46 protein-coding genes and 2 pseudogenes (1 of these 48 running past the window's edge) are annotated in these 115,343 nt (G+C 74.4%); 28 read left to right on the top strand and 20 right to left on the bottom strand.

Annotated elements, in window-relative coordinates; all coding sequences use genetic code 11:
- A protein-coding gene (locus IE271_RS22165; RefSeq protein ID WP_190192135.1) for a serine/threonine-protein kinase crosses the window boundary here: on the bottom strand, window positions 1–446 show its beginning. Its footprint begins 1,324 nt before the window's first position; 446 of the gene's 1,770 nt are visible here — the first part of the coding sequence; the start codon lies at window positions 444–446; its stop codon lies beyond the left edge, outside the window.
- A 154-nt stretch (window positions 447–600) separates the two neighbouring features.
- Here IE271_RS22165 and IE271_RS22160 point away from each other — a divergent pair, with 154 nt between their 5' ends.
- Entirely contained in the window at window positions 601–1,407 is an 807-nt protein-coding gene (locus IE271_RS22160; RefSeq protein WP_229919487.1) for an N-formylglutamate amidohydrolase, read from the top strand.
- 145 nt (window positions 1,408–1,552) lie between these two features.
- Here IE271_RS22160 and IE271_RS22155 read toward each other — a convergent pair whose 3' ends face one another.
- The 5 genes and pseudogenes from IE271_RS22155 to IE271_RS22135 form a co-directional block, all read right to left on the bottom strand.
- Window positions 1,553–2,830 (bottom strand): aminotransferase class V-fold PLP-dependent enzyme, encoded by a 1,278-nt coding sequence (locus IE271_RS22155; protein ID WP_190192134.1) that lies wholly within the window; start codon window positions 2,828–2,830, stop codon window positions 1,553–1,555.
- A 431-nt stretch (window positions 2,831–3,261) separates the two neighbouring features.
- On the bottom strand, window positions 3,262–3,447 hold the full coding sequence (locus tag IE271_RS22150) for a DUF397 domain-containing protein (RefSeq protein ID WP_190192133.1): 186 nt from the start codon (window positions 3,445–3,447) through the stop codon (window positions 3,262–3,264).
- Window positions 3,444–4,264, bottom strand: a pseudogene (locus tag IE271_RS22145) (helix-turn-helix domain-containing protein). Before IE271_RS22145 ends, IE271_RS22150 begins: the two are co-directional and overlap by 4 nt.
- Before the next feature lie 174 nt (window positions 4,265–4,438).
- Window positions 4,439–6,325, bottom strand: coding sequence for a DUF2075 domain-containing protein (locus IE271_RS22140; protein ID WP_190192132.1), 1,887 nt, complete (start codon window positions 6,323–6,325; stop codon window positions 4,439–4,441).
- Between the two features lie 289 nt (window positions 6,326–6,614).
- A complete protein-coding gene (locus IE271_RS22135; RefSeq protein WP_190192131.1) occupies window positions 6,615–7,019 on the bottom strand; it encodes a hypothetical protein in 405 nt (134 codons plus the stop codon).
- Window positions 7,020–7,362: 343 nt separating this feature from the next.
- Here IE271_RS22135 and IE271_RS22130 point away from each other — a divergent pair, with 343 nt between their 5' ends.
- Complete coding sequence (locus tag IE271_RS22130; RefSeq protein ID WP_190192130.1) at window positions 7,363–8,799, top strand: WGR domain-containing protein; 1,437 nt, start codon at window positions 7,363–7,365, stop codon at window positions 8,797–8,799.
- Between the two features lie 140 nt (window positions 8,800–8,939).
- Here IE271_RS22130 and IE271_RS22125 read toward each other — a convergent pair whose 3' ends face one another.
- Both IE271_RS22125 and IE271_RS22120 read right to left on the bottom strand, forming a co-directional pair.
- On the bottom strand, window positions 8,940–9,362 hold the full coding sequence (locus tag IE271_RS22125; RefSeq protein WP_190192129.1) for a DUF350 domain-containing protein: 423 nt from the start codon (window positions 9,360–9,362) through the stop codon (window positions 8,940–8,942).
- Between the two features lie 430 nt (window positions 9,363–9,792).
- The gene (locus IE271_RS22120) at window positions 9,793–9,951 is read right to left on the bottom strand and encodes a hypothetical protein (RefSeq protein ID WP_190192128.1); all 159 of its coding nucleotides are present in this window, start codon (window positions 9,949–9,951) and stop codon (window positions 9,793–9,795) included.
- Window positions 9,952–10,117: 166 nt separating this feature from the next.
- Here IE271_RS22120 and IE271_RS22115 point away from each other — a divergent pair, with 166 nt between their 5' ends.
- The 4 genes from IE271_RS22115 to IE271_RS22100 all read left to right on the top strand — a co-directional run bounded on the left by IE271_RS22115 (window position 10,118) and on the right by IE271_RS22100 (window position 13,604).
- Window positions 10,118–11,101, top strand: a complete 984-nt coding sequence (locus tag IE271_RS22115; RefSeq protein ID WP_190192154.1) for a Bug family tripartite tricarboxylate transporter substrate binding protein — start codon at window positions 10,118–10,120, stop codon at window positions 11,099–11,101.
- A gap of 98 nt (window positions 11,102–11,199) precedes the next feature.
- Window positions 11,200–11,682 carry a tripartite tricarboxylate transporter TctB family protein gene (locus IE271_RS22110; protein ID WP_190192155.1) on the top strand — a complete coding sequence of 161 codons (483 nt, stop codon included), beginning with the start codon at window positions 11,200–11,202 and terminating at the stop codon, window positions 11,680–11,682.
- 1 nt (window position 11,683) lies between these two features.
- Window positions 11,684–13,210 (top strand): tripartite tricarboxylate transporter permease, encoded by a 1,527-nt coding sequence (locus IE271_RS22105; protein WP_190192127.1) that lies wholly within the window; start codon window positions 11,684–11,686, stop codon window positions 13,208–13,210.
- Window positions 13,211–13,388: 178 nt separating this feature from the next.
- Window positions 13,389–13,604, top strand: coding sequence for a hypothetical protein (locus IE271_RS22100; RefSeq protein ID WP_190192126.1), 216 nt, complete (start codon window positions 13,389–13,391; stop codon window positions 13,602–13,604).
- Between the two features lie 68 nt (window positions 13,605–13,672).
- On the opposite strand, the gene IE271_RS22095 is transcribed toward IE271_RS22100, so the two are convergent.
- Window positions 13,673–14,875: a heme/hemin ABC transporter substrate-binding protein gene (locus tag IE271_RS22095; RefSeq protein ID WP_229919486.1), complete on the bottom strand. Its 1,203-nt coding sequence runs from the start codon at window positions 14,873–14,875 to the stop codon at window positions 13,673–13,675.
- 93 nt (window positions 14,876–14,968) lie between these two features.
- On the opposite strand from IE271_RS22095, the gene IE271_RS22090 reads away from it, so the two are divergent.
- The 4 genes from IE271_RS22090 to IE271_RS22075 all read left to right on the top strand — a co-directional run bounded on the left by IE271_RS22090 (window position 14,969) and on the right by IE271_RS22075 (window position 20,516).
- Entirely contained in the window at window positions 14,969–15,781 is an 813-nt protein-coding gene (locus tag IE271_RS22090) for a neocarzinostatin apoprotein domain-containing protein (protein ID WP_229919485.1), read from the top strand.
- 121 nt (window positions 15,782–15,902) lie between these two features.
- A complete protein-coding gene (locus IE271_RS22085) occupies window positions 15,903–16,907 on the top strand; it encodes an HtaA domain-containing protein (RefSeq protein ID WP_190192125.1) in 1,005 nt (334 codons plus the stop codon).
- A gap of 328 nt (window positions 16,908–17,235) precedes the next feature.
- Window positions 17,236–17,772 (top strand): hypothetical protein, encoded by a 537-nt coding sequence (locus IE271_RS22080; RefSeq protein WP_190192124.1) that lies wholly within the window; start codon window positions 17,236–17,238, stop codon window positions 17,770–17,772.
- 95 nt (window positions 17,773–17,867) lie between these two features.
- Window positions 17,868–20,516, top strand: coding sequence for an immunoglobulin domain-containing protein (locus IE271_RS22075; RefSeq protein WP_190192123.1), 2,649 nt, complete (start codon window positions 17,868–17,870; stop codon window positions 20,514–20,516).
- Window positions 20,517–20,756: 240 nt separating this feature from the next.
- On the opposite strand, the gene IE271_RS22070 is transcribed toward IE271_RS22075, so the two are convergent.
- Window positions 20,757–21,122, bottom strand: a complete 366-nt coding sequence (locus IE271_RS22070; RefSeq protein WP_229919484.1) for a hypothetical protein — start codon at window positions 21,120–21,122, stop codon at window positions 20,757–20,759.
- Window positions 21,123–21,203: 81 nt separating this feature from the next.
- Window positions 21,204–22,130 (bottom strand): CPBP family intramembrane glutamic endopeptidase, encoded by a 927-nt coding sequence (locus IE271_RS22065; protein ID WP_190192121.1) that lies wholly within the window; start codon window positions 22,128–22,130, stop codon window positions 21,204–21,206.
- Window positions 22,131–22,596: 466 nt separating this feature from the next.
- Between IE271_RS22065 and IE271_RS22060 the strand changes: the two genes are divergently transcribed.
- The 3 genes from IE271_RS22060 to IE271_RS22050 all read left to right on the top strand — a co-directional run bounded on the left by IE271_RS22060 (window position 22,597) and on the right by IE271_RS22050 (window position 28,424).
- Window positions 22,597–23,409, top strand: a complete 813-nt coding sequence (locus tag IE271_RS22060; protein WP_190192120.1) for a type VII secretion system-associated protein — start codon at window positions 22,597–22,599, stop codon at window positions 23,407–23,409.
- Window positions 23,410–23,880: 471 nt separating this feature from the next.
- Window positions 23,881–27,195 carry a right-handed parallel beta-helix repeat-containing protein gene (locus IE271_RS22055; protein WP_190192119.1) on the top strand — a complete coding sequence of 1,105 codons (3,315 nt, stop codon included), beginning with the start codon at window positions 23,881–23,883 and terminating at the stop codon, window positions 27,193–27,195.
- Window positions 27,192–28,424, top strand: coding sequence for a S8 family serine peptidase (locus IE271_RS22050; protein ID WP_190192118.1), 1,233 nt, complete (start codon window positions 27,192–27,194; stop codon window positions 28,422–28,424). Before IE271_RS22055 ends, IE271_RS22050 begins: the two co-directional genes overlap by 4 nt.
- A gap of 97 nt (window positions 28,425–28,521) precedes the next feature.
- On the opposite strand, the gene eccCa is transcribed toward IE271_RS22050, so the two are convergent.
- Window positions 28,522–32,523 (bottom strand): type VII secretion protein EccCa, encoded by a 4,002-nt coding sequence (gene eccCa, locus IE271_RS22045; RefSeq protein ID WP_190192117.1) that lies wholly within the window; start codon window positions 32,521–32,523, stop codon window positions 28,522–28,524.
- Between the two features lie 458 nt (window positions 32,524–32,981).
- Here eccCa and eccD point away from each other — a divergent pair, with 458 nt between their 5' ends.
- The 11 genes from eccD to IE271_RS21990 all read left to right on the top strand — a co-directional run bounded on the left by eccD (window position 32,982) and on the right by IE271_RS21990 (window position 91,882).
- On the top strand, window positions 32,982–34,388 hold the full coding sequence (gene eccD / locus IE271_RS22040; RefSeq protein WP_190192116.1) for a type VII secretion integral membrane protein EccD: 1,407 nt from the start codon (window positions 32,982–32,984) through the stop codon (window positions 34,386–34,388).
- A gap of 45 nt (window positions 34,389–34,433) precedes the next feature.
- Window positions 34,434–36,011 carry a type VII secretion protein EccB gene (gene eccB, locus IE271_RS22035; protein WP_190192115.1) on the top strand — a complete coding sequence of 526 codons (1,578 nt, stop codon included), beginning with the start codon at window positions 34,434–34,436 and terminating at the stop codon, window positions 36,009–36,011.
- A 485-nt stretch (window positions 36,012–36,496) separates the two neighbouring features.
- A complete protein-coding gene (locus IE271_RS22030; protein ID WP_190192114.1) occupies window positions 36,497–36,832 on the top strand; it encodes a hypothetical protein in 336 nt (111 codons plus the stop codon).
- Window positions 36,833–36,916: 84 nt separating this feature from the next.
- Window positions 36,917–37,225, top strand: a complete 309-nt coding sequence (locus IE271_RS22025; RefSeq protein ID WP_190192113.1) for a WXG100 family type VII secretion target — start codon at window positions 36,917–36,919, stop codon at window positions 37,223–37,225.
- Window positions 37,226–37,532: 307 nt separating this feature from the next.
- Window positions 37,533–38,000, top strand: a complete 468-nt coding sequence (locus IE271_RS22020; protein WP_190192112.1) for a type VII secretion system-associated protein — start codon at window positions 37,533–37,535, stop codon at window positions 37,998–38,000.
- 127 nt (window positions 38,001–38,127) lie between these two features.
- Window positions 38,128–42,255 carry an AAWKG family protein gene (locus IE271_RS22015; protein WP_190192111.1) on the top strand — a complete coding sequence of 1,376 codons (4,128 nt, stop codon included), beginning with the start codon at window positions 38,128–38,130 and terminating at the stop codon, window positions 42,253–42,255.
- A gap of 199 nt (window positions 42,256–42,454) precedes the next feature.
- Entirely contained in the window at window positions 42,455–42,910 is a 456-nt protein-coding gene (locus IE271_RS22010; protein WP_190192110.1) for a YbaB/EbfC family nucleoid-associated protein, read from the top strand.
- A gap of 2 nt (window positions 42,911–42,912) precedes the next feature.
- Window positions 42,913–43,293 (top strand): hypothetical protein, encoded by a 381-nt coding sequence (locus IE271_RS22005; protein ID WP_190192109.1) that lies wholly within the window; start codon window positions 42,913–42,915, stop codon window positions 43,291–43,293.
- Window positions 43,294–43,377: 84 nt separating this feature from the next.
- The gene (locus IE271_RS22000; protein WP_190192108.1) at window positions 43,378–90,291 is read left to right on the top strand and encodes a lonely Cys domain-containing protein; all 46,914 of its coding nucleotides are present in this window, start codon (window positions 43,378–43,380) and stop codon (window positions 90,289–90,291) included.
- Window positions 90,288–90,965, top strand: a complete 678-nt coding sequence (locus IE271_RS21995; protein ID WP_190192107.1) for a type VII secretion system-associated protein — start codon at window positions 90,288–90,290, stop codon at window positions 90,963–90,965. Before IE271_RS22000 ends, IE271_RS21995 begins: the two co-directional genes overlap by 4 nt.
- Window positions 90,962–91,882, top strand: coding sequence for a type VII secretion system-associated protein (locus IE271_RS21990; RefSeq protein WP_190192106.1), 921 nt, complete (start codon window positions 90,962–90,964; stop codon window positions 91,880–91,882). The genes IE271_RS21995 and IE271_RS21990 overlap by 4 nt, the downstream gene beginning before the upstream one ends.
- 300 nt (window positions 91,883–92,182) lie before the next feature.
- Here the strand turns inward: IE271_RS21990 and IE271_RS21985 are convergent, their stop codons facing one another.
- From IE271_RS21985 to IE271_RS21975, 3 genes are read right to left on the bottom strand one after another with little or no spacing between them, the layout of a single operon-like run.
- Window positions 92,183–92,578: an EVE domain-containing protein gene (locus IE271_RS21985; protein ID WP_190192105.1), complete on the bottom strand. Its 396-nt coding sequence runs from the start codon at window positions 92,576–92,578 to the stop codon at window positions 92,183–92,185.
- A gap of 55 nt (window positions 92,579–92,633) precedes the next feature.
- Window positions 92,634–93,659: a helix-turn-helix domain-containing protein gene (locus IE271_RS21980; protein WP_190192104.1), complete on the bottom strand. Its 1,026-nt coding sequence runs from the start codon at window positions 93,657–93,659 to the stop codon at window positions 92,634–92,636.
- Window positions 93,656–94,492: a peptidoglycan-binding protein gene (locus IE271_RS21975; protein ID WP_190192103.1), complete on the bottom strand. Its 837-nt coding sequence runs from the start codon at window positions 94,490–94,492 to the stop codon at window positions 93,656–93,658. The genes IE271_RS21980 and IE271_RS21975 overlap by 4 nt, the downstream gene beginning before the upstream one ends.
- A gap of 260 nt (window positions 94,493–94,752) precedes the next feature.
- On the opposite strand from IE271_RS21975, the gene IE271_RS21970 reads away from it, so the two are divergent.
- Window positions 94,753–95,214 carry a peptidoglycan-binding domain-containing protein gene (locus IE271_RS21970; protein WP_190192102.1) on the top strand — a complete coding sequence of 154 codons (462 nt, stop codon included), beginning with the start codon at window positions 94,753–94,755 and terminating at the stop codon, window positions 95,212–95,214.
- Between the two features lie 117 nt (window positions 95,215–95,331).
- On the opposite strand, the gene IE271_RS21965 is transcribed toward IE271_RS21970, so the two are convergent.
- A complete protein-coding gene (locus IE271_RS21965) occupies window positions 95,332–96,321 on the bottom strand; it encodes a helix-turn-helix domain-containing protein (protein WP_190192101.1) in 990 nt (329 codons plus the stop codon).
- A 401-nt stretch (window positions 96,322–96,722) separates the two neighbouring features.
- The gene (locus tag IE271_RS21960; protein WP_190192100.1) at window positions 96,723–97,412 is read right to left on the bottom strand and encodes a glycosyltransferase family protein; all 690 of its coding nucleotides are present in this window, start codon (window positions 97,410–97,412) and stop codon (window positions 96,723–96,725) included.
- Between the two features lie 375 nt (window positions 97,413–97,787).
- Between IE271_RS21960 and IE271_RS21955 the strand changes: the two genes are divergently transcribed.
- Together IE271_RS21955 and IE271_RS21950 are read left to right on the top strand one after the other, a co-directional pair.
- Window positions 97,788–98,993 (top strand): glycosyltransferase, encoded by a 1,206-nt coding sequence (locus tag IE271_RS21955; protein WP_190192099.1) that lies wholly within the window; start codon window positions 97,788–97,790, stop codon window positions 98,991–98,993.
- 108 nt (window positions 98,994–99,101) lie between these two features.
- Window positions 99,102–99,488 carry a cupin domain-containing protein gene (locus IE271_RS21950; protein WP_190192098.1) on the top strand — a complete coding sequence of 129 codons (387 nt, stop codon included), beginning with the start codon at window positions 99,102–99,104 and terminating at the stop codon, window positions 99,486–99,488.
- A gap of 52 nt (window positions 99,489–99,540) precedes the next feature.
- Here IE271_RS21950 and IE271_RS21945 read toward each other — a convergent pair whose 3' ends face one another.
- The 3 genes from IE271_RS21945 to IE271_RS21935 form a co-directional block, all read right to left on the bottom strand.
- Complete coding sequence (locus IE271_RS21945) at window positions 99,541–100,413, bottom strand: TauD/TfdA dioxygenase family protein (RefSeq protein WP_190192097.1); 873 nt, start codon at window positions 100,411–100,413, stop codon at window positions 99,541–99,543.
- A gap of 142 nt (window positions 100,414–100,555) precedes the next feature.
- Window positions 100,556–110,278 (bottom strand): non-ribosomal peptide synthetase, encoded by a 9,723-nt coding sequence (locus IE271_RS21940; protein ID WP_190192151.1) that lies wholly within the window; start codon window positions 110,276–110,278, stop codon window positions 100,556–100,558.
- Window positions 110,278–114,288, bottom strand: coding sequence for a non-ribosomal peptide synthetase (locus IE271_RS21935; RefSeq protein ID WP_229919483.1), 4,011 nt, complete (start codon window positions 114,286–114,288; stop codon window positions 110,278–110,280). The genes IE271_RS21940 and IE271_RS21935 overlap by 1 nt, the downstream gene beginning before the upstream one ends.
- Window positions 114,289–115,100: 812 nt before the next feature.
- Here IE271_RS21935 and IE271_RS21930 point away from each other — a divergent pair.
- Window positions 115,101–115,247, top strand: a pseudogene (locus tag IE271_RS21930) (IS5/IS1182 family transposase); the annotation flags it as partial.
- Window positions 115,248–115,343: the final 96 nt, after the last annotated feature.

Here is a 115,343-nt window from a genome sequence, read left to right as displayed (position 1 = left end):
AGCGCGCCGAGCAGCTGCACGCCGAGGGCGGCGACCCGCTCGGGCGCCAGCGGCCCTTCCCGGTCGACCAGTTGGCCCAGCGAGGGGCCGTCGACGAGTTCCATGACGATCCAGAGCCGGTCCTCGTACTCGACGAGGTCGTGCACGCCGACCACGTGCGGGTGCGGCACCCGGGCGACCACCCTCGCCTCGCGCAGGGCGCGGCGCAGCCACGTCTGGTGCTCCTCGTCGCCGTGCGTGTGGACGTGCAGCTCCTTGGCGGCGACGTCGCGCGCTAGCAGCCGGTCGTGGGCCCGCCAGACGGTGCCCATGCCGCCCTGCCCGAGCTGCTCGAACAGCTCGTAGCGGTTCGCGATCAGCCGTCCGTCGCCCCCTGCCGCGTGCCGGGCCCGCACCGTTCCCAACGGATCGCCCAGGTCGCTTCGATCGTCACTGCCGGCCACCACGCGCTGCCCAACCCCTTGCGACGACGCAGGGCCGCCGGTCATATGCCGCACACGAACAGGGCGAGCATAGCGGTGTGTCGGACACACCTTTCGACACCGTCCTGCACCATGCCACGCTGTTCCCCGGCCCACCACACCGACCAGGGACTTCCGCTTGAACGACGGCATCACACCCTCCTCATACGCCCTCCGTGCCGGAGCCGGCGACTCGCCCGTGATCCTCCACGTACCGCACTCCTCCCGCTCGATCCCCGGGGACGTACGGGCGGGGATCGAGCTCGACGACGACGAACTGGAGCGGGAGCTGGACCACATCACGGACGCGCACACCGAGGAGATCGCGGCCCGTGCGGGCGAGGCGGCCTCCCGCACCCCCTGGCGCTTCGTGAACCGGCTCTCGCGGCTGGTGGTCGACCCGGAGCGGTTCCCGGACGAGCGGGAGGAGATGCGCGCCGTCGGCATGGGCGCGGTCTACACCCGGACCACGCACGGCGGGGTGCTGCGCCGCGACGGCTTCGACGACCGCCCGCTCCTGGAGACCTGCTTCCACCCGTACGCGCGGGCCATGACGGACGCGGTGGCGGACCGGCTGGCGGCGACGGGACGCGTCGTGGTCATCGACGTGCACTCGTACCCGACCGCACGACTCCCCTACGAGCTGCACGGCGACGGCCCGCGCCCGCCGGTCTGCCTCGGCGCGGACCGCTTCCACACGCCCCCGGACCTCCTCGCCCGAGCGGAGGAGGCGTTCGCGGACTTCGGCGGCACGCAGGTCAACACACCGTTCGCCGGAACCTACGTCCCCTTGGAGTACTACGAGCAGGACCCCCGGGTCACCGCCCTGATGATCGAGATCCGCCGCGACCTCTACATGAGCGAGCCGGGCGGCCCCGCGGGCCCCGGCCTCGGCGGACTCGCGCGGGCACTGGCGACACTGGTGGACGCGGTGAGCGCGGCTTAGCGGACTCACGGGCCGCGGCGGGCACACGGGACGGAGCCACGGAGCACAGCCGCCTCGCTGCAGCGCGCAGCACGCCTCGCTACGACGCACCGCACGACTCACTGCAGCGCACCGCACGACTCACTGCAGCGCGCCACACGCCTCGCTACGCCGCGCCGTACCGGTCCCCGTCACGGGCCGCCCGAGCCCACTCGCACAGGACGGGGACGCAGGCTTCGGCGAAGTACTCGTAGTCGGCCGGGGTGTTGTAGACGTGGGCGGACAGCCGCAGGTAGCCGACGCCGCCGAAACTGGTGAAGGCCGCCTCGACGCCCAGCTCCCCGGGGGCCCGGTCGCGCAGCGCGTCGGCCTCGATCCGGGTGCGGCCCAGCCCGTCGGGCAGCCGCACCAGCCGCATCCCGGGGACGGGCATGCCGACGTCGACGGCACTGCCGACGCCTTCGGAGCCGTCGCCTTCGGAGCCGTCGCCGGTCCGCTCGGCGAACGCGGCGCGGACGACCCGCTCGCCGTACCCGGCCAGCTCGTCCATGTAGGCACGGGCGGTGTCCCAGCCCCACATGCGCTCGACGAGGTCGAGGGCGGCGGGCGCCGCGAGGTAGCCGGTCGAGTCCAGCGTCCCCTGCTGGTCGAAGCGGTCCGGGAAGGGCTCGGCGGCGGCCCAGGAGTCGATGAGCGGGTACAGCCGCTCGCGCAGCGGCCCCCGGGCGACCAGCGCCGCCGTGCCGCGCGGCGCGCATCCCCACTTGTGCAGGTTGCCGACCCAGAAGTCGCAGTCCACGCCGTCGAGTGGGGCGGCGATGAGACCGGGGGCATGGGCGCCGTCGACGAGCAGCGGTATCCCGCGCCGCCGCGCTTCGGCCCCGATCCGCCCGACCGGCATGCGGCGGGCGGTCGCGGAGGTGATGTGGTCGAGGACGACGAGCGCGGTGGCGTCGCCGAACTCGGCGACCACCGCCTCGTACGCCTGCTCCTCGTCCGCGTCGAGCGGCACGCGGGCGGTCCGCACCCGGCCGCCCCAGCGGCGCGCCAGCCGTTCGGCGCCCATGGTCACGGCCCCGTAGCCGTGGTCGGTGACGACGATCTCGCCGCCGGGCCGGTGGTCGAGGGAGGCGTACACGGTGCTGGCGCCGGCGCTCGCGTTCGGCACGAGGGCCAGGTCGCCGGAGTCGACCCGCAGGAAACCGGCTATGTCCGCCCGGGCGGCGGCGATCCGCCGCGGCAGCTCGGGGAACCACACCACCGGGGAGCGTTCCATCTCCGCCCGCAGCAGGCTCTGCCGCTCCTGCGCCACGACGGGGACCGCCCCGAACGAGCCGTGGTTGAGATGCCGCAGGGCGGGGTCCAGGGACCACGCCTCGACGGCGGGCCGGCCGTCGGCGAGCAGGAGGGGGCGCGGCGCGGTGGTGGTCTGGGTCTCGCTCACGGGGCTCCGTATCTGCGTCTGCCGGGGCGGGCGCAGGGAGAGCCGGGGCATCGGACAGCGCTGGATGCCCCGGATGCCCGCACCGAACACGTATGAAGAATCGGAATCCTGACAGCCGTTCTCCCCGTGATCAAGGGGCGACCGGACGGCTCGCAGGAGGCCGACGAGATCCCTCACGTCCTGGAGCCCCACGGCGCGGACCACGACCGGGACACGGCGGAAGCGCGCGTGGCACGGGCGGGGAGACGGGAAGGTGGTGCCGACGTCGGTATCAGGATCAGGGTGAAGGAGTGACGGCCTGAGCGGCAGGACACAGACGGGCAGGAGACGGACGGTAGGACGCAGACGGTAGGACGCACGGCCCGCGCGGAGAGGAGCAGGAATCATCTGCTTCCGTCGCGCGGGCCGTCAGGAGGGTACGTACGGACGGCTCAGCCGGCGACATGCCCGAGGAAGCGCCCCCAGGCCGGCCGGGAGACCGCGAACCGCGGCCCTCCCACGTCCTTGGAGTCCCGCACGTGGACGGCTCCGGGAGCGTGTGCGACCTCCACGCAGCTGTCACCCTGAGAACCGCTGTAGCTGCTCTTGAACCACTTCAGTCCGCCCGTGCTGCTCATAGCGCTCCTCGCGTCCGCGTCAACACCTCGGCCGAGTCCGCCGGGGACAGGGCCTGTGAGCGCATCCTGGCATAGCGCATCTGCATCAGACTGACGTCCGCCGCGCCGGAGACGAGCTGACCGGTCTGCTGCCCCTCCGAGTATCCCAGCCATTGGTGCTCCGGGGTCTCCAGCAGCTGCATGGCTCCGTCCGTCCCCGCGTGGTACGGCTGCCGCAGCGGCATGATCTGCAACTCCACGTTCCACAGCTCCGCACACGCGAGGAGGTGACCGAGCAGTTCCCGCGTGACCTCCTCGGTGCCCGTGTGCCGCAGCAGTACCGACTCCTCGACGATGAAGTTCAACGCGATCGCGGCTCGCGGCGCAGCAGCTCCTGCCGGGCCCGCCGCGCCGCGATGCGCTGTTCCAGCTGTTCCCCGGTCGGCGGAGGGGGCACGTTGAGCATCACCGCCCGCGTGTACGCCTCGGTCTGCAGCAGTCCGGGCACCACCCGGCACTCGTACGTGCACAGGCCGACCGCCGTCTCCTCCAGCTGGGCCCACTGCCGGAACCAGGCCGCCAGCCCGCGCTGCCGTCCGACGTGCCGGGCGACCGCCCGCAGCACCCCGAACGACTCCAGGGTCTCCTCCGCCCGCTCGACGAAGTGCGCGGAGGGCATCCGCCGCCCCTGTTCGACGGAGGCGACCGAGGCGTGCGAGTAGTCGAGCCGCTCGGCGAGCTGCTCCTGTGTGAGCAGGGCCCGCTCCCGGAACACCTTCAGTGCCGCTCCGAACGCCCTGAGGCCGCCGGCCGCATCGGGTTCTGTGCTGTTCACCATGGACCACGACCCCCTTGCCGTGCTTGTGGCACACCCTTGCGTGCGTACAACGGCACGGCGGCCGGGGCGGGTTACGCCCGGAACGCGGCCGGAGCCCGTACAGAGCGGTGTGTACGGGCTGCGGGTCGCCACCCGGCTCCCGGCCCGTCGCCCGAGTGGACGGGGGCCGGCCCGTCAGGCCGGTACGGCCTCCAGCGCCGCGTCGCCCACCAGCTCCCGCAGCTTCTCGCGCGTCTCCGGGTCCGTCGAGTACACGATCGTGCCGACCATGCCCCGGGTGAGGAGCACCTTGTAGGTGTTGCGGATCAGGCGGTCCACGTCCTCGTCCGGGGTGGACTTCCTGAACACCGGGTCCTTGGACGCCGTGCGGTCCGTGACCCAGCGGTCGCCGCGCCAGAGCAGGTCGGGGCCGATGACGACGCCGGACCAGTCGTACTCGAAGCCCTGGGCGGTGTAGACGCAGCCGACCTGGCCGAAGCCCGCCGGGTCGGTCGCCCACAGGGCGGCCGGGGGCGCGCCGGAGACGGAGCGGTCGCCGCGGAGGTTCCAGGGGCGGGCCCAGCCGCCGATGACGACGTCGGCCGGGAGCGGGTCACCGGGCTTGGGCTCAGGGGACCATGGCCAGCAGTAGCCGGCGGAGATGCGGGCGCTGTAGTGCTCGGCGCGGCGGGCGTCGAGGAATGCCTCCATCTCCTGCGGGCTGTCGGCGACCAGCAGGCGCATGCGGTCGTCGGGCTCCCAGACCACCGGGCCGCCGGGTTCCAGGCCGAGGAGCCGTACCACCCAGCGCAGGTAGGCGTCGCTGCCGCCGCAGCGGAACTGGCTCTCCAGCGGCACGACGCGGCAGTCGAGGCCCTTGGCCGCGGCGGCCGCCCTGATCTCCTCCACGGTGCCCATCTCGCCCGGGCGCACCACCTGGTGCTCGTCCAGGAGGAAGACGGGGACCCGGGCGACGTCGATGAGTTCGTCGATCTGCCGCTTCCCGGTGCGGTGGGCCGCCGGGGTGTAGCGGTTGGCGGAGGTCTCGCGGATGCGGTGGGCCTCGTCGCAGATCAGGACGTCGAGGCTGTTCCTCTCGGTCGTCATGAAGCTGTTGAAGTACTTGAAGAGGTCCTGCACCTCGCGCTTGCGGGTGCCCGCGACCTTCCGCATCGTCTTGGTGAACGACTGGGAGCCGGTGGCGTGCAGGGCCGGCACGCCCTGCCGGTACAGCTCGCCGAGCAGGGAGAGCGCGATGACGCTCTTGCCGGTGCCGGGGCCGCCGGTGACGACCACGACCTCCTTGTGGTCGGACCGCTTGGCCTTGCGCACGGCGTTGAGCACCGTGCGGTACGCGACCTGCTGCTCGTCCAGGAGCACGAACTGCTCGCGCTCGCGGACCTCCTGGGCCGCGACCGACATCAGCTGCTTCGACGGGACCGTCCTGCCCGACCGGAGTTCGTCGGCCGCGCGGACGCCCGGGTGCCTGTCACTGAGCCTGGCACGCAGGTGGTCGATGAACTCGCCGCGCCGGTCGCCCGTGAACAGCTGACCGCGGTCGTCGAGCTCGACCGCCCGCAGGCCGCTGACACCGAACTCGGTCGCGTTGTGCAGGAAGGCCACTCCGCTGACGCGTCCGGGGTGCTCGGCCACCGCACCGTTGAAGTTGACGAGGTACTCGCAGTAGCGGCGCACTTGCTCGATCGGGTTGAGGACCGGGTGCGCGTACGCGTCGACATGGCACAGGGCCGGGTCGTCGTCGTGCGGCTCGGCCTGGCTCCACTGCTTCAGTTCCACGACGACGTAGGAGGGCTCGCCCGTGACCGGGTGCACTCCGGCGAGGACGGCGTCGGCGCGCTTGCTGTTCAGCGGGAGCGCGTACTCCAGCATGACCTCCACGTCGCCGAGGCCCGCGTCGTTCAGCGCGGCGGCCAGGGCGGGGATGCTGCGCTCCCAGGAGCGGACTTCCGAGGCGCTGGGGCGGTGGCCGTGCATGTGGACGAACTGCTCGGTGAGGTGGAGGAAGAGCGAGGTGTCGAGTGCCCTCTCGGCGACGGTTTTCGCTGATGCGCGGAACAGCAAGGACTTCCCCCAGGCAGCACGAAGTGACTCGTGCGGGTGGGGGCGTGTCCTTCGAGACTCCACCGGGGTGGAGCGGAAGCCCGTCGGGCCGCGATGACGATGTGATCAAGGGTACCCGTGCGGCGGTTTCCGGTCCCTCTTCAATCGGCCTCCTCCAGCCGGTACTCCTCCAGCCGGGTCGGCCTGCGGAGGGGAGAAGGGGAGAACAGGCACTCGCTCCGGCGTCCGCCTTCGATCGACCGCGCTGCCGCGCCGCTCGGGCGGTGCGATCGTTGCGCCTGTCGCTCACTCAGTCGGTGCCGTCGTGTGTCCTCCGACGCGTGGTCCCGGCTCCGCCTGAGGCGGGACGACGCAGGGGCCTGACGGACAGGCAGGTCAGGCACCAGGCGACACCCAGCGCGACAGCCGACACCAGTGGGCGCAGGAACAGTGTCGTCTCGTCCGCGGGCGCCAAGGGGACGAGCAGTACGGTCGCGCCGACCGCGAGGAGCCAGGCGAACACCGTCAGCAGGGAGACGGCGACCGCCACCGGCACCCCGCCCATGCCCCATGCCTCGAGGTCGGCGTCCTCGTCGAAGCTGTCCGCGGCCGTGACACCGGCGGCGACCAGCAGCCAGAAGCACACGACCACGACCAGGGCGGCGGTGAACAGGATCACGGGAAAGGCGGTGGCGGTCTCCACGAACGTCTGCATGCTCCGGCCTCCCCCGTTCCGTGCCATGGTCCGCGCCATGCACGGACAACGCACTGCCTCCATGAGGTGCCCCGTGAGGCCCGGTGCCGGACGCTGCAGGAGCCCGGCACCGGATCAGCCCTCTGTGCTCCCCCTGACGGCAGGATGCCCTGCCGGCATCCGCCTTCGCACTGCCCGGATCCGGCAATGTTCACCTGGGTTCCCATGCCGGTGAGCCACCAAGGGGACGCGGCCGGGGAGTCGAAGACCTCGACCGGACCGACTGTCAGTGCCTCCCCCTACCGTTCGACCAGTGGAACCCGCGGAACACGCCGCAGGGTCCGGCCGTGGGGAGAGGTCTGCCATGTCGACGACGTATCTGGAGCTGTCGCAGGACGGTGGCGGTGCGCACAAGTTCTACGAGGTGACGGTCCAGGGACAGGTCGTGTCCATCCGCTACGGGCGGATCGGCGCCGCCGGGCAGACGACGACGTCGACGTTCCCCACCGCCGAGAAGGCGCAGGCGGCGGCCGCCAAGAAGATAGGCGAGAAGGTGCGCAAGGGGTACGCGCCCGCCGTGCAGGGTCAGCGGGCGCCCCGCGCGGTCAGCCGCCGGCAGGTGACCTCCGCGCCGTCCACGGCCCGCGCGGTCGCCCCGGTGCTGTGGCGGTTCCGCACGGGCTCCTCGGCGTTCGGCATCCACATCGACGACGAGCGCTGCTGGGTGGGCAACCAGTCGGGCGACGTCTACACCCTGGCGCACGGCGGCGACGTCCTCGCCCACTACCAGCTGCCGGACGGCGTCAAGTGCCTGGTCGCCGACGACTTCTGGATCTACGCCGGCTGCGACGACGGCCGGGTGTACGACCTGTCGTCCAAGCTGCCGTTCGCGGCCTACGACATCGCGGCCGACGTCGACATCTTCTGGCTCGACATCCACGAGGGCGTCCTGAACGTCGCGGACCGCGACGGGCGGCTCACCGTCATCGACCACGAGGACGAGCACCAGTGGGCGCGCGGCGGGCGCGGCCAGCACGCCTGGATGGTGCGCGCCGACGACCGGGCCGTGTACCACGGGCACTCGGGCGGCGTGACGGCCCACTCCCCCGACGGCCGTACGGAGTTGTGGCACACGCCCACCCGGGGCGGTGTGCTCTTCGGCTGGCAGGAGGACGACGCGGTGTACGCCGGCACCGTGCAGCGGGTGGTCCAGCGGCTGTCGAAGGCGACCGGCGCCGTCGAGACGACGTACCGCTGCGACAGCACGGTGTACTCGTGCGCCACCTCGCCCGGCGGGCGCTTCGTCTTCGCCGGGGACGCCTCCTCCTCGGTGTACTGCTTCGACCGGGACGGCACGCGGCTGTGGAAGCTCGGCACGGGCGGCGGTTCCGCGCTGTCGATGCAGTACCGCGACGAGCGGCTCTACCTGGTCACCACGGACGGCTCGCTGGTGTGCGTGGACGCGAGCGAGGCGGCGATCGCGGCGGCCCAGCAGGGCTCGGTGCCGGTGGCCCGCGACGTCAAGCTCGCCGCCGCCTCGGTGCCGACGTACGCGCCGGTCACCGCGGCCGCCTCCGTGGCGGCCGTCGACGCGGCGCCCGCGGGTTCGGTGGTCGTGGAGTGCGTGCAGGAGGGCGGCCGGACGCGGATCCACGTGGTCTCGGAGGGGTACGAGCCGTCGTGGAACGTCCAGTTCCCGCGCGCGATACGGGAGCCGGGAGCGCGGTACGTGGTCGACGCGCTGCACGCGGCGTCGGGCGGCTTCTACCGGGTGAGGGGCGACATCAGGCGGCTGCTGTGACCGGCACGGCGGTGTATCCGGCATGACCGGCGGCGGGCGGTCCGCCGCGGGTACGGCTCCCGTTCGTGAGGGGGGCCGTACCGCCGCGGAACGGCCGTCGGACGACGGTGCCGGACGGCGTCCGACGGCATCGGACGGTGTCAGGCGATCGACGCCGAGACGATGGCGGACACCGCGAGGTTGCAGGACGCCGTCACCCAGACCGCGGGGTGCGGCTCCGGCTCGACCAGCGTCGCGCCCAGGCGCCCGGGCGTGACCAGGTCCACCACCAGGAACGCCAGGGCCATCATCACCAGCCCCAGCAGACCGAAGCACGCGGTCGACACCAGGCCCTTGCCGAAGTCCTCGTACGTCGTCCAGATGGAGGTGAACACGATGCCGCCGATACCGAGCAGCGCGGAGCTGAGCAGGACGGCGGCGTTGCGGTTGCGCTCCTCCCATATCTGCCGGCCGAGCTTTCCGGGCGTCAGCAGGTCCACCAGGACGATGCCGAGGATCAGCAGGACCAGGCCCAGCGCGCCGTAGGCGGTGGCTCTGCCGAGTCCGTTGACGATGTCGCTCATGAGGTGCCGGCTCCATGGTGTGGGGTCGCGAGACCGACCGTGGTCAAGGGAATGCAAAATGTAGCGCACCCGTTCGGCCCTTTGGCCGGAACGGTGCGGCGACCCGGACGCTGCGGGGCAGCCCCGACGCCGCCCGCCGAGGCCGCTCGCGCGCGATCGAAAGCTCTGCGCCCGGCCGTCGCTCTGCCGCGTGCAATTTCCCCCACCGCGTACGGCTTCCCCGCTGCGTGCGGTTCCCCCATGGGATTCGTACCGGCACCGTCCGGCCCACCTCTGCGTACGACCCGACGGCGGAGTGCAGGACGTGCCCTCCGGGCGTACGGAGCCGGACCTGTCCGTCGGCACCCGCGTGGAGGCGTTCAACGCCTCGCCGACACGGCTGACCGCGTGGCACACCACCTGCCGTGCCGCCCTGCGGCTTTCCGCCGGGTCAGGACCACATGCCCGCGGCGATCTCCTCCATGGTGCCGGGCCACACGCTGTCACCGGTGAACGGCGTCTCGTCGTGCGCCTCCACCGTTGCCCTTCCGGACTCCCGCCCGATGCCGTGCGGCGGCCCGTGTCCGTGCGCCGATCCCCGTGACCACAAAGACCGCAACCTTTGTTTGTTGCGAAAGAGGGTCAGGCCGTCGACGCGTGGGCAGCATGTGGGGCGGCCTCATCGCGGTGCTCCCTGTGGTCCTGCTCCGCGTGCGCTGCGCATTCTCCGTACGAATCGGCACAACGACGTATCGACTCGACAGGTGGTGACTCACGTGCGCCTGCGCACCCCCCTGGCCCTGTTCGGGGCCGCCGTACTCGTGCTCGCGGGGCCACCGCTGCTCACCACGGGCAGCGGCTCCGAGACCGGCACCCAGATCCCCGGCCTGCGCCTCATGGTGCCCAACACCCCGGGCGGCGGCTACGACATCACGGCCCGCACGGCCGCCAAGAACGCCGAGGACGCCGGGCTCACCCACAACATCGAGGTGTTCAACCTGCCGGGCGCGGGCGGCACCGTCGGGCTCACCCGGCTGGTGAGCGAGCACGGCAACGGCAAGCTCGCGATGTCCATGGGCCTCGGCGTGGTGGGCGCGGCGCGCTCCAACCACTCGCCGAAGACACTGTCCGACACCACCCCGATCGCCCGGCTCACCGAGGAGCCGGACGTCGTCGTGGTCGCCAAGGACTCCCCGTACGAGACCATCGGCCAGCTCGTCGACGCCTGGAAGAGGACGCCGGGCAAACTGCCGGTCGGCGGCGGTTCGTCGCCCGGCGGTCCGGACCACCTCGCGCCCATGCTGATGGCGGAGGCCGCCGGTATCGCCCCGAAGCAGGTGAACTACGTTCCCTTCGACGGCGGCGGCGAGCTGCTCGCGTCGATCCTCGGCAACAAGGTCGCCTTCGGCGTCTCCGGAGTCGGCGAGTACCTCGACCAGATCAAGGCGGGCGAGCTGCGGCTGCTCGCCGTCACCGGGCCCGAGCGCGTCGACGGGCTCGACGCGCCCACCCTGCGCGAGGCCGGCTACGACGTCGACTTCACCAACTGGCGCGGCGTCGTCGCCCCGCCCGGCCTCTCCGACGCCGAGCGCTCCAAGCTGACCCGGCTCTTCGAGGAGCTGCACGACTCGGACGAGTGGCGCGAGTCCATGAAGCAGAACGGCTGGGACGACGCCTTCCTGACCGGTGACGAGTTCGGCGCGTTCCTGGAGGCCCAGGACGCGCGCGTGGTGAAGGTACTGAAGGAGCTGGGCCTGTGACGAACCGACCTGACGCCCCGTCGGCCGAAACCCTCGCCGCCTCCCCCGGCGGCGCCCCCGCCGGCACCCCGGACGGCGCGGCCGAGCGCCGCTCGTGGCTGCGCGACCACTCCGAACTCGGCGTCTGCGTCCTGCTGCTGGCCCTCGGCGTCCTCGTCCTCACCGACGTGCTGACCATGGACGTCGACATCGCCCAGCGCGGCCCGGTCGGACCGCGGACCGTGCCGCTCGTGGTCGGCGCCGGGCTGCTGGCCGTGGCCGTCCTGCTCGCCGTCGACGTGCTGCGCGGCGGCCGGGGCGAGGCCGAGTCCGGCGAGGACGTCGACCTGTCCGAACCGGCGGACTGGCGCACGGTGCTGCTGCTCGCCGGGGTCTTCCTCGCCACGGCGGTCCTCATCGAACCGCTCGGCTTCCCCGTGGCCGGCGCCCTCCTCTTCTGGGGGGCCGCCTTCGCCCTCGGCAGCCGCCACCACGATCGCGACCCGCTGATCGCCGCCGTGCTCTCGTTCCTCACCTACGCCGTCTTCGACAAGCTGCTCGGGGTGCCGCTGCCCGGCGGCCCGCTGATGGGAGTGCTGTGACATGGACGCCCTCTCCTCCCTCCTCGACGGCTTCGCCACCGCCCTCACCCCCGTCAACCTGCTGTGGGCCGTCCTCGGCGTGCTCCTGGGCACCGCGATCGGCGTCCTGCCGGGCATCGGCCCCGCCATGGCGGTCGCGCTGCTGCTGCCGGTGACGTACGGGCTCGAGCCCACCGGCGCGTTCATCATGTTCGCGGGCATCTACTACGGCGCGATGTTCGGCGGTTCGACGACGTCGATCCTGCTCAACACCCCGGGCGAGAGCGCCGCCGTGGTCGCCGCCATGGAGGGCAACCCCATGGCCAAGGCCGGGCGCGGCGCGCAGGCGCTGGCGGCGGCCGCCGTCGGCCACTTCGCGGGCGGCATGATCGGCACGATCCTGCTCGTGGCGCTCGCCCCGGCGGTGGCCGACCTCGCCGTGGACATCGGCGCGCCCGACTACTTCGCCATCATGGTGCTCGCGTTCATCGCGGTGACGTCGGTCCTCGGCGCGTCCCGGATCCGCGGTCTGGCCTCCCTCCTCATCGGGCTCACGCTCGGCCTGGTGGGCCTGGACCAGATGACCGGGCAGCAGCGGCTGACGTTCGGCTCGCTCCAGCTCGCCGACGGTGTCGACGTGGTGATCGTCGCGGTCGGCCTCTTCGCGATCGGCGAGGCCCTGTGGGTCGCCGCCCACCTGCGGCGCACCTCGGGCAGGCCCATCCCGGTGGGCCGCCCCTGGCTCGACCGGGGCGACGTGCGGCGGACCTGGAAGTCGTGGCTGCGCGGCCCGTTCATCGGCTTCCCGTTCGGCGCGATCCCCGCGGGCGGCGCCGAGATCCCCACCTTCCTGTCCTACGTCACCGAGAAGCGCCTCTCCAAGCACAAGGACGAGTGGGGCAAGGGGGCGATCGAGGGCGTCGCGGGCCCGGAGTCGGCCGCGTCGGCCTCCGCGGCGGGCACGCTGGTGTCCATGCTGACCCTCGGCCTGCCCACGACGGCGGTCGCGGCGGTCATGCTGGCCGCCTTCCAGCAGTACGGCATCCAGCCCGGCCCCCTCCTCTTCGAGCGCGAACCCGACCTGGTGTGGGGCCTGATCGCCTCCCTCTTCGTCGGCATGGTGCTGCTGCTCGCGCTCAACCTGCCGCTCGCGCCCCTGTGGGCGAAGCTGCTGCGCATCCCGCGCCCCTACCTGTACGCGGGCATCCTGTTCTTCGCGGCCGTCGGCGCCTACGCGGTCGGCGGCGAGGTCGTGGACCTGGTCATCCTGCTGTTCATCGGTCTGATCGGGTTCGGCATGCGGCGTTACGGGCTGCCGGTGCTGCCCGCCGTCATCGGCGTCATCCTCGGCCCCAACGCCGAGCAGCAGCTGCGGCGCGCCCTGCAGATCAGCGACGGCAGCGTCACCGGGCTGGTCGACACGCCCTTCTCGGTGACGGTGTACGTCGTGGTCCTGCTGATCCTGGCGTGGCCGCTGCTGAAGCGGTTCACCGGCCGCGGGCGCGCCGGACGCGCCGGGTCCGGCGGGGTGGGCGGTTCCGGCGAGTGACCTTCGTGGCTGCGGCTGCCGCAGCCACAGCCACGGACAGGCAGGGGCGCGGTGCGGTCGTCGCACCGGCCCTGGGCCGTAGCCGGGCCGATCACTACCCTGGGACAGGAGAGCCGAGTGGTGACGACGCGCACGGCGGAGGCGCGCATGACGGAGGCGCGTACGACGGGGAGGTCCGATGGTCGAGTTGGGTGTCCTGTTCGGAGGCATGGCCGTGGTCGTGGCCTTCCTCTCCGTCAGACTCGTACGGCGTAGGGGCACCGTCACCGAGAACGCCGACGGCCTCCTCGTCGAGCAGGCCAGGCGCCTGCAGGCGCAGAGCGACCGAGCCGCCTACAACGCCGCCACCGTGCACAGTTCCACGCCGACCCTCCGCGACAACCACCTCTCCTAGGCAGCGGGCCCCGCCGCCCCTTCCTGGAGGGGCGGCGGGGAGCCGTGGACCCACGGCCCCGGAAGGACCTACTCCCGGTGGATGCGGTCCACCAGGATGTCGATGACGAGCGGTGTGCGCGGGCCGAAGCCGAGCAGGACGCCGTCCTCCATGTCGACGACCCGGCGGTTCATGCCGGCCGGGGTCTGCGCGATACCCGGGATCTTCAGGAGTTCGTCGAGGCCGCCGACCGACTCCAGGCCCTTGGTCATCATCAGGATGACGTCCGGCTGCGCCGCGGCCAGCGCCTCGGTGGTGATCGGCGTGAACGGCTTGTCCAGGCCCGCCGCCGTGCCCGCGTCCACCGCGCCCGCCGCCTCCAGCAGCGAGTCGGCGCCGGAGCCCTCGCCGCCGATCAGGTAGACGGCCGCGCTGCCGCGCATGTAGAGGAAGGCCACCTTGGGCCTGCTGCCCTCGGGGACGCCCGCGCGGGCCGCCGCCAGTTCCTCGTCCATGCGCTTGTCGAGCGCCTCGCCGGCCTCCGGCACCCCGAGCGCCTCGGCGATGCGGGTGGTGCGGGTCGTGACGTCGGACAGCTTCGTCGCGGGGTCGAGGACGACGACGGGGATCCCGGCGTCGCGGATCTGCTCCACGGCCTCCTTGGGCCCGGTGTCGGTGTCGGCGAGCACCACGCTCGGCCGCAGCGACAGCACGCTCTCCGCACTCACGTCGTGCGCCTTGGTGACCTGGGGGAGCTTCTTCGCCTCCTCGAAGGTGGCCGTGACGTCCCGGCCCACGACCCGGTCGCCGAGGCCGAGCGTGAACACGATCTCCGCCACGCCCCCGTTGAGCGGCAGGATCCGCGAGGCGTCCCGCACCGTGACCCGGCGCCCGTCGGAGGAGTCCACGGTGACCGGCAGCTCAGGCGTGGGCGCCTTCCCCCCGAGCGGGACGACGGAGTTCTTCGCCAGCTGCTTCTCCGCCGCGGCGGCCCGTTCGCTCGCGGACGCCGGCGTGGCGTCCGCGGCTCCGCCCGCCCCCGTACCCGTACCGCCGCTTCCGCAGGCTCCCGTCAGCAGCGCGAGGGCCAGCCCGAGGGCGGCGAGGCGCCCTCCGGACGGACGCCCCCCGCGCAGACGGCCACCGAGCAGGCGGCCTCCGGGTGTCCGGTCCCCGGGCGGACGCCCCTGGGACGTACGCCCCCAGGACGTACGCCTCCGGGCCGAAGGCCCCTCGGACGAGCGCTCTGCGGGCCGGTCCCCTCCGGGCCGGCCCCTCCCCGATGCGCGCATGGCTCTTCCTTCCGCTCGTCCCGGTCGTCTGGCACACAGTTGACCAATAGTTTAGGTTAGGCTTTCCTTAGTTTCGCGTGGTGGGGGTGTTCCATGACCTCGGCAAGTGGCCTGCGTAGCCGCCGAGTTGGTTGTTTCCTCGCGGTCGCGGCGGCGTCCGCCCTGCTGCTCCCGGCCGCGTCACCGGCGGTGGCCGCGGGCGGCACGGCGACGGGCCCCGAGGGCCAGAAGCTCACCGTGTCCAAGTCCGCGGGCCTGGCCGCGGCGGGCGAGACGGTCACCGTGACCGGCTCCGGATACAACACCGAGAAGGGCATCTACGTCGCCTTCTGCGTCGACAACGGCGCCGGGAAGACGCCCACGCCCTGCGTCGGCGGCGTCGACATGTCCGGCGAGTCCGGCGCGTCCGCGTGGATCTCGTCCGACCCGCCCTCCTACGGCGAGGGACTGGCGAAGCCCTACGGCGGCAGCGGCCACGAGGGCACCTTCAGCGTCAAGATCAAGGTGCGCGCCAAGGACGCCACCACCGACTGCACCGCCTCCGGCGTGCGCTGCGCCGTCATCACGCGCAACGACCACACACGGGGCGGGGACCAGAGCCAGACGGTCCGCATCCCCGTGACGTTCGGCTCGGGTGCACAGAGCGGCGACTCCGACGCGTCGGCGACGCCCGGATCGAGCGCGACGGCCGGGGCGGGCCCGACGGGCTCCACCGGCGGAACGGGACCGACCGGCGGCAGCGGCTCCGCCACGCCCTCCGGCACCGCGGCGGACGGCTCCATGGCGAGCACCGGCTCCGACCTCGCGCTGCCCGTGGGGCTCACCGCCGCCGGACTGGTCGCGGCCGGGGCCGGCGCCTGGTTCTGGGCGCGCCGACGCCGCGCGGGCGCCCCGCCCGCGGACTGACACCAGGCGACACCACCCGGCACCCGCCGGCACCACCCGGCACCAGGCGATACCGGCCGACATACACCAGGTCGGCCGAGACGACCTCACGCCCCAGAGGGAAGACCGAGGAGAACCGAAGATGGCGAAGAGACCCGGCGCCGTCGTCCTGGCGGCCGGCGCCCTGTTCGCGCTGTGCTGTCCGGGCACGGCGACCGCGCAGGACCGGCCCGGCGGGGAGTCGCTTCCGCGCCAGGTGACCGGGGGGTACGTCGGCTGGTCGGCGGGCGACGGCGAGACGGCCGACCGGGGCCTGACGTTCGGCGTCACCGCCCCCGCCGTACGGCACTCCGGCGGCCCGGCCCGCTTCCCGGCCGTGCGGGGCGCCGCCGGCCCCGCGGACGGCGCGGCCGACGTGGAACTGGGCGGCACCGCGCGCTTCGGCGGTACGGCGGCGCAGCCCCTCGTCCTCGCCGGACTGCGGCTGCGGCTGACCGGCGACGAGGGCGTGCTGCACGCCCGTACGGTCGTCGACGGGAGGGCGCGCGAGCTGGCCCTGGCCGACGTGACCGTGTCCGGCGCCGACTCCGCCGTACGGGCGGACGGCTGGTCCTGGACCGGGCTGGCGGCCTCGCTCACCGAGGAGGGGGCGAAGCTGCTGTCCTCCTGGAGCGGCACCGGGTTCGCGGCCGGCGACGGGCTGGGCGAGCTCGGCCTGGCGGTGGAGACGGAGCCGGGCGGGGACGGGACGGAGGCGAAGGCCGGGGCCGAGGGCCCGGCGCACGCCGAGTCGCCGCAAGGCTCACCGGTCACCGGCTCCCCGCAGTCCCCCGCGGGTGCCGAGGAGGAGCCGACCGGCCGTCAGGACGTCCCGGAACCGGCCGCCGCGGTGGCCCTGGCCGCCCTCGCCGCGGGCGCCGAGCAGACGGTCACCGGCACCGGGTTCGCGCCGGACGCGGTCGTCCTGGTCGCGATCGACGGCGACACGCGGTACCAGGCGGTGGCCGGCGCCGACGGCCGGTTCACACGGAGCTTCCCGGTGTACGCCACCGCCTTCGCGGGCGAGCACACCGTGGAGCTGACCGCCGTGAGCGGTGGACAGCCGGCCGCCGTCAGGGCGTCGTTCGCGGTCACGGCCCCGGACTGACATCCGGAACCCCGGACCGGGGCCCGGAACCCCGGACCCGCACCCGGGCCCCGGTCCGGCGGGCGTGCATGTGGCACCCCATGCACGCCGTATACGCGTACACGGCGTGCGCGAACCGGTGGCACCACAAGCGCGCCGTACAGGACAAGGCGCAGACGAGCAGTACGCGACGAGAGGAGCGGGCCGCACGGTCCGCTCCTCGGCATGCCCCAACGGCCTCGCACAGCAAGCGAGTCGATGGCTTTGCCGTCCATTGACAAACAACTGAAGATCGTATTTAGGTATGCCTAACCTAAGTTCGGCTCGCCGAGATGAGAGGTCCTCCCCCATGAGAGTCCCCGTCGCCCGCACCGCCGCCCGTGCCGGCCTCGCCGTCACCGCCTCCGCCGCCCTGACCCTGGGCCTGGCCGGGTCCGCCTCCGCCGCCACCTCGACCCGTACGGTCACCGACGGCGGCACCACCTACGACCTGTCGGTGACCGCGCCGGACACGGCGTCCGCCGGCGGCCAGGTCGTCACCGTCTCCGGCTCCGGCTTCAACCCCTCCCAGGGCATCTACGTCGGCCTGTGCGTGGTCGACGGGGCCCAGGGCGCCGCCAAGCCCACCCCGTGCCTGGGCGGCCAGGACGAGTCCGGCTCGACCGGCGCCTCGCACTGGGTCAACAACACCTTCGGCGGACTGTTCGCCAACACCTCCAAGTTCGGCACCGGCGGCAGCTTCAGCGTGCAGGTCTTCGTCAAGGCCACCCTGGAGGACGGCAGCGTCTGCGGCGAGGACGTCGACTGCGCCGTGGTGACGCGCGCCGACCACCTCGACAGCGGGGACCGCAAGTACGACGTCCACGTCCCGATCGCCTTCCGGTAACCGTTCCGCCGGCCGGGCCCGTCACGGGGCCCGGCCGCTCCGGCGTCCCCCGGGTGCGGGGCGCACCCACGAGTGAGGAACCCTCCATGCCCTCCATGAACTCCGTGAGAGACGACGCGGCGGGCCGGCCCGCGCCGTCCGGCGCGGCGCGACCCCGGCACAGACGCCCCGCGGCGCTCCTCGGCGCCGCCGCCCTGGTGGCCGCCGCGGCGGCCGCCGTCACCACCGGCACGGCCGCGCAGGCCTCCGACACGCCGCGGACGGGGCTCGGCGCGAACGGCCAGCGGCTCACCGTCTCCGCCACCGCGAACCTCGACCCCGACGGCGAGACGCTCCGCGTCACCGGCAGCGGCTACGACGCGACCAAGTCCGTCTACGTCGCCCTGTGCAAGGACAACGGCGACGGCCGCATCCCCACCCCCTGCATCGGCGGCGCCGACCAGACGGGGACCGGCGGCTCCTCCCAGTGGATCGTCCCCGAGGGCGACGTCCACGAGGGCGACCTCGCCGTCACCTGGGGCGCCGGCGGCACCTTCGACGTCGGGATCGAGGCCAAGGCCGAGGACACCGGCCTGGACTGCACCCAGGTCGCCTGCGCGGTCGTCACCCGCGTCGACCACCGCAACGCCGGCGACCGCTCCCAGGACGTCCGCGTGCCCGTCGCCTTCGAGGGCCGCGAGCCCGGCGGGGGCGACGGCGGCGACGGCGTGGACGTGCCGCCCGGCACCGTGAGCTATGTGAAGTCGGCCGAGTTCACGACGGCGGGCAAGGTGCGCGACCTCCTGCTCCACCCGGAGTCCGGGAAGCTGTACGCGGGCTCCGAGAACGTCGTCGACACCGGCGACGTCGACGAGCGCGGCCTGTACGCCCTCGACCCCGCGGACGGCAGGGTCCTCAGCCACCTCACCCAGGCCCCCGGAAGCAACGGCGCCCCGGCCGCCCGGGCCGTCTCCCTGCTCGGCGGGCCGCTCGCCGGCGACGGCGTCGTCTTCCACTACCCGCTGCGCGGCATCGGCACCGCGAAGGACGGCGACCGGCAGGCGGCCGGCGTGTGGCTCACCGGCTCCACCGTCACCGGCGTCGGCCCGGGCACCGAGGCCGCCACCGCCCTGGTCGCACAGGGCGCCACGCTCTCCGAGGTGGAGACGGCCACCGGCACGGTCCGGCGCACGGTCACCCTCGACGGCGGCTCCGTGCTCGGCGTCGACGCGGCCCGCGACGCCGCCTGGTCCGCCGGAGGCTCCGGCGGGCTGCTGCGCCGCGTCGACACCTCCGGCACCGACTCCTTCACCGTCACCGCGACGGCCGACCTGCCCTCCGGGATCGTCGACTTCGCCGAGACCGACCCCGCCACCGGCAACGTCTGGGTGGGCAGCGGCGACTCGGTGCTGGTCTACGACCCGGCCGCCGAGCTCCTGAAGACCGTCTCCGGCCCCGACCGGGCCGCGGACGTCGCCTTCGACACCGCCACCGGGCGCGCCTTCGTCGTCTGGCAGGACAGCGGCGACACCGGCAGCGGCGCCGACAACGTCGGCCACCTCGGGGTGTACGACACCACCACCTTCGCCGAGGCCGCCCGGCAGGCCGACCTGCCGGGCAACCACGCCCAGCTGGGCAGGGCCACCGTGGCGGTGTCCAAGGGCGGTACCACGGTCTACGTCGCCGGCCCCGCCGAGGCCGTGATCACCAAGCTGGACCTGCGGATGTCCCCGAAGGTCACCCGGTCCCCCACGGACCGGACGGTCGCGCCCGGTGACGAGGTCACCCTCGTCGCCGCCGCCGAGGGCACCCCGGAGCCCACCGTCGGCTGGAGCGTCAGTCCCGACGGCGGCCAGACCTGGAAGGCGATCGAGGGCGCGACGGAGAACGCGTACGCCTTCACCGCACGGGCGGCCCAGGACGGCTACCGGTACCGCGCCGAGTTCGCCAACGAGGCCGGCAGGACCCGCACGGCGCCCGTCACGCTCACGGTGGAGGAGCCCGACGACGGTGGCACGGGCGGCGGCACCGGCGGGGACGGCGGCGGGAACCCGTCCGGCCCCTCCGGCACGAAGACCGTCACCGGCGCCGAGGGCCAGAAGCTCACCGTCACCCCGGTCAACGACCTGGCCACCGAGGACCAGACCCTGAAGGTCACCGGCTCCGGCTACGACGTGGAGAAGGGGATCTACGTCGCCCTCTGCGTCGACAACGGCGAGGGCGAACTGCCCTCCCCGTGCATCGGCGGCGTCGACATGACCGGCGGCTCGCACAGCTCGGCGTGGATCTCCTCGAACCCGCCGGACTACGGCGAGGACCTGGCGACCCCGTACGGCGACGGCGGCACCTTCTCGGTCGAGCTGACCGTCGACGCCCGGGACGAGTACACCGACTGCTTCGAGGCCAAGTGCGTCCTGGCCACCCGCGCCGACCACACCCTCTCCGGCGACCGCTCCCAGGACGTGAAGGTCCCGGTCGGCTTCGTCGGCCAGGACCCGGTGGACACGGACGACACGGACGGCGGTACGGGCGGCGCGGACGGCGGCACCGGAGGTACGGCCGGCACGGACGGCGGTTCGACCGGCGGCAGCGGCTCGGCCTCCGGCGCGAGCGGCGGCACGGCCGGTACGTCCGCCACGGGCACCACCGGCGGCAGCCTCGCCTCCACCGGCGCGGCCCTCGGCACGGTGGCGGGCGCGGCCGCCCTGCTCACGGCGGCGGGCTGGTACCTGCGCCGGCGCGCCCGGACGGCCCGGCGGAGCTAGCCGGAGCCGACGGCAGTCACGACATGTGCGCGTGAGGGGCCCTGGTGGGCGGTTACCGCCCACCAGGGCCCCTCACGCTCGTACACCTCTCAACGCCGCATCGCCGCGCCGCCGACCGGCTCGCCACCCGCCCTCGCTCACCCTCAGCCACCCCGCAGGAACCGCTTGGCGGTGTGCGCGAGGGCGGCCGCGATGCCGGACAGGGCGACGGCACCGCCGCCGGTCGAACGGGCCACGGCACTAGGCGGTGACGAGCTCCGCTTTCTTGTCCTCGGCCTCGGCGGCGCTGTCGGACTCGTCGGCGTCTGAGTCGGTCTCGTTGTCGGCGTCGGAGTCGGAGTCGTCACCGTCGTCGTCCGACTCGCCCCCCACCATGCCGAGGAAGCGCCGGATCTCCTCGACCGACATGTCGAGCCCTTCGGACGCGGCCTCCTCACCACCGAACACCTGCACCGCCTCGGCGACGGCCACGGCGAGTTCCGCCTCCGCCTTGCGGACCTTGCCCTCGGCCTTGTCCACGGTGTCGACCACCGAGAGCTGGCGGCGCTGCTTCTCCTGGAGTCTCTGCTTGCGGGAGGGCGGCTTCTCGGAGTTCTGCGCAGTCATGACCAAGATCATAAGCAGCCGCGTACCCATACCGAAATCACCAACTCGCGTGCCGCGCGGAGTCGTTCGCGGGCGGTGGGCTCAGTGGGACCGGGGCGTGGGGCTCGCGAGTCCGAGGCGGCCGCGCGTGGCGGCCAGGACGACGGCGGCGGCCACCACCGAGGCCAGCAGGAACGCGTGCCCGGAGTAGCCGGGGCCGGCGTCCGGGAACACGTCCGTCCAGGCCACGGACACGAAGTTGTTGACGCTGACGTGGGACAGCATGACCACCGGCATGCTCCCGCCGGTGCGGTTGAAGATCCAGGTCATCACGAAGCTGAAGGCGACGACGGTGACCAGGAACTCGAGCACGGTGAAGGCGTCGCGCCCGGGTCCTCCCCACTCGGTGAGGAACAGGGGGAGGTGCCAGGCGCCCCACAGCACGCCGACGAAGAGGGTCGCGGTCACCGGCCCGTACCGGTCCTGCATGCGCGGCATGGCGAACTCGCGCCAGCCGGGCTCCTCGGCGAGGCCCGTCGTGACCATCTGGAGCACCAGGCCGGGCAGGAAGGCGGCCAGGACGGCCACGGGCGGGACCGCGGGGGCCCGGCCGGTCAGGACCGAGGTGGCGGCGGTCAGCACGGCCGGCACCGAGACGAGGACCACGGCGTACCAGGTCCACTTGACGCGGAACTTGGTCATCCGCCGGCGCCAGGCCCGCAGCCCCTCACGGCCGTCGCAGGCCGCGGTGACCAGCAGGGCCGAGGCGATCGGGCCGAGGTAGGCGCCGGGGAGCACGCCCAGGAGCTGGCTGCCGAGCTGCCCGCCGGGGAAGGTGAGGTCCCATGCCGCCAGGCCGTTCCGGGACAGGACGTAGGGGGTCCAGGCGATCCAGCTCAGGGCGAACGCCAGCGTGAAGAAGGAGGTGAGGGGCCGGCGGCGGAGGAGGGCCCGCACGCCGGTCCCGGGGTGTTCCGCCGGCTGGTGCGGCGGCTGTCCGACGTCGACGCCGGGCGCCTGCAGGGTCATCGGAGGCTCCTTCGCTCAAGATTTTTCTCCGTGCCCCAAGAACAGCACCGCGGCACCGCCGGCCTCACTCCCGCGCGCACCCTGATCCGGGGTGCAGCAGGCTGTACCCGAGCAGCGCCGGACACACTGTCGGGATCGTCGTCATAGGCTCCGGCGAACGCCCTGCCGCCACCACCGGCGGCCCCGTCCGTCCCACATGACGAACCGCTCCCGGCGCCCCCGGCCGTTCCCGTGCCAAAGGTCGGCTGAATCGTTCCGTCACTTTGTCCGGGCGCGCCTCACTGCTCCCGGAACGTCCCCGGGCCGGACCGTGAAAGGGCACGCGGGCGCCCGATTTCGGGCCCTGCCCGGACGCCCACGGACGGGGCTCGTGTGGCATCCTGTTGGCTCCCGACTGATCAGTGTCGGCGTGTGAGCATGCCGTTCGGCACCGAGCATTCGTACGGACCCAAGAGTTCAGGTGGAAATGCGGCCCGGAGAACAGCAAGAGGCCAGACCTGGCGCCCCGGTCGCGTTGTCCGATGCGGAACAGGCCGCCGCGCCCGAGGCGCCCGCCTCCGGTGCCCACGAGGACGCCGACTCCCCCGAGATACCCGAGGCCGTGCGGGCCGCCGCCCGCCGGGCTCCGGGCCACTGGATCGGAGTGGTGGACCCGGAGTGGACCGAGGAGCGCACGCCGCCGGAGTGGGCGGTGCTGGGAGAGTGGCGGTCCGACGAGAGCGGGGGCGTCGGGACCTACCGCGCCAACCCGGAGTACCGGCCCTCGGCGCGGGTGCTCGGCTGGCCCGAGCCGACCGACCCGGTGGACGCGGCGGCGCAGCGGGCCGCCACCGGCTACGGCACGGTGGACGAGGCGCTCGCGGCGCTCGCGGAGGCGGAGGTCACCGTGGTGCGCGGACCGGCCGGAGGGCCCCTCACGGCCGCCGGGCGGGACGGGGCGCCGGTGGTGCCGGTGTTCACCTCGCCGGAACACGAGTTCATGTCCGCGGCACTTCACCATGACACCCTTCCCGCACGGGAGCTGGCCCGTTCCGTGAGCGGCACCGGCACCCTGCTGCTGGTCAACGCCGGGGCCGCGGCCCCCCTGCTCGTTCCCGCGGACAGCCTTCCCGGTCCCGTGGACGGGCCGGACGGCGCGGCGGAGGACGGTGCGGCGGCGGAGGACACCGCCTCCTCGGGCGCGGAGGACCGTACCGGCCCTCAGGGCGGGGCCACCGCCGCGGACCGGACCGGCGGCCCCACCGGACCCCGGCCCCGCACCTCAGGGAGGACTCCGTGACGCGTTCGGCACAGCAGTTCCCCGTCCCGCGGGCCGCGCGTGCGGAGTCCGGCGCCGGGGACGGCCGGTGCGCCGGTTCGGCTCCGGGCCCGTCCCCCGTTCCCCCCGTGTCCCCGCGCAGTCGTCTCCCGGACCGCCGCCCCGGCGTACCGGGCGGCTTCGGCGACGGCAAGGGGGCGGGAGCACAGGACCGCGACGGCGCCGGCGGGCGGAGGCGGTGGTCCGCCTCCGGCGGTGCGGTCCGCGTCGTGGACGCCGGTCACGGCCGCGGGGCCCGGCCACGGCCGGGGAACCGCCCGGGCACCGGCACCCTGCGGAGGAGCGTCTGACCGGGCGCCCCCGCACCATCGCTCCCCCTTCCCGCCCCGCGCCGCGGGCGCGGCATGATGACACCGTCGGCTCGCCGACACACGGCCCCCGGCGAGAGCGGGGGCCATGCCCAAGACGCCGACGAAGCAAGGAGGTCCGCGCGTGTCGCGCCAGGTACTGACGGTCGGTCCCGGGGACCGGGACCGCTACCGGACGATCGGTGAGGCACTCGCTGCGGCCCGGACCGGTGCGCTCATCAGCATCCGGTCGGGGACGTACGCGGAGAACCTGGTGATCCACACCCGGGTCACCCTCACCGCCGCCGAAGGGCGGGGCACCGTGGAGATCCGGCCGCGCACGGGCAGTGTGCTCGCGCTGCGCGCCGACGCCGTCATGCTCTCCGAGCTGACCCTGCGCGGCGGCGACCCCGAGCTGCCGGCCGTGGACGTGCGGCGCGGGCAGGCCGCGCTGGACGGCTGCGAGGTCATCGGCTCCGCCTGGACCGCGATGCTGGCGGGGGGCACCGGTTCCCTCGCGCTGCGCGACTGCCGGGTGAGCAACCCGCAGGGCGCGGGCATCGTGGTCACCTCGACCACGCCCACCACCGTGGAGTCCTGCACCCTGGAGCACCTGGGCACCAGCGGTCTGGTCATCGCGGAGCAGGGCGACGCGCGGGTCCGCGGCTGCACCGTGCGCGACGCCCGCGGCAACGGCCTGCTGGCCAACGGCGAGGCCCGCGGCACCGTCGAGGACTGCGACATCTCCTCCACCGACAAGCCCTCCCTCGCCCTGGAGCAGAACTCCTCCCTGTCGGTGGTGCGCACCGTCGTGCACGACACCAGCACCGGCGTGCACCTGAGCAGCGCGGGCCGTACGACGCTGGAGGACGTCCGGGTCACCGGCGCCTCCGGCAACGGCATCGCCCTGGCCGCGGGCACCGACCCGGTGCTGCGCCGCTGCCGCGTCTCGCGCACCCGCGGCCACGGCGTGGTGGTCACCGACCGGGCGCGCGGCACCTTCGAGGACTGCTGGGTGGACAGCGCGCAGGGCGTGGCCCTGCGGGTGGCCGGGGCCGCCTCCCCGGCGCTGACCGGCCTGACGGTGCGCGACTGCACCGAGACCGGACTGCTCCTGGAGGAGGACTCGGCGCCCGAGCTGGACCGCCTGGAGGTGATCGGCAGCTCGCCCGCGGTCGCGGTGCGCGGCGGCGCCAACCCGCTGCTGCGCCGGGCCCGCCTGATAGAGCCCTCCGGCGACGGCATCGCGGCCACCAGGGACGCCCGCGGCCGTGTCGAGGACTGCGAGGTCGTCCGGCCGAACGGCGCGGGTGTGCGGGTGGCCTCCGGCAGCACCCTGTACCTGGCCGGCGGCGGGGTCTCCGACACCGCCACGCACGGCCTGGTCGTGGAGAACGGCGGCAACGTCACCGTCCGCGACTTCCGCGTGGAGAGATCCGGCGAGGAGGGCGTGGTGGTCGACGGGGGCGGCGAGCTGACCGCCAGCCGCACGACGGTGCTCACCCCCCAGAGCCACGGCGTCCTGCTCCGCGAGGGCGCGCTCGCCTCGCTCAACGGCTGCGAGGTCGCCGGCGGCACCGCGGACGGCTTCCGCGTGGAGTCCACCTCGCCGGTGTCCCTGGTGAACTGCACCGCCCGGGAGAACGAGGGCGGCGGCCTGGTGCAGACGGCGCCCGGCGAGCGGCTCGCCGTGGAGGGCCTGAGCAGCACCGGCAACGGCAAGCGGGACGCCTGGGGCACCGGCAGCGCCGAGAACACCGACCCGGCCGGCTCCGGGGCCGCGGACGCGCCGCCGCCGGACCGGGAGGACGGCCCGCTCGGCGCCCTCAACGCGCTCATCGGTCTGGAGAACGTCAAGGAGCAGGTGCGCACGCTGGTCAACCTGACGCAGCTCGCCCAGCGCCGCGAGCAGCTCGGCATGTCCGCCCCGCCGATGAGCCGGCACCTGGTCTTCACCGGTCCGCCCGGTACCGGTAAGACCACCGTCGCCCGCCTGTACGGGGCGATCCTGGCCGAGCTGGGCTCGCTGCGCAGCGGGCACCTGGTGGAGGTCTCGCGCGCCGACCTGGTCGCGCAGATCGTCGGCGGTACGGCGATCAAGACCACCGAGACCTTCCAGCAGGCGCTCGGCGGCGTGCTGTTCGTCGACGAGGCGTACACCCTGACCGCGGACAGCGGCCACGGCGGCGCCGACTTCGGCCGCGAGTCGGTGGACACGCTGCTGAAGCTGATGGAGGACCACCGCGACGACGTGGTCGTGATCGTCGCCGGCTACACCGACGAGATGGAGAAGTTCCTCGCCTCCAACCCCGGTCTGGCGTCGCGCTTCTCGCGGACCGTGGAGTTCCAGAACTACTCCGTGCCCGAGCTGGTCGCGATCATGGAGAACATGTGCAACCAGCACCAGTACGAGCTGGGCGAGGGCACGGCGGACGCGCTGGCCGCGCACTTCGAGGCGATGCCCCGGGACGCCACCTTCGGCAACGGCCGCGCGGCGCGCGGGGTGTTCGAGGAGATGGTGGACCGGCAGGCGGTCCGGCTCGCCTCCCTGCCGCAGGTCGGTGAGCGCGATCTGCGGCTGCTGCTGCCGGAGGACGTCTCCGCCACCGCCGCCGCGAAGGCCGCCGAGGACGCCTCCCCGGACAACGACCCGCTGACCCGCCTCGGCGACATGGTCGGCCTGGCCGAGGTCAAGCGCGACGTGACCGACCTGGTCAACCTCATCACCACCGCCCGCCACCGCGCCGCCGCCGGGCTGCCGGTGCCCTCGCTCAGCCACCACCTGGTCTTCACCGGCCCGCCAGGCACCGGCAAGACCACGGTCGCCCGCCTCTACGGGGAGATCCTCAGCCAGCTCGGCATCCTGCAGCGCGGGCAGCTGGTCGAGGCGGCGCGCGCCGACCTGGTCGGCCGGTACATCGGCCACACCGCCCAGCTGACCCGCGAGGTGTTCGACAGGGCCCGCGGCGGTGTGCTCTTCATCGACGAGGCGTACACCCTCACCCCGCGCGGCGGCGGCAACGACTTCGGCCAGGAGGCCGTGGACACGCTGCTGAAGCTGATGGAGGACCACCGCGACGAGGTGGTCGTGATCGTCGCCGGCTACACCGACGAGATGGAGCGCTTCCTCGCCTCCAACCCCGGTCTGGCCTCCCGCTTCCCGCGCCGGATCGGCTTCGCCGACTACACCTCCGAGGAGCTGGTCACCATCGTGCGGACCCAGGCCTCCGCCATGGGCTACGAGTGCGGGCCCGGCACCGGACCGCTGCTGCGGGAGTACTTCGACTCGCTGCCCCGGGACCGCTCCTTCGGCAACGCCCGCCTGGCCCGCCAGGTGGTCGAGTCGATGGTCACCCGCCAGGCCGGACGGCTCAGCTCGCTGGCCGCGCCCACCCTGGACGACCTGCGCGTGCTGCTCCCCGAGGACGTCACGGCCGCCATGCCGAAGGCGGCCCGGTGAGGCCGCCCGCCCGCGGGGCCGCCCGCCCGCTGTCCGGCGCGGCCCTGGCCGCCGCCCTGCTGCTGTCCGCGGCCGCGCCCGCCCAGGCGGAGCCCCTCCAGGGGCCCCGCGCGGCCGACGGGAAGGGCCAGGAGCTGCCCGGCATGCCCTCCGCGCTCGACCCGGAGGCCGAGCAGGTGGTCTGCACCCCCGCCTCGCGCGAGAAGGCGGAGAAGCAGGACTGGTCGCGCCAGCGCCTGGACCTGGACCGGCTGCACGGGCACGGCACCGGGGCGGGCGTGACCGTCGCCCTGGTCGACACCGGCGTCGCCGCCGGCGCCGCCGGGCTCGACGGCCGGGTCACCGCCCAGGGGTCGGCCGGTGACGACTGCGTCGGGCACGGCACCTTCCTGGCCGGGCTGATCGCCGGGTCCGGCGAGGACGGCCTGACCGGGGTCGCCCCGGAGGCGGAGATCCTGGCGCTGCGCGGCACCGACCGGCGCGGGCAGGCCGACGCCGCCCTCGTGGCGCAGGCGGTGCGCGCGGCGACCGCCGCCGGGGCCGAGGTGATCGCGGTCGGAGCGGCCCTGCCGGAACGCGACGCGGAGCTGAGCCGCGCGGTCGCCGCGGCCCTCGACGCGGGCGCGGTGGTGGTGGCCGCCGCCACCCCGGACCCGCCGTCCCGGAGCGACGCCGACGAGATCCCGTCGCGCACCTACTACCCGGCCGGGGAACCCGGCGTGCTGTCCGTCGCCGACATGCTGCCCAGCGGGGCCCGCCCGGACGGCGTCCTGCGCACCGGCGGCGTCGACCTGGCCGCGCCGGGCGCCGGGGTGGTCTCGGGCGGTCCGCGCGGCGACGGCCACTACCTCGGCGCCGGTGCCTCGGTGGCCGCCGCCTACGCCGCCGGGGCCGCCGCGGTGGTCCGCGCCGAGCGCCCCGACGACTCCCCCGGCGAGGTCGTCCACCGGCTGACCGCCACCGCCTACCCGGCCGACATCCCCCAGCTCGACCCCTACGCCGCGGCCACCACCGTCCTCGACGGCTCCGGTTCCGTCTCCGTCGGCGCCGACCGCGCGTCCGGGCCGGTGACCGTCCGCGACACCTCCGACGCCGACCGCACCACGGACCGCGCCACGCTCCTGGCCCTGCTCGGCACCGCCGGCGTCCTCGGCGTCCTCTGGGTCGCCTTCGCCCTCCCCCGGGCCCGCGCCCGGGGCTGGCGTCCGGCGCGGGCCGGGAAGGACTGACCCGAGGGGCCGATGCCCGAAGCGCCCGGCGGGGGCCACCTGAGGTGGCCCCCGCCGGGCGCTTGTGCGTTCTCGCGTCCTGTCGGCGCTTGTGTCCCTACGCCTCCTCGACCAGGGCCGTCTGCATCAGCCGGGCCTTGCGGCGGGCGATGTGGAGAGCCCGGCCGGGCGGGAGGTTGCGGGGCTTGGCGTTGCCGAAGAGGCGGCCCTCGGTGGGCGGGCAGGAGAGCAGGACCGCGGGGTTGTTGGCCTCGTCGATCCGGCGCAGCAGGGCGTCGCTGAGGGCGCGGCCCGCGCCCATCGCGCTGCGGGCGACGACCACGTGCAGGCCCATCTCGAAGCCGAGGGTGAGGTGCTCGAAGAGCGGCTCGAAGGGGCTCTGGAAGGAGTTGCTGGAGACCATGTCGTAGTCGTCGATCAGGACGAACAGGCGCGGTCCCGTCCACCAGTCGCACTGGCGCATGCGGGCGGGGGCGATGTCGGCGCCGGGCACGCGGGTCTTCATCGCGCGGGCCGCGCCCTCGACGGTCTCCTTGAGGTTGTCCAGGGAGATCACGTGCCCGATGCGGTACTCCTCGGGGATGGCGTCGACCAGGGTGCGCCGGTAGTCCACCACGATGATCTTCGCCTCGTGGGGGGCGTAGCGGGCGGTGATGCCCTGCGTGACGCGGCGCAGCAGGTTGGTCTTGCCGCTCTCGGTGTCGCCGACCACGATCAGGTGCGGGGTGCGGCTGAAGTCGTGCCAGACCGGCTCCAGGGCGTCCTGGTCGATGCCGAGCGGCAGGCGCAGGCCGCCGCCCTCGGTGGGCTCGGGCGCGGGGAGTTCGGCGAGCGGGAGCTTGTGCGGCAGCATCCGGACCTGCGGGGCGGGGGCGCCGTGCCAGTTCTGGGAGACCTCGGCGACCAGGTCGGCGACGCCGTCGCCGAGGTCCTCCAGGGAGCCGCTGCCGTCCAGGCGGGGCAGGCCCGCCAGGAAGTGCATCTTGGTGTCGGCGGTGATGCCGCGGCCGCCGCTGCGCGGCACGGAGCGGGCCTTGCGGGTGTCGATCTCGGAGTCCATCGGGTCGCCGAGGCGCAGTTCGAGGCGGGTGGCGGACTGGTCGCGGACCTGGGCGGACAGCTCCACCCAGCGGGTGGTGGTGATGAGCAGGTGGATGCCGTAGTTGAGGCCGCGGGCGGCGAGCTCGTTGAACTTCGGGATCAGGTCGTCGTAGTCCTGGCGGACCGTGGACCAGCCGTCGATGACCATGAACACGTCGCCGAAGGGCTCGTCGGGGAACTCGCCCGCGGCCCGGCGGCGCCGGTAGGACTGCATGGAGTCGATGGTGTGGTCCACGAAGAACTGCTCGCGGCGGGCGAGCAGCGTCATCACCTCGGCGACGGCCCGCTGCACCCGCTCCGGGTTGAGGCGCGCCGCGACACCGCCGACGTGCGGGAGCCCGGCGAACTGCGAGAGGCCGCCGCCGCCGAAGTCGAGGCAGTAGAACTGCACCTCGGCCGGGGTGTGGGTGAGGGCGAGGGCGGCGATCAGGGTGCGGGCCAGGGTGGACTTGCCGCTCTGCGAGCCGCCCGCGATGGCGACGTGGCCGCCGGCCCCGGACAGGTCCACGGTCAGCAGGTCGCGGCGCTGCTCGAAGGGCTTGTCCACCAGGCCGACCGGGACCTGCAGCCGGCCGGTGCCGGGCCAGGCGGTGGCGGTGAGGCCGCGCTCGGGGTCGGGGGCGATGCCGGGCAGCAGGGCGTCCAGCGGGGAGGGCTCGTCCAGCGGCGGCAGCCACACCTGGTGGGCGGCGGGGCCGGAGTGGCGCAGCCGGTCCAGGGCCACGTCGAGCAGGGTCTCCTCGTCGCCGGTCTCCTCGGTCTCCGGCTCCGGTTCGGGTGTGGCCTCCAGGGTGCGCGGCACCACCCAGCCGCTGGTCCACGGCACCACCTGGCTGGCCACCCGGGCCTGGACCACCGCGCCGGTGCGGCGCCGGTAGGTGCCGGAGGAGTAGGCGGCGCGGAACCGGGTCAGGGCCTCCACACCTGACTTCAGGTAGCCGTTGCCGGGCGCGGCGGGCAGCTGGTAGGCGTCCGGCACGCCGAGCACGCCGCGGCTCTCCATCGCGGAGAAGGTCCGCAGGCCGATGCGGTACGACAGGTGGCTCTCCAGCTGGTGCATGCGGCCCTCGTCCAGGCGCTGCGAGGCGAGCAGCAGGTGGACCCCGAGGGAGCGGCCGAGGCGGCCGATCATCACGAACAGGTCCATGAACTCGCGGTGGGCGGAGAGCAGCTCGCTGAACTCGTCGACCACCACGAACAGGCTGGGCAGCGGGGAGAGGTGGGCGCCGCCGGCGCGGGCGCGCTCGTACTCCAGGGCGGAGGTGTAGTTGCCCGCGGCGCGCAGCAGCTCCTGACGGCGCATCAGCTCGCCGTGCAGGGCGTCCTGCATGCGCTCCACCAGGGCGGCCTCGTCGGCGAGGTTGGTGATGACGGCGGAGGTGTGCGGCAGTTCGTCCAGGCCCAGGAAGGTGGCGCCGCCCTTGAAGTCGACCAGGACGAAGTTGAGGGTCTCGGAGGAGTTGGTCAGGGCGAGGCCGAGGACGAGGGTGCGCAGGAGCTCGCTCTTGCCGGAGCCGGTGGCGCCGATCAGCATGCCGTGCGGGCCCATGCCGCCCTGCGCGGACTCCTTGATGTCGAGGTCCACCGGCCGGCCGTCCACGCCGACCGCGATCGGCACCCGCAGCCGGCCGGCGCCGGTGTGCCGCGCGAACAGGGTCTTGGGGTCGTGCCGGTGCAGGTCGGGGATGCCGAGCAGGGTGGTCAGCTCGACGTCGGTCTCCAGCGGCTGGGCGATGTCGGTGCCCAGGCTGATCCGGCGGGAGGTGAGCAGCCGGGCCAGCGACTCCGCCCCGAGCGGGCCGAGCCGGTCCGGGCGGCCGAGCGGCACGGACCGCTCCTTGCGGCTGCGGTCGGTGCGCACCAGGTTCACCCGGCCGGGGCCGACGGTCAGCCGCAGCGTGTTGCGGCCCGGCCGCCAGCGCAGCGCCCCGGAGGCGTCGAGGATCAGGGCGTTGCGGTAGCCGTGGCCCTCCCAGCGGTGCCCCTCGGGGACGGTGACGCCGTCCAGGACGACGACGGTGTAGGGCTCGTCGCGGCCCGGGCGGGCGTCCGGGTCGAAGCCGGGGCGCTCGGCGAACTCGGCGCCGAGCAGGTCGTCCAGCTCCGTGAGGTCGGCGGTGATCCGGCGGACCTGGCCGGCGCCGTCCTCCTCGTGCGGGTCCAGGGCGTGCGGCAGCCACTTGACCCACTCCCAGTCGGGCCGCCGCTCGTCGCTGACGCAGAGGGCGATCCACAGCTCCTCGGGCGCGTGGAAGACCGCGAGCTGGGCGAGCATGGCGCGCACCAGGGCGCGCACCGCTTCGGCGCCCGGACCCTCGGCCGGGTCGCCGCCCTCGGCCCGCGCCTCGCCGGAGGTCTCACCGGACGTCTCGCCGGGAGTCTCCTCGGGGCGCAGCAGGACCCGGGCGGAGGAGCGCAGGTACAGGCCGAGGGGCTGGTCGGGGATGGTGGAGTAGGCGCGGATGAAGCGGCGCAGGGCGTGCGCGCACAGCGGTTCGAGGTCCTCCACCGGGCGGGTGGAGACCGGGTTCAGGGTGAGGGCCAGCTGCTGCTCGCCGACCGCGATGCGGATCTCGCCGAAGTCCTCGTCGGCCGGACGGCGCTCCCACAGCCGCGAGGTGCGGGCCAGCGAGCGCAGCGAGGCGGGCTCGGGGTGGCGCCAGGCGAGCGCCCGCTGCTGCTCCACGATGGTGGCCCGGACGCGCTTGCGGATCTGCGCGAGGTAGCGCAGGTAGTCGCGGCGTTCGCCCTTCAGGCGCTGCTTGCGCTCGCTGGAGCGGCGCATCAGCTGGCCCAGCAGCATGGCACCGGCGGAGAGCGCCATGACGCCCATCGCCAGGTACATGAAGACGCCGTTCCCGCCGCCGGGGCGCAGGAACATCAGCATCATGGACACCGACATCAGCGCCATGGGCAGATAGGTCCACACCGCCGAGGTGTCCGGCACCGTCTCGGCGAGGACGGGCGGCTCCTGGAGGGTCAATTGCCCCTCGGGCATCTCCGGACCGCGCCTGCGGGCCGGCCGGCGAAACAGCACCACACTCAAGGGACGAAACCTCCGGTTTCACTGGGCATTCCGGCCCGCACCGATTTACCGGTACACGCGGTGACGGGAATGGAACGCACCGCATTCATTCCTGCGCTTCCCGGACGCCGGTGAACACCGCGTGAATGTTCTGGGCGGGAAGCGGGCGCTCGACTCCCGTACCGGTCCAACTCCTCGGCGGGCACGGAGTCCGGTCCGCAGCACGAGCCGGCGGGCGTAGGCAGTAGTCTGCATTCACGGAACGCGAACTGTCCACGCGACAGAGATGGCCACCGGGCACATATCCCCCGAATTTCCCTTGTCCGGACCGCCGTTCCCGGCCGCGTCGGCGTTCCGTACTCTTCGCATGTCCCCTTTCCCGGTGAAGTCCTTCCCCGGCGAAGCCTCCACGGAAGACGAGAGTTCAGCTGATGACCGACAGCGCGGTGGCCGAACTGTGCCGCCTGACCGTACGCGCGCCTAGCGTCTCCGTCGATCTGGCCGTACCCGCCGACGTGCCGGTCGCCGATCTGTTGCCCACGCTGCTGCGCTATGTCGGCGAGGAGGCCGAGGAGGCCGGACTCGACCACGCCGGCTGGGTGCTCCAGCGCCTGGGCGACGCCCCGCTCGACGAGGAGGCGACCCTCGCCGCCGCCGGGCTCGCCGACGGTGACGTGCTCTACCTGCGCCCGCACACCGAGGCGCTGCCCGAGGCGCGCCTGGACGACCTGGTGGACGGGATAGCCGACACCGCGGGCCGGAAGCTGCACACCTGGCACCCCGGGGCGGCCCGCGGGCTGCTGGTGGGCACCGTGGTGGCGACCGTGGTGGCCGCCCTGGTGCTGGTGTTCCGGCCCGGGGTGTCCGGCTCCGGGTCCCTGCGGGCCGTCTGCGCGGCCGTGGCCGGGCTGCTGCTGCTCGCGGGCGCGGGCTCCGCCAGCCGCGCGGTCGGCGACCGCCTCTCCGCGACCGCGCTCGGCCTGCTGGTCGCGCCCTGCCTGGCGCTGGCCGGCTGGGTGCTGCCCGGCGGCGACGTGAGCGGCCCGGACGCGGTGCGGGTCGTGGGCGCGCGGCTGCTCGCGGCGGGCGCGGCGGGCGCCGGCGGCGCGGTCATCGCGCTGGCCGCCACCGCGGTCGGCGCCCCCGCCCTGCTGGCCAGCGCGGTGGTCCTGGCGGCCACCGCCGTCGCCGGGGCGCTGATCGGCTACACCGGCCTGGACGTGCCGGCCGCTGCGGCGCTGGTGGTGGCGGTGCTCGTGCTCGCCGCCGGCACGGTGGCGCCGTTCGCCTTCAAGCTGGCCGGGATGCGGATGCCCGCGCTGCCGTCCTCCGCAGGACAGCTGCAGGAGGGCATCGAGCCCTACGCGGGCGACGAGATCGCCGAGCGCACCGAGCTGGCCGGGCGCTGGGTCACCGCGCTGTTCGCCGCCACCGGCACCGTCGCCGCGGCCGCCCTGGCCGTCCTCGCCGAGCGCCCCGACCTGCCAGAGGTGCTGACCGCGCTCGCGCTGAGCCTGCTGCTGCTCCTGCACTCCCGCGGCCTGGTCCACATCTGGCAGCGGCTGACCCTGGCGGTGCCCGGGATCTGGGGCCTGCTGCTGCTCGCCCGCGCCTGGGCCGTGGACAGCAGCGGCGACGGACGGGTGGTGGTCTTCGCGGTGCTGCTCGCCGCCGCGGCCGCGCTCGTGATCGCCGCCTGGACGGTGCCCGGCCGCCGGATGCTGCCGTACTGGGGCCGCGCGGCGGAGCTGGCGCACACCGGCCTCGCGGTCGCCCTGCTGCCGCTCAGCCTGTGGGTGGCGGGGCTCTTCGGCTGGCTGCGCGGCCTGTTCGGCTGAGCCCGCCCGTACGCCGGGACATCGAGAACGAGGTGAGGAGAGGCTGTGCAGTCCAAACGCGACCAGGTGCACGCCCACAGTTTCATGATGGGCAGGCTCAGCTCGGGCCTGCTGATGGCCGACCCCGACGCCCCGGAGAGCCCGCTGGGGCGCACCACCCGCGGCGTGGTCTTCGGCGTGCTGGTCACCGTCCTGATCGGCGCGGGCACCACCGTCTACGGGCTGCTGCGTCCCGGCGGCAACGACGGCTGGCGCGACGGTGAGCACCTGGTGGTCAACCGCGACACCGGCGCCCGGTACCTGTGGACCGGCACCGACGGCGTGCTGCACCCGCTGCGCAACTACGCCTCGGCGCGGCTGATCGGCGGCTCCGACCTGGCGACCGAGGACGTCGGCACCGCCTCGCTGCGGGACGTCCCGGTGGGCTCCCCGGTCGGCATCCCCGGCGCCCCGGACGCCGTGCCCGAGCCCGGCCAGCTCGACGCCGGCGCCTGGCACCTGTGCGTCACCGGGCCGGACGGGGCGCTGGCCGACACCTCCGGCGAGGTGGCGGACACCGGGGTGGAGGAGCCGGGGGCGACCACGCTGGTGGCCGGCGCGCCGCTGGACTCCGACGGCGTCGGCGGCGACCACGGGGTGCTGGTGCGCGGCCCGGACGACACCGAGTACCTGGTGTGGAAGGGCAGCAGGCTGCCGCTGGACGAGGCCTCCGACGCCCGCAACGCCCTCGGCTACGGCTCCGAGGAGCTGATGCCGGTCTCGGCGGCGTTCCTGGACGCGCTGGCGCCCGGGCCCACGCTCGGCCCGCCCGCGGTGCCGGGACGCGGCGAGGAGGGCCCCTCGCTCGGCGGCGAGACCACCCGGATCGGCCAGGTGTTCCAGGTCAGCGTGGTCGGCGGCGACAGCACGTACTACCTGCTGCAGAAGGACGGCCTGGTGCCGCTGACCCGCCTCGGCGCCGCCCTGGTGCTGGGCGACCCGGCCACCCAGAAGGACGCCTACCAGGGGAAGTCGCCCGAGGCGCGCACGGTCGGCGCGGACGCGCTGCGCGGGCACCTGGCGAAGGACGCGGACCCGGCCGGCTCTTCGGAGCTGCCGGACGAGCCGCCGGCCCCGCAGTCCGTGCCCCGCGGCAGCGCGCTGTGCGCGCAGGTGGACGGCGGCGACGGCGGCGCCCGGATCAGCTCGGTGCTGGTCCCGCTGACCGGGCTCGCCCCGGTCGCGGTGGCGGAGGGCACCGCGCAGCCGGTGACGGCGGCCTGCGTCCCGACGGACGCCACGGTGGTGCGGCCCGGGCACGGCGCCCTGGTCCGCGCCCTGCACGCGAGCGGCGCCGCACACGCGGGCACCACCTACCTGGTGGCGGAGAACGGTGTGAAGTACCGGGTCTCCGCGAAGGACTCGCTGGAGGCCCTCGGATACGCGCAGAAGGACATCGCCTCGGTCCCGGCGCCGCTGCTCGCGGCCCTGCCGACCGGCGCGGACCTGGACCCGGCCGTCGCCTCGGGTTCCGCGGAACCGCAGGTCACGGCCCCCCGGTGCGAGACGGGCGGGCAGAAGAAGGGGAAGAGCGGGGAGAGCGACGAGCCGGGCAAGGAAGGCACAGCCGACACCGCGTCCTGATTCGGGCGAGGGGCGCGTAAACCGTCCGTGAAAAGGAGAAGGGGCGAGACAGGGAGCCTTTCCGAGGCGAACCAGGTGCCGGTGCCATGGAGTCGGTGGATCGGCTCCATGGCCGGACACTGGTGAAAACCTCAGAAAAAGCTCAGAATTTTGCACCGGCGGCATCCCGGAATCCCGCACGGATGTGCACTTGTCGCGAACGGGCCTCCCCGGCGTCCGTTCGCCTTCTTCGCGCGCCCTCTCCCGGCCGCACCGAGTCGCCCGAGGGCCGTTCCCGGCCTGCTTCCCGGCCGACCGGAAGGCCGTGTTCATCCTGCGGAAAACTTCAGACAACTCCGTTGCCACAAACGAATTCCGGCGGGCTGGCCTATGCTCAAATCTTCCTTACACGCGTTGCGCGGAACGCTCGGTTCTCCTTAGCCTCAGCGGGCAACGGTGCAGTGGGCAACGGTGCGACGAGATCGCTCGAACGAAGGGAGCGCGACATGGCGGACAGCGCCGCAAGGAAAGCGGACTATGCCAAGGGCTTGGGGGGCGTCTCGTCCCTGGAGACGGCCCGGAACCAGGTCGAGAAGATCCAGAACAACGTCGCCGAGATCGCGGCGCGTTCGGGCGTCGGCGGCGACGAGGGCCAGGCCCTGCTGAAGCTGTTCCGCAGCTGGAACGGCGAGGCGCAGAAGGTCGTCGTCCAGATCAGCAAGATGATCGACGCGCTCCAGGAGAACGTGACCTCCGCCAACCGCCTGGCGAAGGAGAACCAGGACCTGACCGAGGTCCTCAACAGCAAGACCACCCAGGGCGTCTTCGAAGCGCTGCTCTGACCCACCCCTCACGGCACGGCCCCCGCGGGGGCCGGACCCCGTGAGCCCCGGGCCCAGGGGCCCGGTCACCCGAGAGGAGACGTCATGGCCGACGGCATCATCGACGTACAGTATTCCGTGGTCCGCAACGCCATCGAGGAGCTGAAGACCCAGACCCAGGGGATCATCACGGCCCTCAACACCCTGGAGGACGAGCTGAAGCCGCTCGTCAGCTCCTGGGAGGGTTCGGACCAGGAGATGTACATCCAGGTCCAGGCCGAGTGGGACCAGGCCACCAAGAACATGGCCACGCTGCTCGGCGACAGCGGCGAGCTGGTCCAGAGCATCCACGACAACCACTCCCGCGACGAGCGCAGGAGCGCCGACAACTGGGGCAACGTGCGGGCCCGCTAGGTTCCGCCCGAGGTTCCCCCTCGTCCGTGCCGTGGACGGACCCCGATGTCCGGTGCGTGTGACCGGAAGGCAGCGGAGCGCCCGCGTGGTGGACCCACGCGGGCGGTTCGGCAGGGCGGTCGGCCCCGGGACGCAGCTCCGGGGAGAGAACACGCCGGACGCCGCGGGCAGGGGGGACTTCGCGCAGATCCGGTGCGCCGCCCGGCGTGCGTCCGCCTCCGGCCCGCCGGTCCGGGGCGGTCCTCCCGGGCGTCCACCGGGCCACCAGGTATCCCCCGTCCGGCACCAAGCGGCAGGAGAACGTCCCATGGCCGACAGCAAGGCCGATGTCAAGCATTTCGACCTCAAGCAGATGGAGAACTTCCGGGACAACGAGGTGGCCCCGGTGTACACCGCTGCGAAGAAGCACCGCGAGGACGGCGACGGGTCCACCATCCGCCCGCTCGGCGACCTCATCGACGGGCACACCACCGCGGACAACCTCGACCAGAAGCAGCAGATCCTGCGCATCGGCAAGATGGCTACCGAGCCCCTGGTCTCGGGACCGACGCTGGTCGAGAACGTCCGCGCCGCGGCCGAGGCCATCGACAAGCTGCTCGGGGACCAGATGGAGCTCTTCAAGGAGCTGAAGGAGGCCCTCACCGACACCATCGAAGAGGCCAACAAGACCAAGAACAAGAACCTGGACGCGATCGACGCGCAGACGCTGCTCCAGACCTTCGAGGAGGTCGACACCCTCACCGCCGGCACCACCGGCGAGGAGAGCGACACCTGAGTCCGAGCCGCGCGTACCGGCCAGGGACATGACCGACCGGCGCGCCCGCGTACGCACCCCCGGCCGCGCACCCGCGTGAGGACGCGGTGCGCCGGCACGAACGACATCCGACCAGAAAGAGCGCCCGGTGGCCGACCGTTACGATCCCAAATCCGGCGAGAACCTCGACAAGTTCGACAACGCCAAGGCCCCGTCGAGCGACACCTGGGCCACCCTGGTCACCCACATCACCGGCTACCCGGTGCCGGACCGCAGCACCGTCTTCGACACGCTCCGCTCCGACCACGGCGGCAAGCTGTTCCGCATGGACATCCGGACGCTGAGCCTCAGCCTGGTCGTCAAGGACTCCGGCTTCCTGCAGAACAAGGGCGAAGACTACGACATCTACTTCTTCGACAGCGGCAAGAAGACCTCGATCAAGCAGGCCCGGATCGTCTTCGAGGGCCGCGTGAAGACCGACGACGGCCAGATCATCTTCGACGGCACCGACTCGACCGACGTCAACAACGTCTCCGTGCGCGAGGGCAACGAGTTCACGGACTACAACAAAGACAAGATGAGCACCATCCCGCTCGCCCGGTACATGAACGGGCCGCGGGCGGCGCTCATGGCGCTTCTGGCCGGCAACACCTCGGACGCCCGGTTCAGCAACCTGAGCACGTCCGGGGACGGCGCGGTGGACCTGAACTCCTTCAACACCACCGGAGATTCCTTCGACTACGCGGCCAAGTTCTTCAGGGACCACGCGACGGTGCTGAAGGACTGGGAGGACCGCTTCGGCCGGGACGACGCCAGCTGGAAGGGCGAGGCGGCGGAGGTCTTCCGCAGCCTGCTGACGAAGATCCGCGAGAACTACGACGCCTACATCGAGACGTTCGACACCTCGCTCGGCACCGGCGCCGAGGCCGGCACCGGCAACACGGTGTACTCGCGCGCCCTGTCGCTGGGCCGCAAGTACCTGGAGGACTCCGCCAGGACGCTGCTGAACGCATGGCTGGAGTGGGCCAAGTCGCCGTACTACGACCCGCACCGAGTGCTGCGCTACGTCCTGGACGACCTCGCCCAGTGGGTGGACTCCAACAACGTCGCCAAGACGGACATCAAGTCGACCACTACCGGCTCCGGCTACTCCTACACCACGACCATCTCCCACAGCCCGCAGGCCGGCTTCTCCCAGGTGCACCCGGAGTACGGCGACCTCAACGACATCGCGAACTGGGCGAAGGTCGGTGACAAGGCGGTCAAGATCTGGACCCAGGGCGTCGACGAGTACCTGGGCAAGCCCGCCGCCCAGGTGCAGTCCAACCTGAACAACAACTTCCTGGACCTCGGCGACGACTTCACCGACAACGTGCCCAAGCCGAAGTCGACCAGCACCGCCTCGGAGGCGTACGAGAAGAAGAAGGCGGAGGAGGAAGAGGAGGAGCTCAAGAACCAGCGCGAAGAGGACAAGAAGTACCAGGACGAGCTCCGCGAAGAGCAGAGGAAGCAGCGCGAAGAGGACAAGAAGTACCAGGACGAACTGCGCGAAGAGCAGAACAAGCAGCGCGAGGAAGACAAGAAGTACCAGGACGAACTGCGCGCCGAGCAGAACAAGCAGCGCGAAGAGGACAAGAAGTACCAGGACGAACTGCGCGAAGAGCAGAACAAGCAGCGCGAGGAAGACAAGAAGTACCAGGACGAACTGCGCGCCGAGCAGGAGAAGGAGGCCGAGGAGCAGCGCAAGGCCATGGAGGAGAGCCTCGGCGACATCAACAACCCCGGCGGCGGGGCCAACGAGGAGACCCTCGGCAACCTCGATGAACTGCTGAACCAGAAGGTCCCGGTCACCGAGAGCCTGGGCGACCTCGGCGGTGTGAACGGCGCGGCGAACGGCGGCCCGGACGGGACCGGCGACGACGTCAACCGGGCGGTCACCGAGACCCTGGGCGGCCTCGGCGACGTGAACGGCGCGGCGAACGGCGGCCCGGACGGGACCGGCGACGGTCAGCAGTCCCTCACCGACACCCCGCCGGCCGTCCAGTCCCTGGGCAGCTTGGGCGCGCTGAACGCCGCCAACGACGCGGTCACCCAGAACCTCGGCGGCCTCGGCGGTCTCAACGGCGGCCCCCTCAGGACCCCGACCGGCGGCAGCACCCAGTTCAACAACGGCAAGCTCAACACCGACTTCGGCAACGGCAGCAGCACCAGCTTCGACCCCGACACCGGGCTGCTCACCACCGTCAACCCCGACGGGTCCACCACGACCACCGACCTGGGCAACGGCATGACCGTGACCAACCCGGACGGTTCGATCACCTCCCTCGGCGACGACGGCAAGCTGACCACCACCTTCCCCGACGGCACCACCCAGCAGATCGACCCCGCCACCGGCCAGGCCGTCACCACCAACCCCGACGGCACGACCACGACGACCGACCTGGGGAGCCTGGGCAACCTCAACGGCAGCCTCGGCAACGGCAGCCTCGGCGGCATCGACGGTGTGCTCGACACCCCGACCGGCGGCAGCACCCAGCTGACCAGCGGCGGCGACCTCAACACCGACTTCGCCGACGGCAGCAGCAGCCGCTTCGACCCCGACACCGGGACGCTCACCACCGTCGGCCCCGACGGCACCACCACCGTCACCGACCTGGGCAACGGCGCCACGGTCACCAACCCCGACGGCTCGACCACGTCCCTCGGCGACGACGGCAAGCTGGTCACCGAGTTCCCCGACGGCACCACCCAGCAGATCGACCCCGCCACCGGCCAGGTCACCACCACCAACCCGGACGGGACCACCACCACCGAGAACCTCGGCAGCTTCAGCGGTCTCAACGGCGGTGACGGTGTGCTCGACACGCCGACCGGCGGCAGCACGCAGCTCACCAGCGGCGGCGACCTGACCACCGACTTCGCCGACGGCGGCAGCAGCCGCTTCGACCCCGACACCGGGACGCTCACCACCGTCGGCCCCGACGGCACCACCACCGTCACCGACCTGGGCAACGGCGCCACGGTCACCAACCCCGACGGCTCGACCACGTCCCTCGGCGACGACGGCAAGCTGGTCACCGAGTTCCCCGACGGCACCACCCAGCAGATCGACCCCGCCACCGGCCAGGTCACCACCACCAACCCGGACGGGACCACCACCACCGAGAACCTCGGCAGCCTGGGCAACCTCAACAGCATGAACAGCCTGGGGAACGCCGGTCCCGACATGTCCCTGGAGTCGATCGGCGACCTGGGCGACCTGGGAAACATCAACAGCGACCTGGGCGACCTCGGGAACATCAACAGCGACCCGGGCGGGCTGGAGACCCCGACCGGCGGTCACACCTCGCTCGTGGGCGACGACTTCGCCACCACGTTCGCGGACGGCAGCAACACCCGCTTCGACCCCGACACCGGGATGCTCACCAGCACCGACCCGAACAACTCCACCACCGTCACCGACCTCACCCACGGGGCGCGGGTCACCAACCCGGACGGCTCCACCACCTTCCTGGACAACGGCATGCTGACCACCGAGTTCCCGGACGGCAGCAAGCAGGTCATCGACCCGGACACCGGCATCGCCACCGTCACCGACGCGCAGGGCAACACCGCGACGGTGGACCTGCACGACCTCAACACGTCCGGCGGCCTCGACAGCTCGGACGTCCTCGGCGGGCTCGACGACCTCGGCAGCATCGGCGGACTCAACGGCAGCGGCGGCGCGGGCGGGGGCACCACCCAGGACGTGCCCTTCTCCGAGCTGGGACTCGGCGGCGGCAGCGCGAGCACCGCGGCCTCCGGCGGCGGCCTGTCCGGGACCGGCTCCCTGGACGGCTACAGCGGGTCCGGGGTCGCCCCCCTGTCCGACAGCACCGCCGCGGCCGCACCGCTGGCCGCCGCCGCGGCGGCCGGCACCCCCGGCGCGCCCGGCATGCCCGGCAGCCCCGGCATGCCCATGGGCGGCGGCATGGGCGGCATGGGTGCCGGCGCCGGCGAGAAGGGCAACGGCGAGCGGGTGCGGGCCGTCCTGGTCGACGCGGCGGAGGAGAGCGAGCGCCGCAACCGCCGACGGCGCAGCCCGTGGAACCGCCAGGAGGACACCGACACCTTCCTGGCCCCGGCCTCCCGGGTGGCGACCACCGGCGGCGAGTCCTCCGGGGAGGAGGAGGCGGAGCCGGGCCGCAGGGTCACCACGTCCGCCGACTACCTGGAGGAGGACGCGGACGTGTGGGGCACCGACGAGGGCGGCGCACCGGCCGTCATCGGGCGGTGACCGCCGGTCCCCCTGCCGTCACCGGACGGTGACGGCAGGGGCGGAAACCGGGTGTGACCACGGTAAAGAGACGAACGCCACCCGGTTCCGGCTTCCCAGCCGGGGACCTCATCAGGCAAGATCAGCACGACAGTTGACGGACCGCGCGGACAGGACGTCCGGGCGCACGCGGAGCGCGGCACGGAAGGGCGGAGCAGGCGTGACGGAACCGATGGAGCAGCGTCTGGAGAAGGCGATGGCCGAGCTCCACGCGGCCCAGGAGGCGCTCGCCCGCACCGAACGCGAGCTGCGGCAGGCGTCGTTCGCGGTGCTCTCCTCCGACCGGGCGGTCCGGGCCACCGTGGGCCCGCAGGGCGAGCTGGCCGGGATCGAGTTCCTGGAGAACAAGTACCGCGACATGTCCCCCCAGGAGCTGGCCGCCAGCGTCCTGGAGGCGGCGAACGCGGCCCGCGTGAAGATGAACCGGCACGTGATGAAGGCGATGGCCCCCTTCACCGAGCCCAGCAGCAACGTGCCGGAGCTGAAGGGCTTCGAGCTGGACTGGGAGCGGATCTTCGGTCCCGAGGTGCTGCGCGACGACGACGAGGACACGGCACGCGACGGCCGGGCCACCCCCGCCTGGCGGGACGCCCTCGGCGAGGACGGGGAGGACTGACGATGGGACAGCGGTACTACGTCGACCCGGCGCGCATCGAGGCCCTGGCGGGGCAGCTGGAGGAGATCGGCGAGCTGGCCAGGAGCATGACCGAGGAGTTCCTCGACGAGCTGGCCCCCACCGTCAACTGGCCCGGTACGCAGGGCGAGTTCGCCGAGAAGGCCAAGCCGCAGGAGCAGAAGGAGCGGCAGACCACCAAGGAGACCATGATGTCCATCCGCGACGCGCTGGTGGGCATCACGGACGCCACGCTCAGCCAGGTCAGGATGATGAAGGACACCCGCGACCGCAACGTCGAGGGGATCGAGCAGGGCACCAACCGCATCGAGACCAACGGACTGGGCGGCGACGGCTCCTCCACGGGCGGGCATGGCCGCCGCTGACCTCCGCCGCTCCGTCGGCCGCTCCCGCATCCTGCCGGGAGCGGCCACTCCGTCCTGCCCGCGCGGACTCCAGGACGGCCCCCGATGAGCATCCAGCCGTCGCCCGAAGTCAACGCGATGATCTTCATCCTCACCGGGGAGAGGCTCACCGACGCCGACGAGGACCTCGCCTACGACAGCCGCCTGCCCTACTCCGGCCTGGGCCGGAAGCTCGACCGGCTGTCCTCGCTGATCGCGAAGTCGATCCACGACATCGCCGAGGTCATGCCGGACGACCTGGCGAACTCGTACGCCAAGGCGATGGGCATGCTCACCGACGACGGCGGCAAGAACTACCTGCGCGACTTCGCCGGGCAGCTCGACAAGATCGCCGAAGGACGGCGCAAGACCTCCATGGACATCATGGAGTCCAAGTGGCAGGTCATCGCCGAGGTCATCCGGCTGCTCATCGAGATCGCCATCTACCTGGCGATGTCCTTCTTCACCGGAGGCGCCTCGGCCAGCCAGATCATGATGGCCAAGCTGCGCAGCCGCTTCTTCATCCTCAGCACGCTCACCCATCTGCTCCAGCGGCTGCACATCGCGCCCTCGCTGACCGAGGCGTTCGCCGAGGCGTTCACCACCTTCGCGGTGCGCCTCGCGATGATGAACTTCGCCCCGGACGGCCGCCGCCCGGACAAGTTCGACTGGGGCCAGATCCTCAAGGACGGTGCGTTCGGCGCCGCCGCGGGCTTCCTCACCGACGTCTTCGCCAGCTGGGCGAGGAACATCGTCAAGAGCTACGACAACACCTTCCTGAAGAACGGGCCCGACCTCGACTTCAAGCCCCCGCCCAAGCTGAAGGACACCCCGGACCTCGACCTCAAGGGCAACGGCCCGAACTCCAGGCCGAACCCGGACACCAAGTACGACGACACCCCGAACGACCGCCCCGACCCGTACACCGACGGTCCCGGCGCCAACCCCCCGACCAGCTTCCGGGACCTGTTCTCCTTCCAGAACAACTTCCGGAACAGCCCCGAGCTGTGGCGCAACAACATGCTGCTGCGCTACAACTCCGACCGGCCGGGCGCGCTGGCCGGGCACTACGGGCTCAAGGGGACGGCCGACTTCCTCGCCGCCGGCTCCGGCGAGGCGCTCGCGGAGATCCTGATCAAGGGCGCCTTCGACGGCGACTGGTCCACGAGCTGGTCCACCTTCGTCGGCGCGGGCCTCAGCAGCCAGGTCGAGTCCTCGCTCACCAGCGGCGCCGTCAACAGCAGCGCCGAACTGCGCAACGCCATCGACAAGCTGCGCAACCAGCCGCCCACCATCTCCGGCGGCGTCGGCTCCGGCTCCGGCTCGCGGGACTCCGACGGCCCCTCGCGCACCGGTGACGGCCCCGACCGCACCGACGGCCCCTCGCACACGGACACCACGGGCGGCGACGGCTCCGCGCCCGCCTCCTCCGTCCCGGTCACCGGCCAGGGCGACCTGACCGGCAGCGAGCTGCCCCCGCCGTACTACGCGCAGGACCCGCCGCCGTACACGACCCAGGACCCGCCGCCGTACTCCCCGGGCCCGCTGCCCGTCACCGCCGCCGAGAACGCCCTGTGGCAGCAGGTCCACAACGGTTCCGCCGAGGTCCGCGAGCAGGCGCTGCGCGACCTCGCCGCCCTGCGCGGCGACCGGGCGCCCGGCATCGCCGAGATCGGCGCCCGCGACAACCTGTACGGCAACCTGTCGCAGTTGCCCGAGGTCCGGGTGGTGCCCGCAGGCAACGGCCCCGCCGCCCAGGTCGACGCCGACCAGATCCGGCGCACCCTCGACGGCTTCGGCACCCCGGTCACGGTGGACACCCCTCTGACGGTGAACACACCGGTCACCGTGGACAGCCCGACAGCGGCGACCACCCCGGTGACAGGGAACACCCCGACCGGGGTGAACGCCCCGGTCACCGCCACGGGCACCTCCGGCAACAACGCCACGACCACGGTCGACTCGCCCACCGGTTCCACCGGGGACGCCACCGACCTCCTGGTGGACCAGGGTCCGGAGGCCCAGGTCGACGACACCGTCGTGAACTCCCCGGAGAACACGGTCGTGAACTCTTCGGGGAACACTGTTGTGAACTCTTCGGGGAACACTGTTGTGAACTCCCCGGAGAACACGGTCGTGGGCTCCCCGGAGAACAACGTTCGCACCTCTCCGGACGGGGTGGCCCAGCAGGACGACCCTGCGGCTGCGGCGCCGGGTCAGGGGACCGGCGGTCCCATCGTCTCCAACGCGTCAAACACCTCCACCGCCGCGCCCAACACCTCCACCGCGCCCGGTACGGGCACGGGCACGGGCACGGGAACGAACACAAACACTGGCACGGGCACCGGCGGACGGCCGACCGGCGTCCCCGCCTCCGGAAACACCCAGACCCCCTCCTCCACGCCGTCCCAGGGCACCCGTGCCTCCGACGGCACGGCCCCGGTGGACGGTTCGCAGACCACGGCGGACGGCTCCCCGCAGACCTCGCATTCGCCGGAGACCGATCCCTCCTCCGGCACCGCCGCCTCCCCGGAGACCGCCACCTCTTCGGACACCGTCACGCCTCCGGCGACCGTCTCTTCCCCGGAGACCGTCGGCTCGTCCGGGACCGGCGTCGCCTCGGACCCGTCCGAGAACGCCCCCGCCCCGGCCGCCGACACCACCGCCGCCCCGCCGAAGGTGAGCACCACAAGCTCGTACGCCGACACCGGCACCGGTGACGGGCGTGGCAGCGTCGACGGACGCGGCGACAGTGCCGGCGTACGCGACGTGAAGGCCGGTCCCGCCCCCGCCGGGAACCCCGCGTCCACGCAGGCCCCGCCGCTGACCGTCGTGGTCTCGGAGACGCCGCCGCCGGCCGAGGGGTCGCCGGAGGCGGCCGAGCTGCTGGACGGCGCCGGGACCGACCGGGCCGTGGTGCTCGGGCCGCCGGTCGCGTCGGAGGGGACGAACCGCCCGGTGCGCGCCGCCGTCGAGCTGACCCGCGAGGGGCCGGGCGCCCCGGTCCGGGTCCGCCCGCTCGCCGGTCCGCCGCCCGCCGCGACGCCGGACGGCGCCACGGACACCACGAGCGGCACCGACGCCGCGGACACCGCGTTCCCCGGCGCCGACGTCCTGCTGCCGCTCGCCGACGCCCTCGGCCCGGCCCCGTCCCCGGCGGACCGCCCCGCCACCGAGAGCACGGTGAAGACCGAAAGCGCGGTGCAGACCGAGAGCACCGTGAAGACCGGGAGCGACCCGGTCGCCACCGCTCCGGCCCCGGTCACGACCACGTCCTCGAAGGTGCTCCCGGGGACGGCGCCCGCGGTGCACGGCGACGGGACCGGCCCGAACCCCGCGACCACCGCCGAGCCCGCCGCGAGCAAGCTCGCCACCCTGTCCCGGCCCTGGGCCGAGCCGGCCACCGACCTGCACCTGGAGTCGGACCGCGGCGACACCGCCGGGACCGGCGGGACCGGCGGGCAGGTCTCCGGCGGCGGGCGCGGGCCCGGGGACGGCGGCACCCCGCCGCCCCCGCCCACCGCACCGGACACCCCCGCGTCGACGCCCTCCGTGACGCCCCCGCCGCCCGGGCGGATCGTCGTGCGGCCCGCGACCGGCGACGACGCCGACCGCGGAAACGGTCCCGCGCGGCCCGCGGGCGAGCCGGCCGTCACCACCCTGGACGGCCTCACGGTGCCCGTCGCGCAGCTGCGGCGCCTCGTGCCGGACACCGCCGCGCGGCCCCGGCCGGGGCATGCCGTACGGACGCTGACCATCTCGCAGAGCCCGGCCGAGGACGGTACGGCGCGCGACGCGGGGCGCCGGGCACTGCTCGGCCAGAACACCTTCCGCGGGGTGCGCACCACGTCCGCCGACCCCGGCCCGGAGCCGGAGACCACGGCGGACCCGTCGCCCACCCGTACCGTGTTCACCGGCCCGCCGGCCGCGCTTCCCGGCGCGGACACCGAGGAGGGCGCCGACTACTTCGTGAGCCACGGCACCCCCCGTACCGTCACGCTCGGCACCGACGACGCGAAGCGCCCCACCGTGAAGGTCAGCGGCGTGCAGCTGGGCATGGTGCTCAGGTCCTGGTCGCAGGACGGCGACCAGGAACGGCCGCTGGTGCTGTACTCCTGCGAGACCGGGCGGCAGCCGCGGGTCGCGGGCCTGCCGGTGGCGCAGCACGTGGCGAACCGGACCAGGCGGCCGGTGTACGCGCCGACCAGCGAGGTGGGCACGGCCCGGGACCGGAACGGCGAGGTCCGCGCGGTGCTCACCGAGGGCGCGGACGGGCCGGGACAGTGGCGGCTGTTCACCCCCGAGCCCAGCGGCGCCGACCTGGACCGGCTGGCGCGCGACGCCGGCCTGCACGCGGGCCCCGGCCCGGCCGACGCCTTCGCCCTGGCCCGTACCCTCCAGCAGGTCCGCACGCTGCGCGGCGCCCTCGGCCCGGACGCCGAGCAGCGGCCCGAGAACCGGGAGCTGCTCGCCGGGCTCGCCCACGTGGACGGCCTGCGCTGGCTCGACCCGGGCACCGCGGCCCGCTACGGCGACGGCCGGATGACCCCGGACCTGCTGGACCGGATGGTCACCGACTGGCACACCGCGACGGGCGGCACCGCCGTCGACCCGGCGGCCGGCCCCACCCCGGAGCAGTACACCGCGTTCCTGCGCGCGGCGGCCGACCTGCGGGCCACCGCCGGTCCTGACACCACGCTCGACGCCCTGCTGCCCCCGCCTCCGCCCGAGCTGCCCCCGCCTCCGCCCGAGCTGTCCCCGGCCACCCTGGTCTCGCAGGAGGACGTGCGCGGGCTCGCCTACGCGCCGTCGGCGCAGGTCGCCTGGTCGCTGTCGGACGCACCGCTGCCGCTGTCCGAACTCGCCCTGAGCCCCGAGGACACCGCCGAGCTGGCGCGCCGCCTGCACGGCCCGGCGCCCGCGGCCACCGTCCCCCAGGAACCGGAGAAGTCCACTCGGTCGAGGTCGGACAGCGTCGACACGTTCACGGCGCGTCAGAAGTACGGCTTCCCGGAGAAGCACTACAAGGGATTCCGCAATCTGTCCCGGGGCAGGAACCTGGTCCTCGACGTCCGTCCGACCAACCCCGGCGCCGTGAAGTGGCTCGACGCCGGAGCCATGGCCAAGCCGGCGGGCATCAAGGCCAAGAGCATCAGCGACGTCGACGTCCACCTCGGCGCCCGGGCGGAGGACATCGGACTCGTCGGCTACTTCCGGCCGACCCTGCCCGAGCGCGGATCCCTCACGGACGACCAGTGGGACAGGATCGTGTCCCGCTTCAACCAGCGCTCCACCGAGTTCCGGGAACTCGCCCCCACGATGGCGGCGTACGAGCGGGACAACACCTTCGTCGTCCGGGACGGCGTGGTCCACGGAGTGGACCGGGACGGCACGCCGCGCCCCGTCACCAGCGACCACGACGTGTACGACGTCTCCACGCCCGGCGGCACACGCGTCCCCTCCTCGCAGCACGACGCGCTGATCGAGGAGATGAGGACCAAGGACATGGCCGTCGAGCACGGCGCCCACATGTTCTGGGCTCCGTCCACCGACTTCGACAAGTCCGTCTTCGACAAGGTCGTCAGCTCCCACCGGGGCCCCGACGGCGAACCCCTGCTCCGCTTCCGCCCCGAGAACAACCACGCCGAACTCACCTGGACCGCACCGCCCGCTCCGGCGTCCGTGCCGGTGCGGTCGGAGAACCCCGCCGACCACGTCCGCGCGGACGGCCGTTCCTTCCTCCGGGTGAACGCCCGGGCCGACGGGGACACATTGTTCCGGGCGGTGCTCGACAGCGCCCGCGGCCGGGACGTGCCGCCCGCCTGGGCCGCGCGGAACCTCGCCGGGCTGCGCGGTCTGGTGCGTGACCGTGTCATCGGTTCCGAGTTGGGTGCCGTCGCGGACGACCTCACGCCGGATCCGGTGTTCGCCGTGCTGGACGACCAGCGGATGCGCGCCCTGGTCGGGGTGGACGACCCCGCCGAGCAGCGCCGGATCACCGACGAGTGGAACCGGATCGCGCAGGAGGTCGTCACCGACGGCGACGCCGGACGGTGGCGGCAGGTCCTCGCCGACAGCGGCTACCCGCAGCTCGTCGAGGTGGCGCCCACCCCGGCGGACGCGCGGCGGCTCGGTGGGCGGGGGCTGCTCGCCGCCGTCGCGGAGCGCCCCGAACTGTGGCCGTCGCCCTTCGCCGACCTGCTCCCTGAGGCGCTCGCACACACCCTCGACATCGGTCTGCGCGTCGTGCGGCCCGACCTGCAGGGGACGGACGCGCCCGTCGTCACCGAGCTGAATCCGGGCGGCTCCCACGGCACCCTGCACCTGCTGTGGGACGGAACCGACCACTTCGATGCTCTGGTGCCGGCACCGGCCTCTGACCCGGTCACGCCCACATCCACCGAGTCGCCGGTCCCCCGGGAGCCGGACGGTACCGACCCGTTCGGCGAGTGGCTGCGCGGCATGGGCGGCATCACCGACCTCGACAGCACCCCGGCCCCCGACCAGGGCGACCGTGCGCAGTTGGAGACCCAGCTCGACCGGTACCGCCCGGCCCGTCTGCTGACCGGTGAGGACGCCCGCCCGCCGGGCCCGGCTCCGCGCACGGTCACCTTCGAGGACGGCAGCAGGCTGCCCGCCGTCCTGATCAGGCCGGACGCCGATCCACGGGACACCGACCCGGACGGGACGGACGGGATGCCGCAGGGCACGCCCACCGGGCTGCTCCCCGGTCCCGGCGCGCTCACCCTGCGCTCGCCCGAGCTGGCGGCGCAAGAGATCCTCGGCAAGCTGCCGGCGAAGGTGCGCTCGCGGTTCGACGAGTCGGAGCTGCTGCGGCTGCTGACCGACCAGCCCTCCGCGTTCACCGCCCCGCGCGGCGCCCGGTTCGTGGGCCGGGAGAAGTCCGGGGTCGGCCTGGAGATGACGGTCGAGGCGATCCCGTACCACCGTTGGGAACGCTTCTCCGACGTGGGCGGCTCCGTCAAGGTCGCCACGACGCGGCGCGGACAGGCCGCCACGGGCGACGGGCGCACCGTGAGCTTCGGGCGCCGGATCGCCGGTGCCCTGAGCCTGGGGCCGCCGCTCAGCTGGCTGCTGAAGATCAACGCCTCGCTGGGCTGGACCCGCAAGACGGACTACTCCCAGGGCACCACGGCGCTCCACCAGACCGAGACCCAGGATACGGACGGCTCGCACCTCCATCTGGACGACGTCCACTACCGGGTGCGGGTGGAACGGGTCACCGAAGCACCGAGGTCGCAGAGCCGGAACGGTTCCGTGTCGCGGCCGGGCACCGAGGGCACCGGCACGCCCGCGCCGGCTCCCCGCTGGGTGCGCACCCCGGTGCACACCGCCTCGTTCGGCATGCGGGACGGACTGAGCTGGCGGCTGCCGGACGAACTCACCGTGCCGTTCGACGGACCCCGCCGGGCACCGGAGACGCTCACCTTCCCGGACGGGACGGTTCCGCGGCTGTCCGACTCCACCGGCCTGTACCTGGTGGACCCGCCGGAGGACGTGGCGCTGGCCGTCTCCGGGGCGAGGCCGGGCAGTTCGGCGCACCGCACCCTGGTCTCGTTCGCCCGGCCGGACCGGCTGCTCGGGATGTTCGGGCGGCTCACCGGGCCGGTCAGCGGACCCGAGCTGACCCGGGGCAGGAGTCAGCACCCGATGGGGCACCTGGTCGTGGAGCGGTCGGTGCCGCACCGGGCCGTCCTGGTCACCGAGTCGGTCAAGACGGAGGTGCAGGACCTCGCCCAGACCACGTACTCGAACCAGCGCGGTCACGTCCGCGAGACCCGGTTCGGACTCCAGGTCACCTCCGGGCCGAACCACCAGTTCGCCGGGCCCTTGACCGACGTACGCGTCCAGGGCGGTCCGATGGTCCGTACGGACCTCGCCACCGGGCGGGGTCACTACCTGGGCACCGATGCGGTCCGCAAGGTCGTCGGCCGGGTCCGCAACCAGCCGATGGCGCTCTACCGGATGGAGCGCACCCTGATGGTCCGCAGGGCCGGTGAGCCGCCGTCCGCGGTCCGGCCGGTGCGGGTGGTCAGCCTGGACTGGATCTCCACCCAGGACGCCCGCAGGCTCGCGGGCTGGGACAGCCGTACGCCCGGCCGGACGGGGCCGAACCCGGACGCCGAGCCGCCGGTGCCGTGGTACCTCACCCGGGAGGACCCGGTGCACCTGGGCGGCCAGGTCCGCGCGGAGGGCTTCCGCCCGCAGCCGCGCGCCCAGGTGCTGCCCACGATCTTCGAGCAGGCGGAGGGGCAGGATCCGTCGCCCGCCCGGCAGGACGGCGCTCCCGCGGACGTCCGGGACGATTCCCCGGACGGCATCGCTCCCGTCGACACCCGTGACACGGACGACATCGCTCCCGACGACACCCGGGACGCGCGGGACACCCGGGGCGCCTCCCGCGGCGACTCCACCGTCCAGGACGCCCGGGGCGCCTCCCGCGGTGACTCCACCGTCCAGGAGAGCGTGTCCCAGGACCCCGTGCGGGTCTTCGCGGACGCCGTCCTGGACACGCTGCACCGCTCGTACCCGTCGCTGTTCGTGCCGCCGCTGATGGTGCGGCACCCGCGCCTTGCCCGGCTCTGGTACGGGGACGGGCGGCTGCGGACCGCGCTGTACAACGACCGGCAGGTGCGCGAGGCGCTGAACCGGCCCACCCTGACGCAGAGCCTGGACGAGCTGACCACCACCGGGATCCCGGTCACGCTCACCGAGGACGGCAAGGTGCGCCGCGGCCACCACACGCTGACCCTGCGGGCGCGGCTGACCGACCGCCGCTTCGAGGCCCCCTTGAGCGAGCGGTCGATGCGCAACTCGGTGGTGGGCAACGAGGTGTCCGGCCAGGGCCAGCAGCAGGCCAGCACCTACACCGCCGGTGTCGAGGTGGGCATCTCGCCCCGCGACCACGACAAGGTGCCCGGCCCCGACATGCCGGGCCGGACCGGCAACACCATGGTCGGTGCCCGCTACGCCCGGGGCTACCAGGACGCCACCCGGAACACGATCACGGTCACCCACGACCACCTGACCTCCCAGACCGGCGTCGACCTCTACAGCTACCAGGTGGACCTGAGCGCCTCCTTCGAGGGCCACCGCCGCCCGCGCGGCTGGGCCCGGCTGCTGTCGGTCGGCCTGCTCGGCACGGGCGTCTTCGTCAGCAAGGTCGAGGAGCGCCCGCTGTTCGACCGGGGCACCGAGACGGTGGGACGGGTCGAGCTGGCCGTGCCCACGGCGCACGGCTCCGACCGGTACGCCCCCACCGACCCGCCCGCCGGCGCGCCGCGACCCGCGTCCGCACCGCAGCGGCTGTCCGCCCTGGAGGCGGACCAGCTCCTCGACGGCACCCGCCCGCTGCCCAGGACGGAATCGGACGCCCAACGCCTCGTGAAGCGGCTGCTGAGCGCCCCGCACGTGGTGCTCAGCACCGAGGGCGGCCCGCAGCGCCAGCAGCTGATGCAGGACACCGCCGACCGCGCCTCGGGCTCCTCCTGGCACGTCAGCGCGCCCGGCACACCGGTGCGCACCGCGCTGCGCCGGGCGATGGCGAACCTCAGCGTGGCCGGGCAGCTCGGCCAGTACCTCGGCCCGTTCGGCTCCCGGATCACCGGGCTCAACGGCGCCGGGCCGCTGCGCGCGCACTATCTGAAGGCCGCGGTCCGCGGCGAGCTGGACAACGTACGGGTCATGAGCGACCCGAAGCCGTCCGGCATGGAGCGCGCCCTCGGCAACGAGCACAAGGTCGTCGGCAGCGAGAGCACCACCTCGCGCACCACGCTCGGCCTCCAGGGCGCCTACATGCCCGTGCAGCAGGTGTCCGGCAACGAGGCGCTGGTCGGGGCGTACTCGTCCGCGCTCCAGTACGCCTGGGGCAAGGGCCGCGGTGTCTCGCGGAGCATCGCCCGGGGACGCAGCACGACCCTGACCTTCGCCGGGCGCATGTACCTGGTGGTCGCCGACGCCACCGAGACGGTCGCGGTGCGGGACCGCTGGACGGCCGCGATGGGCATGGTCGGCACCCGCGCCGGGGACCGGATCAGCTCCGCCGCCGGACGGCTGTCCGAGCGCCTGGGGCGCGGACTGTCCCCGCGCCGGGCCGCCGCCGCCCTCCAGCGGATCCGCGACGCGGTGATGTTCCAACTGCCGATGCAGGACGCCATCGAGGCCGGGCTCGCCCCGGACGGACTCGGCACCGCCACCCCGCGCAACCTCGGCGGCGGCTACCGGGTGCCGGGCTTCCTGCGCGGCCGGCGCTTCCCGACCCGTCCCGGCGGCCAGCTCGACGCGAGCGGAGCGGCGCCGGACCTGATGCGGCGCCTGGAGAAGGCGGGCGTGCCCTCGCACGACCGGGAGCAGGTCCTGCAGCGGCTCTCGCCGGACTTCCTCCGCGCCAACCTGCACGAGCTGACCACCGACGGGATGAGCCTGCCGGTCCACTACCGCACCTGGTCGAGCCCGCACCACCTGCCGGTCGGGGGCAGCCCCGGACAGGTCCGGTTCAAGCTGACGCCGGTCACCACGACCGTGGAGCGGCTGCGCACCGGGTACGAGCTGAGCGACAGCCGGGGAAACGCCCGCGAGGACGCCGACAGCGCCACCCGGGACCAGGGCGGCGACGTCACCCTGAGCGCCGGTCTCCGCTCGACGGGCAGCGGTCCCCTGCTGGCCAACCCCTCGGTCCAGGGCACGGCGGCCCAGCAGCCGTCGAACAGCCGGACCGGGACCCAGGGCAGCTCCGAGACGCCGGGCATGGGCACCTCGCAGGCGCACGCGGAGGTCGTCACCAGTTATGTCCTGACCGTCACCATGACGGACGCGGTCGGCGACGCGCTCCCGCCGCGGGCCGTCACACAGGTCGGCACCCTCAACGAGATCGTGTCGGCGGGCCTGCTCACCCCGGTGGGGGACGGGGACGACGGCGCGCTCACCGAGCAGGACGTGCCCGAACCGGAGCGCGCGGTGCGGATGCTGACGGCCGAGCAGGCCCGGCCGGAAGCCGTCGCCGCCTGGCGCGGCGCCGGTGACGGCACGCGCGGCCCCGACCCCGACGTCCTGCCCTTCGACGAGCGGGTCCGCTCCGGCGTCGTCGCCGTGGACGTCCGCGGCGCGGCCAACGTGCAGGACGCCCTGACCCTGGCCACCGCCCGCGCCGACGGCTTCGGCGACGGCGACCTCGGCACCCGGCACACCGGCGAGAGCCTGGCCGCACGGGTGCGCATGGCCCGCCTCACCCCGCTCACCGGCCTGGGCACGGCGCCCGCGCAGGCGCAGCAGGAGGCCACCTCGCAGGACGGGCTGACCGCCGGTTTCCTCGAGGCCCTCGGCGCGGACGGCTCCGCCCTGCCCACCCAGACCTCCGCCCGCCTGTTCGGCCAGGCCCACACCGCCGACTCCCGCCTCTACGCGAAGATGCACCGCCGCGGCGCGCGGCTGCTCGCCGTGGAGAGCAAGCCCCGTATGTCCGCCGGGCGGAAGCCGAAGAGCTCCGAGGCGCAGGAGACCGGCATCCCGGACTCCGTCGAGGGCGTGGTGACCACCACGCCGATCCTGACCACCGGCAACGCGGGTGCGGCCGTCCCGAGCTTCCCGGTCCCGGTCGGCGGCACCGAGAACGCCACCGCGCTCAAGGGCGGCCCGGACAGCAGCGTCGGCTCGGCCGTCAAGGCCACCCCCGACCGCGGCATGCTGTTCTCGGTGCCGGTGAGCTGGCTGACGGTGGCCGAGGCGGACCACCGGATCAGCGACAGCCGCCCGCTGCACGCACTCGGCAGGGCCAAGCGCGGCCCGCGCGCCGCCGAGGCCGAGACCACCGCCCTGGTCTGGCTGAGCGAGGACGTCGCCCGCGAGTACGGCCTCCTGGACGACACCACGTTCCCCGACGAGGTCGCCACGGCCTGGGACGACATGGCCAAGGCCGCCGAGGACCTCGCCGAGGCGGAAAAGGGGTACTACGACGCCCGTGCGCGGGCCCGTGAGACCTGGCTCTCCCTGAGCCCCGGGGAGCGGACCGCGCTCGGCGACGACGACCCCTCACTGGCGACCGTGCTGACCCGGGACGTCGCCGAGTCCCCGGCGGTCGTCGCCTGGCAGGCCGCCCGCGACGCGGTGCGGCTGTGGGAGGGGCGCGTGGACGCCGCCGCCGCGGACCACCACCGGCTGCACCTCGCCGCGTCCCGCCTCACCGCCCACCACCAGGGTTCGGCCGCGGTGCCGGTAAGGGACGTGCCGCAGGAGTACACCGCGCCGGACTGGCGCTCGCAGGCGCCGGAGCCGTACAAGGTCACCGACGCCACCGACTCCGCCCCGCGCACGCTCACCTCCCCCGACGGCGCCACGGTGCGCGAGGTGCACGCCGTGCCGCACGACGGCGCCTCGTTCTTCCACGCGCTGCTGGCCGCCGCCCGGGACCGGGGCCGGCTGCCCCACCTGCTCGGCACCGACCTCGCCGACCGGTTCACGGCCTCCCCCGCCGACCCCGCGGTGACCGCGGAGGCCGTCGGCGCCGCCCGCGACCGCCTCGCCTGGGCGCTGGGCGAGGACGGCAACGAGGACCTGCTCGACGCCCTCGCCCTGGACGTCGCCGACACCTTCACGCAGGCGGAACTGGACGCGGCGGGTGTGGTGCTGACCCCGGCCCAGCAGGCCGAGTTCGACGCCCTCGGCCGCCTTCCGGAGACGTTCTGGCCGACTCCGGAGCAGCGGGTGGCGCTGGCGACCGCCGCCCTGTCCCGCCCGTTCGCGGCCGAGCCGGTCCAGGACGGCACCGGGCGGCCGGACGGCATTTCGACCCCGCCCGAGCGGCGCGCCGGCGACCACGGCGGCGCCGACCTGCTGCCCGCCCTCGCCGCACGGGTCCTGGGCACCCCGCTGACCGTGGTCACCGGCGAGGGCCGGGACCAGCTGTTCCTCCCGCACGGCGTGGACCCGGCCGCCGTCGACCCGGCCGCCGACCCGGTGCTGTTCTCCGCCGACGGCTTCTTCCACGCCGCCCTGCCGCCGGGCACCCCGGCCCCGGTCACCGCACCGCTGCCCGCCCCGGAAACCTCGGGGACCTCGGATTCGGAGGGCACGCGCCCCGCGCAGCCGCCCGCGCACCGCAGCCACACCACCCCGCCCTGGCTGCCGCCCGCCGACGGCACCGGCCCGCGCTACCGCCTCGCCCGCGACGGCGTCCTCACCGCACCTGATGGCGCCACCTACACCCAGGGCGAGCCCACCGGCCGCGGCAACGGCTTCTTCGGCGCGCTCTCCACGGCCCTGCGCCACGCCGCCGAGCAGCCGGGCCTGGACCACCAGGAGGCCGCCCGTCTGCGGATGCGCGCCGGGGCGCCGCCCGCCCAGCTGATGCGGCTGAACGGCCTGCCGGGCACCCCGGCCGAGCGGGACGCGCTGTTCTCGCCGCCGCCCCTCGTACCGCGCCACGGCGCTCCCGCGCCGAGCACGGAGGCTCTGGAGAGCCACCTGCGCCGCCACCTCGCCCAGGCTCCCTGGGGTCCCGGTGCCGACCGGGCGGTCGCCGAGTGGGCCGCCGCCGCCACCGGCGCCACCGTCACCCTGGTCGAGGAGAACGGCACCGCCCACACCTATCCGGGACCGGTCGGCGACAGCGGCCCGCACCTCCGGCTCCGCCGCCGCGGCGGCGACTTCGTCCCGCTGGTCCCGCGTACGCCGGCACCCGCTCCGGTCACGCGGACCGACGATCAGGGAACGCGGACCGGCAGCGCCGCGCGGACGGCGCCGGCGGCACAGGACCCGGCCGCCGTCCCGTTGCCCCCGTCCCCTCCCGTGTCCGCCGAGGACCTGCCGGGGCTCCCGGAAGGGGAAGAAGCGTACGAGCTGGACACGCTGAGCGGGCGCGGCGGGCGCAGGGGCGGGCGCTCCACCTCCGCCGGCCAGTACGCGGACCTGGCCCACGGTTCGATGCCGGACTCCCCCGCGTCGTCGTCCTCCGGCTACGACTCGGCCCTGGCCTACGGTTCGATGCCGGGGTCCTCCGCGTCGTCCTCCGACTACGACTCGGATCTGGCCTACGGGCCCTCGCACAGGTCCTCCTCGCGCGCGTTCACCGGCACGGTGGGCGGAGTGCTCTTCACGACGGACCGCGATGGCCCCTTGATGAGGGAACTCGCCCAGTTCCTCAGCGCCGTGGCCGGTCCGCTCCTGGCCTCCCTCGACTCCATCACCGTGACGTTCGGCCGTGCGCAGGGCTCGGGCGTGGGTCACTGGGCGTCGGGCAGCCGGACGGTCGTGCTGAATCCGAACCATGCCGCGGTGCGCAGGGCGGGTGACAGCCGTCTGTTCGGGGCCGCTCTGTTCGAGCTGCTCAACGGCTCCGCAGACGCCCGCCGCGCCGCATGGGACGGCTACGCCTACGACGGCAGCATCGAGCACTGGGCCGCCCAGGAGGGCATCTCGCCCGCGGCGTACTACGGCCGTGAGATGGAGCGCATCGAGTTCGACAACACCATCACGCACCGGCGGCTCATCGCCGACGCGGGCAGGTCGGGTACCAACGCCGACCTGTTCTCCGGCGAAGCCGGTGACTTCCCGTCCTACTACCGGCGCCAGGTGCGGTCCGGGCACACCCACAGCTACGAGTTCCGCTACGGCCTCCTGCGCGCGCAGGCGGCCGCCGACGCGGCCCGTGCGGCCGAGGTCGGGACGGCGTACGCACCGCCGGCCCCGCCGCTGTCGCAGCAGGACCCGGCCTCCGTCCCGCCGCCCCTGCCCGCGGCCCCCACCGGCGCCTCCATCGGTGGCAACGCGCTGGACACCGGCCGCCGGGTCGGCACCGTGCTGCAGAACCTCGGCCACTCCGTGGTGCTGGCCGGAGCGGCCCGCGGCCGGGTGCAGTTCGGGGTGCCCCGGCCGCTGGACGCCGTGGAGTTCCAGCTCTCCGCGAGCACTCTCCCCACCGCCACCGAGATCCGCCGGGCGCTGGAGCGGGAGTTCCCCGGCGCGCCGGTGCGGACGCCCGCCGTCACGGGCGGCGGCCGGGTCCTGAACGTGTCGGTGGACGGCGTCCCGATCAGGATCACCGCCGTGGACCGGCCCTTCACCGACACCGTCACGGTCGACGGTTTCACCGTGCCCGCGCCCGCCGACTCCGTCGCCGACGCCGCCCTCGCCCTGGCCACCGCCACCGACCCGGAGCTGCGCGGACGCGACCTCCTCGACCTGCTGTGGGCGTCGCGCGCCGCCTCCGCCGACGGCCCGCGCGCCCTCGGCCCGGTCACCGCGCGCGAGGACGTCTACCGCTCCGCCCGGCCCGCCGGCGCCGCACCCTCCCTCACCGTCCGGCTCAGCGAACTGCTCGACACCGCGGCCCTGGACGCCGAAACCCTCGCCCGCCACGAGGGGACCTGGCGCGCCCTCGGCGTCACCGACGGGGACCTGCCCGGCCTGCGGACCGAACTGACCACGCTCGCCGACGCGCTGCGCACCATCCCCGAGGTGGCTGCCGACCCGGTCCGCGCGCTCGCCGCCCGGCTGCCCGGCATGTCCACCGCCGACCGGGACGCCGCCCTGGCGCTCCTGCCGCCCGCCGACCGCGAACGCCTGGCCTCCGACCCCTCGCTCGTGGACGCCCTGCGCACCACGCTCACCCCCGACGAGTTCGCCTCGGTCGCGGCGCATCTCATGATCCAGGTGCCCGCCGGGGTCGAGCAGCCCGTCTCCGCGCGCGACCGGGCCCGCACCCAGATCGCCGGGATGCTGCACGACCCCGAGGTCACGGCCCGGCTCCTCAAGGGCGGCTCCCGCGTCGTGGTGGTGCCCAGGACCGAGGCCATGACCTCCGTGGACGCCTTCCGCTTCCTGCGGGGCGCCTTCACGGCCGACGGCCGCCCCTGGGACGAGGTCCGCGGCGTCGGCGCGCGCGCCGCGGCCGTCACCGAGGAGAACCTGCTCGGCGAGCGCACCACCGTCACCACCGGCGAGACCGCCTACGCCGACGGCTACTCGACCACCACGCACGAGTTCGCCCACACCGTGCACCAGCACGGTCTGAACGCCGTCGACCGGCAGCGCATCACCAACGCCTTCCGCACCACCACACGACACGGCGAGGCGGGCAACTGGCCCGACGGTCCCCTTTACGGTTACGACGCCCAGGGCCGCCGCAGCGCCCCCAACTACAGCAGCCGTGACGAGCGGGAGTTCTTCGCCCAGCTCACCAACGTCTACCTCATGACCAACGGTGGCACCGACGACAACACCGGGCTGCCCCGCGTCAACGACGGCCCGGAATGGGTGCGCACCCGCCAGCCCGCCCTGTACCCGCTGCTGCGCCGGCTGTACGGCGAGGGCCCCCGGCCCGCACCCCGTCACCCGCGCAGCGTCGCACCGGCCCGCCCGCGCGGAGTGCGTCCCGCGGACGTCAACCCCGTCGAGTTCACCGACATCGAGAACGAGGCGCTGGCCCGCACCCGCGCCCTGTTCGACGTCGCCGAGGGCGGACCGGGCGACGGCAGCGACGCCTACGTCGCCGTCCGCGCCCTGTGGGACGGCACCACCGGCACGCACGTGCCGCAGCCCCACACACCCGCGCCCGTGCCCGCCCCGGTGCCGCCCGCCCGTCCCGTCCCCGCCGCGCCGCCGCCCGCCGACGACGCCATCCAGCGGCGCCTCCGGGAACTGCGGGAGCTCCTCGACACCACCTTCGGCTCGCAGCCGCTGCCGCAGGCGACCCGCGACGGACTCTTCCACTCCCTGCGCGTGATCGAGGCGGCGCGCGCCGGGCACCCCCGCTTCGGCCGGAACCCGCTGGACCTGGACGGCATCACGCGCATGGTGCTGCACCTGCCACCCGACGCACCGGTGGACGCCGCCCAGCACTACGACGCGTTCCTCGTGGTGGGCAGTGCCCACCGCCGGAACCGCGCCGGCAGCCTGGCCGCGATCGCCGCCTATGGGCTGACCAAGGGGGGCTATCCGCAGGCGACCTCACTCACCGGCCCCGACGGTGCGCCGCACGGCCGGAACTTCACCGGACGTCCCGGCCTCGCCCTGCACTTGGAGCAGACCGCCGACTTCCAGGGCGTACGCCCCGCGCCCTGGGGCCCCACCGCCCACGCGGTGGTGGCCGAACGCAACGACGACGGCCTGGTCATGGTGGGCGGGACGCCGGTGTCGGACGCCGAGTTCGCCGAGATCGTGCTGCACGACCCCGAGCGGCGGCCGGGCGCCCCCGTCGTCCTCCTGATGGGCGAGGAGGACGGCCGCAACGAGGCCCTGGCCCGGGCGATCGCCGACCGCACCGGCACCCGCGCCTGGTTCACCAACGGCGATCTGCGCCTCCAGCCGGTCCCCGGCGGACGGCGGGCACCGGTCCTGGCGACGCCGGACTCGGCGGACGATCCGGCCGGCTCCTGGATCCCGGCCGACCCCGGTCTGGTCCCGGACGACCCGGAAGCCACCGTCACCGCCTCCGACGGCACCGTCTTCCCGGACAGCGACATCCACTCGTATCCGCTGCCTACGATCGACGGGCAGCGGCTGACCGGGCGGGCGTTCCTGGACGCGCACGACATGGCCCTGCGCGAGCAGTCCATGCGGCCGCTGTCCGCGATGCAGCACTACTCCGACTTCCTGGATTCGCTGCCCGGTGTCCACGGCTCGAAGGAGAGCGGGGCGCTGCCCCTGCCGCGGGCCCTGGCCGACTCCTACATCGCCGTCGGACACGGCGACAGCGGACGCACCACCGTGCCCCGCCGCAGCACCGGCGCCAACCAGGCCACCCCGCCCGTCCAGCTCGGCCGGATGCTGGCCCGGCGCAAGAGCCTCCAGGCCCTGCCGCCCGAGCAGCCGGTGTGGGCGCTGTGGTGCGAGCTGTCCTTCACCCGGCCCGGCCAGGACCTGCTGTCCGTCCCGCCTTCCGCGCAGCATGTGGCCAACGAGACCGGCCGCACCGTCTTCGCCTCGGACGCCCAGGTCGGCACCGCCGACGCCGAGAACGGCCTGCCCCCGCGCGTCATCAAGTTCGACGACCCCGACCGCCCCCAGGGCCACTTCCACGAGTTCCGCCCCGAACCCGGCACCACCGCCCTGACCGCCCTGGCCGACCTCGGCCGACTGCCCGCCCAGCTCCCGCGGCGCACCACCCGCGCCCTGCACTGGGTCCGGGCCCTGCGCCTCACCCACGGCCTGGACATCGACAGCGACCCGGCGCGCGAGACGGAGTTCCACGAACTGATCGAGGGCTTCGGACGGCTGGAGGAGCTCCGCTTCCAGGCCGCCGGCGGCACCGACCCCGGTCCGCTCACCTGGGGCGGTCTGCAGCACATCACCGGCGAGTACGCGGTGCGCCGGGGCTGGGACCGCTCGCTGTCCGCCAACTCCCTGGAACACCTGCTGCGTGCCGCCCTCGACGGGGACCTGCGCCCCGAGGACGCCGCCGGCCCCGCGGCGGCGCCGCCCGCGGACGACGCGGTCCAGCGCCGTCTGCGAGAACTGTGGAACGTCATCGACGCCACGTTCGGCTCGCAGCCGCTGTCGCAGGAGATGCGCAACGGGCTGTTCAACTCCCTGCGCGTGATCGAGGCGGCGCGCGCCGGACACCCCGACTTCGGCCGGGAGCCGCTGGACCTGGACGGCATCACGCGCATGGTGCTGCACCTCCCGGCCGGCACTCCGGTGGACGCCGCCCGGCACTTCGACGCCTTCACCGTCGTGAGCAGTGCCCACCGGCGGGGGCGCAGCGGCAGTCTGGCCGCGATCGCCGCGTACGGGCTGACCCGGCAGGGGTATCCGCCGGCGTCCTCGCTCAGCGGGCCGGACGGCACGCCGCACGGACGGAACTGGACCGGACGTCCCGGCCTCGCCCTGCACTTGGAGCAGACCGCCGACTTCCAGGGCGTACGTCCCGCGCCCTGGGGCCCCACCGCCCACGCGGTGGTGGCCGAACGCAACGACGACGGCCTGGTCGTGGTGGCCGGGACGCCGGTGTCGGACGCCGAGTTCGCCGAGATCGTGCTGCACGACCCCGAGCGGCGGCCGGGCGTCCCCGTCGTCCTCCTGATGGGGGAGCAGGAGAACGGTCAGAACGAGGCCCTGGCGCGGGTGATCGCGGACCGCACCGGCACCCGCGCCTGGTTCACCAACGGTGACCTGCGCCTGCAGCCGGTCCCCGGCGGACGGCGGGCACCGGTCCTGGCGACGCCGGACTCGGCGGACGATCCGGCCGGCTCCTGGATCCCGGCCGACCCCGGTCTGGTCCCGGACGACCCGGAAGCCACCGTCACCGCCTCCGACGGCACCGTCTTCCCGGACAGCGACATCCACTCGTATCCGCTGCCTACGATCGACGGGCAGCGGCTGACCGGGCGGGCGTTCCTCGACGCGCACGACATGGCCCTGCGCGAGCAGTCCATGCGCCCGCTGTCCGCCGTCCAGCACTACTCCGACTTCCTGGATTCGCTGCCCGGTGTCCACGGCTCCAAGGAGAGCGGGGCGCTGCCCCTGCCGCGGGCCCTGGCCGACTCCTACATCGCCGTCGGACACGGCGACAGCGGACGCACCACCGTGCCCCGCCGCAGCACCGGCGCCAACCAGGCCACCCCGCCCGTCCAGCTCGGCCGGATGCTGGCCCGGCGCAAGAGCCTCCAGGCCCTGCCGCCCGAGCAGCCGGTGTGGGCGCTGTGGTGCGAGCTGTCCTTCACCCGGCCCGGCCAGGACCTGCTGTCCGTCCCGCCCTCCGCGCAGCATGTGGCCAACGAGACCGGCCGCACCGTCTTCGCCTCGGACGCCCAGGTCGGCACCGCCGACGCCGAGAACGGCCTGCCCCCGCGCGTCATCAAGTTCGACGACCCCGACCGCCCCCAGGGGCATTTCGACGAGTTCCGTCCCGAGCCCCGTGCCACCGCCCTCGGTGCCCTGGCCGACCTCGGCCGACTGCCCGCCCAGCTGCCCCGGCGCACCACCCGCGCCCTGCACTGGGTCCGGGCCCTGCGCCTCACCCACGGCCTGGACATCGACAGCGACCCGGCGCGCGAGACGGAGTTCCACGAACTGATCGAGGGCTTCGGACGACTGGAGGAGCTCCGCTTCCAGGCCGCCGGCGGCACCGACCCCGGTCCGCTCACCTGGGCCGGCCTGCAGCACATCGCCGGCCAGTACGCCGCCCGCCAGGGCTGGGACCGGTCCCTGACCGCGAACACCCTCAGCCCTCTCCTGCGCGCGGCCCTCGACGGGAACCTGCGCCCCGAGGACGCCGCCGGACCCACCGCGCCCGCCGCGCCGCCCCTGGCCTCCTCCGGCGGCACCGCCCCGGCACCGGCGAACGCCCCCGGTCCGTCCGCCCACGGCGACGCCCGTGACGTCCGCACCGGCTCGTACACGCAGGACCCGGCCGCTGGCCTTCGGGGCGAGGAGGAGGCGTACGACCTGAACACGCTGTCCGGCGCCGAGGGCGGGGGCGGCCGGCCCCGGCTCTCACGGCCGGATGCCGAGGCGCTGGCGCAGTTCCGGTTCGCGGACGACCCCGAGGCCGAGAGGCTGGCGCAGTTCCGGTTCGCCGACGACACCAGCGACGACACCGGCAGCCAGGACGGCGACCCGGACCTCACGCCCGAGGAGTACCTCGACCTCCTCTTCGGCTCCGCGGCCCGCGACGACCACTCGCCGGAGATGCTCGTCGGCACGGCGATGGCGCTGCGGGAACTCGCGCGGAAGCACACGGACGCGACGGGCAGCGCCACCGGTGTGCTCGGCGAACTGCACGGCCTGGCCAGGCGGGTGCTGGGGCTCCGTCCGAACACCCCGGTCGGCGAGGGGCACCTCCTGTTCCTCGGGTCGCTCGCGCTCAGCGCCTCGCCGGCCGAGCTGGCCGCCGAGGACGCCCTCGCCTCGTACATGCGGCGCCACGACGCGGCCCTCGGCCGGGAGACCCGGCTGACGCGGGACGAGGGCACCGTGCGGAACTGGACCGGCAGCGGGGACCAGGTGCCGCTCCTGGACACCTACGCGGTGGAGCACGAGGACGGCGGGCTGAGCGTGTGGCCCGCGCAGTGGTCGGACCCGTACGTGGTCCTCGCCGAGGAGCACGGGGACTCGGTCCGGCTCAACACGCCCGACGGCATGGTCACGCTGGACGACGCCGGCGAGTTCGCCCGGCTCGTCACGCGGGACCCGGCGCGGCACGGGAAGAGCGACATCGTCCTGGCCTTCCCGCACGAGGACATCGAGTCCCTGGCGCAGCACGTCGCCGATCTGACCGGCGCCCGGGTGTGGTTCTCCGAGCACGCCCCGCGCCCGTCCACGGACTGGCGGACCGGCACCGACCGCATCACGCTGGGTCCCGTCCGCGACGGTGTCGGCACGGTGTGGAGTTCCGTCCGGCCGAACCAGGACGCCGGCAGCGACGGGGACCTCTCGGACATCGTCGGCCTGTACGAGAACGACTCCGAGCCCGGCGACGGGATCCAGGCGCGCCGGGCCGAGCCGCTGACCACGACGGACTACGGTGTCGTGGACAACCGCGGCGAGGGTGTGCTGTTCCGCAAACCCGGCAGGGCCCACGGTGGGTGGCAGACCCCGCGGGCGCTGTCGGGCACGGAGGACGCCCCCAAGCTCCTCCTGTCCGAGCAGGACTACGACCAGACGCTCGTCACCGCGCGCCCCGCCCTGCGGATCTCCTCCGACCGCACGCTCGCCGTCGAGGACGACACGCCGGGGCAGCAGGTCTTCGCGACGCGGGAGGCCGTCGACAGCGCCTCGGTCAAGCTGGCGCGTGCGGGCATGGCGGTGCGGTTGCGGACCGACGAGAACCTGAGCATCGTCCTGCCCACCCCCGACGGGGGCAGCAGACGGCTGTTCCGCGTGATGCCCGACTTCCTGACCCACTCCGGGAAGTCCACGGAGGAGGTCTGCCGGGACTTCGCCGACATGCTGGCCGGCAACGCCCGCACGTCGCACACGGTCTTCCGCGCCCCCGGGGGCGGCCCGGCGGTCACGGCGCCGGTCAACGCCTCCGACGGGACCGAGGTCACCGGCACCCACCACCTGGCCGACGCCCTGGGCCACGTCGCGGACGGCGACATGCGGCCGGAGACGGCGGACCCGGCGTGGGCGGCCTCGTTCGTCCGCCGGGACGACCGGCCCACCGGTGGCGACGGCAGCGGTCCGCTGCCCGGCCGCGCGTACGGCAGTGCCCTCAGCCTCGCCCAGCAGTCCGACCCGCGCCGCGGCGCCCTGTCGGACGCCGCACGCCGGATCGGGGTCAACGAGCACGCGTGGGCCGAGGTAGGCGAGGGCTACCTGGTCCAGTCCGTCGCGGCGTCCGGCGCCCACGGCCAGCCGAGTCTGGAGCACAACTACGCCAAACCGCAGGTCGACGCCGGCAGTGCCTACTTCGGCTACCACTTCGCCACCGTGGTCCTGTCCAGCGAGGACGGCAGCCACCAGGTGTCCCTGGAGAACCACTCGCGCGTCGCGCGGCGCAATGACCGGCACCGCAGGGCGGTCCTGGCGAACCTGCGCAACCAGGGCCTGGACGACCTGCGGGAGACCGCTGCGCAACTGCGTCAGGAGATCGGGCGCCAGGAACAGGCCGGTACGGACGAGCACCTCACGGAGCTGCGCGGTTACCTGGACCTGACCTTCGCCCTGATCAGGGCGAAGCAGGCCCAGACGGAGATGCGGGCCGCGCCCGCGGGCTCACCGGAGCACGCGGAGGCCGAGAGGAAGTTCGAGGCTGCCACCCGCGCCGCCGCGTCCCGCGTCGGGACCATCGAACCCGTCATCCCGGGCAAGCACCTGTGGTACATGCGCATGTACTCGCAGCGGCCGGGCGAGTCGGCCCACGACGCCAACGCGGAGCTTCTGACCGAGGGACCCTCGCCCGAGGCCAACCCGCTCACCGCCGTCGTGGTCCGCGGCCAGCAGGCGCTGCCGGTGTCCGTCTCCTTCGACAAGAACGCCCAGCAGACGCCCGAGGGTTCGCGCAACGCCATCCAGCACCTGGCCAAGATCGTGGCCAGGACGGGGCTGTGGAACGCCGCCAACGGGCTGCCGCTGCCGGACGTCACGGTCAGCGGGCAGCGCAGCGCGCGCCTGGTCGGCCGGGACCTCTCCAAGGTGCGTGCCGAGGCGGTCGCGGCCTCGTTCCGGCGCGAGCTGGCCGACGCGCTGGCGGCGCTCCAGGACGGCACCCCGCAGCCGCACCTCACGGCCGACCGGTTCACCGTCGACCCGGTCACGGTGCGCGACCGCCGGCCCTCCGTACGCGGCGACGCGGTCCCCGCCACCGTGGAGATCACGGTCGACGACCACCGCGGCGGCCCGCGGCACGTCGCCACCCGCGGCCTGCGGGGCGGCTCGCCCGACGACGGTCTCGACCCGGTGGCGGAGCAGTGGCCCATCGGCCGCCCGGTCACCGTCATGCGGCCCCGCTTCGGCGTCGACCCCGCCTTCGTCGTGCCCGCCTCCGACGTACCGGCGACCGGCGTACCCACGACCGACGCGGACGCGTCCGCAGACACCGGGCGCGGAAAGGGCAGGGCCGCGGACGACGTCCCGGCCGCCACGGACCCGCGGCCCGACCGCTGGTACACCTACGCCCGTCCCGCCGAGTCCCGCTCGGAGCCCTTCCGCTACGAGGTCGCCGACACCGGGCACATCAGGCTGCCCGGCGGGGAGGAGATCCCGCCGACCGGGTGGACGCGGTTCGGCCACGACTTCGTCCACGCGCCGACGGGTACGCTCCTGCGGGGCGACAGCGGCTGGATCGGCCGCGTCGCCAACATGGACACCCTGTCGGCGGTCATGGCGGACCTGGACCAGGACTCCGCGCCCCACCGGGTCGTCGCGGACCCCTCCGCCCTGTACCTGGTGCCGGAGGGCGGTGGCGACACGGCCCTGCGCATTCCGCTCCAGGTCCAGGAGACGGCCGACTCCGCCGCTCCCGCGGGCCTCGTCCTGACGGCGCCCCCGCCGGCCGCGCCCCTGCTGGTGCCCACCGGACGCACCCCCGTGTACGGCTTCAACGCCTTCCCCCAGCTGGTCCGGGCGCTGCACGAGGTCGCCCCGGCGCTGCGGAGCTCCTGGGGCCTGCCGGCCGACGCCTCCGTGGAGGCGTCCGTCGCCCGCCTCGGCGAACTCGTCCAGGCCGGGCAGCTCGGCCTCGACGTGCCCCGCGCCGGCGCCGGACTCATCCCGCGCATCCCCGGCAGCCGGCCCCTGGGCAGCCCCGGCGGCATGCCCACGCTGTCCATCGCGCTGTCCTCGCCCCGGCCGGTCACCGACAGCGACGGCGTCGACCGGGCCCGGGGCGCCACCGGCACCACCACCGCCGACAGCTCCTTCGCCCCGACCGACCAGGGCACCCACAGCCTGCGCCCCGGCAGGCAGCTCCTCGCGCTGAACGTGCCGCTCGCCGCCCAGCAGCCGCACGCCTCCGCCGCCGGCACCGGCCTGAACCGGCTGCGCGCCGCCGCGCCCGCCGACCGGCGCGGCACCCGCAGCCACGAGACGACGGTCGACGCCGTCATCACCGTCGAGGGGCCCGAGGGCCGGCGCTGGGTCACCGGCACCGCCGTCGTGCGGCTGTGGGAGAACGACCTGCTCGGCTTCGGCGTCACCCCCGCACGCCCCTACGCCGGGGTCTACGACGTGCCCGCGATGCTCGCCGGGCAGGAGGCGGAGGACCTGCGCGACTGGGCCCGGCACCCGGTCACCGACCTGCCGGCCGCGCTCGCCGCCGGGCTCGACCCGGAGGACTCCACCGCCCGCCTGTGGCTGGACCTCGGCGACGACCCCGACGGCAGCCGTCTCGCCCGCGCCCTGTACGCCGCCTCCCGCACCGCCGTGCACGCCGCGCGGCCGGTGGAGCTGGTGGTGCGGACCGCCGACGGCCCGCGCCACTGGCCGTTCGCCGCCGACGGCACCCCCACCGACACGACCGACGCCACGCGTGGCGCCTGGAAGGACTGGCGCGAGGCCGCCGACGCCCACGACGCCGCCGTCGCCGCCGAGCAGCAGTCCGCCGCGCCGGAGCAGGAGTACCGGCAGGAGCCGGAGGTCACGGCCGAGGCACTGCGCGACATCGAGCGCGCCCTGGGCGACCGGCCGACGCAGGCCGCCCGCCGGACCGCCTTGCGCGACCTGGCCCGGCTCTCCGCCGACCTCGACACGGTGCGCCGCGCCGAGGGCACCGGCGTCTCCGGCTCCCTGCTCGGCTCGCTGTCCGCCACGCCCCCGGCCGCGCCCGGTCCGCGCCGCGCCCCCGCGGCCCCCGGCGGCGCCCGTCTCGCGCCGCCCGCCACCGTCGCCCCGGGCGTGCCGTCGACGCTGCGCGCCGCACCCGTCCGGCCCGTCGTCCACCACCGCGCCGACCTGCTGCGCATCGCCCGCCGGGTCATCGAACGGGAGTCCGTCCGCGGCCTGTCCGTGGAACGCTGCCTGCAGCTCCTCAACGCGCTGCGGGCCGAGCTGTACCCGGCCGGGGTCCGCCCGGCGGTCACCCTCGACGACAGCGCCGCCGTACGGACTCCGGCCCCGGACGGCGCGCTCGCCCAGGGACCGGGCTGGAACCGCGTCGGCTCCTGGGAGGCGCTGGCCGAGGCGGTCACGGCCGCCGGGCCCGGCGCCGCCGCCTTCGTCCTCGCCCGCCGCCCGAACCACGTGATGGGACACGCCTGGGCGGCCTACCACCTCGGCGACGGAGGGGTGGAGTGGGTCGACCTGTCGGCGCCCGCCACCCGGACGCTGTCCTCGCAGGCCCCGCCGTTCGCCGCGGCCGAGGCCCGGGCGGCGCTGATCGGCCCGTCCGGGCAGGTGCTGCCGGACGCCCTGCCGGCGTTCCTGCAGTCCTCCTCGACCACGCACGCCGCCCTCGACGCGGCCACCGAGCGCAACCGCTACGCCGGCGTCGGTCTGGAGGTCGAGGACCGGCGGTTCTTCTTCATCCAGGGCCTGGCCGAACCCGACGCCAAGATCGAACTCGCCACCGCGCCCGGCCTGAAGATCGTCACCGACTGGACCGACTTCTGGCGCACCGCCGACGGGAACTTCCACCTGCACCGCCCCGAGACCGCGCCGGGCGAGCCGGAACCCTTCCTGGAGTCGTACACCATCGGTGAGTTCGTCATCGAACCGATGGCCTCCGTAACCGGTGAGCGGCGCCAGTCCCCGCAGCAGGTGCTGGACCGGCTGGAACGCGCCCTCGACGGGGTCGCGGGCGCGCGCCAGGGCGGGACTCCGCTGGCCGAGCTGCTCCCCGCGTCCGACGGCTGGACGATCAAGGACCTCGGCCCCCGCATCCGTGTGCTCGTCGCCCCCGACCCCGGCGGCTACGACCACACCTTCCTCACCCAGGCCACCCCGGGATACCCGGCCGCCCGGCTCCGCGACCTCCAGGACACCGCCGCTGCCCACCTCACCGCCCCCTGGCTGCGCCCCCTGGTCTCCCTCGGACGCGGCTACGGCCGGGACGCCACCGCCCACTACGTACGCCGCCTGCTCGGCCGTGACGACGTGCCGTCCGAGCTGATGCCCTTCCTCTCCGGCATCCCCGACATCGAGGAGGTGTGGGGCTACGCCTGGCTGGCCTACCACCACGTCGCGGCCCGCCCGGCCGGGGTGGTCATCCAGGGGGCGGCCCTGCCCGGCGCGCAGCCGATGCTCACCAAGCACCTCCTGCCGGTGGCCTCCCGCAACCCGCTCGACCGTATCCTTCGCGCACTGCGCCCCCGCACCCGCGCCTTCCTCGCCGGCCGGCTCACCCCGCTCGGGGAGGACCTGTCCGCTCTCACCGAACGGGCGCGCGCCACGATCGCCCGGGCCTTGGAGGAGTACCAGCGCAAGCTGTCGCCCGACCGCCCGTACTTCGCGGGCTTCTTCGACACCGCCGCCTCCGCCGCGCCCAGCCCGCGCGAGCACCTGACGGCCGCCTTCACCGGCCGCACCTCCGACGGCCGCCTGGTGACCCAGCAGGAGACGGTCGGCATGGACGACCACCCGCAGCTGGACACCGACGAGGGACGCCTGCGGATCCCTCTGGTCCTGCCGGAACTCCGCGAGTTCGGCTACACCGGCAGGTTCCTGACCCGCGGGCAGGTCCGGCGGGCCGTCGATGAACTGGTCCAGCTCACCGGGCAGGCCTACCATCGGGCGGCCCAGCTGCACACACCGCTGCCCGAGGACGTGCTGCGCGACTCCGTCGAGCGGGTCCTCGGCCACCCGGCCGTCCAGGCCGTCGCCGACTTCCTCGCACTCGCCTCCGGCCAGGGCTGGCCGCAGGCCGACGGCCGCCGCCAGGGACTGCTGTCGGTGCCCCGCGCGCACAGCGTCGCCGAGACCCTCGGCCGCTACGCGCTCGGCTTCCCGGTCCCCGCGGACCACCCCGACCTGAGCACCCTGCGGGACGCCGCCGAACGGGCCGCCGTCCTCCAGGGCAACGTGCCGCCGGCCGAGCGGGACCGGACCGCCGCCCTGCTCACCGCGATCCGGAACGCCCTCGTCCACGTCGCCGACCCGGCGCGGCGGCCCGAACCCGTCGCCTGGGCGCCGGTGATCGTCGCCGCCGACGGGACGCACGTCCCGGTCGGCAGCATCGCCCTGCTCAAGCACCGCGCCCCGAGCGGCCGCCCCGTCGGCCTGTCCTCCCGGCCCGCGGCCGACTGGCGGGACGCCCGCCGCCAGACGTACGGGCTGCTGCCCGCCACCGGGCACTTCACCTGGGTGCGCTACGGCTCCGCCCCCGCCGAGAGCGCCCCGCAGCCGCTGCCGTTCACCGACCCCTACCTGGTGGGGCTGCGCGGCGACGCCTCCGGTCTCGCCCTAGCGCTGAACGGCGCAGGGTCCGCCGTCCTGGACGCCGACGGCCTCGCCGACCTGCTCTTCGCGGCCGATCCCGACCTCACCGCGTCGCTGCCGGACCGCCCGGTCCTGTTCCCCGCGGCCGACCTCACCGGCGCCGCGGCCCACGACCCGCTGGAGCGGCCGCTGCTCGGCCAGGCCGTCGCCAACGTCCTGGACCGCTGGGTCTGGGGCACGGCGGGCGGCTACGAGACCTTCGTCACCGCTCCGGACGCCCAGGCCCCGGCCCGGTTCCGGCTCGCCGAGGGCGACGCCTTCTCCGCCTTCCGGCCCGAGCCGACCGGCCCGCAACTGGCCCGCCTCGCCCGGGAGGTGACCGGCGACCCCGGCCGCGCTCCGCAGGTGCTGGGCCACCTGCGCGCGCTGCGCCTGGTCTACGGCCCGCACCTGGAGGACGACCGGACGACCCTGCACACCCTGCTGCGCGGCTTCCAGGCCCTGGAGGCCGACCGTCTGCAGCGGGGCCTCACCGCTCCGCTGACCTGGGGCGAGCTGCGGCAGTCGATCGCCGCCCAGTTCGCGGGCAGCGTGCTGACCGAGCCCGCGCCGCCCGTCGGCCTGCCGTTCCTGCTGGTCGCCGCGGCCGGCCGGACCGGGACGGACCTGGAGCTGTCGGGGCTGGACCTGACGCCGCGCCACCACAGCCCGCGCGCCTGGGCGTCGGCGCCGCAGGTTCCCGGCCCGTACGGACAGCACGGCCAGGGCGGCGAGCCGTCGCTGTTCTCCCTTGCCACCCCGACGACGACCGGGCAGCCGGACCCGTCCGCCGACCTCTTCCCCCCGGCTGTCCAGTCCGCCCCGGCGCCTGCCTCCGGCGCTCCCGCTCCCCGCCCGCTCTCCGGTACCTTCACCGGCCCCGGCGACCCGCTGCTCGCGCCCGGCACGCTGATCCGGGGGGCCGGGGGCGCCGTACGGGGCCGCAACCTCACCGGCAAGCCCCTCAGCGACCCCGACCTCACGAAGATCCGTACCCTCCAGGTGCACCCCGGCACGCCGTCGCGGGTCTTCGCCCGGTCCGCGCCCTGGCCCGACACGGCCTACGTCGTCGCCGTACCCGGCGGCGCCGGGCAGGCGTGGCTGCCCGACGGCCGGGTCCTCGGCCCGGACACCCTCGCCGACCTGCTGGCCGCCGACCCGGAGCTGGCGAAGCTGCCGGCCGACGTCCCGGTGCTGCTGGTCCTGCCCTACGCGGGCGACGGCTACCAGGAGGCGCTGTGGGCCGCGGCCGAGAAACTGGGCCGGACCGTCTGGGGCGCGAGCGGCGACGCGCGCATGCTGCCCGACGGCGACCGCCACGGCCCCGCCCTGGTCGATGCCGACCCCGCCCACCCCGTCGGCACGTGGCTGTCCGTCGCGCCCGCCCGCCTGGCCCTGCCCGAGCAGGACCGGGAGTTCACCGCCGTCGACGGCACCCGGGTGCGGGAGAGCGAGATCGAGACCCGTCCGCTCACCGACGACCAGGACCGGCACTACGGCCGCCTGTCCCTGCCCCGCACGGCCGACCACCGGGTACGGCGCGACGAGGACCGCTTCCGGCGCTTCCGCCACCTGCGTGAGCTGGTGCACGTGGCGCCCACCGGGACCGGTCCGTACGAGGAGAGGCGGGAGCCGGTCGCGCCGCCGCCCGCCGGCGTCTACCTGTACGCCGCCCACGGCGACCCCGGCCGGATGCAGGCGCCGCTGCGCGACGGCCGCACCGTCTGGCTCGACAAGCACGAGGCCGCCCGCTACATCGGCGGACTGCGCGAGGTGCGCGCCCTGCCGCCCGGCCACCGCATGCACCTGGAGGTCTGCTGGAGCGCCACGGACGGCGACCCGCACCAGTCCCACCGGCAGTTCGCGGAGGCACCGCACGTCGACGACCCGCTGGCGGACGTACCGCTCGGCCAGCTCGTCGCCAACGCCACCGGCCGGGTGACCGACGCCTCCACCCGCCACACCGGTCTCGACGACCGGACCCGCCTCGCCATGTCCTCGGCCCGCGGCACCCTGAGCCGCCGCGTCCTGTTCCGGCCCGAGCCGGACGGGGCCGCGCTCGACCGGCTGGCCCGCGACGGCGGCCTGCACACCGGTTCCGGCCCCGTGCCCGAGAGGACCCGGCGCACCGCCCTGCGCCTGGTGCGCGCCCTGCGCCAGGCCTACGGCAGCGACGTCGAGACCGATCCGGCCCGCCATGCCCGCCTGTGGCAGGGCATCGCCGCCCTGGACCGCCTGCGCGCCAACGACCCGGCGCTCTCCACGGCCACCCCGTTCCGGATGGACCTCTGGGACTTCTTCACCGAGCAGCACACCGGGCGGGCACCCGACCCGGCCGGCCGGACCGCGCTGCTCGACCATGCCCGCGCGGTCATCGCAGCCGACCCCGCCGCACGGCTCGGCACGGCGGTCCCGTCGCCGGCCCTCGAACTCACGTTGCGGCTCCGGCAGCTCGCCGGCAACGGCGAGGCCGTCCTGCGCTACGTCCAGAACCTCCCCGCCGACGCCGCTCCCACCCCGCGGCACTGGGCTTCGACCCTGTGGGCCACCGTGCGCGCCGCCCACCGGCTGTCCGGCGCCCCGACCGGTGAGCAGCCGCAGGCGCTGGGCCGCCGCATCCTGCACCTGCCCGACAGCGCCCCGTGGACCCCGGCGCGGCAGCAGGAGGTGTGGGCGCTGACGGCCCGCGCCGCCGCCGAGGGCCTGGACATCGGCGACACGGACGTGCTGGCCGCCTACCACCTGGCGAGCAACGGCGCGTTCGGTCCGGCGACCGAGCTCGCGGACCACCGGCAGGCCACCGGTGTCAACTGGAGCGGCAGCGCCGCACCGCACGGCGTCGACTGGGGCTCCCCGCTCCAGACCGTGCCGGGCCCGGCGGGCGGCTCCCGCCGCCCCTCCGTGGCGCCCTGGGCCGGAGCCGACCGGCCCGCCCCCCGGGTCTACCTGGTCCACGCCGACCAGGCCGGCCGTATCACCCTGGACCTGCCCGGCGGACAGGTCGCCGTCTCGCAGGACGAGTTCCTCGCCCTGCTCGACCTGGATCCGGTCCTGGGCACCCTGCCGCTCGGCGCCCCCGCGCTGTTCCTCGCCACCGGACCGGCCCCGCTGCCCGCCGGGTTCGTCACGCGGTTCGCCGAGCGCACCGGCCGCACCGCCCACGCCGCCGCCGGGCCGATGATGCTGACCGGCCCCGAGACGGCCCCGCGCACCGTCCTGCTCATGCTCGACCCGGCGACCGCGGGACCCGGCCTCTGGACCACCGGTGCGCGCACCGCACCGGGTGCCCCGCACCCGCGGAGCGGGAAGTCCGGGGAGTCCCTGTTCGCCCCCTCCGGCCAGAACCCCACCGGGCAGGCCTCGGCCGACCCCTCGTCCGCCCTGGCCTCGCTCACCCTCGACGACACCACGGCCGCCTCCGGCACCGCCCTGGACCTGCCGCCCGAGACCCTGCTGCGCAACGCCTCCGGGAACCCCACCGGCCGTAACCTCACCGGCACCGCGGTGCGCCGGGTGCGCATGGGCAGTGCCCGCGTCGTCGTCGGCGACGCCTCGCCCGACGGCGCCGACTCGCGCCCCGCGCCCTGGGGCGACCGGGCCTACGCGGTGTGGGCCGAGAGCGACCCCGCCGGCCTGCGCACCGCGGACGGCCGGGTGCTCGGCCCCGAGGACCTGGCCGCGACCCTGGCCGCCGACCCCGAGCTGGCCAAGCTGCCGCCGGACGTGCCGATCGTGCTGGTGGTGCCGGGAGCGGCGAACTTCCGCCACCTCGAGATGCTGAGGGCCCTCGCCCGCCGTACCGGCCGTACGGTGTGGGCGCCCAGCGGCGAGGCGCAGCTGCGGCGCACCAAGAAGGGCGACCACGTGCCCGTCCTCGTCGACCGCGGCCCCGGGCACGCGGTCGGCGCCTGGGTTCCGGTGCACCCGGACGCGGTGAGCGCGCCGCCGGTGGACCGCACCTGGACGGCCCTGGACGGCACCGTGTTCCGCGACGACGACGTGGACAGCCGGCCGGTGGTCTCCGACCGGGACGAGCGGTTCGGCCGGATGTCGCACGCCGACGACGTGCGCGAGCGCGAGGAACTGCTGCGCGGCTACGCGCACGCCACCCGCCTGGTGCGGCGCACTCCGTACCCCGGCGGGAGCAAGCTGACGAGCGTCGAGCCGCGCGAGCCCGCCGAGGCGGCCGCCTACACCTTCGCCGCCCACGGCCTGCCCGGCGGACTCCAGCTCGCCCTGCGCGACGGACGGACGGTCTGGCTCTCCGGCGAGGACGGCGGACGCTACATCGGCGGCCTGCCCGAGGTACGGGACCTGCCCCGGGACCACCGCATGGGCCTGGAGGTCTGCTGGTCCGCGTCCAGCGGCAACCCCGCGCGCATACAGCTCGACAACCGGATGGCGCCCACCCCGGACGACCCGCTCCAGGAGCTGTCGCTCGCCCAGCACACGGCCAACGCGAGCCGCCGCGTGGTCAACGGCTCCCTGATGAGCAGCGGCATCGGCGTCGGCGCCCGCGTCCTGTTCGACACCCCCGGCGGGCTGCCCGGGGTGCGCCTCGACTTCCACCCCGAGCCGACCGCCGCCGAACTGGACGCCCACGCGGTCACCGCCGGGCTGCACACCGGCACCGGCCCCGTACCCGACGCGGCCCGCGCGACGACGCTGCGTCTGGTGCGCGCGCTGCGCCTGGTGTTCGGCGCCGAGGCCGAGGCCGACCCCGCCGGGTACGCGCGGCTGCTCAAGGGCGTCGGCGCGCTGGAGACGCTCCGCGCCCAGGATCCGCAGCTGAGCCGCTTCACGCCGTTCCGCATGGAGCTGTGGTCCGCGATCGCCCAGCGCGTCGCCGGCGGGCGCGCTCCCGCCTCCGCCGACTACCGCACCGCCCTCGACCAGGCGGTGCGGATGCTCGCCGCCCCGCAGAGCGGCCCGCTCAGCACTGCTATCGGTGACCCCCTCCTGCGCAACGCCCTCGCGCAGCTCGCCCAGCACGGCGAGGCCCTGGTGCGCACGGTGCTGCGCCGGCCGCCGCAGGCGGGTCCGGTGGGACCCAAGGAGACCGCGCAGGTCCTGTGGGCCCTGCACGCCGGGGCCCGCAAGCTGGCCGCCCTCGGCCCGGACGGCGAGGCCAGGGCCCGCCGCATCCTGCACCTGCCCGCCGACCAGCCGTGGACGCCGGCCGGACAGCGGCAGCTGTGGTTCCTCGCGGCGCACGCCGTCGTGGCCGACGTCGACGTGAACGACGACACCGCGCTGGCCGCACTGCACCTGACGACGCTCGGCGCGTTCGCCCCGCAGCACCACCTGGTCCGCGACGGAGGCCGGTTCACGGGCTTCAACTGGAGCGGCAACCCCGCGCCGGGCGGGCTCGACATGGAGGCGTTCACACGGCACATGCCCCAGTCCGACGGCGGCGTCGAGCACCGCAGGAGCGAGTACCCGTGGACGGTGCAGAAGCAGGAGGAGGCCGCGGTCTTCTGGGCCGACGCCCACCCCGACGGGCGGATCGTGCTCCGGCTGGCCGGACAGCCCGAGATCACCGTGTCCGACGAGGAGTTCCTCGCCCTGCTCGACATGGCGCCGCCGCTGCGCGCCGGCGCTCTCGAGGTGCCCGTCGCGCTGCTGGTCCCCCGGACCACGGGCCCGGGCCGCAACCTGCCCGCCGCGGTCGCCACCCGCACCTCCCGTCCTACCTGGGCCTTCACTGGCGTCCTGCATCCCGACCCGGCGCCCGCAGCCGACGGCGCCGCGCCCGCCCCGCTCCATCTGCTCGCGCCGCCCGACCCGGACACCGGGCAGCACGGCCGCTGGGGCCGCGCCATGCCGCCCGTCCCCACCCCGGTCATGCTCACCGAGCCGCTGGCCGACGAGGCGGGCGCGCCGACGCTGGTCTCCTCGCCGGCCTCCGCCTCCACGTCCACCGTGGCGCCCCGTCCGGCCGCGGACGCCACGGGCACCTTCCACCTCGGGCAGGCCGCCCCCGCGCACCGCGCGCCGGCCACCCGCGCCGTGCGTCCCTTCGGCGCGCCCGCCGCCCCGCCCCTACAGCGCGTCCCCCGCTACCCCGCGCCCGAGCAGATCAACGCCACCCCGGTGGGCACGGACCCGGTGACCGCCGACCCGTCGTCCGCCCTCGCCTCGTTCTCCCTGGACGACGCCACGGCCCCCGCCGCCGACGAGGCCCCCTGGTCGGTGCCGTCCTGGCGCCCGGCCGGCACCCCCGGAACGGTCCGCTTCGCCGCCTTCTACCAGGACCGCGAGTGGCGGCGGCGCAGCGTCCAGCTGGAGTTCACCCTCGCCGGGCTGATGAGCACGCACTCCGGCATCACCGAGGCGGCCCGCACCGCGGCCTCCCGCCTGTACGCCGACCTGACGGAGCGTTACGGCGAGGAGCGCGCACAGCGTGCCTTCCTCGACCCCGGCATCCCGTACGAGAACCCCGCCCGGGCCCTGGACCGGCTGCTCACCCTGCCGCCCGGCGTCCTCGCCCTCGACGAGCTGATGGCCGCCTACGCCCGCGCCGCCCACGCGGGCCGCGAACTCCCCGCGGACCTCGCCGAGGCGCTGGCCCGCCCCGTCGGCAACCGCGCCAAGTACGCGCCCGGCAGCGCCTACCGCGCCGTGCACGACAGCCGCGGCCTGCGCCGGGTCGGCGGCGAGCGCAACGTGGCGCTGCGCCTGCTCCAGACCTACGCCGCGCTGGGTGCCTCCCCGCTCGAACTGGCGGCCTTCCGCGGCGCCCTGATCTCCTGGCTGATCCCGGCCGACCTCGCCTCCCTGCACGAGATCCTGCTCGCCTCGCACCTCGCCGGGACCGCCCCGAACCACGCGCGGGAGCGGACGTCGGCGCTGCGCGACGGCGCGGGGCTGCACCTGTGGGCGGACGCGTCGGTGCGCGAGGCCCGCCTGCTGTCCCTGCTGCCGCCCGGCGACCCGCGCGCCCACCACCTGATCCCCCCGCACCAGGCGCTCTACGAGGCCCGGATGCGGTACTCCTCGCGGATCACCCCGCAGCGCCTGTCCATCCCCGGCGACCTGCTGGACCTGGTGGACGGGGCGCTGCGCGACCCGTACGGCCTCGAGGGCGACCGCGGTCAGGCGATGTTCGACTGGCTGCACCGGAACGGCCGGCCCGGCATGCGCGCCCTGTCGGAGCTGGCCCCGGCGCACCTGACGGCCGTCTTCCTCTACAGCGCCAACGACTACCGCCTGATGAAGGCGTACCTGAACGGGCGGCGCCTGGGCGCGGGCTTCTCCCGCCACCTGGTGCGCATCAACACCTGGGCACTGATGCGCCGGGCGGCCGAGGCCAACGCGGTGAGCATGCTGCCCGTCACCCTGCGCCGCCTGGAGGGCGCCCACGAGCTGTACGACGACATGTTCGACGTCGCCAACGAGCTGGGCACGCGCAGCGAGAAGGTGGCGGAGCTGCGGCGCCGGGCGTACGCGTTCGCCGACCGGCTCCACGACGAGCTGCCGCTGCACGTCGACATGGCGACCGAGGCGCTGGAGGTGCTGCCGCCGGTCCAGCAGGACGTCTGGTGGGGCGACCGCGGCATGCCCGGGCCCCTGGACCGCCCGGAGCACGGGCCGGTCTACGGCCGGGACTTCATCGACGTGCCGTTCGTGCGCAGCACCTCGCTCGACCGCGACCAGGCGTTCGGGTTCATGGCCCGCAACAAGCCCGGACCGGCGGACGCGCACCGCGGCATGGTGCACGTCCGCCGGTCCACGGCCCGCGAGGTCACCCCGTTCGTCGCCTACGTCTCGGAAGTGGAGGCGATCTACCCGCCCGGACAGCACTTCCGCGTGGACAGCCGTACCGTGGAGCCGCTCCGCAGCGGCCCGGTCCCCGGGTACGAGCACATCACCGTGCACGAGACGGCCTCGCCGTACGCGTCCCTGCCGCCGGTCCGGCTGCTGGGCGCCCCTGACGACCTGCTGCGGATCACCCAGCCGGCCCCGTCGGGCCCCTGGCCGTCACTGCCGGAGCTGCGGGAGATCCGCGGCGAGGACGGCGCCCTGATCGGTGTGGCGTCCTTCGACGACGCCGACTGGGCGGTGCGCGAGCCGGACTACCGGCGGCTGGCCGAGAACAACGGCTTCGTCGCCTGGGAGCGGGACGCCGACGGGCGCCCGGTGGCCTCCCACCACAGCAGGCCCGGCGACGCCGGCACCACCTTCCACTTCGCCTCGCACGGCGGCGCCACGGGGCTGGCCCTGCACACCGAGGACGGCGGCGTCCGCCACGACGACGGGACCTCCACCGGCCTGGCGCTGCGCCCCCTGCTCGGCCCGCGCTTCCGCAGCGTCACCGTCCTGGCCTGCGGTCCGGCCGGTGCCGTCGCCGACCGGACCGCCGCGCGGGCGCGGGCCCGGCGGCTCGCCGACGCCACCGGGCTGCCGGTGCACCTGCCGGTGGGCCGGACCGCGGTCTCCGACGGGGTGCCGCACCTGCTGGAGGACGCCGAGGGACGGCCCACCGAGTGGGTGACCGAGTACCCGGGAGGCCGGGCCCCCTCGGCGGAGGCGGCCCCGTCGCCCGCGCCCCGGGCCGTCCCGGCGGTCCGCTACCCGGACGCCGGGCAGGTCAACGCCGACGACCCCATGGACGTCGACGACAAGAGCGAGGAGGGGGAGACCTCCGATTCGGACTCCGACTCCGACGAGGAGATGGGATCGGACTCCGGCGGCGGGACCGGCCCCGGAACGGCCAACCCCGGTACGACCGGCCCCGGCGGGATCCAGTTCGTCTTCGAGAACGGCTTCGGTACGACCCACGCCTCCGGCGAAGCCAGTGAGGAGAGCGACTCCGACTCCGACTCCCGCTCCGAGGTCTCCGAACACTCCTACGCCCCGGAGGACCTCAGCGGCTCCGAGGACGATTCCGACTCCGACTCCGAGGACGGCCCCGGCGCCCGGGAGCAGCGCCCGCCGAACCTCGCGTCCTGGCGGATCACCGGAGCGCCCGGCAGCCCCCGCTTCACCGCCCTGTACCCGAACCCGCAGTGGCGGCAGCTCAGCCTGAACTTCGAGTTCGCCCTCGCCCAGCTCCTCGGCGCCCGTCCCGAGGTCCAGCAGGTCGTCCGGGAGACTCTGGGCCGTGCCCACCGCTTCCTCACCGAGCGCCACGGTGAGGAGGCCGCCACCCGGACCCTCTTCCCCACCCCGGACGACCAGGGGACGCAGCCCGGCGACCGGCTCGCCCGCCTGCTCGGCCCCGACGCCCGGCCGACCCTGTCCGAGCTGTTCCTCGCCTACGCCAACGCGGTCTTCGCCGCCCCCCAGTCGCCCACCACGGTCGCCCGGACCCTGCCCGGCACCATCCGCGGCACGGGGCAGCCCCTGCGGTCGCTGCCACCGGCCGTGGGGCATGCCTGGCACCAGTACGACAGCCACGGCTTCCGCAGGGTCGCCGGTCCCGACGGGCCGGCCCTGTGGCTGCTGCAGGGCGCGCTGGAGACGGGTGCCACCCCGGCCGAGGCCGCGATGCTGCGCACGGCGCTGATCGCATGGGCGGTGCCCGCGGGCGTCCACTCCCTGCACGAGGTCCTGCGCGCCTCGCACCTGCTGGGCATGGGCGGTCCCGAGGAGCGCCGCGCCGCCGCCCTGGACGCCTCCCGGCTGCACAGCTGGGCGCGCGAGCACCTGGTCCCCTGGCACCTGATCCCGCCCACCCCCGCGGGCGCCGCCCTGCGGGAGCGGCTGAGGGCCCCGCACGAGGTGCTGTACAGCCACTACAACCGCTTCCCGGCGGCCGTGACGGGTGAGCTGAACCTCCCCGACGACCTCGTGAGGATGGTGCGGGACATGCTCGCGCCGGGCAGCACCGGCATGGACCAGAACGACGAGCGCCTCGTCATCGGCCGCGAGTGGCTGACGCGGTACGGGGACGCGGGCCGCGAGGCACTGCTCCGCCTGTCGCCCGGTCACCTGACGGCGCTGCACGTCTACACCTTCCACGACTACCAGCTGATGAAGGCGTACCTGAAGGGCGAGCGGCTGGGCCGGGGCATGAGCCGCTGGATGGTGCGCCGGATGGTCTGGAGCCTCGCCAGGCGCGGTAAGTACGACCGGATCCCGCTGATCATGCGCATCCAGCCGAACTTCCCGGCGATCTTCACGGGGGTGCAGCAGGCGGTCGGGAGCGGCGACCGGGCGCAGCTCCTGCGGGCGCGCCGCCACCTCGACGCCGTCGCCCGCGGCGTGCACGCCCAGCTGCCGGGCCACATCGACATGACCTCGGAGGCGCTGGAACTCCTCCCGCCCGTCAACCGCACCGTGTACTGGGGCGACCGGGCCGTGCCCGGCACCCTGCGCCGCCCCTCCGAGTCCTCCGCGCTCTACGGCGGCCGGCGGATCACCATGCCGTTCTTCCGCAGCACCGCCCTGGAGCGCAGCAGCGCCCTGGACTTCGCGCTGCGCCGCGGCTCGCCGCCGCGCGGCATGCACCCGCAGCTCACCGAGGTCGCGAACTCCCAGGCACGGGAGATCGCCATGTTCTCCTCGTGGCCCAAGGAGGCGGAGGCCCTCTACCCGCCCGGGGTGGTCTTCGACCGCGTACGCCGCTCGATACTCCACTACGGCAGGGACCGCCGGCCCTTCGCCCTCCTGAGGGTCACCGAGGCCCCCGGCGCCCCCATGCCGGCGACCGCCCCCCTGCCGGCGCCGGACGCCGGTCCCGACGGCCTCGGCGTGCTCTACGCCCACCCGCGCTGGTGGTCGCTGGCCGCGGAGTACGAGCACGCCCTCGGCCGGATCCTGGCCCAGGAGGACGCCGTCGTCGACGCCGCCCGCGAGGCCGTACGCGCCCTGTACGCCTACCTCGCGGACCACCTCGGCCCCGACGCCGCGGTCTCCGCGTTCCCCGACACCGACGCCGACTCCGACTCCGAATCGCTCCCGGACGCCGACATCGACCCCGCCCAGCGGATGGCCGACCTGCTGGACCACGACGAGCTCGACACCCTCCTGGAGGCCTTCGCCGAGGCCGCCTACGGGCCGCTGGACCAGCCCGGACGGCAGTCCCTGCGCCGCCTGTGGCACGAGCACCCGGAGCTCAACACCCGCGGGCTCACCACCACCGTGGCCCCCTCCGAGCCGCACGCGCCGGAGGGCAGCTGGTACCGCGACCGCCACGACCGGCTCGGCCACCCTGTCCGGGACGGCCGCGCCACCCGCTTCGAGTGGCTGCTGCGGGCCTACGCCGCCCTGCCCGGCACCGACCCCGACCGGCTCCTGGAGCTGCGTACCGCACTGCTGGCCGAACGACTGTTCGACGGCAGCCACTCGCTGGCCGAACTGCTGGAGGCCGCGCAGGCGGCCGGGGTCCGCGACACCGGCGAACCACGCCCCGCCGACACCGGCGCGGCGGAGCTGTACGCCTGGGCCGACGCCGTGTTCGCGCCCCGCGTCCGGCTCGCCTCGGACCCGACCCTGCGGGAGGTGCTCGGCGACGACCCGAACCTGCCCGAGCAGCTGATCCTGCCCCACCAGCGGCTCTACCGGCAGCACACCGCCTGGCTCACTCCCTGGATCACCGCAGGCGCCGCCGAACCGGCCGCGATCACCTCGCTCGCCGCACTGGACGGCGAGACCTGGAGCGCCGCCGACCTGGAGACGCTGCCGTGGCCCGGCGGCCCCTCCGCCCGCGAGCGGCGCGCCGCGCTGCGCGCCTGGCTGCTGCGGCACGAGAGCCCGGCCCTGCTGCGCAACCTGACGGCGGCGCACGTACCCGCGCTGTACCTGGCGAGCGGACCCGACGGGAGCCTCTTCAAGGCCGCCCGGGGCACCGGCCCCGAAGCCGCCGCGGGCTTCCGCCAGGCCCTCGCCGAGACGGCCGCCAAGCTGGTGGGCCGGGGCGAGGCCGACGGGATGTACCCGCTGGTGCTGCTCCGCGACAACCGGCTGCGCTCACTGGCCCGCCAGGCGGCCCGGGTGCCCGCCGGTCCCGGCCGTGCCGCGGCCCTGCAGCCTCTGGCGCAGTGGGCCGGGCAGCGGGCCGCCGAACTCGCGGACGGCGCCCGGGCCGAACTGCTCCTGGCAGCGCGGATGGCGCAGGAGGCGCTGGAACTGCTGCCGCCGGTGGACACCTCCGTCTACTACGTGCGTCTGGAGGAAGGCACCGCCGAGCAGGTCGCCACCAGCCGACCGGGCGCCGTTCACGACAGCCCGCACATCCTCTTCACCTCACGGGGCAACCTCGCTCGCCTGCTCGCCGCGCCGCGCATCCCGGACGGCCGCCACCTGGTGCTCCACGAGGTGCGCGGCTCCACCGCGCGGGACGTCGCGCCGTTCGCCCGCGTCCCCGGAGCGCGCAGGGCGCTCTACCCGCGCCCGGCGCGCTTCACGGAGGTCTCCCGCGAGCTGCGCCACGACGCAACCACCGGCCGCGTCTACACCCACGTCCTGCTCCAGGAGGCCCCCGACCAGGACGCCGCCGCCTGGGAGCGGGAGATCCTCACCCGCCCGGTCGTCGCCCCCGACGGCACCTGGTCCGGGCTGACCGCCTACACCGCCCAGGAGTGGGCCGAGAGCCGCCACGGCCTCGCCACCCTGCCGTCCCTGGACTACTTCAAGTACTACGACACCGCCTCCGAGGAGTGGGAGCCTGAGCGGGTCCCGGTGCCCTGGGACAACGGCTCCGTGTTCTTCGCCGTCCCGAGCGACGGCCGCCTGGTGCGCGCCGGCTCCCCGTACGGCTCCCGGCTGATCACCGGCGGGCAGGCGGGCACCTACCTGCGGCGGCTGCTCACCGGCCCCCGCGAGGCCGCCACCGTCGTCGTGTTCGGCCCCCCGGCCGCCGCCGGACCGCTGTCCCGCACCCTGGCCGACACCTCCGGCCACGAGGTCGCCGCGGCCACCACCACCAACGAGACCTACGACCGCGGCCAGGCCACCGGCGTCCCGCACGGACTCCAGCTCAACCAGGCCCCCGGACAGCCGCGCCCCCGCTGGCTGATCAGCGCGCCCACCACGCCGGCCGGCCGCGCGGAGGACACCGGTTCCCCGGCCGACCTGCTCTCCTCGCTCCACACGGACCCCCGCTGGGACGCGGCGAGCCGCGCCTACGAGCGGACCCTCGGCCTGGCGCTGGCCGCCGACCCGGCGGTCCTGGACACCGCGCGCGCCGCGGTGCGCGCCGTCCACCGCCACCAGCAGCGACGAGGGACGGTCGACCCCTCCCGCGCCGCCGCCGTGCTGTTCCCCGAGTCCGCCATGCCCTCGGACCCGCTCGCCGCCCTGGAGGGGCTCCTCGACCCCGCCACGGACGTGACGCTGTCGCGCCTGATGGACATGTACGCCCGCGGCACCGGCCTGACCGACTGGTTCGCCACGGACCGGCCGCGGGAGCGGGACGAGGACGGCAACCACCGCCGCGACCACCGCGACCGCGGGCTGCCGCTCGGCGACGGTCCCGCGCACACCGCGCAGAAGGCCCTGACGCGGTACCGCATGCTGCCCGGCACCCGCCGCGAGGACTCCGCCGCCTTCCGCGAGGTGGTCCTCGGCTGGCTGCTGCCCACCGGCCGCCACTCGCTGACCGAGATCCTCCGGGCCTCGCACGCCGCGGGCCTCGGCGACGCCGCCGAACGCGCCGTCGTCCTCGGCGACGCCGCCCACCTGTACGCCTGGGCGGAGCGCACCCTGCGCCCCGCCGGCCGCCCCGGTGCCCAGGACCCGGCCGCGCTGCGCCCGCCGCACCGCGCCCTGTACGCCACCGACGCGGCCCGGATCGGCGCGGAGGCCACCGGCACCTGGATGCTGCCCGAGGGCCTCGCCGGCGCGATCCGGCGCGGCGAGCGCATCCTCGCCGCCGACCCGGACGCCGACCCCGACGGCCTGCTGGAGCGGGAACAGGCGCTCCTGGAACGCCTGCGCCGGCACGGCGGCTCCGCCCTGGACGGCCTCGACGAGTCCCACCTGACCGCGCTGTACCTGCTCGGCGGCCCCGACGCCGCCCTGCTCGGCGGTGTCCCGGTGGTCCCGGCGGCCCGCGCCGCCCTGACCGCCGCGCTGGAGGGCCGCGGCGACTTCCCGGTGCTGCTGATGGAGGTGCCGGAGTTCCGCAGCCTCGTCGGAGAGGCCCGCGCCCTGCCCGCCGCCGACCGCGCCGCCCGCCTCGCCACGTCGGCGGTCCTCCTCGCCGACGTCGTCGCCCGCTCCGCGGACCTCCTGCGCACCCGCGCCGACCAGCACACCGCCGCCGCCCTGGAGGCGCTGTCCCTGCTGCCGCCGGTGGACACCGCCGTGTGGTGGGGGAGCTGGCTGCCCGGCGAGGCGCCCGCCTCCCAGGAGGCCGCCGACGCGCTGCCCGGCGTGGTCACCGCGGCCCGGCTGCACCCCGTACGGCTGAGCCCGTCCGCGGCTCTGCGGGCGCTGGCCGACGCCTCCCGCGACGGACACCACCCGGTGCTCTACGAGGTGGAGCGCTCCTCGGCGCGCGACATCAGCCCCTACGCGGCGAACCCGGAGGAGCGCCGCGCGGCGCACGCCACGCCCGCCGAGTTCGACGTGACCGCCCGCGTCCCGCGCACCGACCCCGACACCGGCCTGCGCTACACGCTGGTACGCCTCGCCGAGCGCCCCGCCGTGCTCCCGGAGGCCCCGGCACAGCGCACCGCCGCCCCGCACTACCCCGAGCCCGACTACTGGAACAACCCCTGGGCGGGGCAGCGCACCGTCACGTCCCCCTCCGAGATCGCCGCCCAGGAGATCCGCACCGCCGACGGACGGCTGGTCGGCCGCGCCTCCTTCACGGCCGCCGACTGGTCGCTGCGCGCGCCCTTCTACTCCGGTCTGCGGGACACCGCCGGCTACACCGAGTGGAGCCGGGGCCCCGGCGGCATCCGGGTCGCCCGGCAGCGCGCCCTGCCCGCCACCGGCTCCGGCGGCACCTTCTTCTGGACCTCGCACGGCGGCACCGACGGCTTCACCGTCGCCGGTCCGGACGGCCTGCCGTCCGGCGCGACGGGGGACACGGTCGGCCGGCTCCTCGGCACCGGTCCGCGCGATGCGGGCTTCACCAGCGTCACCGTCGTGGTCTGCGAACCCGTCCGCGGCGACGGCGCACCGGCCGACCCGGCCGACACCGCGCGCCGCGTCCAGGGCATCGCCGACGCCACGGGCCTCGACGTGTTCGTCAACACCGGCCGGGTCGCCGTCACCCCGATGCGCCGCCCGGACGGCAGCCCGGCCGCCGCCGTCCACCTGCTGGAGAACGCCGACGGCACCCCCAACGGCTGGCTGCGCGTCAGCCCCGCCTTCCGCGCCGCGCCCCCGCTCCCGGCACCCCCCTTCGAGCGCGTCGCCCCGGCCGGCCCCACCGGGCAGGCGGTGCTGCCCGGCAACCCCTGGTCGGTGTCCCGCTGGCGGATCCCCGGCGAGCCCGACAGCCTCCGCTTCGGCCCGCTCTATGCCCGGCGCGACTGGCGCACCCTCAGCTACCAGTACGAGGTGAACCTCGCCCGGCACATCGCCGCCCGGCCGCAGACCCGCGCCGTCCTCGTCGACGCCGTCAGCCGGCTCCACGCGCGCCTCGCCGCCCAGCACGGCCCGCACGGCGCCGACCTGGCCCTCGGCCTCGCCGCCCCCGGACAGCCCGCCGCGGCGGGCCAGGCCGGGCCGAGCCCCGCCCTGGCCCGGTTCCTGGAGCAGCAGCCCACCGTCGGCCAGCTGATGCAGGCGTTCAGCTCAGCCGCCTACGGCCCCGCGCCCACCAGCCTGCGCAACTCCGAGCCCGGCCGGATCGGCTCCCCGCACCCGCCGCACCCGCGCGGCCACCGCCAGGGCGCGTACCGCCTGGCCCACGACGACCGCGGCTTCCGCTACGTCGGCGGCACCGTGGGCCCGGCCCTGTGGCTGCTCCAGGCGTACCGGGCGACCGGCGCCGACGCCCAGCGCATGGTCGCGTTCCGCTCCGCCGTGCTGGCCTGGTCGGTGCTCACCGACAACCAGTCACTCGCCGAGGTGCTGCGCGCCTCCCACCTCGCCGGCGTCGGCACCGACGAGGAGCGTGTCGCGCTCACCCGCGACGGCGCCCGGCTCCACCTCTGGGCCCGCCGCAGCCTGGCCCCCGACCTGCCGCTGCCCCTGCCGCACCACGCGGCCTACGACGCCACCACCCGCTTCCGCTCCTCGTACGACCTGGAGATCCCCGGGGACATCGCCACCGCGCTGAACGCGGCCCTGACCGGCACCAAGGTGCCCGAGAAGTCCGAGGAGCTGACCGAGCGTGCCGAGGCCGCCCGGAAGTGGCTGGAGCGGTTCGGGGAGGCGGGCCGCCGCGCCGTCACCTCGCTGGCGCCGGGCCACCTCACGGCCCTGTTCCGCTACACCGGCTCCGACCACAAGCTGTTCAAGACCTTCGTCACCGCGAGCCGCCTCGGTCCGGCGGGCGTCCGCTGGCTGATGCGCCACCGGGTGTGGACCCTGGCCCTGGAGGACGCCCGGGCCGACCACTACTCCCGGCCCGAACTGCTGCTCGGCGACGACGAGCTGGGCGACGTCATCTCCGACCTCACCGACCTCTTGGGCACCAGCGAGAACTCCGACTCCGACTCCGAGGACCTGCCTGACGCCGGCGAGGGCCCCGACCCGGAGGACCTGGCCGAGCTGCGGCGCCGGACGGACCGGATCGCCGACCGGATCTCCGACGCGCTGGCGCTGCACGTCGACATGGCGACCGAGGCGCTGGAGATGCTGCCGCCGGTGGCCGCCCCCGTGTGGTGGGGCGGCTGGCTGCCCGGCCCCGTCGACGCGCCGGGCCCCTCCCCGCTGCTGCACGACGGCACGCTGTTCGTCACCCGCTTCCGCAGCACCACCGAGCGCCTGGACCTGGCGCTGGGCTTCGTCCGCGACGACGCCGAGCTCGAGGAGGACCGCCACCCGGTCCTCGGCCACCTGCCCCGGTCGACCGCCCCACTGGTCACGCCGTTCTCGATGTGGCTCACCGAGGAGGAGGTCCTCTACCCGCCGGGCCGCGCCCACACCGTGGTCGCCCGCCAGGTCCGCGAGGACGCCAACATCAGCGAGCCGTACGCCGTCCTCACCGTCGCGGAGCTGCCGCCGTACCCGCCGCGCGCCTATCACAACGCCGAGGACGTCGAGGAGGCCGCGGCCGGTGACGGCACCGCGTCGGCTCCCGCCCGTCCCACCGCGCCCGATCCGGAGCCGCCGGTCCCGCGCGGGACGCTGCGGCGCACCGGCGACGGCGGAGCCGACCTCGACGGCACCCGGTACGACCTGCGCCCCGTGCCCGCCGCGCCCGGCCGCACCGCCGAGACCGCACTGCTGGCCGCCCTCGGCGACCGCGAGCCGCTGACCTCGCTCCTCCCCGAGGCGGAGCCCGGCCGCAGTGCCGCCTTCCGCACCTGGCTGGCGGGCGCCCTCGACGACGAGCGCCTCACCGACGAGGAGGTGCCGCCGCTCGACCCGTCGGCGATGGTGCCGCTGTCCCTGCTGGAGAGCGCGGGCCACTCGCTGACCGGCTCCCAGCGGACGCAGGGCGCCCTGCTCGGCGACGTGCTGCCGGTCGCCGACCTGGCCGCCGGGCCCGCCGTGAGGCTGCGGCTCCTGCTCGCCGACCCCTCCCTGGGCGGCGCGGACACCGAGCCGCCGCTGTCCGTGCTGCTCGCCGCCGCCCTGCGCGCCCTCGGCGTGCCGGCCGCCGTGGCGCAGGCGGACGGTACGGTCACCCGCCTCGGACCCGACGCGGAGGACCCCGCCGTACTCCTCGTCCACGACGGCGACCAGTGGCTCGCCGGAACGTCCGTGACGGCCGTGACGGATTCCGCCGCCGCGGCGCCCGCCCCCGGCCGCCACGCGGCGGACCGGTCGCAGCGCATCGCGCGGGCGATCGACGACGCGCCCCCGGCGGTCCGCCGCCGACTGAGGGAGCTGGCGACAGCCCCCGCCCCGGACGAGGCACCGGCGTGGATCCGCGGCCGGATCCGCTACCTGGAGCAGGCGGAACTCTTCGAGCGGCGCCTCGGCGACCACCTCGCGGACCGGCCCGAGATCAACGACCAGATCGCCGTCATGGCGGCCGAGCTGTTCCGGCGCGCGGACGCCGCGGGCCGCTGGCGCGAGCTGGGCTCCGACGACCCCACCGTCGACGGCGTGGTCGGCGTGGACCGCGACCGGATCGAGGCGGTCGTCGCCTCCGGCAACCTGCGCGAGCGCATGGGCCTGCTCTGGGTCGGCGAGCGGACCACCTCCGACCTGCTGGGCGTCTCCAACCTCAACCCGCCGCAGATCGAGGCCGAGCGCGCGGACCGGCCGCACCACGCCGATCTGGACGCGTACGAGGCCCTGACCGCGCTCGGCACCGCCCTGTCCCCCGCCGACCGCGACCGGCTCACCCGCCTCGAACGCGCCCTGCGCGTACCGCTGGCCCCCGAGCAGGTCCGGCCGCCGCTGAGCGCCGCCGAGCGCGCGCTGATGCCGGACGGCGTCCTGCCCTGGATCCCGGGCGTGTCCCGCTACGACATCGCCATGAGCACCACGCTGCCGACCGCCGCCCACGCCACCGGCGGCCTGGTGCGGGCCGGCACCTCCGGCACCACGCACCGGCTGCTGCGCAACGCCGCGCACATGCGCGAGCAGTGGGGCCTGGACATCGACCTGGGGCTGGTGCGGCTCGCGCTGATGGCGGAGATGCTGCCCGTCCGCCACCACTCGCTGCACGAGATCATGCGGGCCTCGCAGATGGTCCTGGACGACCTGCGGGCCCGTGGGATCGCGGAGTCGTCCGACCTCGACTACGCGGACAACTGGGGCCGTTACTGGCGCATCGCCCCGCTCACGGAGGAGGAGCTGCGCGCCCACGTCGCCGTCGACGGGCTGTTCCCCGACGAGCACGCCCGCGCCGAGATGGACCGGCCGGCCGGCGGCCCGCTGCCGGGCGGACCGGGCCGCGCCCCGGACCCGGACGAGGCCGCCTGGCTCGACGCCCACCGGCACACCATGGACGACGTCCTCGACCTGCTGACGGCGCTCGGTCCCGCCGCCGTCCCCGACGACGCCGGGGACGACCGGGACACCGGCGGGCGGCTGCGGCGGCTCGTCGAGGACTGGTTCCGGGACCGGGGCCTCGTACCCTCCCTGGACCCCGACCGGAACATCCGGCGGATACTGGACGACCACCCCCGACATCTCCCGAGGAACCCATGAACGACACCGCAGCAGCCGACGCCACCGGGGCCGGGCCCGGTCCCGGTGAGGACACCGCGCCACCGGTCCCGGAGGAGCTGAGGGAGGCGGCCCGGCTCGCCCCCGACCACTGGCTGGGCATGGTGGACCCGACGTGGACCGGCACGGGAGAGCCGCCGAACTGGGCGGTGGTCGGCCAGTGGCGCTCCGGCCCGGACGGCGAGATCGCGGAGTGGCGGCCCAACGAGGAGTACCGCCCCTCCCCGCAGGCGCTGGACTGGCCCGCTCCCACCGACCCCGTCGACGAGGCGGTGCAGCTCGCCGCCACCGGCTACGGCCCCGGCGACGCGGTGCCGCGCACGCTGGCCGCCGCCGAGGTCGCGATGCTCCTCGGCCCCGGTGGGACGCCCCTGTCGGCCGTCTCCCCGGACGGCGAGCCGGTGGTCCCGGTCTTCACCTCGCCCGTCCACCTCCACGCCGCCGGCCGCTTCGGCTACGAACTGCTGCCCGCGCTGGACGTCCTGGACCGGCTCCCGGAGGGCCACACGCTGTACCTCAACCCCTCGGGACCGGTCAGCATGACGGTCGACGCGGCCGCGCTGCGCCGCGCGGCGCAGGAGACCGGGCCCGCAGAGGGCACGGCCCCGGGGGACGCGGGCGCCTACGGCCCCGCCGAGGGTGGTGACCTGGCATGACACCGTCCCCGGACAGCTCCGGCGCTCCGGAGACCCCCGGCACCCCGGACCGCTCCGACGCCCCGGCCGAGGCCACCCCGGCCGTCGTCCCGCGCGGCCACCCCGGCTTCCGTGAGCCCCCGGAGGAGTACGTGGCGGCCGCCCGGCTCGCCCCCGACCACTGGCTCTCGGTGATCGACCGGCACTGGGACGGCGCCGCCGGCGAGGTGCCGCCGGTCTGGGCGATGCTGGGACGCTGGCGCAGCGACGCCCGCGGCGAGATCGTCGAGTGGGAGGAGAACCCCCACTACCGGCCCTCGCCCGACGCCTACGGCTGGGACCCGCCGGTCAGCCCGGCGGACGCCGCGGTGCGCCTGGTCGCCACCGGCTACGACTCCGAGGAGCTGCTCGCGCTGGCCCTCGCCGACGCCGAGCTGGCGGTCTGCGTCGACGCCGACGGCGCCCTGGCGGTGACGGAGGCGCCCGACGGCACACCCGCCGTCCCGGTCTTCTCCACCGCTCCCGAGCTGGACCAGGAGCGACTGCCGCCGCACGAGCTGATGGCGGTGCCCGCCCTCCTCGAGAGGCTCCCCGAGGACCGGGAGGTGCTGTTCCTCAGTTCCTCCGCCCCGGTGGGCCAGCTCCTGAGTGCCGACGCCCTGCGCGCGGGCCTGGCCGCCGTCCGGCGCCACGAGGATCCGGACGCCGGAACCGGCCCCGGCCCCGGCACCGGACTCCGGCCCGCCGACCTCGGTGACCTGCGCGACCTGGAGTCGGCCCGCGCGCTGCCCGACCTGTTCCCGGACGCCGGCGCGGACGCTGTGGACGGCACGGACGGCACGGACGGCACGGACGGCACGGACGGCACGGACGGCACGGACGGGGCGGACGGGGCGACGGACGAGGGAGGCACCGGCCCAGGCCCGGCCCGGGGGTGACCCCGGACGGGGCGGAGCCGGAGCAGCCGCCCCGTCCGGGCCCCGGACCGGACACGGACCGCACGCGTCGCGCCGGAAAGGGAGCAGAGGCCGCGCGAGGTCCCGGCAGGGCACGGACGGCGTCCGGATCCGTGGCCACCTCGGATCATCGGCCGGGGCCCACGCCTGCGGCGGGGAAGGGACGCGTGGTGCCATGGGCGGCGGTTCTCACGCTCAGAGCCGTCCTCATGTACCGTCCCCGTTTGATCACGTGCCAGTCGTCGCAGGTCACGGGCTCGACGTGCCCGGGTCGTCGGCCCGTCACAGGCCCGCGTGGTCCAGCAGCAGTCCCAGGTCGCTGTCCTTCACCCGGGTGACCCCCTGCGGGTGCCGGTTGGACAGGGCGTGGAGCGGGACGGGGTCGAGGTGCAGCCGGCGGGTCGCGTCCCGGTCCAGGGTCGCCGTGACCCGCCACGGCTGGCGGGGACTGCCGGTCACCTCGTACGGCTCGTCCTCGATCTCGGCCACCGCCGCGATCTCCCGCACCGGCGCGGCGAAGTAGACCCACAGACGGTCGCCGGGCGCCATGCGCCGCCACCGGGACAGGCACCACTCCCGGCGGGGCGCGGTCTCGGCCTCCTCCAGCATGCGGTCCTTGGCGGAGGAACCACCGCCCGGAGCGGTGTCGGCAGGTTTCACGATGAACAGCCAGTCCACGGACGCTCCTCCGCTCCTGTGCACCCCGTCCGCGCCGTCGTCCGGCACGGATCTTCTACGGAGTGCCCGGTACGGGAGCCGCCATGCCCGGATGCCTGAGCACGGACCTGGCCTCGAAGCACTCCTTCTCGCCTCTCCCCGCGGGCAGGAAGCACCCCTGGACGAGTGCTCCGGGAGGCGTCACGCCCATGAGGGTGTGCACGTAGGTGTCCGCCTCACGGCGGTTGCCGACCCGGGCGTCGCGGACGGGTCCGTCCGGTCCGTCGACCCTCACTTCGATCCGGTCGCCGATCCGGGCGCCCCACATGCGCGCCCAGCTGCTCCCGCACGTGTCGCTGTACCGGATCTGGACCGAGGCGCCGCCGGCGGTGCGGTGCTCGACCAGGGTGTCCGGGTCGGCGGCGCACCTCATGACCAGCGGGTCCTTGCCCCGGCAGGCCGCTTCGCGACAGAACGGTCCGGAGCCGGAGCCGGTGCCGGAGCCGGAGGCGGGCAGGGTACCGACGGGCCGCTCGGCACCGCTCCGGTGCGGGAGGAGGAGCAGGGTCAGCACGACGGCCCCCAGCAGCGCGGCACACACCGACGCGAGGACCGCCACGACCGCGGTCCGGCGGTGACCGACGCGGGTGTTCCCGGCCGCTGCCGGGGCCTGCGTGGGCACGGGCGCCGCGACCGGGTCACCGGCCGGCGCACCCCTGCCCGCCTCCGGCTCCGGCTCCGGGACGACCGCCGCCGGACCCGGCCGCCGGGCGGGGACCGGTGCCGGGGCGGGGGCCGACGCCCCGGCACCGGCGGACGGCGCACGCGTCGCCTCCTTCGCCCGCCCGCCCCACTCCGCCCGCGCGATCTCCCACAGCGCGAGACAGCGCCCGTCCGGCTCACCGGCGAGGCGGCACAGCTCCTTCACGGCCCCGCGCGGCGGCAGAATCCTGCCGTTGAGGTAGCGCTCCCACGACGACTTGCTGAACGTGGTCGCCTCGGCGAGGCCCGCCAGGCTCAGACCGGTGCGTTCCCTCAACTGCCGCAGCAGGAGGACCAGTCGGGCGCTCTCCGGCGACGGCGACGACGCCTGGCGCGTCATCCGCGCAGGGCCTTCCAGGTGCGCGGTCCGACCATGCCGTCGACGACCAGCCCCGACTTCTTCTGCATGTCCTTGACCGCGCGCAGCGTCAGCGGCCCGAACATGCCGTCGATGCCGCCCGGCGAGATGCCCGCCCGGCGCAACAGGCACTGCGCCTCGGCGACGTCCGGTCCGACGTCGCCGTAGGAGACCTCGGTGTCCCTGGTGGAGTTGATGCCGGCGGTCCACAGACCTTCGGTCCGCTCGATACGGCAGGTGTACGCGGGAGGGGACGAGGACTCGGCGGCGGAGGGCAAGGGGGCGGTGGCGGCCGTCGCGCCACTGTCCGGATGGAACCGCAGCACGAGCAGGAACACCGCGGAGAGGGCCAGCACCAGGGCCACCGCCCCCGCGACCAGCGCCACGTGCAACGCCCGGCCGGTGGACGGTGCGTCCGCAGCCGTTGCCGTCACCACCGGAGCGGGCGGCTCCGCCGGGGCAGCCGGTCCGGCAGGCTCCCGTTCCGCGGCCGGTCCGGTCCGCTCCCCCGCCGAGAGCCGCGCCGGTGCGGGCCCCTTCGCGCGACGGGCGGCCCAGGCCTCGGCGGCGACCTCGTGCAACGCCAGCAGCCCGACCGGGTCGGCGCCCCCGATCCGGGCCAGCGCCTCCACGGCCCGCCCGGGCGGCAGCGACCTGCCGCCCAGATACCGCTCCCAGGACGTCACGCTGTATCCCGTCCTGGCCGCCAACTGCCGCATGCTCAACTCGCTGCGGTCCTTCAGCCGGCGTAACCGCGTCACCAACTCCCGTAAGGACGGATCCAGTTCATCGGACAGCGCGTTCCAACGCGGCATGTTCCCCCCAGGTCCGGTCATGACCGTGTCCGGCGCCTCCCCAACTGCTGCGCATTCTGCATGAGCCTCACCACATGTTCCACAGCCGTCCCGCAAAACCGTCCCGAGGGACACGACCTCTCCAGCTCAGCGCCTCGCCGTCCCGCAAAGCCGTCACTTCCTCCGCAGCCGTGGCCGCGCCGCCCGGGCGTCCCGCACCGTTGTCCCGCCACCTGCTCGCCGGACGGGCCGGGTGCCGACCCACGACGGAAGAGGAAGACATGCGACCGAACGCTTTGGGCAGGGCCGTCATCGGCCTCGTCGCGACCGCCGGCATCGCCGCCGGAGGCCTGGCGGCCGCGAGCCCCGGTTACGCGGCGACCGCGCCGGCCCCGCAGCCGGCGGTGAACGCGCAGCCCGCCGCACGGCCCGCCGCCGTGCTGGCGACGGAGAACTTCGGTCTGACCAGCGCCGAGGCCAAGAACGTCCAGCGGTTCCTCGCGGACTACTGGGGCTACACCGGGGCGATCGACGGACAGCTGGGCACCAACAGCTGGAAGGCCTTCCAGCGCTGCCTCGCGCAGTACTGGGGCTACACGGGCGCGATCGACGGCGACCCCGGCCCCAACACGATCAAGGCGCTGCAGCGTCTGCTGAAGGACAGCTACGGCTACACCGGGGCGATCGACGGCATCGCCGGCTCCGGCACCCGGGCGGCGTTCAAGCGCTTCGCCAACGCCTGACAAGGCGTCCGACGAACCACCGCCTGACGAGCCGTCCGACATGGCGTCCGACGAACCGTCCGGCGACCGGTGTGCCGACCTGCGGCCTGTCCTCCCGGAGCGGAGGGCGGGCCGCTGTCACCACGACGGGCTCCCTTCCTCCCGTCCCTGACAGTCCTGCTCCGCACGGCAGTCCGCGCACCGGACCCGTGGATCACGCGTCCGGAACGCGCGGTCGCAGCCGTCGCAGTTGACCAGCGAGGCCGCGCGTTCCACCGGCGGCTCCTCGGACGGTGTCGCGGGCAGCGGGGGCGGCAGGAGGGTCGAGAGGCGGTGTTCGAGGAAGCGGGCCGGGTGGTGAATGGGCACCGGGTCGGGCGGCAGGCCCGCCGTGAGGGTACGGGTGACCTGGTCAGCGGTGGCCGAGCGGGCGAGCCACATGTCGACGGCCGGAACGAGACGCCGGACGTCCCGGACCGGGAGGAGGAGCCGGGAGTCGGCGAGGCGGAGCCTGGCCAGTAGGTCGGCCGCGGGTCCCGACGGCACGGGCTCCTGCTCGGGAACGGGAGGACACGCGCGTGCGAGAGCCACTGCGGCGGTACCGGACACGGGCGGCGGGGCCGCAGGGCGTGGCGCCTCCCGAGCCGCGGACCGCGCCGGCGCCACCGCCGCCGTCGAAGCCGCCGATGCGTCGACCCGTACGGGCACTGGCGCGGGCACGGACGCGGGCACGGCCGCAACCGGTACCGGAGCGCCGGGCTGTTCGTGGAAGAACGTGCGGGTCGCGATGCGGCCGCCCGCCAGCCGGACCCGGCGGCGTACCAGGTACCCGGCCGCCACCAGTTCGTTCAGGGCTCGGGCGATGGTCGTCTCGCCCTCCGTGAAGCGCAGGGCGAGTGCCTTGACGCCGACGGAGGCGCCGTCCGGGAGGGACTGGATGTGGACGCCGAGGCCGATCGCCACGGCGGACAGGCGGGGGTGCTGGGCGAGGTGGTTGCCGACCACGGTGTACCGCTCGGTGTGGCGGTGGCGTACGTGGAGGACTCCGGCACGGGGCGCGTCGGCGGGGAGCGGAGGCGCGGGAGACGGGTACGCGGGCGGGGCCGCGTTAGACTGCGGGTCAGCCATTGGGAAGGGGCTTACTTCCTAGTTGGTCAGGCCCTCGTCGGGATTGCAGTCCCGCCGGGGGCCGTTCTGTATTCGGGTCTGTATTCGGGGTTGTTCGCCGCGACCGTACCGCACCTGCCCGAGCACTTGATGCCCTCGTCACCCGAACGGGTGGCGGCCCGACTCGCCCCCGGGGACGGGTCGGGCCGGACGGGCCGGGTGGGGGCGGTTCGGTATTTCACCAAGGGATTTCAAGGACGTCGCGCGTCACCGGGCCGCGGAATTCCGCGACCCGGCCGTCACCGGGCCGCGACCCGGTGACGGCGTACGGGACGGCTGTGCCTGTGCGCGCCCTCTCGGGCCGCCGTACGCCCTCGCACTCGCACTCGCGCCCGCACCGTGAGCGGTCGACGTCCGGGGAGTCAGCCCGTGACGGTGTTGTAGTTGACGATCTCCTCCACCATGAGGGCCACCGCGCCGACCAGTGGGTTGTCCGCTCCCCCGCTCACCACGTCGGGCAGTCGGTGCGCCTCCTCCTCGGCCACCGCCACCATGCCCCAGAACGCGTTGAAGCCCGAAGGGTCCGCCGGCTTGTCGGCGGCCGCCCCGACCCTCGCGACGCCGCCCTCCTCAACCACGGCCAGCGCGCCCATCTGCCGCAGCGTTAGGGGATCGTGTTCCTCGGCTGCCACCACGCTCCACCCCGACACCCCGATCTGCTCCAGAGCGGCGCGGAGACTGCCGGCGCTGCCTGTGCCGTTGACGACGATGTCGGGCAGGACGAGGGCCACAGGGCCGTGCGTCATCGGCAAGGCGGACCGGATCGCTCCGTCGAGACCCGGTCCGTACGACTCGTCCTGGTAGACGAAGACCATCTGGAAAGTCCCGGCGTAACGCGCGAGATAGCTCACCGTGTCCAGCTTGTGCGTCCCGAATACGACGACCACGCGCACGTCGAGTCCGCTTTTGACCAGTTCGACAGTGGATTCCAAGCTGCGGTCCAGCACGGTGACTTCAGGGGCCAGACAGTGCAGTTCCTTCGCATAGGGAGCCCCGAAGCGCGTTCCGAATCCGGCGCAGGGCAATATGACCGAGACATCAGGCACGGACACGTGCGGACTATGCATCAAATGGCCTTTGGGTTCAGACGGTGTGTCGATGGTGGGACCCCTGCGCGGGTGGGGAGTCCTGTGCGGGTGAGGAGTCCTGTGCGGATGGGGAGTCCTGTGCGGGTGGGGACCCCCGCGCCTTTTCGCTCATGAGCGGGCCGAGGCCGTACCGCGACGGCCCGGAAAGTGCGTCGACGCCCGTCCACGGCACCCGACAGCACGCGGCATACACTGCTGCGGCGCACCCGCGGCAACCGGCGTACCGCCGCCGCCGAGGACCGCTCGAACTCCGGGCAGGCGTGAGCCGGAATACCGGGCACCGGCCGGAACGTACGGAAAGACGGAACGGAAACGGAACGGAACGGAAGAGGGCGAACGATGCGGGTGCTGTTGTCCACCTACGGAACGCGGGGCGACGTCGTGCCCCTGGAGGCACTCGCGGTGCGACTGCGGGCGCTCGGCGCGGAGGTGCGGATGTGCACCCCGCCGGACGAGGAGTTCGCGGAGCGGCTGGCGGGCATCGGGGTGGACATGGTGCCGGTCGGGCCTCCGGTGCGGGAGGTGATGCGCGGGACGTCCCTGCCGTCGGCGGCGGACCTGGACCGGTACCGGACCGAGATGGTCGCCGCGCAGTTCGACGCCCTCCCCGCGGCGGCCCGAGGGTGTGACGCGCTGGTGGCGGCCGGCCTGGCGCAGATCGCCGCGCGGTCGGTGGCCGAGGCCGCGGGCATCCGCTACGTGTACGTGAGCTACGCGGCGGTCCACCTGCCCTCCCCGCACCACGCACCGCCGCCGCGGCCGGGCTGGCCGGAGCCGGAGGCGAGCGACAACCGCACGCTGTGGGAGCTGGACGCCCACCAGGTGAACGCGCAGTTCCGCGAGCCGCTCAACCGTCACCGGAGAGCGCTCGGCCTGCCGCCGGTGGACAACGTCCGCGACCACGTCCTCACCGACCGGCCGTGGCTGGCGGCGGACCCCGTCCTGGGAGCCTGGCCGCGGACCCCGGGACTCGACGTGACACAGACGGGTGCCTGGAGCCAGGCGGACGAACGCCCGCTGCCGGCCGACCTGACGGCGTTCCTGGACGCGGGCACGCCGCCGGTCTACGTGGGCTTCGGCAGCCTGCGCCCGTCGCAGGACATCGGCCGCAAGGCCATCGAGGCGATCCGCGCGCAGGGGTACCGCGCACTCGTCTCCCGCGGCTGGGCGGACCTGGAGCCGATCGACGACGGGGACGACTGCTTCGCCGTCGGCGAGGTCAACCACCAGCGTCTGTTCAGCAGGGTGGCGGCCGTGGTGCACCACGGCGGCGCGGGGACGACGGTGACGGCCGCCCGCGCGGGTGCGCCGCAGGTGGTGATACCTCTCCAGCTGTCGGACAACCCGTACTGGGCCGGCCGGGTGACGGCCCTGGGCGTCGGCGCGGCGCCCGACGGCCCGTCCCCGACCGCCGAGTCCCTGGACGTCGCGTTCAGGACCGCCCTGGCACCCGGGACCCGGGCACGGGCGAAGGAACTGGGCGGGAAGATCCGTACCGACGGAGCGGCGGTGGCCGCGGGCCTGCTGCTCGACGCCCTTCGGTGAGCGGTCCGGTGAGCGGTCCGGTGAGCGGTCCGTTTCACGCCTCCTCTACCTACTGATTCAGGACTGCCGGGCCCGGTGCGCCCGCGCGATCAACTAGCGTGCGGGCGCATGGAAGACGGCGTGTACGTGGGCAACGCGGGCAAGGACGCGGCACTCGACCGGGGATGGCTGCTCGGGCACTTCAAGGAGGACGGCGATCCTCGCCACAGCCATGCCGTGGAGGTCAAGTGGGGCGTCCACGCACGCGGTGAGCGGCGGACCCGGTGGGTGGAGGGCGAGGTGCGCACGGCTCTCCTGGTGCTCGTCTCGGGCCGCTTCCGCATGGAGTTCCCCGGCCGCAGCGTGCTCCTGGAGGAACAGGGCGACTACGTCGTCTGGGGCCGGGGAGTGGACCACTCCTGGGTCGCGGAGGACGAGTCGGTGGTGCTGACCGTGCGATGGCCTTCCGTGCCCGGATACGCCGTTCCGCGGGAAGGGGACCCGAAGGGCCCTTGACGGGGTCCCCTTCCTGCGACCGGAGCATGCGACCGGAGGCGGCGTCGCGCCGTCAGCCCTTGACGGGGCCGCCGTTGATGGCGACGCGCTGGCCGTAGCGGGCGTAGGGGTAGTAGTCGTACGTCGCGTGGTGCTGGACGCAGCGGTTGTCCCAGAAGACGAGCGTGCCCGGGGTCCAGCGGACGCGGCAGTGCAGGACCGGCCGGCAGGCGATGGTGTCGAAGAGCATGTCGAGCAGTGCCCTGCTCTCCTGGGCGGAGAGCTGCGGGATGCGGCTGGTGTATGCCTTGTTGACGTAGAGCAGCTTGCGGTCGGTCTCGGGGTGCCGGGCCACGAGCGGGTGCTCGCTCTTGGGGATGACGTAGTCCACGGGCGGGGTGTGGCCCGCGAAGGCCTGGGCACCGTCGTGGATCGCGGTGAGGGGGTCCAGCAGGGAGCGCATGGCCGGCGAGAGCATGTCGTAGGCGAGGTGCATGTTGGCGAAGAGGGTGTCGCCGCCGCAGCCGGGCTCGGGGATCTCGGTGATGTAGAGCATCGATCCCAGGGACGGTTCGGCGTCTGCGGTGCCGTCGGCGTGCCAGCCGTTGCCCGCCACGTTCGCCGCGGCCGACGTCGTGCGGATCTCCAGGATGTAGGGGTCGCCCTCGGGCGGCGGCGGGTTGACGGGGCGCAGCTCGCCGAAGGCGGACGCGAAGCGCTTGTGGTCCTCGACGGTGATCGTCTGGTCGCGGAAGACCAGGACGTGGTGGTCGCGGAACGCGGTGCGTATCTCGTCCATCTGCTCCGCCGGGATCTCCGCCGACAGGTCCACGCCCGAGACCTCCGCGCCCAGGACGGGGGTGATCCGCTCGACCGTGAGCGTGCGGTAGGGATGCACAGGACGCGTGGTCACCGCTTCCAGTGCGTCGCGTTCGAATGACTCCATGACGTCCTCCAGAGGGGGGTGGGGTTACAGGCTTCCGCCGGGTCCGGGTCCGGGGCCGGGTCGGGTCCGGAGCCGGGGCTGGTTCCGGACCCGGTTCAGGAACCGGAGCGGTGCGGCCGGCCGGGCGCGGGCCCGCAGGGGTTCACCGGGCGTGCTCCGGTCCCTGCCCGGGGCCGGTCCCGGCGCGGGCCGCCGGGTCCGTCAGCGTCGCCCTGATGGTCTCGGCCACCGTGTGCACATGAGGTGGCGCCACGATGCCGTAGTGGTCGGTGGGCAGGGACCGCCGCACGGCGGAGGGGGGCAGGCAGGCGCTCCACTGCCGGTCCGTCTCCTGCCGGTCGCCGGGTGCGGGCACACCCGTCGTGGGCCGCTCGGCCAGCCACAGGAACGTGGGGACCGAGGTGAGTGGCCGCACCCGGTGCTCGCCCAGGCTGCGCAGGTTCGCCCGGCAGCAGCGGGCCAGCCTCTCGGCGTACGTCTGTGCCTGTTCCGACGGCACCGACGAGGCACCGGCGCCGAGTTCGGCGGCGAACACCTCTTCGAGGTGGGTCTCGTCGTAGGCGGCGACCAGCGCGTCCGCCCGCGGCGGCGGCGGGTCCAGCAGGTGGAGCGCCGCCACCGGCTGCCCGGCCGACTCGGCCAGGGCGGCCATCTCCATGGCCACCCGGGCGCCGTAGGACCACCCGGCCAGGTGGAGCCGGTGGCCGGGGCCGCCGAAACGGGCACGGAGTTCCGCGTCGTAGTGGCGGGCGCGTTCGGCCAGTGACCACGCGGGCGCCATGGCGTCGCGGAGTGCCGGATCGGCGATGAGGCACACGGTCGGTACGGGCCCGAGCGCCGCCACCAGGGACCGGTAGGCCTGGATGTCGCCGCCCACGGGGTGCACCAGGCACACGACGGCCGGGCCGGTCCCCTCCTGCCAGACGTCCAGGACGACCCGGGACGCGGTGCTCCCGGCCGTCCCGGCGACGGGCTCGGCGGGGGTGAGGGCCGCCTCGACGTGCTTGAGGACCTCGGTGAGGCTGACCCGGTGGCTGAAGGAGGACAGGTCGAACTCGACGCCGTAGTCGTCCTCGATCCGGTCGATCAGGCTGATCAGGGTCAGCGAGTCGGCGCCGAGGTCGTACAGGGAGGCGTCCGGGTCCAGTGCGTCCACGCCCAGGAGATCCTGGATCGCACGGGCCACGGCACCGGCCCGTTCCGCCGCGTCGTCCGGGGCCGGGTGCGGACCCGGGGAACCCGCCCCGTCGTCCGTGCGGTGTGTGCGGTCCGTGCGGTGTGCCGGCCCGGACCGTGGGGTGAGCGGCTCCGACCGGTCGTTCCAAGGACTCCGGTCGTTCCAAGGGCTCCGGCTGTTCCGGTCGTCGGTGGCGAGGGGGGCGTAGAAGGCGCGGGAGGCGGCGATGTCGGTGGTGGAGACGAGGAGCTGCGGCAGTTGCAGGGCCAGGGCCTGAGCGAAGACCGCCTTGCCCTCCTCGACCGTCAGACCGACCTCCAGGTGGGCCTGGTGGCGGCTGTCCGTGTCCAGGACCCGGGTCGCCATGCCGGTCTCGCTCCAGACGTCCCAGTCGATGCCGATCCGGACGGTCGTCTCCGCCTCCGCGCCGCGGTGGTGGGCGAAGCCGTCGAGGAGGCTCGCGCCGGCCGCGTAGTCGCTCTGGCCGACGCCGCCGAGCAGGGCGGACATCGAGGAGCAGTAGACCGCGACCTCCGGGCGGAAGGTCTGGATCAGGTGCTCCACGACGAGGGCGCCGTTCTCCCGGGCCGCGGCGGCGTCGCGCATCGCCGTGGCGTCGCGCCGTACGAGCAGCCCTCCGAACCCGAGGCCGGCCGCGTGGATCACACTGTCCAGCCGCGGTGCGCGCTCGGCGACGGCCGCCGCCACCTCGTGCACGGGCAGGGCCGCCAGGTCCGCCGGTACGAGGCCCACGCGATCGGACCAGCGGGCCAGTTCCGCGGGCAGCCGCGGGTTCCTCGACAGCAGCAGGACCCGGCCGCGGGTGTGCTCGAGCAGCCAGGCGGCGACGGCGCGGCCGATGCCGCCCGTGCCGCCCAGGACCAGGTGGACCGCGTCCTCACCGGACGGTACGAGCGCCTCCGTGCCCATCGCGGTCGGCACCGGTACGGGCGTGGTGCCCTGCCGCCACCAGTAGCCCTGACGCAGCGCGAGCTGCCGGGGCAGGGACGGGTCGCCGGAACGTTCCGCCCGGCCTTCCCTGCCTGCTCGGCCTGTTTCGGCGACGGCCGCGGCCACGTGTGCGGCCCAGCGGGTGAGGTCGCCGTCCGGGAGGTCCAGCCAGTGGCCGTCCAGGGCGGCCTCCTGGGGGGCGACCTCGACCGGTCCGGCGAGGAGCGCCAGTTCGGGCCTGTCCACCGTTCCGGTCACGGGCCGGGCACCGTACGACAGCCACCACACGCGCGGGGGGCCGGTCCGCCCGGACAGGGCCTGGGCCAGGGCCGCCGTGGTGTCCAGGCAGGCGTGGCGGGCGCGTTCCAGCGCGCCGGGGCCGACCGGCCCGGTCACGTCCAGGGGCAACGCGTGCACCCACTCGACGTCGGCCAGGGCGAAGGCGCCGTTGCTGCCGTCGGTCTCGTCACTGCCGTCGGTGCCGTCGTTCTCGGACAGCGCGTCGAGCAGCAGACGCAGGGAGGCCGGGTCGGCCGGGTCCACGTCGAAGACGTCGGGTCCCCTGCGGGCGAAGGTGCCGGCCGGGTGTACCCGTACCACGCGGGACGCCACGGCCCGGAACGGCTCGAACGCCGCCTGCGGCGTGCTCCCGGCGGCCACGACGACCACGGCGGACGCGCGGCCGACCCGTGCGGTGGTGTCGGCGACGGTGGTATCCGCGACCGTGCTGTTCGCAACAGCGGTACCCGCGACGGTGGCGCGGCGCAGCCGGACCCAGTGCGGCTGGTGCAGCCAGTCGGCCTGCGGCAGCCGCTGGGGCTGCTGCCGCAGGGGCTGCTCGGCCGGGGCTTCGGGCGTCGCGCGCTCGAAGTCGTACTCCGTGAGCGCGAAGGACGGCGGCGGGAAGTCCCAGGGCGCCGGGGCGTGGCCCGTACGCCAGTCGACGGGTCTTCCGGCGGTCCAGTCCTCGGCGACGTCGTGGGCCGGGCGGCCGGCGGCGGGGACGGGCGCGGCGTCCGGGTCCGCGGTGCCGTGCGGGACCTCTCCCGCGGCCACCGCACGCAGCCATTCCACGGCGGCGGCGGCGTCCGCGGCGGGTGCCGCGAGGCGCAGGCGGCGGGCCGTACGTCCGGTCTGCAGATGGCGCAGCACGGACTCGTACGACTCGGGCCGCTGTCGGAGGTAGTCGGCGATCCGGGCGGCGTCGGCGGCGAGGGCGTCCGCGCTGGAGGCGGACAGCACCAGGCACTTCGGTACCGCGCCGGTCCCGCCGGTGCTGTCCTCGTCTTCGGCTCCGTTTTCGGTCCCGGCCCCGGTGTCCTGTTCCAGGATGACGTGGGCGTTGGTGCCGCCGATGCCGAAGCTGCTCACCGCGGCCACCCGTGCGCGCCCCTCGGGCCAGGGCGTGGTCTCGGACGGGACGTGGAAGGGGGTGGGATCGGGGCCGATCTCCGGGTTGAAGGCGCGGAAGTTGACGGTGGGCGGGACGCTCCCGTGGTGCACGGCGAGGACGGCGCGCACGAGGCCCACCACGCCGGCGGCCGCGCCCATGTGGCCGAGCTGGCTCTTGACGGAGCCGAGCGCGCAGCGACCCGACTCGTCCACGTCGTACGCCTGGCGCAGCGCGCCCACCTCGATCGGGTCGCCCAGCCGGGTGCCGGTGCCGTGCGCCTCCACGTAGCCGAGGTCGGCGCCCGTGCGTCCGGCGCGGGCCAGGGCGGCCTTGATCACCTCGCGCTGTCCGGCCAGGGACGGCGCGGTGTAACTCATCTTGGCCGAGCCGTCGTTGTTGACCGCGGAGCCGGTGAGGACCGCGTAGACGGTGTCGCCGTCGCGCCGCGCCCGTCGCAGCGGTTTGAGGACCACGACGCCGACGCCGCTCGCGCCGACGGTTCCGGTCGCGTCGTCGCTGAAGGGGCGGCAGTCGCCGTCCGCGGAGAAGATGTGCTGCGGGCGGTAGCGGTAGCCGCCGGTCAGCGTGGGGTCGACGAGCACTCCCCCGGCGAGCATCACCTCGGCGTCGCCCTGGCGGAGCAGGCCGGCCGCGAGGTGCACGCCGACCAGGGAGCTGGAGCACGCCGTCTGGACGCTGAGGGCGGGACCGGTCAGCCCGAGGTGGTAGGCGACCTTGGTGGCCAGGAAGTCCTTGTCGTGGTGCAGGGCGAGCTGGAAGCCGTCGGGCAGCCGGGCGGGGTCCGCCTCGCGCAGCATGGACTGGAAGTAGGTGTTCTCCCCGGCGCCGGCCACCAGGCCCACGCGCGCGGCGGAGGTGTCCGCGATCCCGGCGTGTGCCAGTGCCTGCACGCAGGCCATCAGCAGGTGGCGCTGCTGGGGGTCCATCAGGCGCGCTTCCTGGGGGCTGATGCCGAAGTGGCCCGGGTCGAAGCCGAGCATCCCGTCGAGCGTGCTGTGCGCGCCGATGACACCTTCCGGGGCGTCGACGCGGCGGATACCGGTGCCGCCGGAGACCACCAGGTCCCAGAAGGCCGCCAGGTCGGAGGCGCCGGGCACCCGTACCGCCATGCCGACGACCGCGATCGGTTCGCCGGGCTCCGGACCACCGTCGTCCTCCCCGGCCGGTGCGGCGGGCGTCCGGGTGCCGGGGGCAGGACGGTCGTCGGCGGCGGTGGCGAGGTGGCGGGCCAGCGCGCGGACGGTGACGTGCTCGAACAGGTCCGCGACGCCGAAGCGCAGCCCGAGGGTCGTGGTGCAGCGCAGGTGGAAGCGCATGAGGGCGAGACTGGAGGCGCCCGCCTCGAAGAAGGTCTGGTCCGGTGCGATCGTCGCCCCGGTGACCTCCTCGAAGGCGGCGGTGAGCCGCTCCTCCTCGGCCGAGAGACCGGTGCGGGCGGCCGCCGAGCGGCGTATCTCCTCGCCCGGTGCCCGAAGGGCCGCCTGCCGGTCCAGCTTGCCGCTGGGGGTGCGCGGCAGCGTCTCCAGCCGCCGGAAGCGGTCCACGCGGACGTAGGAGGGCAGCGACGCGGAGAGGTGCGCGGCCAGCTCGTCGGTGGACGGGGTCTCGCCGCGGACCTCCAGGCAGGCCGTCAGCCGGTCGCCGTCCCGCGTGACGACGGCGTTGGCCACCGCCGGGTGGCGCAGCAGGGCCGCTTCGACGGAGCCCAGTTCCAGCCGGTGTCCGCTCAGCTTGATCTGCTGGTCGTCGCGGCCCGCGTAGTGCAGCAGGCCCTCGTCGTCGAACCACGCCCGGTCGCCGCTGCGGTAGAACAGCCCCGCGCCGGGCACCTCGACGAAGCGGGTGTCGTTCAGGGCGGGTTCGTCGAGGTAGCAGCGGGTGGTCATGGTGCCGCCGATCAGCAGCTCGCCGGTGCACCGGGGCGGGACCGGGTCGCCCTGGGCGTCCACCACGCGCAGGTCGGCGCCGGCCACCGGGCGTCCGATGGCGGGCCGCTCGGGCCACCGGTCGGGGTCGCCCTCCAGGCACAGGGCGCTGACCACGTGCGTCTCGGTGGGCCCGTAGTGGTTGAACAGGCGGGCGCCGGGCAGTCCGGCGAACCAGCGGCGGACGGAGTCGGTGCACACCAGCTGCTCGCCCGCGGTGACCACCTCGCGCAGCCGGGAGGGGTACCTGCCCAGGCGGACCGCGTACTCGGCGAGCAGGTGCAGGGCCACGTACGGCATGAAGATCCGCTCGGTCCCCGCGGTCTCCAGGCGCTCCAGCAGCGCGGGGGCGTCCTGGCGCCACTCGGGGCGGACGAGCTGGAGGCTGCCACCGGTGCACAGCGTCCCGAAGACCTCCTGGAAGGACACGTCGAACGCCAGCATCGAGAACTGCTGGGTGGCCGCCGGAGCGGTCAGGCCGCCGGGCCCCGACTGCCACCGGATCAGGTCGCACAGCGTGCGGTCGGAGATCTGCACACCCTTGGGAACACCGGTGGAGCCGGAGGTGAACAGTGTGTACAGCGGCCGGGCGCCGTCGTGCGCGCGCCCGTCGTACGAGGTCGCTCCGTCGCGCTCCTGCGGCGTGAGGTCCGCCAGGACGACGGGGTGGCGCACCACACCGTCCGGGAGCAGTGTGTCTAGCGCCGGCGCGCCGTCGTGCGCGACCAGGACGCACAGCGGGTCGACCCGCTCCAGGACACGGCGCAGCACGTCGGCCGGGTAGGAGGGGTCGAGGGGGACGGCGGTGACGTTCAGCCGCGCCAGCGCCAGCAGGGCCACCACGTGCTCGGCGGACGGGTCCAGGTACAGGGCCGCCCGGCAGGGGCCGCCGTCGGCCGGGACCGGATAGCGCTCGGCGAGTTCGGTGGCGAGGGCCTCGGCGAGGGCGTCGAGCGCCGCGTAACTCAGTGTGCTTCCGTCGGTCGTGACCACGGCGGGGGCGTCCGGGGTGCGGGCGGCCTGCCGCGCGAAGCCCTCGGCGACCGTGGTGAAGCCCGGCCGCGGGGCGGGTCCGCGTCCGTGCTCCGGCAGGGACCGCCGGTACGGCGCGACCAGCTCCCGCGCGGTGGAGCGGCCGCCGGAGGCGAGCGCGTCCACGCCCCGCCGGAACAGCTCGGCCATCGCCTCGACGGCCTCGCCGGTGAAGCGGTCCTCGGCGTACTCCCACAGCAGGTCGAGCCCGTCGGGGTGCTCGACGACGGAGACCGTCATCGGGCACTTGGCCTCCGGCGCGGCCCACCACAGGGGGCGCTGGACGCAGCCCGGCAGCCGCAGCCCGGCGAAGTCGGTGTTCTCCAGGACGAACAGGAAGTCGAACGGAGTGCCGTCGCCGACGGCCTCCCAGCCGGTCAGCACGTCCGCGAGCGCCACGTCCTGGCGCCGCAGCACCTGCTCCGCCCCGGCTCCCGTACGGGCGAGGTGCGAGCGCAGGTCCTCACCGGGCGCGACGGCCACGGGCAGCAGCACGGTGTTGGCCATCATGCCCACGCTGTCCTCGAACTCGCGCACCGGGCGGTTGGCTACCGGGGCGGCGATGCGCGGGCGGACCAGGCCGGTCACGCCGTACAGGCTCCAGGAGAACACGCTCAGCAGCACCTGGAAGCGGGTCAGCCCGAGTTCGGCGCAGAGCCGGTCCACCGTGGTCCGGCGCACGACGTCGAGCGGGGTGCTCAGCAGCCGCGCCCGCGGTGCCGAGGCCGAGGCCGTGTCCTGGGCGGGCAGCGGTTCCTGGGGCTCCTCCAGTCCCTGGTAGTACGCCAGGAGTCCGTCGCGCCGCTCCTGGTAGGCCTCGGTCGCGAACCAGTCGCTCTGCCAGGCGGCGAAGTCCAGCGGGTTCGCGACGGGTTCCGTGTCCCGGCCGCGGCCGCTGCCGGTGCTGATGCCGGCGTCGGCACTGACACCGGCACCGGCACCGGCATCAGTTGCCGCGCCGGTGGTCTCGGCGTAGGCGGCGGACAGGTCCCGTAGCAGGATGCTCAGCGACCAGCCGTCGACGGCGATGTGGTGCAGGTGCAGCAGAAGCGTTCCGCCATCGTGTGTCCCGCCATCGTGTGTTCCGCCGCCGTGCGTTCCCCCGCCGTCGCGGGGCAGCCAGCAGGCCCGGAGCATACGGGGGACGGCGAGGTCGAAGGGCTCGGCGAAGAAGGCGTCGGCGAAGGCGTGCGCCTCCTCCTCGTCCCATGACTGGTGCGTGCTGCCGGGCTCGTGCCAGGGGTCGTACGGTTCGCCGACCGTCTGCCGCAGTCCCTGCGGACCGTAGGTGAAGCCCGTCCGCAGTGCCGCGTGGCGTGCCACCAGGGTCCGCAGCGCCCGCCGGAGGGCGGTGGCGTCGACGGGCCCGTCCACGCGGAAGGCCTGGCCCACGGAGTACGCCCGTGAGTCCGGGGTGCGGCGCTGCAGCAGCCACAGCCGCTGCTGCTCGCTCGTGGCGGGCGCCGAGCCGGCGCCGGCGACCGCCGGTGCCGGGTAGGCGCTCTCCTCGCCGGGGGCGGCCGTGGTGACGGCCCGCGCGACGGCGGCCAGGTCGCCGTGGAGGACGGCCGCCTGCGCCAGGTCACGGCCCCAACGCCGCCGGACGGCGAAGCAGAACCGCAGGGCCTTCAGCGAGTCGCCGCCCGCGGCGATCCACCGGTCGCCGAGCTTGAGTCCGGTGATGCCCAGGATCTCCTCGGCCAGCTCCAGGACCTCGCGCTCCGCCTGCGTCGCGGCCGGTCCGTCGGAGGCGGCGGGCAGCCAGGGCCGGTCGGCCCGCCGCAGCAGCGCGGTCTCGTCGACCTTGCCGTTGGCGTTGAGCGGCAGCTCCTCCACGAGGTGGATCCGGTGCGGGCGCATATAGGCGGGCAGGTGGGCCGCGAGGTGGCTGTCGAACTCCTCGTAGGAAACCTCTTGTTCCAGTTGTTCCAGGACGACGAACGCCAGCAGCTCGTTCGGCCCCGCCTCGCCCGCGCGGCGCGTGCACACGTGGGCCCGCCGGACCGCCGGGTGGGCGAGGACGTGCCGTTCCACCTCGCCGGGCTCGATCCGGAAGCCGCGGACCTTGACCTGGCGGTCGGTCCGTCCGACGTACTCCACCAGGCCCTCGCCGTCGGCCCGTACGAGGTCACCGGTGCGGTAGTACCGCTCCGCGCCGCCGTCGAGCCAGGCGAGCCGCACGAAGCGCCGCTCGGTCTCCTCGGGGAGGTTGCGGTACCCGGCCGCGAGTCCGTCACCGCTCAGCAGGAGCTCGGCGACCTCGCCGGGCGCGGCGGTCCTCTCCTGGTCCGGCACGACCAGCACGGCACCGGTCCGCGGCAGGGGCCGGCCGATCGGCACCACGTCGCCGTCGAAGTCCCGCGGGATCGCGTACGACAGGGCGAAGGTGGCGGACTCCGTCGGCCCGTAGCCGTTGATCAGACGGGTACCGCTGCCGGCGTTGTCCCGGTACCAGCGGCGTATCACCCGGGCGTCGAGCTGCTCACCGCCCACCAGGACCTCGCCGACCGTGGCGAAGCAGTCGGGCACGGCCGTGGCCATCGCGTTGAACAACGAGGCCGTGATGAAGAGGGCGTCCACCCGCTCGCGCCGCAGTGCCGCGGCGAACCGCTCGGGGACCTGCACGTCCTCCGGGCGCAGGACCACGCAGCAGCCACCGGTCAGCAGGGGCACCCAGACCTCGAAGCTCAGCGCGTCGAACGCCGGGTTCGCCAGGCAGGCGTAGCGCAGGCCGGGCTCGGCACGGACGTAGCCGGGTTGTGCCAGCCGCATGATCCCGGCGTCGCGGACCTCGACGCCCTTGGGCCGTCCGGTCGTTCCGGAGGTGTAGAACAGGAAGGACACCTCGCCGGGGGCGGCCGGCGCCTGCGCGGAGGCCGCGGTGTCCGGAGGCCCGGGCAGCAGGGTGTCCACGGCGAGCGCCTTCACGCCCTGCGGAAGCTCGGTGACACTCTCCGGAACGTCAGGAACGCTCTCGGGGTCGGCGTGCACCAGGGCGGCCGCTCCGGAGTCCCGCAGGACGAACAGGCGGCGTTCGGCGGGGCTCTGCGTGTCCAGCGGCACCACCTGGGCGCCCAGCCGCAGGATGCCCAGCATCACGCAGACCAGTCGCCACGAGCGCGGCAGCGCCACCGCCACGGCCTGCCCGGGGGCCACGCCCTGGCGGCCCAGTTCCTCGGCCACGGCGGCGGCCGCGGCGTTCAGCGTCGCGTAGTCCAGCCGTACGTCGCCGTCGGCGACCGCGTCCGCGTGCGGTGAGCGCAGGGCCCGGCGGTGCACTTCGAGGGCGATCCCGACCGGTGCGCTCAGGTCTGCGCTCAGGTCCTCGGCCGCATCGGAGGGGGTGGTTTCGACGCGCGGTTCCATCATGCCTCCGCCGACGTGCCGGACAGTGTCGTGATGGCCGTCCCGGTCCCGCCCGGGTCGGTCCCGGCCGTCCCGGTCCCGCCCGGGTCGGTCCCGGCCGGGTCGGTCCCGCCCGGGTCGGTCCCGGCGGCCATCCGGTCCAGTTCGGCGGTGAGGACGGCGGCGACGCGCGGCAGCTCGTCGCTCTCCAGCATGTCCCAGTGGCCGCAGGCCACCGGCTCGACCACGAAGTCACCGCCGACGCGGCGCCGCCAGAAGGCGCGCAGGCCGGCGGCCGCGCCCTCGGCGTCCTCGTCCTCCACGGCCGTCGCCTGCATCAGCACGACACGGGCCGGGGAGTCGGGGACGACGTAGTCGCGCGCCGTCTCGCGGTGGTGGTTGTAGACGGTGAGGTACCGGTCCACCTGGTCGTCGTCGATGCCCGGGTACATGCCGTTGAAGCGCACCAGCTTCTCCCGGAACTCCTCCATGCCGACCGGGGCGATCGCGGCACGCTGCTCCGCGTCCTCGGTGCCGTGGGTGTCGAGCAGGACCACGCTCACCCTCTCGTGCCCGGCCGCCACCAGGCGGCGGCCCATCTCGTACGCGATCAGCCCCCCGTAGGAGAGCCCGCACAGCACCAGCGCCTCGTCCGGGCGGGGGTCGACGAGCCGCAGGTACTCCTGGGCCATCGCCTCGACACCGGGCAGGGTGGACTCGCCGGGATCGATGCCGGGCGCCTGGAGACCCACCACGCCGGCGTCGTCGGGCAGCAGCGTGGACAGGGGCAGGTAGCAGAACGCGGTGCCGCCGGCGGGATGCACGCACACCACGCGCCGCCGGCCGTCACCGGCGCGGAACTCCACCAGGCTGCTTGAGCGCGTGGACCGCGAGGCCCCGTCCCCGTCGCCGCGCACCCGCTCGGCGAGCGCCTCGATGGTGGGGTGCAGCATGACGTCCCGGACCGGCAGCGTCACACCGAGTTCCTCCTGGACGGCGGACACCATCTTGATCGCCGAGATCGACGTGCCGCCGAGCTCGAAGAAGTTGTCACCGATCCCGACGTCCGGGTGCAGCAGCACCCCTCGCCAGATCCGGTACAGCGCCATCTCGACGTGGTCGCGGGGCGCGGCCGTGTTGACCCTCGCGGAGCGGGCCTGCGCCGCGGCACGCAGCACCGCCGTCCGGTCCACCTTGCCGCTGCGGTTCAGCGGCAGCCGCGGGAACTCGGCCACCACGACAGGGATCATGTAGTCCGGCAGGCGGTCCTTGAGGGCCGCGCGCCACTCGTACGCCGTCCGCGCCGCCTCCGCGTCGCATCCCACGCCGGCGACCAGGTGGGGGCCGCCCGGTGTGTCGCGGTCGGCCAGCACCACGGCCTCCCGCACGCCGGGCACCGCAAGGAGCGCCGCCTCGACCTCGCCGGGTTCGATGCGGAAGCCGCGCAGCTTGAGCTGGTCGTCGCGGCGGCCGACGTACTCGGCGTTGCCGTCCGGCAGCCAGCGCGCCAGGTCACCGGTGCGGTAGACGCGCTCACCGGGTACGAACGGGTCGGGGACGAAACGCTCGTCGGTGAGGTCGGGCCGGTTCAGGTAGCCGCGCGCCAGGCTCGCTCCGCCGAGGTGGACCTCGCCGGCGACTCCCACCGGTACCGGACGCATGCGGTCGTCGAGCAGGTACAGGCGGGTGCCGCGCAGTGGCCGCCCGATGGGGCACGGCCGGTCGTACGGCTGCGGGTCGGTGTAGGCGGTGGAGTAGAGCGTCGCCTCGGTCGGGCCGTAGCCGAAGCAGATGCGCAGACCGGGCAGCAGCTCGCGCATGCGGTGCAGGGCGCGCTCGGGCAGGGACTCCACTCCGGTGAGCAGCTGGCGCAGGCTCAGCCCGGCGAGGCGCGCGGCCGGGTCCTCGTCGATCCACAGGACGAAGGACGGAGGCAGGAAGGCCTGGGTGACCTCGTGTACGCGCAGCCAGTCCATCAGCGCCGCGGGGTCGCCCCGGAGCTCGTCGGGGACCACGTGGAGCACCGCTCCCGTGGTCAGCGGCATGAGGAGCTCGTGCACCGACGCGTCGAAGCCGATGCTCGACCAGGCCGACGCCGCCTCACCGGGTGCGTCCCCCATGAGGTCGCGCCAGTGGTCGAAGAGGTTGACGACGCTGCCGTGCGTCACCGCCACGCCCTTGGGGCGGCCGGTCGATCCCGAGGTGTAGATGACGTAGGCGAGCCGGGCGGGGTCCGCGTCGACGCCGGGCGCCTCGTCGCGCGTGCCCTCGGCCTCCACCTTCGCCAGGTCCTCCCACAGCGGCAGGTCATCGCCGTCGGCACCCGCCTGATCGGTCATGTCGGCCTGACCGGTCGCGTCTGCCTGGTCGGTCAGTACGAGGACCGGTGCGGCGTCGCTCACCATGGCGGTGAGCCGTTCCGAGGGCTGTCCGGGGTCGAGGGGGAGGTAGGCGGCCCCGGCCTTGAGGATGCCGAGCACGCCGACGACGAGGTCGGCCGTGCGTCCGGCGTGCAGGCCCACCACGCGGTCGGGTCCGGCACCGCGGGCGATCAGCGCGTCGGCGAGCCGGTTGGCCCGGCGGTCGAGCGTCGCGTAGTCCAGTTCCACGTCCCCGGCCACCACGGCGGGCTGCCGCGGCCGTTCCCGCACCTGCGCCGCGAACCGCTCCAGCAGGCTCGCCGGTGCCGGTACGCCCAGCCCATCCGCATCCGCGACGGGTCCCGCGCTGAAGGCGGCGAGGAGTTCCCGCTGCTCGGCCTCGTCCAGCAGCGTCAGGTCGGCTATCTCGGCTCCGGGCCGTTCGGTCATCAGGCGCAGTACGCGCAGGAACTGGCGTACGTACCGTTCGACGGTCGCCCGGTCGAAGAGCGCCACCGCGTAGTCGATCTCTCCGGTGAGGTGCCGGCCCTCGTCGGCCAGGGCCAGGACCATGTCGAACTTCGCGGGGACGTGGGCGGCGTCCTCCCGCAGCTCGACCTCCATGCCCGGGAGCTCGAGCTCCTTCCGCATGGAGGGGACCCAGGCGAACATGGTCTGGAACAGGGCCGTGTAGGCGGGGCTCCGTGGCGGGTTGACCAGTTCCACGACCCGCTCGAAGGGCAGGTCGACGTGTTTGAGGGCGTCGCGGACCCGCTGGTTCACCTGCTTCAGGGCGCCGCCGACGGTGAGGGAGCCGGACAGGTCCGCGCGCAGGGCGAGGGTGTTGACGAAGAAGCCGATCAGTCCCTCGACGTCGCCGCGGCGGCGGTTCGACGTGGGAGCGCCGACCACGATGTCGTCCTGCCCGGAGAGCAGGGACAGCAGCACGGACCAGCCGGTCAGGACGGTCGCGTACAGGGAGACATCGTTGTCGGCGGCCAGCTCGCGCAGGGCCCGCGTCAGGTCCTCGCCCACGGTCACGGGCACCCGGTCGCCGCGGAAGACCTGCTCGGGCGGGCGGGGCCGGTCGGTGGGCAGGGAGAGCACGGCCGGGGCGCCGGCCAGCGCGTCGGTCCAGTAGTCGGCGTGCGCGGCGGGCTCCTCCCCCGCCATCCAGTCCCACTGCCAGCGGGTGTAGTCGCTGTACTGCCACGTCAGCTCCGGCAGCGACGCGTCCCGCCCCTGCTGGAGCGCGCTGTACACCAGGCCCAGCTCGCGCAGCAGCAGGGAGCGGGACCACCCGTCGAAGATGATGTGATGGGCAGTCAGGATCAATACGTGGTACTCGGGCTCGAGCGCCACCAGGCGGCCGCGCACCATGGGCTCCTCGCCCAGCCGGAACGGGGTGCCCTCCACCTCCCGACGTGTCCGCGCGAACCGCTCGGCCGCGTCCGGCAGCCCCGTCAGATCCTCGAACGTCACCGGGAACCCGGTCTCCGGCGGGTCGACGACCTGGAGCGCCGAGCCGCCGGAGGGCACCAGCCGGGTGCGCAGGGCCTCGTGCCGCGCAGCGAGCAGGTGCAGCGCCCGGACGAGCAGGTCCCGGTCCAGCGGCCCCCGGATGTCGAAGGGCATCGGCTCGTTGTACGCGGCGCTGGCGTCTCCGTCCATGCGCGCCATGACCCACAAACGCTCCTGCGCGAGGGAAAGCGGCGCGGGAGACGTTCCTTCGTCTTCGTCGGAGTGGGGGGTGACGTCGGAGTGATGGGTGACTGCGATGCGGGGGGAAGGCACGGATTACCCTTCACGAGAAAGAAACGCGACGGAAATCGAATCCCGCGTTTCCGGAGGATCAGTGGTTCACGCAACCGTGCGCGAGCATGTCCGGCACGGCCGGGCATGACGGCATGGCTACGCCTGGCCAGTTTCGGATGATTCAGCCCGACGTCCGGAATGTGCACGTTGCAAGCGATACGTGCGACAGCGGGTCTCAGGCGGAGCACGAAGGGGGAATCGACGGCCTGACCTGGCCAGTTCCTTCACGGAGCCGATGCGCGAACGACGCGGCGGGCCGCTGCGGGCCTCGGGGCGATACCTTCACGGGTCCAGCGACGTCTCGCGCGACCTTCCGGATATCGCCGTTTGTTGCAAAGACTCCATAAAATCGCGGGAGACGTATACGGAGGAGTGGTTGAGGGGGTCTGTTTTTCGGCCACCCTTGCAGTGGCTCATTTCCGCAGATATTAATTGCGCGCCGATTGAATGGTCAACAGTGACCCACGCCACAACCGTACGGCGAGAACTACCCCATACGGACACCAGGTGACATCAAGGGCCTACCCGAGAACAGTCGACACCAGAATGACATTGACGATCATTCAGGCATTTCCAAGGTCGGCACATGCCGGTCCGTCGGCCGGTATTCATGTCCGTCCCCCGTCGGGTTGCTTAGACCGTGTCCCATGTGGTGACGGCTCGTTGAGCTGTGTACGGGGCGGAGTACGTGGAGTTGGATTGTTCCGGACGGGCTGCGGGAGATCGCGGAGCCGCTGATCCCGCCGTCGAGGGTGCGGCCGCAGGGGGGCGGAACGCAGGACACGCCTGCTGAGACGCTGTTCGCGGCGATCGTCTAGGGACCGTATCCAGTTGTGATCAATCTGCGGGATCCGGTCTCGCGGCACGGCGTGAGCCGGTAGATCTGGTGTCATGACGCAGGTGCAATTGAG

Origin of the sequence: Streptomyces minutiscleroticus (assembly GCF_014650875.1) — a bacterium.
In the GTDB taxonomy this organism is placed as follows: domain Bacteria; phylum Actinomycetota; class Actinomycetes; order Streptomycetales; family Streptomycetaceae; genus Streptomyces; species Streptomyces minutiscleroticus.
This window is presented reverse-complemented; position numbering and strand designations above follow the sequence as displayed.

Coding starts and splice junctions, on each gene's coding strand:
- IE271_RS22105 (WP_190192127.1), top strand. CDS start 11,684: ATGGACGCCCTCTCCTCCCTCCTCGACGGCTTCGCCACCGCCCTCACC.
- eccD (WP_190192116.1), top strand. CDS start 32,982: ATGACCGACAGCGCGGTGGCCGAACTGTGCCGCCTGACCGTACGCGCG.
- eccCa (WP_190192117.1), bottom strand. CDS start 32,523: ATGCCCGAGGGGCAATTGACCCTCCAGGAGCCGCCCGTCCTCGCCGAG.
- IE271_RS22070 (WP_229919484.1), bottom strand. CDS start 21,122: ATGACTGCGCAGAACTCCGAGAAGCCGCCCTCCCGCAAGCAGAGACTC.
- IE271_RS21935 (WP_229919483.1), bottom strand. CDS start 114,288: ATGGACGGAGACGCCAGCGCCGCGTACAACGAGCCGATGCCCTTCGAC.
- IE271_RS22150 (WP_190192133.1), bottom strand. CDS start 3,447: ATGAGCAGCACGGGCGGACTGAAGTGGTTCAAGAGCAGCTACAGCGGT.
- IE271_RS21970 (WP_190192102.1), top strand. CDS start 94,753: ATGCGACCGAACGCTTTGGGCAGGGCCGTCATCGGCCTCGTCGCGACC.
- IE271_RS22075 (WP_190192123.1), top strand. CDS start 17,868: ATGAACTCCGTGAGAGACGACGCGGCGGGCCGGCCCGCGCCGTCCGGC.
- IE271_RS21980 (WP_190192104.1), bottom strand. CDS start 93,659: ATGACGCGCCAGGCGTCGTCGCCGTCGCCGGAGAGCGCCCGACTGGTC.
- IE271_RS22090 (WP_229919485.1), top strand. CDS start 14,969: ATGACCTCGGCAAGTGGCCTGCGTAGCCGCCGAGTTGGTTGTTTCCTC.
- IE271_RS22060 (WP_190192120.1), top strand. CDS start 22,597: ATGCGGCCCGGAGAACAGCAAGAGGCCAGACCTGGCGCCCCGGTCGCG.
- IE271_RS21940 (WP_190192151.1), bottom strand. CDS start 110,278: ATGGAACCGCGCGTCGAAACCACCCCCTCCGATGCGGCCGAGGACCTG.
- IE271_RS22080 (WP_190192124.1), top strand. CDS start 17,236: ATGAGAGTCCCCGTCGCCCGCACCGCCGCCCGTGCCGGCCTCGCCGTC.
- IE271_RS21995 (WP_190192107.1), top strand. CDS start 90,288: ATGAACGACACCGCAGCAGCCGACGCCACCGGGGCCGGGCCCGGTCCC.
- IE271_RS22030 (WP_190192114.1), top strand. CDS start 36,497: ATGGCGGACAGCGCCGCAAGGAAAGCGGACTATGCCAAGGGCTTGGGG.
- IE271_RS22065 (WP_190192121.1), bottom strand. CDS start 22,130: ATGACCCTGCAGGCGCCCGGCGTCGACGTCGGACAGCCGCCGCACCAG.
- IE271_RS21945 (WP_190192097.1), bottom strand. CDS start 100,413: ATGGAGTCATTCGAACGCGACGCACTGGAAGCGGTGACCACGCGTCCT.
- IE271_RS21990 (WP_190192106.1), top strand. CDS start 90,962: ATGACACCGTCCCCGGACAGCTCCGGCGCTCCGGAGACCCCCGGCACC.
- IE271_RS22085 (WP_190192125.1), top strand. CDS start 15,903: ATGGCGAAGAGACCCGGCGCCGTCGTCCTGGCGGCCGGCGCCCTGTTC.
- IE271_RS22025 (WP_190192113.1), top strand. CDS start 36,917: ATGGCCGACGGCATCATCGACGTACAGTATTCCGTGGTCCGCAACGCC.
- IE271_RS22130 (WP_190192130.1), top strand. CDS start 7,363: ATGTCGACGACGTATCTGGAGCTGTCGCAGGACGGTGGCGGTGCGCAC.
- IE271_RS22005 (WP_190192109.1), top strand. CDS start 42,913: ATGGGACAGCGGTACTACGTCGACCCGGCGCGCATCGAGGCCCTGGCG.
- IE271_RS21975 (WP_190192103.1), bottom strand. CDS start 94,492: ATGCCGCGTTGGAACGCGCTGTCCGATGAACTGGATCCGTCCTTACGG.
- IE271_RS22135 (WP_190192131.1), bottom strand. CDS start 7,019: ATGCAGACGTTCGTGGAGACCGCCACCGCCTTTCCCGTGATCCTGTTC.
- IE271_RS22100 (WP_190192126.1), top strand. CDS start 13,389: ATGGTCGAGTTGGGTGTCCTGTTCGGAGGCATGGCCGTGGTCGTGGCC.
- IE271_RS22020 (WP_190192112.1), top strand. CDS start 37,533: ATGGCCGACAGCAAGGCCGATGTCAAGCATTTCGACCTCAAGCAGATG.
- IE271_RS21965 (WP_190192101.1), bottom strand. CDS start 96,321: ATGGCTGACCCGCAGTCTAACGCGGCCCCGCCCGCGTACCCGTCTCCC.
- IE271_RS21950 (WP_190192098.1), top strand. CDS start 99,102: ATGGAAGACGGCGTGTACGTGGGCAACGCGGGCAAGGACGCGGCACTC.
- IE271_RS21955 (WP_190192099.1), top strand. CDS start 97,788: ATGCGGGTGCTGTTGTCCACCTACGGAACGCGGGGCGACGTCGTGCCC.
- IE271_RS22000 (WP_190192108.1), top strand. CDS start 43,378: ATGAGCATCCAGCCGTCGCCCGAAGTCAACGCGATGATCTTCATCCTC.
- IE271_RS22095 (WP_229919486.1), bottom strand. CDS start 14,875: ATGCGCGCATCGGGGAGGGGCCGGCCCGGAGGGGACCGGCCCGCAGAG.
- IE271_RS22125 (WP_190192129.1), bottom strand. CDS start 9,362: ATGAGCGACATCGTCAACGGACTCGGCAGAGCCACCGCCTACGGCGCG.